Below are 113,514 nucleotides of genomic sequence, written 5' to 3' on the forward strand. Positions count from 1 at the left end.
CCATTGGCGCTAACTTACCAAATTAGCGCTTGGTATTCTCGTTTTCTTGGCGGCTCTCGGAGATGGCGTTGAATGTTCCGCGCAGCGGCCTGCAACGTTTGCACGTCGGGTTTGGGGATGACGGCGTCGACGAGGGCCTCGACGATCAAGCGCAATAGGCGCCAGACGCCGTTCTTCACGCGGCCTCCCGGCGGGGAGAGTCCCCGAGATGTTCCGCGATGAGCGGCTCGGTCAGCAGCGCCAGCAGAAGATGACAGAGGATGTGCGCTCTCGCACTCCTGGGATCCTCGCCCGGTGGTCGCGCGAGGCCGATACTGCTCTTGAGATGCTTGAAGGCGATCTCGATGCGCCACCGCAATCGATAGAGGCTGCTGATTGCTGGAAGTGGATATTCATCGCGATCGAGCGAGGTGATGATGATGACCCATTCGGCCGCGACCAACGTCTCGGGCTGCAGCTTGCGGCCCATGTCTCGTGCCCGGCGCGTGATCTTTTCGATCGTGGCATCGCGCGCCTGCTTCGGCTTTCGGATCGCCACCAGACGTAATGCGATAGGCTCTTTCGCCGAAGCCTTGATCCAGACGGGCCGATCAACCAGTCCCTTGCCACGCGACTTTTTTAGCAGAGCAATGAGATCGAGACGGTTCGCGTCGGCGTCGAGCCAACGAGCGCCATTCCATTTGGCGCGCACTACGATATCAGCGCTTTCAGCAAGCACCTTGGCGACCCGATCGGGCTGCAGATAGGCACGATCGCCGACGCGAATTTCGCCCGGCACGACACCGGCGCGATCGATGACCTCGCCCTCGCTCTCATCCGTCAGTTCGAAGGCGGTAAAGCGTTCGCTCGCCAGATCGAAGGCTGAATGTATCCGCCATACGCCGCCGGATTCGCGATCATTGCGGCCGGCTTTTGCCACCGCCGTGGCATCCACAAGACGGACCGGTCGGCCTTTCGCCGCGGCCAGGCAGGTCTCACCTGCGCTCCCAACGAGCAGCCGGCTGACCAGTTGTTCGAGCCAATCCGCCGAGTTGCGTAGCCGCTTGAGAAGCGCGACATTCGACAATGAGGCAAGTCCCATCGCCTCAGCCCATGCGGCGGTCAATCGCAGCCCGCGCGTCCCCCAACAATACGCGAGCACCAGCCGCAGCTGATCCACGGCACATTCGACCTTGCGGGCTCGTTTGAAAGCCCCAAATTCCCGAGCCTCATGCTCAAGCAGGTCAGCGCCGCCCAACCGAGCGATAGTGCGCAGCCATTCGGCGTTCGAAAGCGATTCGTCAGTCACTCGACCGAGGAATCATCCATTTCCGGCAGCAAAATGGTAAGTTAGCGCCAATGGGGGCTACAGGTCTATCCACGTGCGCTTCCCGTGCGTCTGCCCTTCACCCCAACCCTCTCCCCGTAAAGAACGGGGAGAGGGAGCCCACCGTCCTCGCCGCAAGAGCCTGCGTTACATCTCAGACCGCTCGGATTTCTTCGTGCAGCATTCGCAGCCTGCGACGATATTGCGAACTCATGATAGGATGAGCCTCCTCTGCACCAAACGGCCATACCATGCCCGACCGCGCCAGCCATTGGCAGAACGTCTACACCACCAAGGCCGAGACCGAGGTGAGTTGGTACCAGGACGATCCGGCGACGTCGCTGCGGATGATCCGCGAGGCCGGTGCGACGGCGGCGTCGCGGATCATCGATATCGGCGGCGGCGCCTCGCGGCTGGTCGATGCGCTGCTCGCGGCAGGCTACGGCGCGCTCAGCGTGCTCGACATCTCCGACGCCGCCCTGGCGACGGCGCGCGGCCGGCTCGGCGCCGCGGCGGCCGGGGTGACGTGGATCGCGTCCGACGTCACCACCTGGACGCCGGACGCGCGCTACGACGTCTGGCACGATCGGGCCGCCTTCCATTTTCTCACCGCACCTGAAGACCGCGCCGCCTATGTCGATCGCCTGCGCGCGGCGGTGGTGCCCGGCGGGGCCGTCATCATCGGCACGTTCGCGCCCGATGGTCCGGAGAAGTGCAGCGGGCTGCCGATCGTGCGCTACGACGCCCACAGCCTGGCCGCAACGCTGGGTCCTGCCTTCACGCTCGAGAACAGTTGCACCGAGGCGCATCGCACGCCGTGGGGCGCGACGCAGCAGTTCCAGTTCTGCCGCTTCCGCGCCGGTTAGAGCATGATCCGGAAAAGTGGAAACCGGTTTTCCCTCGCGACAAACGCCGAAGGCGTTTGCGCGGAGATCATGCTCAAACAAGGAGATGAGATCATGATGCGATTCCGTGGAATCGCATCATGATCCAGTCAGCTGCACAGAGGCGGGCCATCCGACACGACGGGAATCTCGATGTCCTTGTCCTCGCTGCGCGCGGCATCGTCCGCGCCGCCAGCCGCGGTCGCTGGCTCCGGCGGCACACGCCAGGGGATGGGCTTCGGCGGCATCCGCTCCAGGCGCTGCGCATCGGCGACGGCGCGGCGTGCGGTCTTCAGCGAGCGGCAGACCAGCACAGCCTGCTCGGCGGTGCCGACCTCGAAGCCCGCCCCAATCGCCTTGATGCGATACGATGCCATCTCCGCCTCTCCCAATCCGGCAGCAACCAGAACCCCGCGCGCCTTGTTCCTGGCGACTGTGGCAGGTCTAGTGTCGGCCAATGGCGGACGGCAAAACTGGTCAACGGACTCCTAATGCGCAGCGCGCGACATCGGCGTTTCCGTTTCGGGGCGGGACAGAGCGCCTTCAGGCGCGGCTGACGGCGAAAGAAATCCACAGCCGCGCACAGCGCGAAGCGAATGGCAAAGAGTGAGGAGATGGTCGGGCCGGGAGATGCGACGCGCTATTCGCCATTGCCACTCAATCGTCCCGGAATTCGTCTTCCTCGTTGATCAACTGACCAATCGACTTGGCTTGCTTGCGCGACGGGATCGAGCTGGTGACGTCCGGCCCGCGCTGGCCGTAGCCGTAGCGCCGCTGCTGCGCGCGCGCCGCCACCGCCTCGCCGGATTGCGCGGCCGGCTGACAGATCAGGCGGCGGCTGGCGCGGCGCATCAGGTCCACATGGATGTGGTCGTAGTGATAGACGTTGGAGCCCGGCGCCAGCACCGTGGTGAACTGCTGGCACGCGCCGCCCTGGACATCGCGCAGAAAGCCCTGCTCCTCCGGCAGGCCGATCCAGCCGTCCTTGACGGTGATGCGGCGACCGTCGGCGAGCATGAAGGCGGCGATGTCGAGCGCGTTGCCGAAGGCATGCTCCGAGATGTGCGCACTCGGATTGCCGTTCATGCCGCGGCAGGAATAGGCCGAGATCTGCTTGATCTCGACGACCTTGGTGCCGAACCAGCGCTGCGCCGCCGGCTGCACCGATTCAGCGATCCAGCGGTCCAGCGCCGAGACGATCGGACAGGCGAGCGTCGCGGTCGGCTTCACCGCGACGGGGCCGACGGTGCCGACCGGATCGCGCGACGGTCCGAGCCGCGGCGGTGCTTCCTGCTGCGGATAGGCGGTGCGCCCGGCAGGCTGCCCGCGATAGGGCGCGGCGGGATAGGACGCGTCGGCCGGCTGGTCGACGTCGTCCTCGCCGGCCGGTGGCTCGAGTTGCAGCGGCGCGCCGGGCGGGGCGCCGTAGGACGGCGATGCCGGACCAGGATAGGCCGCGTTCGACGACGGATAGGCCGGCTGCGGCGCGGCCTGTGGCTGATAAGTTGCAGGCGGGGCATAGCGTTGCGGCGGCGGGTTGATCGGCCAGCGCGGCTGGCCGCCGATCGCGGCCGGCGGACGCAGGCTTTCGTCGGCGAAGCCGTAGCTCGCGGTCGATTCGCCGAGCGCCGCCACCTTCAGCGGATAGTCGGCGCCGCACATGCCGGGGCCGGTGATCGGGTCGATGCGGACGATGTCCGCGCTCTCCTTCACCGCGCCCGATTTCAGGCAGGCGATCTCGGCCTCGGCCCGCCACGGCTCGCGCTCCTGGAAAAATCCACGGCCGCAACCCGCAAGCGAGACAAGGACGATGGAGCCGACGAGATACAAACGAACTCCGCGCGTCATATGCAGAGGTTTGCGGCAATTTGCTTAAGGACCTGTCAATGCCGTCCCTTTACGGCACGCAAACCATCGCGACGTGAAAGGCAGTCGTTTTACGGGGAAGCGACAGCCGCGCTGTCTTTTTTGCCGATGCCGATCTTGTATGTGTGGCGCGCGCTCTGCGGAGCGCAGGCGTCAAGAGCCAGCGCACGCCAGGTGCGCGAGCGATGCGAAAACGGGAGCCGTCCCATGAGCCTTGCCGATCGGCTGAGCATGGTGGTCACGTATGTCGTGTTTGCATTTGTCGGCGCGATCATCGTCGGGATGATCTGATCGCCGCGATCCGATCGATCAATTGACGGGCCGCGTGCGGCCCCGGCCCCATCGTCTCTTCGGCTCTCCGGCTGTGACCCTCGTCACAGATCGCGCGGTCGCCCGCGTCTAAGAGTTCCCTCAGGTTCACGACGCCGTCCGAGGGAGCTCATTCATGAAGACCGTGTATCTGGCCGCAGCAGCCGTTCTGATCGCGAGCAGCGCCGCGCAGGCCGGCAGCTCGATCGCGTTCAATTTCGACGGGCACAAGATCCGCGTCACCGTGCCGCGCAACTGCCAGTCACTGTCCTGCCTGCAGGTGTCCGGCATCGACCTCAGCGGGCTGAAATCCTCCAAGCTCGACGATGACGATGCGCCGGCGAGCGGCGCGCCTGCGACCGGCGCTCCGGCCGCAGCGGCGCCCGTGGCGGCTCCGCCGGTCGTCAACGCGCCGGCGCCCGTCGCCGCCACGCCAGCCGCGGCCGAGCCGGCTCCCGCAGCGCCCGCTGCCGCCGCGCCATCCACGACGGTGCAGATGCCGGTGCCGCCGGCTCCGGTCGCTACGACCGCGCCTGCTCCACAGCCGGCGCCAGCACCCGCGCCGGTCACGGTTGCCGCGGCGCCTGCCGCAGTTCAGCCGGCTCCGGCGCCGGCAGCCGATCCGAACTCGCCGCTCGGCCTATGGGCCACCGAGGGCGGCAAGGGCAACGTCGTGATCGAGCCGTGCGGCGCCAACATCTGCGGCTTTGCCGAGAAGACGCGGGAGAAGATCCTGATCAACATGAAGCGCAAGGACAGCAAGTGGGTCGGCCGCATCCACGATCCGGACGGCGGCGGCAACTACGACTCCACCGTGGTGCTGAAGAATCCGAGCACGCTGCGGGTCCAGGGCTGCGCCTTCGGCGGCCTGTTCTGCGGCGGCCAGACCTGGAAGCGCGTGAGCTGACCGCCATCCCTCGACATCGGCGAACGCAAAGGCCCCGCCGGGATCAGCACCGGCGGGGTTTCCTGCGCGTGGCGCCCGCTACGCCACCTTGGCGGGGATCGCCGCGGGCATCGCGACGCGCAGCGGCAGCGACAGCCGCACCCGCAGGCCGCGCGGCGCGTTCGGCATCAGCGCGATGCCGCCATCATGCTTCTTCATGATCTCCTGCGCGATCGACAGGCCGAGGCCGAAGCCGCCGGCGGAGCGCGCCTGGTCGAGCTTGACGAATGGCTCCAGCGCGCGCGCCTGCAGCGCCTGCGGAATGCCGGGACCGTCATCGGCGACCTCGATCGCGATCATGCCGTCGGCCAGGGTCGACAGGCTGACCACGACCTCGCTGCCGTGCTTGACGGCGTTCTCGACCACGTTGGTGACGGCGCGCGACAGCGCCCGCGCCCGGCCCTCGCAGACCAGCCGCGACGGCCCATCGAAGCTGACGGCGTGGCCGACATCGGCGAAGTCGCAGCAGATCGTCTCGAGCAGGCTCGCGAGCTCGATCCGCGCCGGCTGCTCGGCCTTGGTGTCGTCGCGCAGGTAGTCGAGCGTCTCGTCGAGCATGCGGCTGACCTGGTCGATGTCGCGCAGCATCGCGCTGCGCATCTCGCCCTGGGCGATCCGCTCCGAGCGCAGCCGCAGCCGCGTCAGCGGCGTCCGCAGGTCGTGGCTGATCGCCGCCAGCATCCGCGTGCGGTCGTCGAGCAGCGCGCGGATGCGCGCCTGCATCTCGTTGAGCGCCTCGGCGACCTGGGCGATCTCCCGCGGGCCGCGCCGGCTCAGCGGCTCCTGCGCGCCCGGCGAGCGGCCGAACGCCGCGGCCGCGCGCGCCACTTCCGATAGCGGCCGGATGATCGCGCGCGCCGCATAGATCGACAGCAGCACGCCGAGGATCAGGATGAGGAACAGGAACACCGCCGCCGGCTTCAGCACCATCGACCAGAATTCGAGCCGCGGCACGTCGTCGAACACCAGCGCACGCTCGCCGTCGACCTGGACGATGATCTGGGTCGGCGGCGCCGCGCCATAGCCGACGCCGTGGAGCAAGGTGACATCGCGCAGCACGCTGAGCTGGCGGCGCGCCAGCCGCGAGGTCCATGGCACGTCCCTGACCGGCTTGGCGAGCAGCGTCAGCGAGCTCAGCGGCACCAGCTCGACCTGGATGCCGGAGCTGCGCAGGCTCGACAGGCTGCTGTCGACGGCCACGGGGTCGTTCGCGGCGCGGACGAAGTGCACCGCCTCGGCGACGCGCGCGATCCCGTAGGCCGGCGATTCCTGCTCGTCGGGCGGATCGAGAAACAGCAGCGCGGCCGCGATCATCAGCACCATGCCGAACAGCACCGACAGCGACGCCAGGGTCACGATCTGCGTGGTGAGGCCGAGGCGCGGGCACGGCTTGCTATCAGGCGTCATCGATGGTCTCGACTCTTGGCGTGAAGACGTAGCCGCCGAGGCGCACGGTCTTGATCAGGGTCCAGCTCCTGGCGCCGGGCTCGATCTTCTGGCGGATGCGGCTGATGTGAACGTCGATGCTGCGCTCGACCGGCCCGGCCTGCCCGCCATGCGCCAGCTCGATCAGCTGCTCGCGCGACAGCACGCGGCCGGCGTTGCGGCAGAACGCCAGCAGGATGTCGAACTCCGCGCTGGTCAAGGTGATCTTGACGCGGTCGGGATCGAACAGCGTGCGCGTCGCCGGCTCGATGCGCCAGCCGTCGAAGGTCATCGGCGCCTGCCGCGCCGCGATCACGGCGGGGTGCAATTGCGACCGGCGCAGCAGCGCGCGGATGCGCGCCACCAGCTCGCGCGGATTGAACGGCTTGACGACGTAGTCGTCGGCGCCGAGCTCGAGGCCGAGGATGCGATCGATGTCCTCGCCCTTCGCCGTCACCATGATGATCGGCACCGTCGAGATCTGGCGCAGGCGGCGGCAGATGCTCATGCCGTCGTCGTCCGGCAGCATCACGTCGAGCATGATGAGGTCGACCTGCTCGCGCTGCAGGAGGTCGTTCATCGCGGCCGCCGACGACACGAAGCGCGGCGCGAAGCCGTGCTCCTGCAGGAGCTCGGTGAGCAGCGCCGCGATCTCGCGATCATCCTCGACGCAGAGGATCCGCGCGGCGGCCGGCATGTTTGCGTCTGCGGCCACGACGGTATTGTGTGACGACATCATGCGCGGAACATGGTCGATTTTGGCCAAAAAGAACAGCCCGAAGCGACGCGCGATCGTGGCGAAAGTAAGCTGTATTGTTAAGGCGGAAACATTTCTTCACGCGACTTAACCCTGCGCAATCGTTAACCTGCCTAGGCTCTGTGCATCAAACAAACATCAACGGGGAAGTCCTGCGGCGTGGCCGACCAGCCTGCGCGGCCTCCTGTCGAACCGCGATCGTATCAGCCGCCGTGAAGCCCGTCCTGCTCGCACTCTGCCTCGCCACGCCGCTGCTCGCCGGCTGCGCCGTCGGCCCCGACTACGTGACGCCGGAGTTCGGCGTGCCACAACGTTGGAGCAGCGACCGCAACCAGCCGGCGCAGACGCTGAAGCTCGCGCAGTGGTGGCGCAACCTCAACGATGGGCTGCTCGATCAGCTGATCAGCGAAGCGGTCGACGGCAATCTCGACGTCGCCGCCGCCAAGGCGCGCATCCGCGAGGCGCGGGCGACGCAGCGCCAGGCCGTCGGCGCGCTGTTCCCCACCGTGAGCGGCACCGGCACGGCGACGGAGACCCGCAGCGCCGGCAGCACCACGAATGGCATCGCGATCGCTCCGACCACCTATAGCCAGTACCAGGCCGGCTTCGATTCGAGCTGGGAGCTGGATCTGTTCGGCGCCAACCGCCGCGCCGTCGAGGCCGCCGGCTACGGCGTCGACGCCGCCGAGGACGATCTGCGCGCGACCCTGCTGACGCTGGTCGGCGACGTCGCCTCCAACTACATCGATGCGCGCGCCTATCAGGCGCGCGCGGCGCTGGCGCGGCGCACCGCGGCCTCGCAGCGCGAGACCGCGGCGCTGACCGAGCGCAAGCAGAATGCCGGTTCGGCCTCGGCCGTCGACACCGCCAAGGCGAGCGCGCTGGCCGCCAGCACGGAAGCAACCATCCCGACCTATGAGAGCAGCTATCAGCAGGCTGTGCATCGGCTCGGCGTGCTGCTCGGCCGCGACCCGACGGCGCTGAACCTCCGCCTGTCGCTGGTGACTCCGATCCCGTCGCCGCGCCTGCCGCTGCCCAAGGGCATCCCGGCCGACGTGCTGGTCATGCGCCCCGATGTGCGCAAGGCGGAGCGGCAGCTCGCGCAGTTCACCGCCAAGATCGGACAGGCGACGGCTGCGCTGTACCCGGATGTCAGCCTGACCGGCACGGTCTCGACCACGGCGTTGAAGCTCGGCGATCTCGGCAAGAGCTCGACGATCGGCTGGTCGATCGGTCCGAGCCTGTCGGTGCCGATCTTCAACGGCGGCAAGCTGCAGGCCGCCGTCGAGGTCGCGGAAGCGCAGCGCGACGAATACCACGTCGCCTGGCGCAGCGCGGTGCTGAGCGCGCTCGAGGACGTCGAGAACGCCATCGTGAGCCTCGGCCAGGAGCGCATCCGCATCCGCAGCCTGAGCGAGTCGGCGCGGCGCTATGGCGAGGCCGCACGGCTGTCGCGCTCGCTCTACCAGACCGGCTCCAGCACGTTCCTCGACGTGCTCGATGCCGAGCGCTCGCAATTCACTGCCGAGGACAGCCTACTCGCGAGTCGCGCCACTCTGGCGAAGAACTACGTGGCGCTGGCCAAGGCGCTCGGCGGCGGCTGGACCGGCGCAGTCGACAGCTCGGTTCCCGAAATCGTCGACGGCGGCACCGGCCCGCATCTCGCACAGGTCGGCGCGCCCAGGTAATTTCCGCAGCCCTTTCGAAGTCAAGGCGATGAACGCACCCCTGCCCCACATGCCCCGACCGTCCGCTACGGAAGACGGCGTCCCGCCGGTGCTGAAGCCGACGCGTCCGCGCCGCCGGGCTGTGCTGATCATCAGCCTGCTCGTCGCGCTCGCGCTGGCCCTCCTGTTCGTTACCCGGTTCACACGCAATCCGAACGCCAACCTGGTGACGGCGCCGGTCACCCTCGGCGACATCGAGCAGACCGTGCTCGCCACCGGCACGCTGAAACCGGTCAAGCTGGTGGCGGTCGGCGCCCAGGCGTCGGGACGGCTGGTCGCGCTCAACGTCAAGCTGGGACAGAAGGTCAAGGCCGGCGATCTGATCGCCGAAATCGACTCGCTGACGCAACAGAATACGCTGCGCACCAACGAGGCGAGTCTGCGCAACGTCCGGGCGCAACGCGACGAGAAAGTCGCCACCCTGGCGCTCGCCGAGGCGAACCTGGCGCGGCAGCAGGTCACGCTGGCGCAGAAGGCCTCGTCGCGCGCCGACTACGACAGCGCCGAGGCGACCGCCAAGCAGACCCAGGCCCAGATCGCGCAGTTGGACGCACAGATCGTCGAGGCCGAGGTCGCGATCGAAACCGCGCGCGTCAATCTCGGCTACACCAAGATCACGGCCCCGATCGACGGCACCGTGCTGTCGATCGTCACCCAGCAGGGCCAGACCGTCAATGCGGTGCAGTCGGCGCCGACCATCGTCGTGCTCGGCCAGGTCGAGACCATGACGGTGCGCGTCGAAATCTCGGAGGCCGACGTCGTCCGGGTCCGGCCGGGACAGAACATCTACTTCACCATCCTCGGCGATCCCGACCGCCGCTACGAGGCCACGCTCGGCACGATCGAGCCGGCGCCGGAATCGATCAAGAGCGATTCGAGCTTCTCCTCGAGCTCGACCGCGACATCGAGCAGCAGCAGCACGTCGTCATCATCCACATCGTCGGCGATCTACTACAACGGCGTGTTCGACGTCGCCAATCCTGAGGGGCGGCTGATGACCTACATGACGGCCGAGGTCCACATCCTGCTCGGCGAAGCGCGCAACGTGCTGACGATCGCCTCGTCGGCCCTGGGCAATGCCAATCCGGACGGCAGCTACAACGTCCGCGTGCTCAATGGCGCAGGCGCGCTGGAGAAACGCGCGGTGCGGATCGGCCTCAACAACAAGATCAGGGCCGAGGTGCAGTCCGGCCTGCGCGAGGGCGAGCGGGTCGTGATCTCGGCGCCCGAGCAGGGCCCGAAGCAAACCGTGATGCCGCCACCGCCCGGAGGCGCATGATGACCGAGGTCCTGATCGACCTGCAGAATGTCGGACGGTGCTACGCGTCCGGCGAAGGCACGGTCCACGCTTTGCGCGGCGTCGACCTCCGGATCGCGCGCGGCGAGATGGTGGCGATCATCGGCCAGTCGGGCTCCGGCAAGTCGACGCTAATGAACATCCTCGGCTGTCTGGACCGTCCGACGTCCGGCAGCTACCGGATCGCCGGACGTGAAATGAGCTCGCTCGATCCGGATGAGCTGGCGGCGCTGCGGCGCGAGCATTTCGGCTTCATCTTCCAGCGCTATCATTTGCTCGGCGAGCTCACTGCCACCGAGAATGCCGAGGTGCCCGCCGTCTATGCGGGGCTTGGCCCGTCGGCCCGGCGCCGCAAGGCCGAGGCGCTGCTGCAGCGGCTCGGCATGGGCAGCCGCACCGATCACAGGCCGGGACAGCTCTCCGGCGGCCAGCAGCAGCGCGTCTCGATCGCCCGCGCGCTGGTCAACGATCCCGACGTGATCCTCGCCGACGAACCGACCGGTGCGCTCGACCGCGCCAGCGGCGAGGAGGTGCTGCGCATCCTCGACGAGATCAGCGCCTCCGGCCGCACGGTCATCATCGTCACGCATGATGCCGGCGTCGCGCAGCGCGCGCGCCGCATCATCGAGCTGCAGGACGGCCGCGTCATCTCGGACAAGGCCAATCCACTTTCGCCCGGGCCGGCGGCTGCCGCTGCGGCCGAGGACGCCGGATCGCCGGCGCCGTCATGGTGGCGCAGTCATCTCGACCGCTTCCGCGAGGCGGCACGGATGGCGCTGCTCGCCATGAATGCGCACCGGCTGCGCGCCTTCCTCACCATGCTCGGCATCATCATCGGCGTCGCCTCCGTCGTCATGGTGCTGGCGCTCGGCCGCGGCTCGCAGGCGCGGGTGCTGGAGAACATCAACCGGCTCGGCACCAACACGCTGGAATTCTTTCCCGGCAAGGATTTCGGCGACACCCGTTCCAGCAAGATCAGGACGCTGGTGCTCGCGGATGCCAAGGTCATGGCTCAGCAGCCCTATGTGGATGCGATCTCGCCGACGGTCTCGACCACCAGCACCTTGCGGTTCGGCGCCGTCGAGGTCAGCGCCCAGATCTCGGGCGTCGGCGAGCAGTATTTCCGCGTCAAGAACACCGAGCTCGCGGAAGGCAGCTATCTCGATGCCGACACCGTGCGATCCTACGCCCAGGACGCCGTGATCGACGACAATGCGCGCAAGGCGCTGTTTCCGGATTCCGACGTCAGTCCGCTCGGCAGCGTCATCCTGATCGGCAAGGTGCCCTGCCGCGTCGTCGGCGTCACCAAGCAGCAGCAGGCCGGGTTCGGCTCCAGCTCCACGCCGATCGTCTATCTGCCCTACACCACGGTGCAGGCGCGCTTCCTCGGCAACCAGGTGCTGCGCAGCATCAGCGTCCGCGTCGACGAGGCGACGCCGATGGCGGCGGCCGAGCGCGCCGCGACGGCGCTGCTGACGGCACGGCACAACGCCAAGGACTTCTTCGTGCTCAACACCGACGACATCCGCAAGACCGTCGAGAGCACGACGCAGGTTCTGACCCTGCTTGTGGCGGCCATCGCCGTGATCTCGCTCTTGGTCGGCGGCATCGGCGTCATGAACATCATGCTGGTGTCGGTGTCCGAGCGCGTCGGCGAGATCGGCGTGCGCATGGCGGTCGGCGCGCGGCGCAGCGACATCCTGATGCAGTTCCTGATCGAGGCCGTGCTGGTCTGCCTGCTTGGCGGTGCGCTGGGCCTGGCGCTCGCGGTCGGCTTCGGCACGATCTTCAACGCGCTCGACGTCGGCTTCCAGCTGATCTATTCGCCGCTGGCCATGGTCGGCGCCGCGGTCACGTCGATGGCGATCGGCATCGGCTTCGGCTACATGCCCGCCCGCGGCGCCTCGCGGCTCGATCCGGCAACGGCGCTGGCGAGGGAGTAGGTTGAGGCGCGCATGAGCGACCGGCAGAGTAGGTGCTCGCCACGACGGTAGTGCGCTCCCTCTCCCCGTTCTTCACGGGGAGAGGGAGCCTGCCACGCTCTGCCGAACTAGCTGCTTTCCATCGCTGCGAACGACAGCAGACCATCCTACTTCACCGGGCGCTTCTCCAGCTTGCGCGCCAGAGTCCGGCGATGCATGCCGAGCCTTCTTGCGGCTTCGGAGATGTTGAAGTCTGTCTCGATCAGGGTCTGGTGGATACGCTCCCACTCCAGCGTCTTGATCGAGGTGGAACGCTCGGCCAGCGCCACTTGCGCATTGCCCTGCGCCTTGCGGAACGCTTCCTCGATATCGTCGGTGTTCGACGGCTTGGCGAGATAATGGCAGGCGCCGAGCTTGATCGCCTCCACCGCAGTGGCGATGCTGGCAAAGCCCGTGAGCACCACGATCAGCATCTCCGGATCATGCGCGTGCAGCTTCTCGACGCAGACGAGGCCTGAGGCGCCTCCGAGCTTGAGATCGACGACGGCATAGCCGAACGTCTTCTCCTTGACGGCCTGGTCGACGTCCTCGAGCGACGCCGCGATCACGGCCTCGTAGCCGCGCCGCTCGAACGAGCGCTTCAGGGTGCGTGCAAAACCGTCATCGTCCTCGACGATCAGGAGAGACATGTCATTCGCCATCGCGCTCTCCAATCACAAGCGTCGACAACGGCAGCGACAGCCGTACGGTCGCCCCACGTCCCCGGTGGTTCCAGGCCGAAACGCTGCCGCCCAGCTTGCGGATCACGTTGACCACCAGGAACAGGCCCAGACCGCGCCCCGGGCGGCCCTTGCTCGACTGATAGGGACGTCCGAGCTGGCCCAGCATCGCCGGATCAAAACCCGGCCCGCGATCGCTGACGCTGAGCAGCAGCTGATCGCCGTCCCGTTCGGCGACGAACTCCACCCACTCGCGCGAGACTTCGAACGCGTTGTCGAGCACGTTGACGATCGCCTGCTTCAGCGCGACGTCGGAGACGATCGTCGGATCCGAGCCGAACTCGTTGCGGAACGTCAGATTGCGCGCCGAGCGCGCCGCGCTCCATTCGGCGACCAGCGTCGTCAGGAACGCCTTCAACGTCGTGGGCGCCGAGCCTTCGCCCCGCGCCTGGCCGGCCGAGACCAGGATGTCAGTCACGATCGACTTGCAGCGCTGCACCGCCGCTTCCATTTCGGTGAAATCCTCCGCGAGCGTCGGATCGGCAGAGATCGCGGTCATGCGCCGCCAATCGTTCAGGATCACCGAGATCGACGCCAGCGGGGTCCCGAGCTCATGCGCGGCACCTGAGGCGAGCAGGCCCATGCGGATGATGTGATCCTGCTCGACGGCGTGCTGGCGCAGATCGGCAAGCTTGGCGTCGCGCTCGCGCAGGTTCCGGTTGATCCGGGTGACGAACACGACGAGCAGCACGGCGTCGAGCACGAAGCCGACGAACATGCCGGTGATGTGCAGGGTGAAGGCATCGCTGACGTGATGCTGCGGCAGTTGCAGCGGGCGGTACTCGATGGTGAGCCAGATGAAGCTGAGCACCGTCAGTGCGACCAGCGACCAGGACGAGCGCGCATCGAGCAGCACGGCCCCCAGCGTGACCTGCAGCAGATAGAGGCACGTGAACGGATTCGACGCACCGCCGGTGAGATAGAGCTCCGATGTCAACGCCACCACGTCCAGCATCAGGGCGATCAGCAAATGGCGATTGCCGACGTCGTCGCGCCTGCGCAGCCAGATGTGGCTGGCGACGTTGAGCGCCACCAGCGCGCAGATGATCGCCACCATCGGCAGCACCGGCAGCGCGATGCCGAACCAGGTGGTCACGAAGCCGATGGTGACGATCTGGCCAACCACGGCGATCCAGCGCAGCTGGATCAGCAGCACCATGTTCTTGCGGTTGGTCGCGTCCCTGGTCGGCAGCGGCGTGTTGATCTCGGGTGTGGCGATCGCGGCCACGGCTCCGAACGGCAGGTTGGGCGCCTCGCTTCTCATGAGGCCACGTCCGGTCTCCGCCGCCAGAACGGGAAGCTTCGATCCCTCAACACGTCACCCCGCATCCACCCATGTCCTGCCGCCGCTGATCCCATTCCACATCCTGCGCCGCCGGCGCTTCGGGTCACGCTGCGCGCGGCGGAGCCGCTGCAGCCCGGCGCCGGCCAGCATGAGAGCCAATGTAAACCAGGTGAGCGCGTAAACCAGATGGTTGTTCGGAAACGAGATCACGGTGAGTCCGCCGATCGGAAGCCCGCCGGGATTCGGGGTCGCATCGGCATCGACGAAGAATGGCGCGACGTCGGACAGACCGCGCGCCGCCGCGATCGCCCCGACGTCACGTGAATACCAGCGATTCCCCGCGGGATCGTTGTGGCGCAGGAAGCCGCCGCCCGGCTCGGAGAGCCGCAGCAATCCCGTCACGCTGACCGTGCCATCCGGGTTCCCGGCGCTGCGGCTTGCGCGGGCGCGGCGATCCGCGGGCACGAAGCCACGATTGACGAGCACGGTGCCGCCGGCGGTCTGCAGCGGCGTCACCACCCAATAGCCGGAGCCCTCGACCGTCAGCGCCTGCACCAGCGTCTCGCGATCGTTGAGAAAGCGGCCGCTCAGTGTCACCCGCTTGTACTCGTCATCGCTGCGATTGATCGCCGGCCAATCCGCCGGGCCCGGCGCCGGCACAGGTTCGGCATGAACGCGGCGCTCGACACGATCGATCAGGTCGAGTTTCCAGGCCCGCCGCTCGATCTGCCAGACGCCCAGCGCCAGCAGAATCGCGACGCACGCAACCCACGCCGCGCCGATCGCGAGCCGCAGCGCGCCGGATCGCCCGCGGCCGGCCTCATCGTGTTCCCCTGCCCCGTCGGCAGGAGCCGACATCACGGCGTCTGGCCCATCTCGTGCACCGGCATCATGTTGGTGGTCAGGTGATGCATGACCCAGAGCGAGCCCGAGAGCGCGATCACCACCATGATGATGGTGAAGATCAGCGCCATCATGGTCCAGCCGCCCTCGGCCTTGGTGTTCATGTGCAGGAAGAAGATCATGTGAACGACCACCTGCACGGCCGCGAACGCCATGATGATCAGCGCGGTTGCCTGCTTGTCGAGCGAGCCATTCATCACCAGAAGAAACGGAATCGCAGTGAGGACGACGGAGGCGCCGAAGCCAATCAGCTGGCCGGAGCGCGTGCCGGCATGGTCGTCGGCCGAGCCGTGCGCGTGTGCATCAGAGCTCATCGCAGCATTCCCATCAGATAGACGAAGGTGAAGACACCGATCCAGATCACATCGAGGAAGTGCCAGAACATGCTGAGGCAGACCAGCCGGCGGCGGTTGGCCTCGATCAGGCCGTGGGTCCTGACCTGCACCATCAGCGTGGCCAGCCAGACCAGACCGAACGTCACATGCAGGCCGTGGGTTCCAACGAGCGTGAAGAACGACGACAGAAAGGCGCTGCGTTGCGGCGTCGCGCCCTCATGGATCATGTGCGCGAACTCGGTCAGCTCGATGCCGAGAAAGGCGAGGCCGAACAGCCCGGTCACCACGAGCCAGGCCTGCATCGCGCCGACGCGATTCTGCTGCATCGACAGCATCGCGAAGCCATAGGTAAGCGAGGACAGCAGCAGGAACGAGGTGTTGACCGCGACCAGCGACAGGTCGAACAGGTCCTTCGGCGCCGGACCGGCGGCATATTTGGCGCCGAGCACGCCATAGACGGCGAACAGGATCGCAAAGATGAGACAGTCGCTCATCAGATAGATCCAGAAGCCGAGCATCGTGCTGCTGCCTTCGGCGTGCTCGTGCTCGTCGACGACGTAGAAGACCGGCTCGCCGGCCTTCAATGTGCCCATCGCGACCGTCATGACTTGGCTCCTGCCGCGAGCAGCTCGGTGCGCGCACGCTCGGCGCTGACGACCTCATCGGCCGGGATGTGGAAGCTGCGGTGATAGTTGAACGTGTGGCCGATCGCGACCGCGAGCAGCGCGACGAAGCTGCCCGCCGCCATCCACCACATGTACCAGATCAGGCCAAACGCCATGGTGGTGCTCAGCGCTGCCAGGATCACGCCGGTGCCGGTGTTGCTCGGCATGTGGATCGCCTTGAAGCCGGCGAGCGGACGGGTGTAGCCACGGCGCTTCATGTCCCACCATGCGTCGTTGTCGTGGACGACGGGCGTGAAGGCGAAGTTGTAGGCCGGCGGCGGCGACGACGTCGCCCACTCCAGGGTGCGCGCATTCCAGGGATCGCCGGTGACGTCGGCGAGCTGCTCGCGGCGCAGGATGCTGACCGCGATCTGGATCAGGAAGCTCGCGATGCCCAGCAGGATCAGGAACGCGCCGATGCCGGCGATCACGAACCAGATCTGCAGGCTCGGATCGTCGAAGGTGCGCAGGCGACGCGTCACGCCCATCAGGCCGAGCACATAGAGCGGCATGAAGGCAAGGTAGAAGCCCACCGTCCAGAACCAGAACGACAGCTTGCCCCAGAACGGATCGAGCCTGAAGCCGAACGCCTTCGGGAACCAATAGGCGATGCCGGCGAACAGGCCGAACAGCACGCCGCCGATGATCACGTTGTGGAAATGCGCGACCAGGAACAGGCTGTTGTGCAGCACGAAGTCGGCCGGCGGCACCGCGAGCAGCACGCCGGTCATGCCGCCGATCACGAAGGTCAGCATGAAGGCGACCGTCCACATCATCGGCAGCTCGAAGCGGATGCGGCCGCGATACATCGTGAACAGCCAGTTGAACATCTTCGCGCCCGTCGGGATCGAGATGATCATCGTGGTGATGCCAAAGAAGGAGTTGACGCTGGCCCCCGACCCCATGGTGAAGAAGTGGTGCAGCCAGACCAGATAGGACAGGATGGTGATGACGACGGTGGCGTAGACCATCGAGGTGTAGCCGAACAGCCGCTTGCCCGAGAAGGTCGAGGTCACCTCGGAGAAGATGCCGAACGCCGGCAGGATGAGGATGTAGACCTCGGGATGGCCCCAGATCCAGATGAGGTTGACATACATCATCGGATCGCCGCCGAAATCATTGGTGAAGAAGTTGGTGCCGACGTAGCGGTCGAGCGACAGCAGCGCCAGCACCGCTGTCAGCACCGGGAAGGAGGCGACGATCAGGACGTTGGTGCACAGTGACGTCCAGGTGAAGACCGGCATCTTCATCATGGTCATGCCGGGGGCGCGCATCTTGACGATGGTGCAGATCAGGTTGACGCCGGATAACAACGTTCCCACGCCGGCAACCTGCAGCGCCCAGATGTAATAGTCGACGCCGACATCCGGACTGTAGGACAGGTTCGACAGCGGCGGATAGGCCAGCCAGCCGGTGCGCGCGAACTCGCCGACGAACAGCGAGCACATCACCAGCACGGCGCCGGACGTGGTCATCCAGAAGCTGAAATTGTTGAGGAACGGGAACGACACGTCGCGGGCGCCGATCTGCAGCGGCACGACGTAGTTCATCAGGCCGGTGACCAGCGGCATCGCCACGAAGAAGATCATGATCACGCCGTGCGCCGTGAACACCTGATCATAGTGGTGCGAGTTCAGGTAGCCTTCGGAGCCATTGAAGGCGATCGCCTGCTGCAGGCGCATCATCAGCGCATCGGCGAAGCCGCGCAGCAGCATGACGATGCCGAGCACCATGTACATGATGCCGATGCGCTTGTGGTCGACGGTGGTGAACCACTCCTTCCAGAGATAGCCCCACAGCCGGAAATAGGTGATCGCGCCAAACAGCGCGAGACCGCCGAGCGCGACCATGGCGAAGGTGCCGACGATGATCGGCTCGTGCAGCGGCAGCGACTCCAGCGTCAGCCGGCCGAAGATGATCTTTGTGAGCTCTGCTGTATCGAACATGATGGACCCTCACGAATCCGACTTTGAGGTTGGCCCCGTGATGAAGGATGCCTTGGACGGCCGCAGCAGGCCGGGCCGCGCCAGCCCGCTCCCCTGCAATGGCGTCCAGTCCAGCGGCGCCAGCACGGTCGGCGAAGAATCGTCGGCCATCCGCGTGACCTGATCGCCCGGCAGGCAGACGCCGCCGGCAACGAAGCTCGGCTCGGCGCCGAACACGGCGCCGCGGCCGGCGAACTTGTCATAGGCGAGCGGCAGCGTGTTGCGCACGCCGGCCATGCCCATGCCGCCCTGCGCGTCGATCGCCATCATCTCGCTCATGCACATCTTGCCGGGCTCGACGCACATGTTGAGGATGGCGCGGAACAGGTCGCTGTCAACCGAGGCATAGTGGCGAACCGGTTCATTGGCGCTCGGACGCTCGAGCGCAAGATAATCCTGCTTGTTGAGCTCCTGCCCACTCGCCTTGGCCTTGTCGACCCATCCGGCGAAGTCCGCATCCGACAGGCCACGGAAAGCGAAGCGCATGCCGGAGAAGCCGGAGCCGCTGTAGTTGGCCGAGAAGCCGCGATAGATGCCGGGCTTGTTGATGACGGCGTGCAGCCGGCTCTGCATGCCCGGCATCGCATAGATCTGGCCGGCGAGTGCCGGAATATAGAACGAGTTCATTACCGAGGACGAGGTGATCCTGAAATCGAGCGGCCGGTTCACGGGAGCTGCGAGCTCGTTGAGGCTGGCGATGCCGTATTCGGGATAGATGAACAGCCACTTCCAATCGAGCGCGACGACGTTGACCTCGAGCGGCTTGTCCTGCGGCGTCACCGCGCGCTCGGCGGAGATGCGTCCGAGCGTGCGATAGGGATCGAGCAGATGCGTACCCATCCACGTCACCGCGCCCAGGCAGATGATGATCAGCAGCGGCGCCGCCCAGATCAGAAGCTCGAGCTGGGTGGAGTGATCCCAATCCGGCGTGTAGGTCGCCGCCTGGTTCGACTGGCGGTAGCGCCAAGCCACGATGGCCGTGGCCGCCATCACCGGGATCACGATCAGCAGCATCAGTACGGTGGCGATGATCACGAGATCGCGCTGCTGGGCGGCGACGTCGCCGGAGGGCGCGAGCACGACCAGATTGCAGCCTCCGAGCGCAAGCCCCAGCGGCAGCATGCCTAAGAATTTCCAGTAACGCACGCTCAACCTCGTCGCACGGCGGATCTCTGAACGAGGCCTCACCTAGCGATCGGACGACACGGCCGACATTGGACAATTTGTCCAATACCGGAGCGGCGCCGAGGACGACAATTACGTGGCGACAATAGAGTACGAGAGGACTGCAGGCAGCGCGATGACACAGGCAGCGGCGACCGCCGACGGCGAAACCCATCTGTCCCGCTCGCATGAGGCGCATCCGGGCGAGATCGCGATCGGCGTGATCGTCGGGCGCACGTCGGAGTTCTTCGACTTTTTCGTCTACGCCATCGCCTCGGTGATCGTGTTTCCGCGCCTCGTGTTTCCGTTCGCCGACGAGCTGACGCAGACGCTGTATTCGTTCGCGCTGTTCGCGCTCGCCTTCATCGCCCGCCCGTTCGGCAGCGTGATCTTCATGGCGATCGACCGCCGCTACGGCAAGAGCGCCAAGCTGATCACCGCATTGTTCCTGCTGGGCACCTCGACGGTCGCGATCGCCTTCCTGCCGAGCTATCACACCGTCGGTGCGGCCGCGATCTGGCTGCTGGCGCTGGCGCGGATCGGCCAGGGCCTCGCCTGGGGCGGCGCCTGGGACGGGTTGGCGTCGCTGCTTGCCATGAATGCGCCGGAGCACCAGCGCGGCTGGTATGCGATGATCCCGCAGCTCGGCGCGCCGCTCGGGCTGATCGTCGCCAGCGTGCTGTTCGCGTTCTTCGTCGGCTATCTCTCCGCGGCCGACTTCTTCGACTGGGGCTGGCGCTACCCGTTCTTCGTGGCGTTCGCCATCAACGTCGTGGCGCTGTTCGCGCGGCTGCGCATGGTGGTGACGCCTGAATATGACGAGCTGTTCCAGTCGCGCGAATTGCAGCCGGCGCGCGTCATGACCACGATCCGGCACGAGGGCCGCAACATCGTGATCGGCGCGTTCGCGCCGCTGGCGAGCTTCGCGCTGTTCCACATGGTGACGGTGTTTCCGCTGTCCTGGGTGTTCCTGTTCACCAAGGAAACGCCGGCGCGCTTCCTCGTCATCGAGGCGGTCGGCGCGGTGTTCGGCGTCGTCGCCATTGTCGCGTCCGGCATGCTGGCCGACCGCATCGGCCGCAAGTCGCTCCTGATCGGCTCGGCGATCGCGATCGCGGTGTTCTCGGGCTTCGCGCCGCAACTGCTCGACGCCGGCCCGATCGGCGAGACCATCTACATGGTGCTCGGCTTCATCCTGCTCGGCCTGTCGTTCGGCCAGTCCTCCGGCGCGATCGCCGCCAATTTCGCGCGCACCTATCGCTATACGGCATCGGCGCTCACAGCGGACCTCGCCTGGCTGTTCGGCGCCGGCTTCGCCCCGCTGGCGGCATTGGTGCTGGCCGCCAATCTCGGCCTGCTGTCGGCCGGCGGCTATCTGCTGTCCGGCGCCGTCTGCACCCTGCTCGCGCTGTGGCTCAGCGCGCCGCGGCAGCTGCAGCAGGTGTGAGGCCTCACACGCCGCGCCACTTGCGCTCCGCCTCGTCCCACGCTGCCAGCGGCTGCAGATCCGGCACCCATGCGAGCCCGGTCTTGGCATCCGACGACACCGCTTCCGGCGTCACCACCACATCGAGCAGCGCCGGGCGATTCGCGAGCGCGCGCTGGATGGCGGGGCCGAGCTGCTCCGCGGTCTCGACGCGCTCGGCATGCATGCCGAAGGCGCGCGCCATCGCGGCGTGATCGGCGAATTGCAGCCTGGTGCCGACCACCTTGCCATGGGTCACGGTCTGGTCGTGCACCTCGATCTGCCAGGCGCCGTTGTTGGCGACGACGATCAGCACCGGCGCCTTGTGGCGCACGGCCGTGTCGACCTCGATCGCGTTGAAGCCGAAGGCGCCGTCGCCGGTCGCGACCACCACGGGCTTGTCGGGAAAGGCAAGGCTCGCGGCGATGCCATAGGGCACGCCGATGCCGATGCAGCCGAACGGGCCGGGATCGAGCATCAGCGGCGCGCTCAGGCCGACGCGGGCGAACGAGAGAAAATCGCCGCCGTCGGTGATGACCACGGCATCATTGCCGATCGCCTCCTGCAGGGCCGACAGCACGCGGTTCGGATGCAACCGTCCGTCGCTGCCGGCCGGCGCTGTCGCCATGCTCTGGCGCAGCTTGGCCGCGCGCTCCTGATGCGCGGAGCGGAGCTTGCCAGCCCATTGCTTGTCGACAGCCGACTCGCGATTGCCCGCGAGCGCAACCATTGCCCGGAGAGTTTCCGCAGGTGATGCGAGGATTTCGGCTGCGCCGCGGCGATTGTCGCGCAGCTCGCTCGCGGTGTCGCTGATGCGGACGAATTTGGCGTCCTTGAACACGGCCGGCGAGCCGTAGGCGAGCTGGAAGTCGAGCCGGCGGCCGACCGTCAGCACCACGTCGGCATCGCCCATGACGGCGCCGCGCATCGCGCCGACCACCGAGGGGTGATCGTCGGGCACGAGCCCCCTGCTCTCGCCGGTGTCGAGATAGACGGCGCCGAGCCGGTCGAGCAGCGCGATCAGCTCAGGGCCGGCGCCGCGCGCGCCGCGGCCGGAGATGACGAGCACGCGCCGCGCCGACCACAACAGCTCGACCGCCTTCTCGACCTCGGCCTGGTCGGGCCGCGGCGCCGCCCGCGGCTTCGGCGCGAGATGCTCCTCCAGTTGCAGCGCCTTGGGCACGATGCCGCGCAAGGTGTCGACCGGGAAATCGATGAACGCAGGTCCTGGCTCGCCGTCGTCGCCGAACGCGCGCGCGATCGCCTCGTCGAGCTCCTGCAGCACCAGCGACGGCTCGCGCACGGTGCGCGCGTAGCGCGTGATCGAACGCACGAGCTGGGTGTGGTCCATGTCCTGCAGGCCGCCGCGGTTCTCCTGCGGACGCGGGTTGCCGCCCGAGATCACCAGCACCGGCGCGCGCGAGACGTGGGCGTTGGCGATGCCGGTGATCGCGTTGGTCATGCCGGGCCCAGCCGTGACGAGGGCGACGCCGAGCTCACCAGTCAGCTCCGCATGCGCCTGCGCCATATGCACGGCCGCGCGCTCGTCGCGCACGTCGATGATGCGGATGCCTTCCGCATCGAGCCGCATCCAGATCGGCATGATGTGGCCGCCGCACAGCGCGAACACGCGGGCAACGCCGCGGCGCTTGAGCAGGCGGGCGATCAGGTCGGCGGCACTGTCGGGGGAGATCTTCATCGGACCACTCCAGCGAATGAAGTTGCGATCAGCCCGGCGCGAGCCAGGCCACGAGCAGCGAGACGGTGAGGACGGCGAAGATGTGCGAGACGAGGATCGAGCCCGACGTGACACCCGCCTCGAGCCCATACAGTTTGGCGATCGTGAACGGCCCCGAGCCGATCGGCAACGCGCTGAGGATGACGGCCGAATGCGACCAGAGAGGCGGCATCGAAAAGACGTGGAAGGCGAGCAGCGCGGTCACCGCGGGCTGCATCAGCAGCTTCAGCGACACCAGGATCGCGATTGATGTCGCATCGTGCGTGACGACGCGCTCCTGCGCCAGGAACAGGCCGATGCAGACCAGAGCGGCCGGCGAGGCCGCGCCGCCGAGCAGGCTGGTGAAGCTCATGAACGGCGCCGGCAATGCGAAGCCGCTGAGGCCGACCGCGAGTCCGGCGACGGGCGCGATGAACAACGGACTTGTCAGCAGCGAACGCGCCACCTTGGCGATCGTTCCGCCCAAGGTGGCGCCCTTCTGCAGATCCATCTCGACGACGACGATCGCGAACAGGAACAGCACGCAGGCCGTGAACAGGGTCGCGATGATCGAGGCCGGCGCACTGTCCGGGCCGAACACCAGGAGGCACATCGGAATGCCCATGAAGCCAACATTGCTGTAACCGGCATCGAGCCCCTCGATGCTGGCATTGGCGGCGCGGCGGCCGCGCAGGCGGCTGATCACGAAGCCGGTCGTGAAGGTCGCGGCGATGCCGCCGCAGAACGCGCCGATGAAGCCGAACTGGCTGACCTGCTCGACGCCGATCTTGGACATCGCGGTGAAGATCAGCGCTGGCAGCGCGAGATACACCGCGAAGCGATTGAGATTGTCGGTCGCGGTGCGGTCGAACACATTGAACCAGCCGCACAGGAACCCCGTGAGGATCAACGCGAAGATGGGAAGAGCGGAATTGAGAACAGCCTGCATCGCAGCTACATATCAGACGCGCCGCGCATTGCAGCGACCAACTCACGAAAATCTCTTCTTCAGCTCGCGATGCAGGATCTTGCCGGTGGCGTTGCGCGGCATCTCGGCGTCGGTGATGAAAGCATAGGACCGCGGCCGCCTGAAACCGGCCAGACGCTCCTTGGCCCAATCGACCAGCTCGTGCTCGTTCACTGTCATGCCGTCGCGCGGCACGATCACGGCATGGACCCGCTCGCCCCATTTGTCGTCGGGCAGGCCGATCACGGCGATGTCCTTGACGGCCGGATGGGCTCCGACCTGCGCTTCGACCTCGGAGGGATAGATGTTCTCGCCGCCGGAGATGATCATGTTGCTCTTGCGGTCGGCGAGATGGATATAGCCGTCGGCATCGCGGCGGGCCATGTCGCCGACCGAGCAATAGTCGCCGCGGAACGCCTCCGCGGTCTTCTCCGGCAGGCGCCAGTAGCAGTCGAACGTGTGCGCGTTGCTCGAATAGAGCTCACCCGCCTCGCCGTCCGGCACCTCGTGGCCTGCCTCGTCGAGGATGCGGATCGGCGCGGCGCCGACGCATTCGCGCCCGACCGAACCCAGCTTGGTGAACTGCTCGTGCGGATGCAGCATGGTGACCCAGCCGGTCTCGGTCGCGCCGTAGAGCTCGTAGAGGCCGGACTTCGGAAACATCTCCATCACTTCGCGCTTGGTCTCCGGGCGCGCCGGCGCCGAGGAGATCATCAGCTTGGTGACCGCGCTGAAATCGTGCTCCGCGCGCAACCCTCGCGGCAGATCGAGCATCATGATGTAGTGCGTGGGGACCAGCGAGGTGAAGGTGGAGCCGCCATCGGCGAGCGTCGTCACCGCGTGCTCGGGATCGAAGCTCTTGCGCGAATAGATCGAATTGACGCCGCCGATATAGCCGAACGCGCCGAAGAAGTTCAGCGAATTGGCATGGCACATCGGCATCACCAGCAGCGCGCCGTCGTTGCGGCTCAGCTTCAGCTCGATCTCGGTGACCATCGACAGGAGGACGGCGCTGCGATGGCTGCGCAGCACGCCCTTCGGCTTGCCGGTGGTGCCCGAGGTGTACATCAGGGTCCACGGATCGGACAGCGCGACCTGCTGATCCGGCTCGCGGTCCGCAGCCGCGGCGATGATGTCCTCGTAGCCGCGATAGCCTGCCGGACGCGGCTTGGTGCCAAAGTGGACGAAGCGGTCGTCGGCGATGCCGAGATCCTTGCGCGCCTCCTCGACCAGGCCCACGAGTTCGTCCTGCACGATGACGGCGGCCGCTTCGGCATTCTGCACGATGAACTGCATCTCGGGCGCGGTGAGGCGGAAATTGATCGGCAGCGCCACCAGCCCGGCTTTGGCCGTGGCCGCATAGATCTCGCACCATTCGACACAATTGTAGGCAAGGATCGCAACGCGATCGCCCTTGGCAAGGCCGAGCCCGAGCAGCGCGTTGGCGAGCCGGCACGCGCGCTCGTTCCACAGCGCAAAGCTCATCGCACGTTCGAGATCGCGGGCACCGGTGCGCTGCGGCGACATGCGCGCATGGGCCGACAGCATCTGCCCGAAATTCAAGAGATCCCTCATCGTCGTTTCCTCCCGGCGGCCGGGTTCACGACGCCGACTGGCGCGCGCCTCCAGCGGAGCGCGATGAAGATCGGCGACGGACTAGTTGATATCCCTCGTGATCCGCACCAGCGTCTGATCGACGAAGCTCTTGATGTCCTGGTCCGGCTTGCGGAACAGCTCGCGCTCGACCGTCAGCGTCCGGCCGGGCACCGTCTTCTTGCAGACCTCGCGGAGGAACACGCCCCCGACCGGCTGCTCGCCTGCGGTCGGCTGCTGCTCCTTGCACTCCCAGCCCTCGGCGCCATAGCGCGACTTCACCTGGTTGCCGAGCAGGAAGGCCTTCTTGCGAATATAGAGCCGCGCCTTCGGATCGGTCTCGATCGTCAGGCCGGTGACGGTGCCCTTGTCGTCGACCAGGACCGTCAGCAGCACGGGATGACCGGCCACCTTGGTGCCGTCCTGGCTGGTCTCCGGATCGAAATCGAAGCGCACCGCGTGCCGCGCCTGCGCGTCCGCTGGACAGTCGCGCCACGCCGACCACGCATTGAGCTTGCGATTCGGATCCTTGGCGCAAGTCAGATTGACATAGCCCTCATTGGGCAGGTCGCCGACGGGCATGCCGACGGTGATGTCGCGCAAATCGTAGTTCGGTACGGCCTGCGCCGAGGCCGCATGCATCACAAACGACAGCACGAACGTGGCGAAGATCGCAGCGCAGGTTGACCGCTTCATTTCGATGGCTCGCTTGCAGGCTTGGCGGCATTCGTCTTGTAGATATCGCAGACCCGCGACGTGTTCCCGAAGAACGCGGTACACTCGTCGTAGTTCGGCTCGCCGCGGCCCTTGATGTGCGCGAGCACGTAATCCGCGACCGCCTGGATATCGTTGGGCCGCAGGAACACGCCGCCCTCGGGCGGCATGCGCTCGCCGACATCCTGGCGGCTCATGTCGTAGCACTTCGCCGTGTCATAGGAGTCGCGCGCAAAGTACGGCATGCCCGTCCCGGGCCGGCCGCAGGTCACGGTCTCGATGATCTGGTCACGGGTGAGCTGCGTCTTGCGCAGCGACAGCGCGTCGCCGCCATAGCCGCCACCGCCATTGCCATGCCATTTGTGGCAGCCGACGCAGTTCGCGCGCTTGAACACGGCCTTACCGGCCTCGGTCGGATCCGTCGGCGCCGCGGACTGCGCCGACGCGAGCGAAGCAGAACCGAGGACGAGAGCCGACGCCACAGCGAGCGTGATCGCACTGAATTTCATCTGATCTTCTTGTCGAACAGGGGATAGGGGCAGAGCGGAGGACATGCCTCCGCTCCGCTGTCGACGTCACAGCGAGAAGACGTAGAGCATCGAGCCGGGCTGGATCTTCTTCAGCTCGGGCGTGGATTCGATGAACCACTTGTCCCAGGCGCCGCCGAGACCAACCAGGATCGCGACGTATTGCTTGCCGTCGACCGAGAACGTCACGGGAGGCGCATTGACGCCGCCGCCGGTGTTGAACTCCCACAGCTTCTGCAGGGTCTTGGCATCGAGCGCCATCACCTCGCCCGAGGGCTGGCCGGTGAAGACGAGATCAGGCGTCGACAGCATGCCGCCGAGATTCGGGAACGGCGTCTCCATCTTGCCGGCGATCTTGCCAGTGGTGACGTCGATCGCGGTCACGCTGCCCGTGATCTTGAATGGCTGGCTCGGTCCGCCGCCGGTCCAGAACTCACGCGGCTTCAGCTTGTCCTTGGTCGCTTCTTCCACGGTGATCCGGTTGCAGCTCTCGATGACAGGGATGTACCAGAGCTTCAGGTCCGGATTGTACGAGGTCGGCGGCCAGTTCTTGCCGCCCATGTTGCCCGGGCAGATGTCCGCGACCTTGTTCTCACGATGCGGCGACACCGACGCATTGTAGCGCTGCACCGGGTTCTTCGGATCATACTCGATCGGCTTGCCGGTCTCGGCATCGAGCCCCTTGGTCCAGGTGACCTTCTTGACGAAGGGCAGACCCCAAATGAACTTGCCGCTGGTGCGGTCGATCGCATAGGCAAAGCCGTTGCGGTCGGCCTCGAGCGCGAGCTTCAGGGTGGAGCCGTTCGGCGCGGGCACATCGACCAGGACGTTCTCGGCGACGCTGTCATAGTCGAAGGGATCGTTCGGCGTGTGCTGATAGTGCCACTTGATCTTGCCGGTGTTCGCGTCGAGCGCCAGCGAGCTGTCGGTGTAGAGGTTGTCGCCGGGACGATAGGCGTTGTCCCAGTCCGGGCCGGGATTGCCGACGCCCCAGATGATGGTGTCGGTCGCCGGATCATAGGTGCCCGTGACCCAGGTCGAACCGCCGCCGGCCGCCGCCGCGTCGTTGCTGTCCTTCCAGGTCTCGCTGCCGGGCTCGCCCTTGGCCGGAATGGTGTGGGTGCGCCAGACCTCCTTCTGCGTGGTGAGGTCGGTCGCCGCGATCCATCCGCGGATGCCGTATTCGGCGCCGGCGACGCCCGAGATCGCCATGTTCTTCACGATCAGCGGCGCGCCGGTGATCACCTCGCCCTTGTCGGGATCGGCGACCTGACGCTGCCAGGCAACCTGCCCGGTTTCCTTGTTGGTCGCGATCAGGCGGCCGTCGAGCGTGTGCGACACGACGAGGTTGCCCCACAGCGCGACACCGCGATTGTCGACGCCGCAACAGGCGATCGCGCCGGCCCAGTCGTGATCCGTCTTCGGATCCATCTTCCAGACCATCTGGCCTTTGCCACCGCGCGCATCGATCTTGTACACCGAGCCCCAGCCGTCGGTGACATAGATCATGCCGTTCTCGACGATCGGCGTGCCTTCGAGACCGCCGTGGCTCCAGATGCCGCCGCCCTCGACGCCGCCGAGATGCATGGTCCAGGCGACCTTCAGGTTCTTGACGTTGTCCTTGTTGATCTCCTTCAGCGCCGAGAACCGCGTGCCCGAGTAGTTCTTATGATGGTGGAGCCAGTTGCCGGCCTCCTTGTCGGCGTTGAGCAGCCGCTCGGGGGTCATCTCGTCGGCGGCCTGCGCCGGCGACGCAAGCTGGAAACAGGCGAAGGCTGCGCTGGCCAGCAGCACCGCCCGCAAGGTTGACCTGACGTTTTTCCTCATCGTTTCCTTCTCCCATTATTGATTATGAGTTGGAGCGAATACCGCTCCGCCGAGCCCGAAGGCGGAGAGCAGCAGGCGACAAACACGCTTCAAGGGGACTTGCGAACCTCGACCTCCGTTTCGATGGATCCTGCTTTCTGGAACACGATCGTGCAGGTGAAGCGCCTGCCTGGCTCGAGCGGCTCCCGCGTCTGCAGCAGCATGACGTGATAGGCGGTCGGCAGCAGCACCAGCGTGCTGCCTGCAGCGATGGGAATGTTGGGAATGGAGCGCATCGCCGGAGCGCCTTCGCCGCGATCGACGGTGTGCCGCTCAGAGAAATTGGCGACCGGACAGCGCACGCGCATCAAGGCTTCCGGCGCGGTCGTGTCGTTCTTGATCGTGATCAGCAGCGGGATGTCGCGCCCCACCTCGGGCGCCGCCGGCACCCAGGCGTCGGACAAGGTCAACCCTTCTCCGGCCGCGGCGAGCGCAGGCGTCATCGCGCCGAACGACGTAACCGACGCCACCAGCAATGCGCGCGACACCGCCGACATCACACCGGCGCGCACGCTGCCCTCCGGGCGCACGGACCAGACCTGACCGCACTCCCGACTGGTCGGATCTTCCGACAACGGAGTCCCTCCCCTGTTTGGCCGCTTTTTAACTTGCCTTAGTGCGGCGCCTTTTCTGAATTCGTACTCTGAATTCGAATGCATCGCAAATCGATTTTCGGACTTGACATGCTAATGTCCGGCAAAATGTGATGGCCCATGCGAATCGTGCCCGCCACTCCCTCTCTGGTCGACCAGGTCGTCGAGGCGATCACTGACGAGATCGTCAGTGGCGTTCTCACGCCGGGCTCGCGGCTGATCCAAGATGATCTGGCTCAGGCTTACGGGGTGTCGCGCCAGCCGGTTCAGCAGGCGCTGATCCTGTTGCGCGGCTGCGGGCTGGTGCAGAGCGCGCCGGGCCGCGGCCTGATCGTGGCGCCGCTGGACCCCGCCTTCGTCCGGGATCTCTATGAGATGCGCGCCGTTCTCGAAGGCCTCGCGGCGCGGCTGGCCGCCGAGCGCGCGAGCGAGCGTGCCGCGCGCGAAGGCCCGGCCTACATCGCGGCCGGCCACGAGGCGGTGAAGAGCGGGCTCGTCAACCGCAAGATCGAGACCGACATCGCCTTCCATCAATTCCTCGGCGACCTCTCCGGCAACGCGCTGATCGGCGAGACGATGGCGCCGCATTGGCCATGCCTGAAGCGGGTGATGTCCGACGTGCTGCAGAAGGAGCAGAGCATGTCCCGGATGGTCTGGGACGAGCACGAGGACATTCTTGCAGCCGTGATCGAGGGCCGCAGCACCGAGGCCGAACGGCTGAGCCGCGAGCACATTTCGCGCGCGGCCAGTGTGTTCATCCATCACCTCAAAATCCAGCAGGACAGCAACTCCAAGCAGCGGCGGACGCTCGCCGCGCGGAAACTCTCGGTATGACCCCATTCAGACCGACCTCGTCCGCCATGCGAGCGCCGGGCTCCGGGACGGCAGTCTCACACGCGCGACCGGACATCACACCTGATCCCGTGGAGGCCGTGTGCCACCGCTGAAGACACAGCCGAGCCTGACCGAACGCGTCTACGAGCGCATTCTCTCCGACATCGTCGGCGGCGAGCTGCCGGAATCCGCCCGCCTCATCCAGGACGATCTCGCCCGCGACCTCGGCGTCTCGCGCCAGCCGGTGCAGCAGGCCCTGCTGCTGCTGCGCAATCAGGGGTTCGTCCGCGACGCGCCGGGCCGCGGCCTGGAAGTCGCGCCGATCGACACGGACTTCATCCGCAACCTCTATGAAATACGCGCCGTCGCCGAGGGCCTCGCCTGCCGGCTCGCGGCGACGCGCGGCGCCGAGCGCGCGGCCGAGGAGGGCCCCAAGCTGATCGAGCAGGGCCGGCGCGCCGAGCGCGAGCATTCGGTCGAGAAGCTGATCGAGGCCGACGTCAGGTTTCATGAATTCCTCTACGAGATCTCCGGCAACTCCGTCATCCAGGACACCACCCTGCCGCATTGGCTGCATCTGAGGCGCCTGATGGGCGAGGTGCTGATGCGCGACGAGACCCCGCGGCGGATCTGGGACCAGCACGAGGACATCCTGCGGGCGGTGATCGCAGGCGATGCGCAGACAGCCGAGGATCTTGCCCGGCAGCACATCACGCGGACCGCCACGGTGCTGCTGGCGCGGCTGTCGAAGCAGCGCGAGCCCGTGCCGGTCGCGACGGCGTCCTGATCACGTCGGACTTGGCCTTTGCCGGCGACGTCCGGCAACCCCGCGTCAGGAATCCCGGCATCGCCTCGGACGTTCAAGGAAGATGAGGACGCTCAGCATCCCATGTCGGCGTCGGCGGCAGCCCCTGCGCGCATCGTCAAGCCGCCGGCAAGGTGAAAGAGAACGTGGCGCCGCCCTGCGGCTCGTTGCTGGCCAGCAGTTCGCCGCCGTGCTCGCGAACGATGCCGTAGCTGATCCACAGCCCGAGCCCCGTCCCCTCCCCAACGCGCTTGGTCGTGAAGAACGGCTCGAAGATGTGGGTCAGATGATCCTTGTCGATGCCGGGGCCGTTGTCGGTGATGCGAAAGGCGATCTCGCTGCCCTGGCGCATCACCGCGACCAGAAGGCGCGGCAGGTCGGTCGATCGCATCGCGTCGATCGCGTTCTCCACGAGGTTGACGATCACCTGATGCAGCTGGCCTTCGTTGCCGGAGATCCACAGATCCGGCTCGACCTCGATCTGGATGTCGACACGATGCTGCTTGGTGCGCCCCGCCCACAGCACGGCGGTATTGATCAGTCGCTCGATGTTGACGCGCTCGACCTCGCCGAGCTTCGAGAACGACAGGCGGCGCAGGTTCTTGACGATCTCGCTGATGCGCACCGCGCCTTCCAGCGTGCCATCGATCAGCGGGCCAAAATCCTCCAGGATGGCATCGATCCTGAGATCTTTGCGAAGCGCAGCGACATCATCCGCGACCGGCTGCTCGTGGATGGCATCGAGATAGCCGACCAGCGAGGTGCGGTAGCGCATCAGGGTGTGGATGTTGCCGTAGACGAAGCTGATCGGATTGTTCAGCTCGTGGGCCACGCCGGCGACGAGGCGGCCGAGGCTCGCCATCTTCTCCTGCTCGACCAATTGCCGCTGCGCCCGCTGCAGCTCCTGATGCGCCTTGTGCAGGGCCTCATAGGCGCGGCGCAGCTCGCCGATCGGGCGTCCCGTCAGCACCACGCCGATGAAGCGGCCGCGATGGTCATGCCGCGGCGAGCTGTTGATCGCGAACAGATCGGAGCTGACTCCGGCGGCCGCGGCAAAGCGCAATTCACCGTCGACCACATCGGCGCTGCTGCGCGGCGTCAGCAGCGCGGCGAGCTTGGGCCGATGATCGGGATCGATCATCTCGGCGATGTTGCGACCTGCGATGTCGGCCAAAGCCCGTCCCGATGTCTGCAGAAAGGCGGAGTTGGCCTGCTGTACGGTGCCCCTGGCGTCACAGACGACCAGGATGTCGGAGACGGACTCGATGACGTTGGTGACGAACGCCTGGGCTTCCTCGAGCTCGGCGTTCTTGTGCTCGAGATCGACCTCGTAGCGCAGCAGGTCGGAATAGACCTCGTCCATCTTGCGGATCACTTCGATCCACACGCCTTCGCGCTCGCTGTCGAGTTCGAGCGTGCTGCTGCTCGCGATCAGCTTGAGCAGCGTGTCAGCCCCGGACTCAGGAGAGTGAGTGGCCTTTGCCATGCTTCTTCAGATCGTATCTCGACAGTTTGTTCCGGAGCCCCACCCGGGACAGGCCGAGCTCGCTGGCGACGCGGCTGATGTTACCATCATATTTCTCCAGACAGTGAACGATGATGGTCTTTTCGAGATCCTCGACCTTGTCCTTCAGGCTCCCGGAACCATTGAGCTTGCCATTGGCGATCGCGGGCGCGGCGCGGCGGCCGCCGCGCCGGCCGGCAAACGGCGGACAGCGCAGTTCGTCGGCATCGGCCAGCACGGCCATGCGCTGGATCTCGTTCTGCAACTCGCGAACGTTGCCGGGCCAGTGATAGCGGGAGAATTCCTCCAGCGCCGCCGGTGCGAACCGCAGATGCGGCCGGTTGAACGATGTCTTCACCGCCGATAGCACGCCCTCGGCGATCAGCGGAATGTCCATCGGCCGTTCGCGCAAGGACGGCATGTGCACCGGAAACGCGGCGAGCCGGTAGTACAGGTCGCGCCGGAAGCGGCCCGCCTCGACTTCGGCCTCGAGATCCCGGTTGGTCGCGGCGACCACGCGCACATCGACCTGGCGCACGCGCTGCGCGCCGAGCGGCCGGATCTCGCTCTCCTGCAGCACGCGCAGCAGCTTGACCTGAAAGGCGGGGGATGTCTCGCCGATCTCGTCGAGAAAGATGGTGCCGCCGTCGGCGACCTCGAACAGGCCGATGCGGTCCTGATAGGCGCCGGTGAACGCGCCCTTCTTGCAGCCGAACAGCTCGCTTTCGAGCAGCTCATCCGGCAGCGCGCCGCAATTCTCGACCACGAAGGCCTTGGTGGCGCGCGCAGAGCCATAATGAATCGCACGTGCGAGCAGCTCCTTGCCGGTGCCGGATTCGCCGGTGATCAAGACCGAGATGTCGTAGTCGGCAGCGCGCCGGCCGAGCTCGATCACGTTGCGCATCGGGCTCGCGGCCGAATGCACGATGCGGTCGAAATCATAGAGCTGTTTGGCGGCGCCGCGCTTGACCGACACGACCTTCTTGATATGGGCTGGCGTGGCCTTCACGTCGACGCCGGCGGTCTCCGTCTCCTTCTGCAGCCGGTAGAGCTGCACGGCCTCGCGGACGATCTCGATCAGGCGGTCCGGCTGCCAGGGCTTCGTGATGTACTGATAGATGCCGGCCTCGTTGAGGCCGGCGATGATGTCCTCGGAATCCGAATAGCCCGAGATGATCATCCTGACAGGGTCGGGCCACATCTCGCGCACGCGCTTCAGGAAGCTGACGCCGGATTCCTGCGGCATGCGCTGGTCGCAGATCACCGCATGCACGATCTCGCCTTCGAGCAGCTTCTCGGCATCGTTGGTGTTGCCCGCACACAAGACCTCGAAATCCTGGTTGAGGACGCGCCGCAGCGCCTCCTGTGACCGGACCTCGTCGTCCACGACCAGTATCGTTCCCTGGATGCCCATCGCGCGTCTCAGCAGATCCGCGGCAGCTGCTCGCCCGACAGCCAGTCGACGATGCGGCCGCCGCCGAAGCTCGTCGCCATCTGGACGAAGCGATGATCATCGGCCACAGCTTCGCCGATCTCAGCCGCATCGCGGCCGAGCGGATGCGCCCTCATGGCGGCGAGAACGGCGCCGGCCAGCTCAGGCGCGACGATCGCGACCAGCTTGCCCTCATTGGCGACGTGGAGTGGATCGAGCCCGAGCAGCTCGCAGGCGGCCGCGACCGCCGGCTTCACCGGAATCGCTTCCTCCTGCAGACGGAAGCCCAGATTCGACTGCTGGGCGATCTCGTTCATCGTGGCCGCAACCCCGCCGCGCGTGGGATCGCGCATCAGCCGGATGCCGGCGCCGCCGGCTGCGACCATGTCGGCGACGAGACCGTGCAGCGAGGCCGAGTCGGAGACGATCTCGGTGTCGAAGGTGAGGTTCTGCCGCCGCGACATGATCGCCACGCCGTGGTCGCCGAGGCTGCCGGACAGCAGCACGCGGTCACCGGGCCTGGCCTTGTCGGCAGAGAGATCGAGGCCTTGCGGCAGCACGCCGACACCGGCCGTCGAAATGAACACGCCATCCGCCTTGCCGCGCTCGACCACCTTGGTATCGCCGGTGATGATCGCGATGCCGGCCTCGCGCGCCGCCTCGCCCATCGCATCGGCGATCCGCTTCAGGTCGGAAAACGGAAACCCCTCCTCGATGATGAAGCTGGCCGACAGATACAGCGGCCTGGCGCCGGCCATGGCGATGTCGTTGACCGTGCCGTGCACCGCGAGCGAGCCGATATTGCCGCCGGGGAAGAACAGCGGCGAGACGACATAGCCGTCGGTCGTCATCACCATGCGGCCGGCCGCGACGTCGAACGCCGACTGGTCGTTGCCGCGCGCCAGCCATTCGTTGCCGAACGCCTCGTGGAACAGGCCGGCAATCAGTTGCGCCATCGCGCGGCCGCCGGCGCCGTGCGAGAGGTCGACGCAACCGCTCTTGATGTCGAGCCGGCGCTGGTGAATGCTCATGACGCGAGCCTCCGCTGATGGTCGCGGAAGCGGCCATAGGTCCAATGCGCCGCGCAGGCGCCTTCCGACGACACCATGCAGGAGCCGATCGGCGTCTCCGGCGTGCAGGCGGTGCCGAACAGCTTGCAGTCCACCGGCTTCTTCAGGCCGCGCAGAATGGCCGGACACTCGCAGGCCGGATTGTCGGCGACGATCAGCTCGGACATCGCGAAGCGCAGCTCGGCGTCGAGATGCGCAAAGGCGGGCCGCAATTTCAATGCGCTCGCCGGAATGCTGCCGAGCCCGCGCCATTCGAACTGATCGCGCAACTCGAAGATCTCGGCGACCTCGCGGATGGCGCGCTGGTTGCCGCTGCCGGTCACCGCGCGGCGATACTGGTTCTCGACCTCGTGACGGCCGTCATTGACCTGCTCGATCAGCATCAGGACCGCCTGCATCATGTCGAGCGGCTCGAAGCCCGCGATCACGACCGGCTTGCCGTCATCGCGCGCGAACGGCGCGTAGGGCTCGGTACCGATCACGGTCGAGACATGCGCCGGTCCGACGAAGCCGTCGATCTCGATCGGCGTGTCGCTGTCGAGGATCGCGCGCATCGCCGGCGGGGTCAGCACGTGGTTGCAGAACACCGTGAAGTTCGACAATTGCTTCTTCTCGGCGGCCCGGATCATCACGGCGGTCGGCGGCGTCGTCGTCTCGAAGCCGATGGCGAAGAACACCACCTCGCGACCAGGATTCTGCTCGGCCAGCGCGATCGCATCCAGCGTCGAGTATATCATGCGGATGTCGGCGCCGCGCGCTTTCGCCTTGAGCAGCGAGGACCCGCGCGAGCCCGGCACGCGCATCAGGTCGCCATAGACGCAGAGGATGACCTCGGGGCGTTCGGCGAGCGCGATCGCCATGTCGATGCGCCCGGCCGGCAGCACGCAGACCGGACATCCCGGGCCGTGGATCATGCGCACATTGTCCGGCAACATGTCCTCGAGGCCGTAGCGCGCGATCGCATGGGTGTGGCCGCCGCAGAACTCCATGAAGCGATAGGCGCGCGCCGGATCGGCCTTGGCGCGGATGGCGCGCGCAAGCCCGGTCGCCAGTTCCTTGTCGCGAAACTCGTCGGCATATTTCATGGTCTGACCTCCGCCACAACCTCGCCCATCTGCCGGAGCAGGTCGAGCGTCTCGCGCGCCTCCTCCGGATCGATCCTGGCCAGCGCATGGCCGACATGAAGAATGACGTAGTCGCCGACGGCGATCTCCTCGATCAGCGCGATCGAGACCTCCTTGCTGACGCCGTCGATCGAGACGATCGCCATGTCGTCAGGCAAGAGCTTGATCACCTCGGCAGGAATGGCCAGGCACATCAGACGGTCCCTCCAGACACCATATTGTTTTGCGTGAGATGCAGACCCGCCACCCAGGCCTGCCCGAGGCTGAGGCCGCCATCATTGGGCGGCAGCCGGCGCGGCAGCAGCGGGTCGAGGCCTGCGGAACGGCAGCCGCGCACGATCTGTTCGGCCAGATGCGCATTGAGGAAGCAGCCGCCGCTCAGCACGATCGTGCCGATGCCGGTCGCGCGCGACGCGCTCGTGATCCAGTCGACGCAGGCTTCGGCCAACGTGCCGTGAAACAGCCCCGCCGCTTCGACGGCGCCGGGATCACCCGCGATCAGATGCGCGAGCAGCGGCCGCAGCGACAGCACGCCATCGGCAATGGTCCAGCCGCGCTCCAGCGTCGCCGGTTCCCGCACCAGCGCCTCCAGCTTCATCGCCGCCTCGCCTTCGTAGCTCTGCACCGTGTTGACACCGAGCAGGCCGGCCACGGCATCGAACAACCGGCCGGCACTGCTGGTAACCGCGGCATCGGCACGATCCAGCAGCATCGGCATGTTTCGCGCCTGCGGCTGGGTCGCAAAACGCCACCCGATTTCGTCACCGCGACCAATATCGTGCAGCACGGAAGCCGCCATCCGCCACGGCTCCCGTGCGGCCCGGTCGCCGCCCGGCATCTTCAATAGAGCGAGATGGCCGAGGCGCTGGAAGCCCGCTCCGTCGCACGACAGCAACTCACCGCCCCAGGCGCCGCCATCGCTGCCATAGCCATAGCCATCCAGCACCAGCGCGAGGGCGGGGCTGGTCACGCCATGCTCGGCCATGACCGAGGCCGCATGCGCATGGTGATGCTGCACCGGCAGCGTCGGCAGACCGTGTGCCAGCGCGAACCGCGTCGACGCCATGTCCGGGTGCAGGTCATGCGCGATCGCGACCGGCTCGACGTCCAGGATGGAGGTGAGATGCGCGATCGTCTCCTCGAAGAAGCGGATCGCAGGCCCGGTGTCGAGATCGCCGAGATGCTGCGACACGAATGCCTCGTCGCCGCGCGTCACCGTCACCGTCGCCTTCAGCTGAGCGCCGACCGCGAGCACCGGCGGCATGGCGCGCGCGAGCCGGATCGGCTCCGGAACATAGCCGCGCGCGCGCCTGACGAAGCGGGGAACGCCGGCCACGACAGCAAGCACGGAATCGTCGGCGCGGATGACGATGTCGCGATCGTGGGTGACGATCAGATCCGCAATGTCGGCGAGGTCCGCGCGCGCCTCGTCATTGTCGGTCAGCAGCGGCTCGCCACTTGGATTGGCGCTGGTGCAGACCACCGCCCATGGTCCATCAGCGGCCGGCCGGCGCGCCTCCAGCGCATGGAAGATCAGATGATGCAGCGGTGCGAGCGGCAGCAACACTCCGATCTTCGAAAGGCCCGGTGCGACCGAGGACGCGACACGTTGGCGCGAGCGCAGCAGCACGATCGGTCGCGCCACCTGCTCCAGCAGCGCGCGCGCAGGCGCATCAATCTCGGCAATCTCGGTTGCAGCGTCGACCGTAGCGAGCATCACGGCGAACGGCTTGCCATCGCGCTGCTTGCGCGCGCGCAGCCGCTGGACGGCCTGCTCATCCCGGGCGTCGCACAGCAGCTGATAGCCACCGAGACCCTTGATGGCCACGATCCTGCCATTCGCGAGCACGGCTGCGATATCATCGATGCCATGGCTGAGCTGCGGACCGCAGCGCGGACAAGAGATCGCTTCGGCATGAAAGCGGCGCCCGGCGGGATCTTCGTAGTCGGACCGGCACGCCTCGCACATCGGAAAGCGCTTCATCGAAGTGGACGCGCGATCGTAAGGCAGGCGCTCGGCGATGGTGAAGCGCGGGCCGCAATGGGTGCAGTTGACGAAGGGATAGAGATGGAAGCGGCTATTGCGATCGAACAGCTCGGCCAGGCACGCGTCACAGGTGGCGGCGTCGGGCACGATCCGCGTCGTGACGCGCCCGCCCGTGCTCTGGGCGATCCGGAAGCCCGTGCTGCAATCGGCCACGATCGGCTCGACGGCGATGTCGTCGATGCGGGCCAGCGGCGGCGCCTGCCGCGGCAGCGCCGCGACGAAGTCAGCGACCTCGTCGCCCTCGACCTCGATCAGCACGCCATCAGCGTCATTGGCGACGAAGCCGCCGAGCCGATGGCGCGTGGCCAGGCCGTGGACATAGGGACGAAAGCCGACGCCCTGCACGGCGCCGCGGACGCGGAGCCTGAGGCGCGCATGGTTCGCCGCCGATGTCCGGCCGGGCGTGCTCATCCCCGCACCGCGTTCGCTGCGCTCGCCCGCATCCGCTCAGACTGCTTCCTGATCCAGGCGTAGAACGCAGAAAGGCCCTCGCCTGTCTTCGCGGAGATCGTCAGCACCTCGATCTTCGGATTGACGCGGCGGGCATATTCGATCGTCTGCGCAAGATCGAAATCGAGCACCGGCGCCAGATCGATCTTGTTGATCAGCATCAGCGATGATGCCGCGAACATGTCGGGATATTTGAGCGGCTTGTCTTCGCCCTCGGTGGTCGAGAACACGACGATCTTGCAAGCTTCGCCGAGATCGAAGGCGGCCGGACAGACCAAGTTGCCGACATTCTCGATGAACAGCAGCCCGCCGCGCGATGACGGCAGCCGGCCAAAGGCTTCGCCGACCATGGCCGCGTCGAGATGACAGCCCTTGCCGGTGTTGATCTGGATCGCCGGCACGCCGGTGGCGCGGATGCGCTCGGCATCGTTGGACGTCTGCTGGTCGCCCTCGATCACCGCGACGGGCCGGCTCTGCTTGAGATCAGAGACGGCGCGGACCAGCAGCGATGTCTTGCCGGCGCCTGGGCTGGAGACGAAATTGAATGCCAGCACGTCATGCGCGGCGAAGCGCGCGCGGTTTTCTGCCGCGAGCCGGTTGTTCTTGCCGAGAATGTCGCGTTCGATCTGGATGATGCGCCCGCTGGAGAGACCGGCAACCTCCTGTCCGGCCGGATTGGCCGAACAGTCGACGTGGTCGGCAGCATGATCATGATGATGATCATGCGCGCGACCGTGATCATGATGGTGATCATCGTGATGGTGACCATGCTCGTGATCATGATGGCCGTAATGGTGATGATGTCCGGACTGATCATGGCTGTGATCATGTCCATGAGCATGATGATGCTCGCCGTGATCGTGATCATGATCACCCGTCTCGATGGAGGACTTGCCGTCACTGCAGCCACACACCGTGCACATTACTCGACCTCCAGCTCCTTGACCCGCATGTCCTCACCGCCCGTGACCTGCAGCTGATGACTGCCGCAGACCGGACAAGGCTGATAGCGTTGGCTGATCTCGACGCTGCGCGAGCAGCCCAGGCACCATGCCGTGCCCGGCTGTTCGATGATCTCGAGCGCTGCCCCCTGCAACAGGGTCTTCGCGGTCACCGCCTCGAAACAGAATCGCAGCGCCTCCGGCGCGACATGGCTGAGCGCACCGATCTCCAACCATACGGTCTTCACCGTGGAGAAGGCGCCCTTGCGTGCCTCCTGCTCGACGATCTCGACGATGCCTTCGCACAGCGCCATTTCATGCATCGGCCATCCCCCGGAACGCCAGGTGATAGCCGACGCAGGGATCGAACGATCCGACCATCGTATGGACGGCGTGGCGATCGACGGTGCCGCGCAGCGCAACTCCCGTGAGGCTCCTCACGACAGGACCGCGCGGGTGAAAGTTCCATTCCGTCGGCGCCAGATACTCGAAACGCGAGACCGTGCCGTGCGCATCCAGCTCGATCGCGTGATGCAGCCGGCCGCGCGCGCATTCGACCGCGGCGGCGCCGCGCCGCGGGCCAAGCCCGTAGCTTGCGACGGCATGCGGGTCGGCCGCGGCGGCCTCCGCCTCACCCGCCTCGATCAAGCGGAGCAGCTCGGCAATCTCAGCGATCTTGGCTGAGAGGCGTTCGACGGGGCCGGCTGATGCCAACTGATGGCGCTCCGCATAGCGGGCCCAGACTCCGGTCTCCGGAACGCGGCCGTCAAGTTCGGGAGCCTCAGCAAAGGCAGATCCCACGTCGATCAATCGCGTGACGATGGCGCCATCATCGGCGGCCGACAGGATGTCGTGCTCGGCCGGCATGTGGCTCCATCCTCCATCATCGGCGGCCTTCCGGGCCGCGTCCATCATCGATGCAAGCGGAGTTCCCGGCAGAACCGGCTCCGCTGGCCAGCCTATGCCCAGAGCCACCATGCCCATCTTGATTTGAGACAAGGTTGCAGCGCGAGATTGCTGCGGGGCATCAGCGTCGGAAGGCGTCTGCAGCGAGGCGATCGCCTGCAACAGCCGTTGCACCGGCTGCGCGACACTGCGATTGTCCGCCATTGAAGCAATCAGCAGACCGCGCATGAGTTCGGCGAACCGTTCCGCCAGCACGGCCTGGATCCGACGATGGCGCGTCGACGGCGCAGCCTGCTCGCCGCGGGCCGCCTCCAGCGCCGAGAGCAGCGCGACCTGGTGTGCACCGGCGCACAGCGAGAACAGCCGCGGCAGGGCCGCAAGCAGCATCTCGGCCGGCTTGCCGGCGAACAGCCGTTCCAGCGGCGGCCGCGTGCGCGGCTGAATGTCGACGCCGACGATCAGCTGATCAGCGACCGACAGCGTGACGTCGATGCGGTTGCGGAACGTGAGGGTCATGCGCGGCCCTCGGAAAGGGTCCCACGCAGGAACGCCCGGCGATCGATCGTGCTCGACGCCTTCGCAGCGCGTTCGGACGACAGGTCATCCTCCGGCGCCGTCATCAGCGCGGCCAGAGCGGCCTCAGCCGCCGCACGCGCCGCGACCATGTCGTCGAACTGGAACATCGGCGAGAACAGCGAGCAGCTCGCGATCCGCCCGATCCCGGCGATATCGCCGATCGTGAACTCGAACGAGCCGGCCGGAAGCACGATCTTGACGACGGATCCCGCGGAGCCCTGGGCGGCCGGAGTGACCACGTTCATGAACCACGGCGTGACGACGATGCCGAGGATGCGGCCCTCGACAACCGAAAATCCAATCGCCTCGACGTCGAGCGCGTCGTGATAGATCGGCAGATCGCGCATCGCACGCGCGCCGATCTCGCGATAGAAGCCGGCGAGACGCTCGCCCCACGCGACCGGCGTGACGTCAGACGTGCCCTGCCCGGCCGCCTCAGCGCTCATGGCTCGACCACCATGAACTTGGCTTTCGGCGCATCGCAGTTCGGGCAATGCCAGTCGTCCGGCAGCGCCGCGAACGGCGTCCCCGGCGGAATCTGCGCGACGCCGTCACCTTCGGCCGGATCGTAGCGCGTCCAGCAGATGCCGCACTCCAGCAACACGTCATCAGCGAGATCGCTGCGGACACCGAAATTCTCGAAGCCGCCGCTCATGTGAAATAGGCCTCGATGATCTGGGTCAGGCGCTCGGCCGAATCCTCGAAATCCTCAGCCGCGGCGAGCGCGACCACCGGCACGCCGCCGACTTCGAGGGTGTCGAGAATGATCGTATCCATGGCGTTGAAGAACTGCACCGACCAGACATGGCGGATGCCGGTCGCGAGCACGCGGCAGGTGCCGTAGCCGCGCGACATCAACTGGATCGGGCCGTTGCCGAGCGTCTGCTGCAGGAAACTCATGTCGGCCGGGCTCATCGGCAGCAGCGTGAAGTTGATGGTCTGCGAGCGCTGGCCCGGTCGCCAGGACAGCGCGCGCTCGCGGATCTCGGCGAGCACCGGCAGCGCGTTCATCGTGCCCTCGGGCACAGGGCCGATCACGATGTCACTTGCGGTCAGATCGGCGGCGGCGCGCGACACGATCTCCGGCACGGCGCCAACCTCGATGTAGTCGTGGCGCTCATCCGCTTCCAGCCGCACCCGCCAGATGCCGGCGAGCACCGATTCCTGGATTTGAGCCAGCGTCCCGTCGGGAAGAGCCACGACGCCCGCGACCTCGCCCTCGCCCAGCACGTCGTCGATCAGCCGCCGCTCGAGATCGTTGAGGCCTTCGAGACGGAATAATTGCGTCGGTGCGCCGGCAGTCTGCGCCGCGATGGCGGATGCAATCGTCGACAGCAATTCGACCGCGCGCGGGCAGCTCCGCGCCAGCGCCTCCGAGTCGAGCGAGGCCAGCTTGGCCAGCGCTCCGGAAGCGGTCAGCCCCTTGTGGGAGGTATCGAGCGCCTCTTCGCCGATCGGAAAGATGTTGACCGGCTCCTCGGCTCCTTCAGGCGCGATCCAGAATCCCGGCTTCATCGCTCGACTCCCGCAGGCTGATGGACTGGGACGATGCTGGCGACGACCGCCGCCGTCGCGCCCTGCGGCCGGTCGATCAGCCGCGAGATGCGGTCGACATAGACAGACCAGTCCTGGATCTTGGCGATCAGGCCAAGCGTCTCCGCGCCGCGGCACAGGATCAGGCTCGGCTGCACGCGCACGCCAAATCGCGCCCCGAGCTCGGCCTCCGCGTCGCGCGCGATGATCGCGCCACGCAGCCGGCCCTGAAACGCCGTGATCAGCTCCGGCAGCACGATGGCCACGTCCAGCGCCTCCGGAAATCGCGCGGGATCCCCGGCCGACAGCAGCACGGCGACAAGCCCGGCGCAATCAGCCTCGGCGAGAAAGGCATCGACGGTGCCGGCATCGACCTCCGGCAACCCGCCTCGCGCGCGCGCGGGATCACGCTGCTGCATTTCCATCGGTGTTTCTCCCTGACCAGTTATCGTTGCCATATTCCCCATGATCAGCAATCGACGTGCCAGACACCCACGCGGGGCCGGTAGCATCCAAGACATTGAAACATATTCGGTTTTTATTGCAACTAAGGATTGCGCAAGAAATCGGAAAGGTGCTTTCCAGACAAAGCCTGCAAACTTACTTCATCTATGGAAATTCTGTTATCAGCAATCCGGCGCTGCCCGAGGGCATCACGCCGCTACCGCAAATGCTCCGGCAGCTCCGGCTCGCGCCCGATCAGATCCGCGAAGAAGTCATCGCAATTCTCGCCGTTCACGGCCGCCTGCAGGCCGCGCAGCGCCTCACCGATCAGCCGCGCTTCTTCGTCATCGAGCAGGCGAACGGCGTTGTCGATATAGACGAGCACCTTGGCCCCCACCGGCGGGTTCGACAGCAACAGCACCGAGACGCGGCGCTCCTCGCCGTCGAAGCTGCACAGTGCCGAGACGCCATCGGTCTCGAGGATTGTCATCGGCAGGCCAAGACACATGGCGGATTTCCTCGCGGCGCGGTCACTCGGCCGGGCGCGCCCGCAGCTCGTAGCTGTGATGGTCGATGTCGTTCGCAAGCAGGCGTTCGTCGCCGGCGAGCGGTTCACGCCGCGGCACGGCGGGTGCGCCCCATTCCGCCAGCAGGGCGCAGGCCAGCTCGATCGACGGCCCGATCTGCGCGAGGACAGGCGCGGTCAGCGGCCCGCCCCAATCCTCGAGGTCGAGCGGCTGGCAGCCGATCAGCGCAAGCCGTTGCGGATAACGGCCGAGCAGGTCGGCCGCGCTCAGCACTTCCTGGAAGCCCGTCTGGTGCAGGCTCATCTTCTTGGCGCCGGTGAAGCGCGGCACCTCGTCGTCCCGGACGAGCTTGAGCTCGCCCGGCACGAGGCCGTAGTCGATGGCGTCGAACACGATCAGACTATCGGCTTCCTCGACATAGTTGACGAGGTAGAGCCCCTGCGTGCCGCCATCGAGGATCGTGACGTTGTCGGGCACGGTGAAGCGGCGGTGGAATTCCTCCACCACCCGCACACCGAAGCCTTCGTCAGCCCAGAGAATGTTGCCGATCCCGAGCACCAGAATGCGGTCGCGCCCGCGCTCATCGACCATGCCGGCCCTCCTGTCAGTCGCGGAACTGCCGCTCGCCCGAGATCATCGAGGAGATGATGCTCTGGCGCGACATGATGTCTTCGCGAATGGCGGCATAGACGTGCACCATCACGAAGGTGACCAGCGCCCACATCCCGAGATGATGCCAGGTATGGACGTCCTGGCTGTTCGGCCAGATCGCGAATACCCAGCCGAACAGCTTGTGCTGCCAGCTGTCGATCCCGGTGCCTTCCGAATAGAGCGCAAAGCCGGTGACGATCATGAAGGTCACGAACAGCGTGAAGCCGGTGAACATCGCCGTCTGCGCCAGCGGATTGTGGCCGACATACATCTTCGGCTCACGCTCCAGGAACGCGTACCAGCGGATCTCGTGCAGCACCTCCTTCCAGAATTGCTTGCGATGCACCGGAATGTAGAAGATCTGCCGGGAGTGGTGGTTGCCGACGAAAGCCCAGAAGATGCGGGCGAGGAAGAACACCGCCAGCACCTGTCCGGCCGCGAAATGGGCAAAGCGGATGTAGCCCATCACGAAATTCGCCGACGCCTCCCCCGACACCGTCGGCAGCGGTGATCCGATCAGATAGCCGGTGATCATCAGAACGATGATCGCGAACGCGTTGACCCAGTGGCAGATGCGCACGGGCGCTTCGTAGACATAGACCGTGGGCCGGCCGACCGCATGCTCGCCGGCGGCGTCGGCTGCGATCGCGGCGATGTCCGTCCCCGACTCGGGCGGGCGTGCAACTGCATCCATCATGACCCTGCTCCCCGTACTACCTGACCTTGACCTCGGCCAGCTCCTGGCCATCCGGACTCATGACGTGCGTCGAGCAGGCCAGGCACGGATCGAAGGAATGGATCGTGCGCAGGATCTCCAGCGGCTGCTCGGGATTGGCCATCGGGGTGTTCATCAGCGACGCCTCGAAGGCGCCGATGTTGCCCTTGGGATCCCTCGGCGAGCCGTTCCAGGTCGTCGGCACAACGCACTGGTAATTGTCGATCTTGGTATCCTTGATCTTGATCCAGTGCGCGAGCGCGCCGCGCGGCGCCTCGGTGAAGCCGACGCCCTTGGCCTCCTTCGGCCAGCTCTCCGGCTTCCATTTGTCGACATTCGCCGTCGAGCTGTCGCCGGCCTTGATGTTGGCGATCAGCTTGTCCTGGAAGTAGCGCATCTGCCGTCCGGCCCAGACCGATTCCAGCGCACGTGCCGCGGTGCGGCCGAGCGTCGAGAACAGCGCCGTCAGAGGCAGGTCGAGATCCTTCAGGAACTTGTCGACCGGGTCCTTGAACTCCGCCTTGTTCTGCGCATAGCCGACGACCCAGCGTGCGAGCGGCCCGACCTCCATGGCGTGGCCGCGCCAACGCGGCGCCTTGATCCAGGAATATTTGCCGCCCTCGTCGAGCTCCTTGATGTCGGTCTTGGTGCCCTTCGCGTTGGGGCCAAGCACGTAGTTCGGCTCGGTGATGCCGTCCCAGGGATGCAGCCCCTTGGTCTCGTCGGGATATTTGTACCAGGAGTGAACCACGAACTCCTGGATCTCGTCCGGATTGGCATGATCGACCGGAAACACCTCCGACAGATTGCCGTTGATGATCGCACCGCGCGGCAGCTTCAGGCTCTTGGCCGAGTAGTCGTTGGCATGCTCGGGCACGTCGCCATAGGCGAGCACGCTCTTGCCGGACAGGCCGCCGCCGTAGAGCCAGTCCTTGTAGAACGAGCCGATCGCGGCCACGTCGGGAAGATAGACCAGCTCGTTGAACTCGATCAGGCGATCGATGATCGACGAGACGAGATTCAGCCGCTCGATGTTGATGGCGCCGACCGCGCCGGTGCCGTCGATGTTGATCGGACACGGCACGCCGCCCACCAGCCAGTTCGGATGTGGATTCTTGCCGCCGAAGATGGTGTGGATCTTGACGATCTCCTTCTGGAAATCGAGTGCCTCCAGATAGTGTGCCACGGCCATCAGATTGGCCTCAGGCGGCAGCTTGTAGGCCTTGCTGCCCCAATAGCCGTTCTTGAACGGACCGAGCTGGCCGGACTCGACGAACTTCTTGAGACGGGTCTGCAGGTCCCTGAAATAGCCGGGCGACGACAGCGGCCAGCTCGAGATCGACTGCGCCAAGGTCGACGTCGCCTTTGGATCGGCCGAGAGCGCCGAGACCACGTCGACCCAGTCCAATGCGTGCAGATGATAGAAGTGCACGACGTGGTCGTGCACCTGCAGCGCAAGCTGCATGAGGTTACGAATGGAGTTGGCATTCTCCGGAATGGTGATGCCGAGGGCGTTCTCGACCGCGCGCACCGATGTGAGCGCGTGCGTTCCGGTGCAGACGCCGCAGATCCGCTCGGTGAAGGCCCAGGCGTCGCGCGGATCGCGGTTCCTGAGGATCACCTCGATACCGCGCCACATCGTGCCGGTGGAGACCGCATTGCGGATCACGTTGTCGGAATCGACGTTGACCTCGACCCGCATATGTCCCTCGATGCGGGTGACCGGATCGACGACGATGCGCTTGCCGGAATTGTCGAGATTGAAGCCGTTGGGAGTCTGGATGCCCATCGTTGCCTGTCCTGAATTCGATCAATGATCTTGCTTGGCGTTTTCCTTGGCGTCGTCGCGTTTGGTCGCGAGACGCTTGACCGCCGTGACCGCCGCATGCGCTGCGACCGCCGCACCTACCGTGCCCGCGGCCACCATGCCGACCTGGTCGGCGTTGTGCTCGATGCCGAACTGCTTGATGTTGGTGAGGCGGTCGTAGAACGAGCCCTTGTCCCAGAAGCCGTCCTCCGAGCAGCCGATGCAGCCATGACCCGACTGGATCGGGAACGATACGCCGCCATTCCATCGCACCGTCGAGCAGGCGTTGTAGGTGGTGGGGCCCTTGCAGCCCATCTTGTAGAGGCAGTAGCCCTTGCGCGCCGCCTCGTCGTCCCACTCCTCGACGAACTGGCCGGCGTCGAAATGCGGCCGGCGATAGCACTTGTCGTGGATGCGCTGTGAGTAGAACATCTTCGGCCGGCCCTGGCGGTCGAGCTCTGGCAGCTTGCCGAAGGTAGTGATGAAGGTGACGACGCCGGTCATGACCTCGGCGATCGGCGGGCAGCCCGGCACCTTGATGATCGGCTTGTTGGTGATGACCTTGTCGATCGGCGTCGCCTGCGTCGGATTCGGCTTCGCCGCCTGCACGCAGCCCCAGGAGGCGCAAGCGCCCCAGGCGATGATCGCCATCGCGTCCTCGGCCATCATCTTCAGCTTCTCGACGAACGGCTTGCCGCCGTCGATGCAGAACATGCCGCCTTCGTTCAGCGGCGGATTGCCCTCGACCGCGAGAATGTACTGTCCCTTGTACTTCGCGCGCGTCTCCTCGAGGATCGCCTCGGCCTGGTGGCCGGCCGCCGCCATGATCGTGTCGTCATAGTCGAGCGAGATCATCGACAACACGGCATCCTTCACCAGCGGATGCGCCGAACGGATGAAGCTCTCCGAGCAGCAGGTGCATTCGAGCCCGTGCATCCAGATGACCGGCGTGCGCGGCTTGGTCTCCAGCGCATTGGCGATGCGGCTCGCCGCGACCGGCCCGAGCCCGAGGCTCGTCGCCGTCAGGCTGCAGAATTTGTGAAAGCTGCGCCGCGTGATGCCCTGACGCCGGATGACGCTGTAAAAAGTTTCCGTTGCCGCGCCCATGAGTCCTCCCCCTGATATCGCGTTGGCGATCGTGTGATCGCGTTCTGGCGAGAAGGACAGCAAGATGCGGGCCAGCATCATCCCTGGATTTGAATCATAATGATTCCAGATGCTTGAAGCAGTGAGGCCGCAGCGGCTAAGGCTTCGACAGCGGATCGCGCGCGATAATCGGAAATCACGCGCTTTGCACCGACAAGCTTGTTTCCGCTTGCTGCCTACCTGTGTGCAGCGCGCTCAATGCGCCGTGCAGACCATGCACGGATCGAACGACCGCACGACGTGCTGGATGCCGACCGCACGAGCGCCGGCATCGCCGACCTCGGTGCCGACCAGCGCCTGTTCGAGCGGACCGGCTATCCCATCCGCGTCGCGCGGAGAGAAATTCCAGCTGGTCGGCGCGATGATCTGATAGCGCTCGATGCGGCCGGAGCGCACCGCGAGCCAGTGGCCCAGGCTGCCGCGCGCAGCTTCCACGAGCCCGACGAAATTGCCGTCGGCCGTACTGGCGCTGTTGTCGCAGAACGGCTCGTTGAGACGCAGTGCCTTGATCCAATGCTCGATCGCCAGCGCGAGGCGCGCGGTCTCGATCAGCCGGGCGATGACACGATTGCGGACATTGCTGCGACCGCCCGCGAGCAGCGCGGAGATCAACGGCTGACCGTCGATGGCCTGCCTTGCGAGAGCGCCGACCTCGACCGGTTCTCCCGCAAGCCGCGGCGCCTTGCACCAACTATAGGCGTCGGGCTTGTCGGCGTCGGGCTCGGTCCGGCTCTCGGCCGGATCGAGCGAGGTCGCACGCATCCAGGCGTGCGACACGTCCTCCGTGATCCGATTCGACGGCAGCGCTTCGATCGTTCCATCGCGGGTGCGAAGCCCGGCCCGGAAGTGCGCACTGTCAGATTCGTGATAAGCGCCGAAACTCATCAGCAGGCTGGAGCCCGGGCCAAGATGCGCCAGATCGAGCGCGTCGGCGATGCGCAGGAAATGCGCGAAGTCGCCGGCGCGGCCCTCGCGCCAACGGTCGAGCTCGTCCGACGTCGACAAGGCGAGCACATTCTCCAACCTGTCGGCAAACACGGCGCGTTCAAGAAAACCGCGAAACGACGCCGCGATCGCGTTGAGGCGCACGCGCTCGCCGAGCTCGATCGCGCGCGTCGTCCCGCCCGGCTGGAAGGCGAGACTGTGCGGCCATTTGCCGGCGATCAGGCCCATGATCTCGAGCAGCCGCGCGCGCGCCGGCAACGCTTCGCGAGCCGCGCTGCCCTTCGTCGCCGCGAAACGCTCGGCCGCAGCCGAATGCCAAGCGTGCGCGACGTAGGCGTCGCGGGCGAAGTCCGGCATGAAGAAGATGTAGAAATGCGTCAGATGGTCCGCCGCGTTCTCGGCCGCATGGGCGATGTTGGCCGCGAGGATGCCGTTTGGCGCTGCCGCAATGCCCATGGCCTGGCGCAACGCGGCGGCGGCGGCGATCGATTGCGACACCGAGCAGATGCCGCAGATTCGCGGTGCGATCACCAGCGCGTCCAGCGGCGGCCGCCCCTCCAGGATCTGCTCGAAGCCGCGATAGAGCGGCGCCGTCACTTCCGCCCTGGTGACGCGGCCGCTCTCGATATCGAGCCTGACCTCGAGGTCGCCTTCGACACGATTGAACGGCCCGACCGTGATCCGCGTCATGGACGGCGCTTGTCACTGGGCCGGCCCGGCGGCACCACGACGTGATCCGCCGTCGCATTGACCCGCACGCGGCGCGGCGTGGCCGATTTCGACAGCGCGGCGAGCGCCACGAACCAGGCTTTCGGCATGTCGGTCGGAAGGCCTACGGGAATGCCGGCGAGCTTCGCCGTCTCCAGATAGTTCTGCGTGCTCTCGAAGCCCGGCGAGGTGCAGGCGATGCAGGCGTACCCGCCCTTGGTGCAGGAGCCGCCGCCATTCCAGGAGCGCTGATTGCAATCGCCGACCGCCTGCGTCGCCCGGCAGCCGAGATGCTCCATCAGGCAGCCGCGCTCGGACATCGTCTCAGCGCTCGCCTTGAACTCGTAGAACTCGTTGCGCGAGCAGCCGTGATGAGCCAAGTGATTGGCGATGAAGGTCGGACGTCCCACTGCGTCGAGGCCGTCTGCCGTCAGATCGCCCGAGGTGAGCGCCAGCAGGCTTTCCATCATCCAGCCCGGATGCGGCGCGCAGCCTGCGACGTTGATCACCGGCAGCCCGCGTTTCGAGCGGAATCCCGCGCCGAGCGCGCCGCCGATGTCACTGCCCTCGAACTGCAATCCGACCGCGTCGGTCGGGTTGATGCCGGCAGCAGGAATGCCGCCATAGGCCGCGCAGCTGCCGACGGCGACGACGTAGTCGGCCAGCGGCGCCAGATCGAGCAGCCAGTGATAGATCGAGCGGTTGGTGCCGGCGAGCATGTTGAAGCGGCCGGTCTGACCAGGTCCGCGCGCCACCGAGCCTTCGAGCACCAGCAGATCGAGCCGCTCGCGACCGTCGCGGATCGCCTCCAGCAGCTCCACGACCTCGTCTCCGGTCTGCTCGCTGACGGAGGGATGCCAGATGAGGTCAATGCCGGACTGGCGCAGCTCATCGAACCAGCCGGACGCACCGCTTTCCAGGATCGACATCGTGCAGCCGCCGCAGCTCGCGCCCTGCAGCCACAGCATCCTGGTCATTTCGTCCGAGCCGGCCATCATTCGTACCCGCGCGCTCGATCCTATTTCGCCCTCGGGTTTAGCGCCCCGGCGCGAACGCTGGCAAGCTCCTCACCCGGCGCATCCTCGGAACCGCCCGGACGGCGGCCAAGCAGCATGGCACCCGCCCAGATCAGGCCGAACAGTCCGATGGCGACGATCCCGAGGTTGGCGAGATCATCGCCCAGCGCAGTGACGACCTCGGTCCATCCGCCGGTGAAGCCAAGCCGGGGCGTCAGCAGCGCGACGGCCTCGACGCCGCCGATCACCAGCGCGATCGCGACAGAGGCGCCGGTGATGACCAGATTGTAGCGCCGCTTGCGCGCGGGATCCGTGAACGCCCAGCGATAGGCGCCGGCCATCAGCATGCTGTCGGCGGTGTCGACGGTGGCCATCGCCGCCGCGAACAGCGCCGGGAATACCAGCACATGCGCCAGGCTCGCGCCGCGCGCTGCCTCGGTCGCCGACAGGCTGAGCAGCCCGATTTCGCTGGCGGTGTCGAAGCCCAGGCCGAACAGGAAACCGAGCGGGTACATGTGCCAGGCGCGAGACACGAGGCGGAGCACCGGCCGCAGCAGACGAATGAGCAGGCCCCGCCCGGCGCTACCTGCGGCATCGATGTCGGAATGCGGGTGGGACGGGCGGCGCCAGAGGTTCACGAACAGCACCAGATTCGCGAAGGCGATCAGCAGCAGGAAGCCTGCGGAGACCGAGGTGCCGATGGTGCCGCCGATCGCGCGGATGGCGCTGTCCTCACTCAACAGATCTGAGCCGGCCACCAGGCTCACTACGATGGTGGCGATCACGACGACGCTGGAATGGCCGAGCGCAAAATAGAGGCCGGCGGCGCGCGGCGCGCTGCCGTCCTGCACCAGCTTCCGCACTACGTTGTCGATGGCCGCGATGTGATCCGCATCGACCGCATGGCGCAGTCCGAGCAGCCAGGCCAGCAGCGCGGTGCCGACGATGGCGGGCCGGTCGGCGTAGAGCGCGAACGCCCAGACCCAGGCCAGCGCGTTGGCGGCGACCAGACCGCCGACCAGCGCAACGTTGCGGCCGGGCTGCGACCGCCACCACAGCAGCCGTGGGGCACGAGGATGATCAATTGGAACAATCGTCATACTCGGACCATAGCAAGAGCCAGGCCAGTTCGGTAAGGCCCCGCGGCAGGCGAAAGCTGCAGGAAAAATCGGCTGCAGTTCGCGGTTCGCCCGCTCGCTTGGCAACCCGCTATCCAGTCACGCACAGATCATGACCAGCGGCGGGACCTCTCTCGTCCCCTCCTCCTTCAGCCCGACGAGGCACTCTGCGCCGCGATCTCGCGCCGCACGACCGCTTCGAACTGGCTCGCGGGAGCAGCGAACATCAGCCGGGTCTCCTCGTGGAACGCCGAGAAGATGCCGACCACGACCGGCTGCCCGCCGACTTCGGCCATGATGGGGGAGCCTGAATAGCCGAAATTGGCGAGGCAATGCACCGTCAGCAGCCGGGCATCGCTGGTCATGCCGGCGCTGCAATTGCGCTGGCCGGTCGGCGAATAGCGGCGCTCCTGGCCGTAGCCGATCTCGGAGATGGTTCCGGCTGATGTCGCAGCCTGCAGTTCCTCCCGCGTCAGCGCCTTGACCGCGACCGGCTTCGAGGGCAGCGCATCCTTCAGCACGATCAGCGCCCAATCGGCGGGCGAGCGGTCGAGCGACCATCTGTCGTGCCGGGTCGGGACGAAGTCCGGCGCCACGATCAGCTTGTCGGCGACCGACGATGCCGCCGGCGTGCCCCTGTTCATGCCGGCCAGGAAGCGGACATTGCCGGGGCTGACCTGCGCGACGCCGTTGAACACGCAATGCGCCGCGGTGAGCACGACGCGCGGCGCGACCAGCGTGCCGGTGCACCAGCCGCCGGTCGAGTATTGCGCGACGGTGACGACGCCGATCGACGACGCCGGCCACGAGGTGGGATCGACGACCTCGCCGATGTGGCGGTCGAGCCCGAGCAGTTGCTCCGGACGCGGAGCGGCGACGCCCGCCTCCGCCGATTCCGGCTTCGGCCGCCAGGCCGCAATGGCGCTCTGGGCCTGGACGCGCTGCGGCTCGGTCAGCTTGACCCGCTGCACGTCGCGGCCGGCCGATCGCACGCCGCTGCGACCCGCCATCACCAGCCAGGCGTAGCCCTGCACGACGTCCTGCTTCACGCCGCGACCGTCCAGCAGCATCAGGCCCAGCATGTATTGCGACTGGGCGAAGCCCTGCGCTGCCGCGCGGCTGAACCAGCGGCCGGCTTCGCCATAATTGCTCGCGACACCTTCGCCGTTGACATAGGCGATGCCGAGATAATGCTGGGCGACGGCGAGGCCCTGATCGGCGGCCTTGCGATACCACGCCAGCGCCTCGGCGGGGTTGCGCGGTTGGCCCCAGCCGAAGGCCTCCATGAAGCCGACGTCGAACTGCGCCCGCGCATCGCCCTTGGCGGCCAGCGGCAGCAGGCGGCGCATCGCCGCGGCGTGCTGTCCGTTTCCCGCCGCGGCGACCGCGTCTTCGAGCTCGGCGGCCGCGGCGCCCGCCGCGCTGCCGAGCAGCACGGCTAGAGATATGATGATGGTCTTGATCAAGGGCGTCCGCTGGGACCGAAACATCGTGACGGGCCACGAAGCAGACACGATCAAGACGGCGGCGGCGTGGCGGAAAGCGGACCGCGATCTCCTCAATCGGGCCCCCTCGCGCCTCACACCTGCTTCATCCTCACGCCCGATCGCCCCTTACACCTGCTCGCTCTTGGCGAAGCGATCATCGAGCGCATAGCCGGCGCCGCGCACGGTGCGGATCGGGTCCTGCTCGCGGCCCGGATTGAGCAGCTTGCGCAGGCGGCCGATATGGACGTCGACCGTGCGCTCGTCGATATAGATGTCGCGGCCCCAGACGCTATCGAGCAGCTGCTCGCGGCTGAACACGCGGCCGGGATGCTCCAGGAAAAACTCGAGCAGGCGGTATTCGGTCGGGCCGAGATCGATCGGCCGTCCCGAGCGCGCCACGCGGCGCTTCTCGCGGTCGAGCTCGATGTCGCCATAGGACAGCACGGTCGCCAGCCGCTCCGGGCTCGCCCGCCGCAGCAGGCCCTTCACGCGCGCCAGCAGCTCCGGCACCGAGAACGGCTTGACGATGTAGTCGTCGGCGCCGGTCGCGAGGCCGCGCACGCGCTCGCTCTCCTCGCCGCGCGCGGTGAGCATGATGATCGGCAATTGCCGGGTCTCGGACCGCGCCCGCAGGCGGCGGCACAGCTCGATGCCGGACAGGCCCGGCAGCATCCAGTCGAGCACGACGAGATCGGGAACGCGCTCCTTCAGCCGTGTGTCGGCCTCGTCTCCGCGCGCCACCGTCTCGACCTCGTAGCCTTCGGCCTCGAGGTTGTAGCGCAGGAGCGTCGTCAGCGCCTCCTCGTCCTCCACCACCAGAATTCGGGCGCCCATGTCAGAACCGTCTCTCTCAGTTGCCGGGGATCGTCGATGCGAAGCTCGTCATGTCGCCCTTCGGGCGCTTGTCCATGATCTGCTGGCCTTCGATCATATAGAAGACGGTCTCCGCGATGTTGGTCGCGTGATCGCCGATGCGCTCGATGTTCTTGGCGCAGAACATCAGATGGATGCAGAACGAGATGTTGCGCGGATCCTCCATCATGTAGGTCAGGAGTTCGCGGAACAGCGAGGTGCAGATGGCGTCGACCTCCTCGTCGCCCTTCCACACCGTCATCGCCGCCGGCAGGTCGTGCGCGGCATAGGCGTCCAGCACCGTCTTGACCTGCGACTGCACCAGGTCGGTCATGTGCTCGAGCCCGCGGATCAGCTTGAGGGGATGGAAGTCGCTCTCCAGCGCCGCGACGCGCTTGCCGATGTTCTTGGCGAGATCGCCGATGCGCTCCAGATCGGTCGCCACGCGCATCGCGCCGACGATCTCACGCAGATCGACCGCCATCGGCTGTCGCCGGGCGATGGTGAGCACGGCGCGCTCCTCGATGATGCGCTGCAGCTTGTCGACCTCGGCGTCGGTGGCGACCACCTTCTGGCCGAGCGCGATGTCGCGCCGCACCAGCGCATCGACGGAATCGACGATCAGCCGCTCCGCAAGGCCGCCCATCTCGGACACCAGCCGGGTGAGATCCTGCAGATCGCTGTCGAACGCCTTGGCGGTATGTTCACTGGCCATGATGATCTCCTGAAGTCAATGTCGTCGGCGTCAGCCGAACCGGCCGGTGATGTAATCCTGGGTCCGCCGATCGCTCGGCGAGGTGAAGATCTTGCTGGTGTCGTCGAACTCGATGAGCTCGCCGAGATACATGAAGGCGGTCTTGTCGGAGACGCGGGCCGCCTGCTGCATGTTATGCGTCACGATGGCGATCGTATAGTTTTCGGCGAGCTCCTGGATCAGTTCCTCGACCTTGGCGGTCGAGATCGGATCGAGCGCCGAGCACGGCTCGTCGAACAGGATCACCTCCGGCCGGACCGCCACGGTGCGCGCAATGCACAGCCGCTGCTGCTGGCCGCCTGACAGCGACAGGCCCGAAGCGTTGAGCTTGTCCTTGACCTCGTTCCACAACGCGCCGCCGCGCAATGCCTTCTCGACCCGGTCGTCCATCTCCGACTTGGAGATCTTCTCATACAGCCGGATGCCGAAGGCGATGTTCTCGTAGATCGTCATCGGGAACGGCGTCGGCTTCTGGAACACCATGCCGACCCGGGCCCGCAGCAGGTTGAGGTCGAGCTTGGGATCGAGGATGTTGGTGTTGTCCAGCATGAGCTGGCCAACGGCGCGCTGGCCCGGGTAGAGATCGTACATCCGGTTGAAGATGCGCAGCAGGGTCGACTTGCCGCAGCCGGACGGGCCGATGAACGCGGTGACGCGGTTGGTCCCCAGCGACAGGTTGATGTTCTTCAGCGCGTGGTGATCGCCGTAATAGAAGTTCAGGTTGCGCGCGGTCACCTTGGCGGGGGCTTCCGGCAAAACCTTGCCGTTCAGCGCGGCGGGATTGGGCTGGCTGACGGATACGGACAGGTCGGTCATTTTGCGTTCCTCTCGGCGCCGAGAATGCGTGCACTGACATTCAGGGCGAGCACGGCCAGAGTGATCAGAAGGGCTCCGCTCCAGGCCAGCTGCTTCCAATAGGCATAGGGGCTCTGGACGAAGTTGTTGATGGTGACGGGCAGGTTGGCCATCGTCTTGGAGAGGTTGAGGCTCCAGAACTGGTTCGACAGCGCGGTGAACAGCAAGGGCGCGGTCTCGCCGGCGACGCGGGCGGTGGCCAGCAGCACGCCGGTGATCAGGCCCGAGCGCGCCGCGCGATAGGCGATGCGCCGGATCACCAGCGATCGCGGCAGGCCGAGCGCCGAGGCCGCCTCACGCAGCGGGTTGGGCACCAGCAGCAGCATGTCCTCGGTGGTGCGCAGCACCACGGGGATGACAATGACAGCCAGCGCCAGCGAGCCTGCGAGCGCCGAGAAGCCGCCCATCGGCACCACGACAGCGCCATAGATGAACAGGCCGATGATGATCGAGGGCGCCGACAGCAGGATGTCGTTGATGAAGCGGATCACCGAGGTCAGGCGGTCGTTGCGGCCGTACTCGGCCAGATAGGTGCCGGCGAACAGGCCGAGCGGCGCGCCGATGCCGACGCCGATGACCGTCATGATCAGAGAGCCGACGATGGCATTGCGCAGTCCGCCTTCGCTCGAGCCCGGCGGCGGGGTGTCGGCGGAAAACACTTGCAGGCTGAGGCCGGCGAGGCCGTTATAGAACAGCGTGAACAGGATCAGCGCCAGCCAGGTGACGCCGAACAGCGCGGCGGCGACGCAGAGGCCGCGGATCACGATGTCCCTGCGGCGTCGGCGCGCATAGATCGGATTGACCGGCGTATCGGCGGTGAGCGAATCTGCGCTGGACATGGCTTATTTTCCCGCCTTTGCTTGGAGCCGCATGAGCATCAGGCGCGCGCTCGCCAGCACGAAGAAGGTGAGCACGAAGAGCAGCAGGCCGAGCAGGATCAGGCTCGACTGGTGCAGGCCGTCGCTCTCCTGGAACTCAGAGGCAATGGCGGCCGAGATCGTGGTGCCCGGCGCGAAGATCGACGATGAGATCCGGAACGAGTTGCCGATGATGAAGGTCACCGCCATCGTTTCGCCGAGCGCACGACCCAGCGCCAGCATGACGCCGCCGATGACGCCGACACGGGTGTAGGGAATGACGACGCTGCGCACGACCTCCCAGGTGGTGCAGCCGACCCCGTAGGCCGCTTCCTTCAGCACCGGCGGGACGGTCTTAAACACGTCGACCGAGATCGAGGTGATGAAGGGCAGCACCATGATCGCCAGGATCAGCGAGGCGTTGAACAGACTGAGATAGGACGGCGGACCGGCGAAGATGTCCTGCAGCACCGGGATGCCGGAGCAGAGATTGATCATGAACGGCTGGAACGTGTAGGCCAGGAACGGGCCCAGAACGAAGAAGCCCCACATGCCGTAGATGATCGAGGGAATGCCGGCGAGCAGCTCGATCGCAATGCCGATCGGACGGCGCAGCCATTGCGGGCACAGCTCGGTGAGGAAGATCGCAATGCCGAGACCCACCGGAATCGCGATCAGCATCGCGATGAAGGACGTGACCAGGGTGCCGTAGATCGGGCCGAGCGCCCCGAGCACCGGCGGATCGGCCGACGGCGCCCAGCGCCGCGTCCACAGGAATTCGAAGCCGTAGGCCTTCATCGCCGGCCAGGCGCCGATGATGAGAGAGATGATGATGCCGCCGAGGATCAACAGAACCGAGATCGCGGCGAGCCGGGTGATCCAGTAAAAGGTGACGTCGCCAAGCTTGAAGGCACTGAGCGCGCGCGCCCGGTCGTAGGGCCCGGCAGCAGCCGCGATGTCGCCGACTTCGGTCTGAACCGCCATCTCTGCCAATTCCGCCCCCTGTTCCTTGGACACGCCTCAACCCCGGTAGCACCCCTCCCCCGGCGGCCGGGAGAGGGGAATTTTCGATACGTCCAGCTCAGCTCTTGATGTCGGCAGACCAGGTCTTCTCGATCAGCTTCACGACGCTGTCGGGCATCGGGATGTAGTCGAGCTCCTCGGCCATCTTGCCACCCTTCTCGAACGACCACTTGAAGAACTTGATCGCCTCGGCGGACGCGGCCTTGTCGGTCGGCTCCTTGTGCATCAGGATGAAGGTCGCGGCCGTCATCGGCCAGGACTTGTCGCCGGGCTGGTTGGCGAGGATCACGTAGTAGCCGGGGGCCTTGGTCCAATCGGCATTCGCGGCGGCGGCCTGGAAGGCCTCGACGGTCGGCTGCACGGTCTTGCCGGCCTTGTTCACCATGGCCGTGTAGGTCAGCTTGTTCTGCTTGGCATAGGCGTACTCGACATAGCCGATCGAGTTCTTGGTCTGGCCGATGTTGCCGGACACGCCCTCATTGCCCTTGGCACCGACGCCGACCGGCCACTCGACCGCGGTGTTGAAGCCGATCTTGCTCTTCCAGTCGGCGCTCGCCTCGGAGAGATAATAGGTGAAGTTGAAGGTCGTACCCGAACCGTCGGAGCGGCGGACGACAGCGATCGCGTCCGACGGCAGCTTGACGCTGGGGTTGAGCTTCTTGATCGCGGCGTCATCCCACTTGGTGATCTTGCCGAGATAGATGTTGGCGAGCGTCTCGCCGTCCAGCACCATCTCGCCCGGCTTCACGCCCTCGAGGTTGACGACCGGCACGATGCCGCCCATCACCATCGGCCACTGCACCAGGCCGTCCTTCTCGAGCTGCTCGGCCTTGAGCGGAGCGTCGGTGGCGCCAAAGGTCACGGTCTTGGCCTGGATCTGCTTGATGCCGCCGCCGGAGCCGATCGACTGGTAGTTCAGACCGTTGCCGGTCTCCTTCTTGTAGGCGTCGGCCCACTTGGAATAGATCGGGAACGGGAACGTCGCGCCCGCACCGGTGATGTCGGCAGCGAACGCCGACGTCGATGCGGCGACCAAGCCGGCAGCGACGATAGCTTTGACGAAATTCATAGCTGGTCTCCATGCTCGGGAAGCGAAGCGCCATCTGCGCCCGATTGCGCTTCCCCGGCCGCTTTACGGGGCCTCAGTGTGGCTTTTATAAAGGTTCGATGACAGTCGGATGACAGTCACAAGCCGTTGATAATTCTTGATATTTAGAATTTGACCGGAGTTTTTACGGAGCGCGGGCGGGGTTTCATGCGGGCCTCCGCCCCTCGCCGTTTGCGAGCACTGCTCAACGAGATTGGAGGACCCGGCGATGCCGCGCGCAACCTCATCGACCCATGCGGCCGCTGCGCCCGACGTGGAAGTTGCCACAAGGGGCCGCCAAATCATCGGTGTCGTTCCAGGCAAGGTCGGCGACGGGAAGCGGTGACGGCCGCCGACCCGGGACCCACTCCGCAGCGGTTGTGGCTTGGCGGCCGGTCCATCATCGTGCCTCGAACTCCTCCCTGGGGTTATGGATCCCGGATCTGCGCGCGCTTTGCGCGCTTGTCCGGGACGACAGCGGAAAGGTTGGTTGGCCGCTCCGCCGCCTCATGACACGCGTCATCGCGCCCCACGGCACACCGTGCCCGAGGTGATGCATCGATCATATCGCCCTGAAACGAGAGGGCGCGAGGAAGGCCGGACCTCGGCTGAGGCCCGTGGCCCGCCTGCTCAAAAGAATGCAGGCGGCAGGTACCACAGGTACAGCCGGACAGACCCGGCCTTCCCCGCGCGATGGCTTTACGGTGTCCTTCGTGCTCTCCCTGGGGATCGGCTTTCTTGCCCCCATCGCCCGCGTGTGCCGTCAGGCAACCACCGCAGACTTGACCTCAGCGTCGAGAGGCCAGGACCACACGACTTCGCCGTCCGTGCCAACCGCGCTCGTCTGGCGCAGCCGTCACGTCCATCGCAGCCCACCTCAACGTATCGTGACGACGCGTACGTCCCTCTGCTCGAGGCGGGTTGCACGCAAGAGAACATGATTTCAGAAAAATAGCAAGCTATTTATTTTTTTCGGAACACACCCTCCCCCCGGCACGCGGGGCATCGGCTCAATCCGGCTTCGGCGGCTCGATCCAGATCCCAGGGTCGGAATGGGTCCGGATGTGGTCGACGAGGAAATCGGCGAACACCCTGATCTTGGCCGGCAGCCTGACGCGGTTCTGGTAGGCAATGTTCATCGTCAGGAGCGGCAGCTCCCAGTCGAGCAGGACCGGCACCAGCCGGCCGGCCAGAATGTCGCCCTGCACGATGTAGAGCGGCTGAATCAGGATGCCGAGCCCGGCCAGCGCCGCGCCCCTGATCACCTGGCCGTCATTGCTGTCGAGCGTCGGCGCGATCCGGATGCTCTGGGCCGTCGTTCCGTTGCGCAGGGACAGGGAATAGGGATCGTTGGCAAGGTTGTAGATCAGCATGTCGTGGCGCACGAGATCGGCGGGAACGACGGGGCTGCCGCGGCTGGCGAGATAGGACGGCGCCGCCGCCAGCACACGCCGCATCTGCCCGATGCGGCGGACGACGATGCCCGAGTCCGGCTCATGCTCGCGGGTGCGGATCGCGACGTCGATGCCCGCCTCGATGAAATCCGGATAGCGGTTGGCGGCGATGATCTGCAGGTTCAGCTTCGGATACATCGCGCGGAACGCCGGCAGCATCGGCGCGAGATAGATCGTCGCGAACGACAGCGAGCTGGTGACGCGCAGCATGCCCTGCGGCGACAGCGCGCGGTCGCTGACGGCGTCCTCGGCCTCGGCCAGCTCGTTGAGCAGCGTGCCACAGCGCTGCAGCAGCTCCTGCCCGGCTTCGGTCAGCCAGAGACGGCGGGTGTTGCGCTCGATCAGGCGCACCGCGAGCCGCTCCTCCAGCGCGCTGAGATGCCGGCTCGCCGCTGCGTTGGACATCCGCAAGGACTCGGCGGCCTTGGACAGGCTGCCCAGCTCCGCCGTCCTGGAAAACACTTCGAGCTGGAGCAGACGGTCCATTGTTGCGCCGAATTGTTACGCTGAGCGGAAAACAGAGTTACAATTTTTGGGCTTTATTTCCATTTCCTGCAAGGCAAAATCGCCCGACAAGAACAAGGCACAGGTGAGGACGCACGAATGACGGGGCCGATCAGGCACATCGTGATGTGGCGGCTACGCGCCGAGACGGCCGCCGACCGCGCCGCAGCCCGGCTCAAGGTCAAGACCCTGTTCGAGGGCCTCAAGGGCCGGATCGACGGCCTCACCCACATCGAGGTTGGTCTCGATGTCAGCGACGTCGACTACGCCTGCGACGTCGTCCTGTTTTCCGAATTCGCCAGCAGTGCCGCGCTGCACGCCTATGCCTCGCACCCCGAGCACCTGCGCGTGCGCGAGGAGCTCGGCGACATCAGGATCGGCCGCTTCCAGGTCGACTATCCCATCGCTGCGGCGACCGGCGCGTGACCGGGGCGTTCATCTTCGACGGCCTGCCCGGCCGCCCCCTGCCCGGCTCCAGACCACATGGCAGATCAAGCCAATGACGGACGGCATCGATGCCCCTTCCTGACCAACGCCTCGCCTTCATCGGCATCGGCAAGATCGGCCTGCCGATCGCGGCGCGGCTCGCCAAGGCCGGCTATGACGTCACGGCGTTCGATCCCAACGCCGAGCGGCTCTGCGAGGCGCGCGCGCTCGGCATCGTCGCTGCAACATCCGCGACGGAGGCGGCGCGTGACCATGCGGTGGTCATCGCGTCCCTGCCCGACGACACCGCGCTGCGCGCGGCGATGCTCGGCGACGGCGGAGTGATCGCGGCCATGGCACCGGGCGCGATCCTGATCGAGACCAGCACCGTGGGCGTCGACGCCTCGAGCGCAGTCGCCGCGGCCGCCGGCGCGCGCGATGTCGCTTATCTGCGCACGCCGATCTCCGGCAATGCCAGCATCGCCCACACCGGCGAGCTGACCTGCTTCGTGTCCGGGCCGAAAGCGGCCTTCGCGCGGATCACGCCGCTGCTGCAGGCTTTCACGCGCGCGCAGACTTATCTCGGCGCGGCCGAAGAGGCGCGCTATGCCAAGCTCGCCGTCAACCTGATGATCGCGACGACCGCGGCGATGATGGCCGAGAGCCTGGCGCTGGCGCGCAAGGGCGGCATCGCCTGGCCGGACATCCTGCAGGTGCTGCACGACAGCGCGGTCGCCTCGCCGATGGTGAAGTACAAGACCGCGCCGCTGCTGGCGCGCGACTTTGCCGCGACGTTCTCCTGCGCGCAGATGGCCAAGGATCTCGATCTCATTCTCGGCGCCGGTCACGCCGTCGGCGTGCCGCTGCAGCTCGCGGCGCAGGTCCGCGAGACCTATGCCGCGCTGATCGCGCAGGGCGAGGCCACGACCGATTTCCTTGCCACTGTCCGTCATGTCGAACGGCTGTCCGGGCTCGGCGAGCCCGTCTGAAAGGAGCCGCCTCGTGCGCAACTTCAACGAGACCACGATCACGGATGCCGTGCTCGACCGCCTGGCGGGCGCGAGCGATGCGCGCATCAAGCAGGTCAGCGAGGCGCTGGTGCGCCATCTCCATGCCTTCGTGCGCGAGGTCCGTCCGACCCAGCAGGAATGGGAGTTCGGCATCGACTTCCTCACCCGCACCGGCCGGATGTGCGACGACAAGCGCCAGGAATTCATCCTGCTGTCTGACACGCTCGGCGTCTCCATGCTGGTCGACGCCATCAATCATCCCGTGCCTGAAGGCGCCACCGAGACCACCGTGCTCGGCCCGTTCTTCGTCCAGGCCGCGCCGGAGCGCGCCAATGGCGACGACATCGCGGGGCCGATGAAGGGCGATCCGCTGCTGGTGACCGGCTCGGTGTCGCGCACCGACGGCCGGCCGCTCGCTGGCGCCGTGGTCGACGTCTGGCACTCCGACGATGACGGCTATTACGACGTGCAGCGGCTCGAGCAGATCGGCGATCTCGCCATGCGCGCGCGCTTTCGCACCGATGCCGGCGGCCGCTTCCATTTCTGGTCGATCAAGCCCGCCGCCTATCCGATCCCCGATGACGGGCCGGTCGGCGACATGCTGGCGGCGCAGGGACGGCATCCGTGGCGGCCGGCGCATGTGCATTTCATGATCTCGGCGCCGGGCTTCGAGCGGCTGGTGACCCATGTGTTCGTCGCCGGCGACCAGTATCTCGATTCCGACGTCGTGTTCGGCGTCAAGGACAGCCTGATCCGCGACTTCACGCGCTGCCCGCCGGGCCGTGCGCCAGATGGCCGCATGGTGGCGGAGGGATATTTCCATCTCAACTACGACTTCGGCCTGAAAGCGCTTGCGGAGCGCGGCGATCGGGCTTGAGCTGAGCGGACGACAAGGACCGTCAAGAGTCCTGTCATCGTCGAGGAAGCGGACGGGAGGAATGATGGAGTTGCGGGTCGGCACCGGCGCATTGGCCGAGCGGCTTTCGTGCCTGATCGGACCACGCGCGAGCGTCGCGCGCGGCGTGCTGGATCAGCACGGCCGCAGCGAGTCGTATTATCCCGCGATGCCGCCCGACATCGTCGTATTCCCGGAGACGACGCAGGAGGTCAGCGCCATCGTCGGGCTGTGCGCCGAGGCCGGCATGCCGATCGTGCCGTTCGGCGCCGGCACCTCGCTCGAAGGCAATGCCGCGGCGGCGGCGGGTGGCGTCTGTTTCGACTTCGCCCGCATGAACAAGGTGCTGGCCGTGCATGAGGCCGACATGGACGTCGTGGTGCAGCCCGGCATCACCCGCAAGCAGCTCAATGCGGAGCTGCGCACGACCGGCCTGTTCTTTCCGATCGATCCCGGCGCCGACGCCTCGATCGGCGGCATGAGCTCGACCCGCGCCTCCGGCACCATGGCGGTGCGCTACGGCACCATGAAGGACAACGTCCTCGCATTGGAGGTGGTGCTGGCCGACGGCCGGGTGATCCGCACCGCGAAGCGTGCGCGCAAATCCGCCGCCGGCTACGACCTGACGCGGCTGTTCGTCGGATCGGAGGGGACGCTCGGCGTGATCACCGAGATCACGCTGAAATTGCATCCGCTGCCCCAGGCGATCTCGGCCGCGACCTGCAGCTTCCCGACCCTGCACGACGCGGTCGACACCGCGATCGCCCTGATCCAGTCGGCGGTCCCCGCCGCCCGCATCGAGCTCGTCGACGACGTCATGATGCGCGGCATCAACGCCTACTCCAAGCTCGGCTATCGGGAAGCGCCAACCTTGTTCCTCGAATTCCACGGCTCCGAGGCGGCCGTCGCCGAGCAGGCGCAGACGGCGGAGGCGATCGCGACCGAGCATGGCGGCCGCGGCTTCGCCTGGGCCAAGGCGGCCGAGGACCGCAGCCGGCTGTGGCACGCGCGCGACAACACGCTGTACGCCGGCCTGGGCCTGCGGCCCGGTGCGCGCGCCGTCATCACCGATGTCTGCGTGCCGATCTCGCGGCTGGCCGAATGCCTGACCGAGACGCGCCGCGACGCCGATGCCAGCGGCTTCCTCGCGCCGATCGTCGGCCATGTCGGCGACGGCAATTTCCACATGCTGATCCTGGTCGATCCCAGCGATGACAGCGAGCTCGCCGGCGCCAAGGCGCTGCAGGCGCGCATGGTGGCGCGCGCGATCGCGATGGATGGCACCTGCACCGGCGAGCACGGCATCGGCCTCGGCAAGATCGACTATCTCGAGGATGAGCTCGGCGGGGCCGTCGCCGTGATGCGCGCCATCAAGGCCGCGCTCGATCCCGCCGGCCTGATGAATCCGGGCAAGATCTTCGCCGGCGGAGCACCGTCATGAGCGCGGCGGCCGCCATCGCAGCTCCATCGCCCGCGCCGCTGCTGGAGCTGCGCGGCATCAGCAAGTCGTTTCCGGGCGTCAAGGCGCTGGACGACGTGTCGTTCGCGATCTACCCGGGCGAAGTCCACATGCTGCTCGGCGAGAACGGCGCCGGCAAGTCCAGCCTGATGAAAGTGCTGTGCGGCGCCTACAGCGCCGATGCCGGCGAGATCATCTCCAAGGGCGCGAAGGTCGAGATATCGTCGACGGCCGACGCGCAGAAGCTCGGCATCGCCGTCATCTTCCAGGAATTCTCGCTGGTGCCGTTCCTCGACATCGCGCAGAACATCTTTCTCGGCCGCGAGCCGAAGGGCCGCATCCCCGGCACCATCGACCGCCGCAGGATCCTGGCCGATGCACGGCGCGTGCTCGACAGCATCGGCTTCGACATCGATCCCTCCGTCATCGTCGACACGCTCGGCGTCGCGCAGCAGCAGATGGTCGAGATTGCCAAAGCGATCAGCCAGAATGCGCGGATCCTGGTGATGGACGAGCCGACCGCGGCGCTGTCCGACCGCGAGGCGGAGCTGCTGTTCGCGCTGATCAGGCGGCTGAAGGCCGACGGCGTCGCCATCGTCTACATCTCGCACCGCATGGCCGAGGTGTTCGCGCTCGGCGACCGCATCACCGTGCTGCGTGACGGCCGCCGCATCGACGATCTCAGGCCCGCCGACGTCACCCCCGACCAGCTCGTGCGCATGATGGTCGGGCGCAATATCGACATGAGCTATCCGCGCCATTTCGTGGAAACGCCCGGCGAGCTCGTGCTGGAGGTCAAGGGGCTGAGCGCGCCGAGCGGGATTGCCGACATCAACATCGAGGTGCGGCGGGGCGAGATCGTCGGCCTGTGCGGCCTCGTCGGCTCCGGCCGCACCGAGGTGGCGCGCGCGATCTTCGGCGCCGATCCGGTCAGCGAAGGCGAGATCATCTTCGACGGCAAGCCGATCGCGGGCGAGCCCGACATCGCCGCGCGCCGTGGCATCGCGCTGATCCCCGAGAGCCGCAAGAGCGAGGGCCTGGCGCTGCTGCGCTCCGTCGGCGACAACCTCGTGGTGTCGGCGCTGAAGAAGCTGTTTCCCAGCGGGCTGTACGATCCCCGCGGCGCGCAGCGCACGGCCGACGGGCTGATCCGGCAGTTGCGCATCGCAACGCCCACGGCGCGGCAGACGGTCGGCCTGCTCTCAGGCGGCAACCAGCAGAAGGTCGTGATCGGCAAGTGGCTGGCGGCCGGCGCCAGGCTGTTCATCTTCGACGAGCCGACCCGCGGCATCGACGTCGGCGCCAAGTCGGAGATCTTCGCGCTGATTGACCGGCTGGTCGCCGACGGCGCGGCGGCGCTGATGATCTCGTCCGAGCAGATCGAGATCTGCCACGTCTGCGACCGCGCCTATGTGATGCGCGAGGGCCGCATCGCCGGGCATTTGTCACGGGGCGAGCTGACCGAGGAGAATATCGTGCGACTGGGGATGCATGATGAGTGACACCGCCATCGTCTCGCCGATCCGAACCTTGCAGCGCATTCCGGGCGTGGCGATCGTGCTGGTGCTGCTGATCGCGCTGTTCGGCGCGATCGCGCCCGGCTTCCTGTCGGCCGCAAACCTCTCCAACGTGCTGGTGCAGTCGACGATCCTGACCATGCTCGCGCTGCCGATGACCCTGATCATCATGACCGAAGGGCTCGACCTGTCGATGGGCGCGGTGCTGACCTTGACCTCGCTCTGCGTCGCCATCGTCTCGCTCGCGACCAAGTCGGTGCTGCTCGGCCTCGGCGCCGCGGTGCTGGCCGGCGCCGCGTTCGGCACCGTCAATGGCTGGCTGGTCGCGGTCGTCGGGATTCCGCCGTTCGTGGCGACGCTCGCCACGCTCGGCATGGCACAGGGACTGTCGCTGATCGTGAGCGACGGCCAGAGCGTGGTCGGCATTCCCCACGGCGTCCGCGACATCTATGCGGCGACGCTGCTCGGCATCCCCGTGCCGATCGTGATGGGGCTTGCCACCTACGCCGTGTTTCACGGCCTGCTGTATCATACCAGGTTCGGCACCTACATCTTCGCGCTCGGCGGCAACCGCGAGGCGCTGCGCTATGCCGGCCTGTCGCCGACACGGCTCCTGATCGTGGTCTATGCGATCGGCGGCACGATGGCGGGCATCGCCGGACTGCTGATGACCGCGCGGATGAATTCGGGACATCCGACCGCGGGACTCGGGATGGAGTTCGACGCCATCGCGGCGGTCGCGGTCGGCGGCACCTCGTTCGAGCGCGGCAATGGCTGGCTGCTCGGCACCGTGCTCGGCGTCATTGCCGTCGGCGTGCTGCGCAACGGGCTCAACCTGGTGTCCCTGCCCTCCTCGGTGCAGGTCGCGAGCGTCGGTGCGCTGGTCATCGTCGCGATGTTCCTCGACGGCCTGCGGAGCCGATCATGACCGACATCGCCAAGGACACGCTGCCGCCGCCGCGCTCGCTCCTGTCGCAGAACGCAGCGCAGGTGTTCTATCGCATGCTCGCCGCGCTGTTGATCTGCGCCGCGCTGACCGTGCTGAGCGACTCCTTCCTCAGCCTCGGCAACATCCTCAACGTGCTCAGGCAGGCGAGCCTGACCTTCTTCATCGCCTCCGGCCTGACCCTGGTGGTGCTGACCGCCGGCCTCGATCTGTCGGTCGGCGCCAACGTCGCGCTGTCGGCGTGTCTCGCCGGCACCGTGATCCATCAGACCGGCTCGCCCGTGCTCGGGATCCTGACCGGGCTGCTCGCGGGCGGCAGCGTCGGCTTCCTCAACGGCTTCATGGTCACGGCGCTGCGCATCCCCTCCTTCATCGCCACCTACGGCATGCTGTGGGTGCTGAACGGCGTCACCTATTGGTACATGGCGGGCGAGACCATCCACGGCTTTCCGGCCGGCTTCCGCCAGATCGGCAGCGGCTATCTGCTCGGGCTGCCGATCCCGGTCTATCTGCTGCTGGTGTTCCTCGCGATCGGATCGTTCTTCGCGCAGCGCACGATCTGGGGCCAGGAGATCTACGCCATCGGCGCCAATCCGGTCGCGGCGCGGCTGTCCGGCATTCCGGTCGCGCGCCGTCTGCTGCTCGTCTACACGGTGTCCGGCACCATGGCCGGGCTCGCCTCCATCATCTTCCTGTCGCGGCTCAACTCGGCCGAGGCCGACATCGGCGAGAGCCTCACCTTGCCGGCGATCGCCGCGGTGCTGATCGGCGGCACGTCGCTGTTCGGCGGCGTCGGCACGGTGTTCGGCACCTTCATCGGCGCCCTGATCCTGACGCTGGTGCTGAACGGCATGAACCTGCTCGCGATCAGCGCCAACTGGCAGCCGCTCGTCACCGGCATCATCGTGATCATAGCCGTCTGGCTCGACATGAAGACAAGGCGCCCGACGCAATGAACCTTCAATACAACCAAAAAACGAGGGAAGGAAACGACATGCAACATCGGATCACGCGCTGTCTCGCTCTGTCACTGCTGATCGTCGCAGGCGCGACGCAGGCCCGCGCCGACGGCGAGACCATCGCCGTCTTCACCAAGAACCAGACCAATCCGTTCTTCCAGACGGTGCGGGTCGGCGCCGACAACATGGCGAAGGTGCTCAACGCCAAGGTCCTGCACTACATCCCGACCAAGCCGGACTCGATCCCCGAGCAGCTCAGCCAGATCGAGGACGTCGTGGTGAAGAAGCCGAGCGCGATCGTGTTCACGCCGGTCGACTACAAGGCGATGGTGCCCGGCGTCGAGAAGATCAACGACGCCAAGATCCCCGTCGTCAATATCACCGACCGCTCCGCCGGCGGCAAGTTCATAGCCTTCGTCGGCGCCGACGACTACAGCCTCGGCCTCGAGACCGGCCGGTTCCTGCTCAAGACGCTCGGCGGCAAGGGCAACATCGTCATCATCGAGGGCGTCAAGGGCTCGCTGACCAATGTCGACCGCGTCCGCGGCTTCAACGACGCGCTCAAGGAGAACCCCGGCGCGAAGCTGCTGGCGTCGCAGCCCGGCAACTATCAGCGCCTGCAGGCGCTGCAGGTGATGGAGAACCTGATGCAGTCCAACCCGCAGATCGACGGCGTGCTCGCCGCCAACGACGCGATGGCGGTCGGCGCGATCGAGGCGCTGGACGGCGCCAACCGCAAGGCGCAGGTGATCGGCATCAACGGCACCAAGGAGGCGATCGACGCGATCAAGTCCGGCAAGCTGCTCGCCAGCGGCGACTACAACGGCTTCGCCCAGGGCTGCCTCGGCACCATGATGGCCGTCCGCGCATTGCGCGGCCAGCCGGTGATCAACGAGATCGTGCTGAAGCCGACGGTCATCACCAAGGACAATTATCAGCCGTTCGACGTGGCGCTGGAACAGCGGACCTGCCCGAGCTTCGAGGATGCCGGCAAGCTCGGCGCGAAATAGGATCAGCCATCAGTCCGGAAGCAGGACGGCACGCCGCCGTTCTGCTTCGACTTGCGGAGAGAATTCATGCTGTTTGCGATTCATGCCCTCGACAAGCGCGACGCGCTGCCGGTCCGGCTTGCCAACTACGACGCGCACAAGGCCTATCTCGGCGACAGTGCCCGCCTTCCGGTCACCATCGTGATGTCCGGTCCGCTCGTTTCCGACGACGGATCGAAAATGATCGGAAGCCTGTTCCTGGTCGAGGCTGCCGGCCGCGCCGAGGTCGAAGCCTTCAATCGCGCCGACCCGTTCGCCGCGGCCGGGATCTGGGAGAAGGTGACGATCACCGGCTTCCTGCGGCGCCAGGGGTAGTCAGCCCTTCAGCTCGACGCCGGCCAGCGCCTCGCTCAGCTTCGCCAGCGCCGTGTGGTCCTGGCCCGGTCCGAGCAATCCCTGCGCGCTGGCGCTCAGTTCGCGGCAGAGATTGGAGAACGGCGCAGCGACGCCGCTGGCGCGCGCGACCTCGAGCGCGATCGACAGGTCCTTCACCATCAGGTCGAGGCCGAAGCCGCTGTTGAACTGGCGCGACAGCACGAACTGCCTGAACTTCTTCTGCGTCGAGTTGTTCATGCCGGTCGACGCGTTGAGCACGTCGGTCATCAGGCCCGGATCGATGCCGAACTGCTGGCCGATCAGCAGCGCCTCGATGCCGATCAGGAAGCCGCCGGCGGAGACGAGATTATTCAGCGCCTTCATCGCCTGGCCCGAGCCGAGGCCGCCGATGCGGTGGATCGTGGTGCCCATGGCGCGCAGCAGCGGCTCGACGCGGTCGAGCGCGCCCGGCTCGCCGCCGGCCATGATCGCGAGCTCGCCGGTCACCGCGCGCGGCACGCCGCCGCTGACCGGCGCATCCAGCATGGTCACGCCGAGCGGGGCGAGATCGGCCGCAATCGCCTGCGTCGCCGCCGGCGCGCCGGAGCTCATGTCGATCAGGACGTGGTCCTGCTTCAGGCCGGCGCGCAATGCCGCGACCGCGTCGGCGACATGTTTGCTGGTCGGCAGCATCGTGATGATGACCTCGGCCTGCGCTGCCGCCGCGCCGAGATCCGCCGCCAAGGTGCCGCCGACCTGGCGCACGAAATCTTCGGCGCGCCCCGCCACCGCGTCATTGACGGCAACCGCGAAGCCGGCGCCGAGCAGGCGCGCGGCCATCGGCCAGCCCATGTTGCCGATGCCGACGAACAGGACCCTTTGCGGCGCGCTCATGTGCCGTCCTTTGCGCCGTCCTTCTTGGCGATGGCGCCCTCCGCGACCAGCACCTCATGGGCCGCCTTGAACGCCTCGAGGCCCGCGGGAATGCCGCAATACACGGTTGCGTGCAGCAGGATCTCCTTGATCTCGTCGACCGTGACGCCGTTGGTGAGCGCGCCCTTGACGTGCAGCTTCAATTCGCTCGGCTTGCTGAGCGCGGTCAGCATTGCGAGATTGATGATGCTGCGGGTGCGGCGATCGAGCCCGGGCCGGGTCCAGGCATAGCCCCAGCACATTTCGGTGGTGATGTGCTGGAACGCCATCATGAAGTCGTCGGCCTTGGCGAGGCTGCCATCGACATAGGCCGCGCCGAGCACCTCGCGGCGCACCTTCAGGCCCTTCTCGAACAATTCCTTTTCGTCGCTCATCCGCTCGTCTCCCTTTTAACACCTGACGTCATTAGCGCTTCGCCGCGCGGACTGACAACAACGCCGCACGGCATGCGTCGTCGCGTCCGTGCGGCGGAATTGACCGGAGCCCCGGCTCCACTGATCTAGCCGTGCTTGACGATCAGGGTCTTCATCGCGGCGAGCTCGTACAGCGCCTCGAAGCCCTTCTCGCGGCCGTGGCCCGACTTCTTCATGCCGCCGAACGGCAGCTCGATGCCGCCGCCGGCGCCGTAGCCGTTGACGAACATCTGGCCGACCTTGACCTTGCGCGCGACGCGCATCGCGCGCGAGCCGTCGCGCGACCAGACGCCGGCGACCAGGCCGAAATCGGTGGCGTTGGCGAGCCTGACGGCGTCGGCCTCGTCGTCGAACGGCATCGCCGCCAGCACCGGACCGAACACCTCCTCGCGCGCCAGCTCGGAGTCGCGCGCGACGTGCTGATACAGTGCCGGTGCGACGTAGAAGCCCTCGCCGGGCACGCCTTCGGCGATCCTGCCTGTCGCCACGCGCCTGGCCCCGCCGCTTTCGGCGCGCGCCAGCATGTTTTCGATCCGCGTCTTCTGGACCGCGCTGATGACCGGGCCGAGATCGAGGTCCATCTCCGGCGTACCGGCCGTGATCTTCTCGAAGCGCAAGGTGAGGTCGGCGAGGAAGCGGTCCCAGATCGAGCGCTCCACCAGCACGCGCGAGCCGGCCGAGCAGGTCTGGCCGGCGTTCTGCACGATCGCCGCGGCCACCGAAGTCAATGCCGCATCGAGATCGGCGTCGGCGAACACGATCTGCGGCGACTTGCCGCCGAGCTCAAGCGTGCAGCCGATGTGATTCCTCGCAGCCGCGGTCTGCACCAGCGTGCCGACCTCGGGGCTGCCGGTGAAGGAGATGAAGTCGATGCCGTCATGCGCCGACAGCGCCGCACCCGCCTCCTCACCGAGACCCGGCACGACATTGATCGCACCGGCCGGGAAGCCGGCTTCCGCCGCGAGCTCGGCAAGACGCAGCGGCACCAGGCAAGCCTCCTCGGCCGGCTTGATCACGGTCGCGTTGCCCATCGCCAGCGCCGGCGCGACGGTGCGGCCGAACATCTGCCCCGGATAGTTCCACGGAATGATGTGGCCGGTGACGCCGAGCGGCTCGTACACCGTGGTGACGAAGAAGCCGTCGAGGAAGGGAATGGTGTCGCCATGCACCTTGTCCGCTGCGCCGCCGTAATATTCGAAATAGCGCGCGACCGCGACGACGTCCGCCTTGGCCTGCTTCATCGGCTTGCCGGTATCGGCCGCTTCGAGCTTCGCGAGCTCCTCGGCATCGTCCTCGACGAGGCGGCCGAGCTTCAACAGCAGACGCCCGCGGTCCACCGCGGCGAGCCGGCCCCACGGGCCTTCGAGCGCGCGGCGCGCCGCCGCCACGGCAAGATCGATGTCGGCCGCGTCACCGGCGGCAATCGAGGCGATCACCTGTCCGGTCGCCGGCGCCAGCATCGCAATGGTGCGGCCCGACTGCGCGGGCTGCCACTTGTTGTCGATGAAGACGCCCTTGGCGGCAGGCAGTTTGACATTGGCGTTCATGGCAGCTCTCCGACTTCCTTTGCAGCTCGTCCGCGGGTCATATCAGACCTCGGCACGGCGCATCCCCTCGCGGCCGCGCGACAGCCCGTCGGCAACGGAGGCGTGTCACCAGGGCCGGACTGACCGGCCCCTCTCTCCGTTTGCGCTGCAGCGGTCATGATGCCCGATGGATGCGTCCGACGTTTCTGTCAGACAATCCGGGAGCCGTCCAGAACGGGGCGTGGGGTGCACGAGAACGTGCGGCGCGCGGCCCTGCGGGGCTCGCGCGCGATCGGCCGCGACATGTTCGTCGCAAGGCTCGTCATCTGGCTTACCGCCTGGTCCGCCAGGCGGTCGGGAACGCTCGTGGCCGGCGCGCGACTACGCGCCGGTTCTCGCCTTGCTCGCCGCGATCTGGTGCAGCGCCCATCTCGCATTCTTGCGCACGTCGGGATCGAGATCGTCGGCGACCAGCGCGAGGTATGGCTCGCCGTCGGGCGCGGCGATCTCGCCCAGCGCAGCCGCCGCCTCCTTGCGCAGATTGGCCTGCTCGTGGGTGATGCAATGGCCGATCGGCCGCACCGCACGCAGCACCTTCATGCGTCCGAGGCTGCGGATCGCCTTCAGGCGTACCTGCCAGAACTCGTCCGCCAGGCAGGCGATCAACGGATCGGCGGCGACTGCACCGTTGACGTTGAGCCCGAGCGTCTCGGCCGCCATCTCCCGCACCATCCAGTCGGAATCCTTGAGCGCGCGGGTGATGGTCTCCGCGGCGATCTTCATGTGCGAGAAGGCGAGCGCGCTGACCGCCGCGCGCCGGACATGCGCATCGGGATCACCGATCAGCGCGGTCAGCGCCGGAATCGACTCCTCGAGCTTGAGGAAGCCGATGACGCCGATCGCCTGCACGCGGACCGCGGCATCCGGATCCTGCAGCGCCTCCAGCGCCGGCTTGAGCGTGTCCTTGCGCCGCAGCTCCTTCAGCGCGCGCAGCGCGCCCATCCGGACGAAGGCGTGGGCATGCTTCACCAGCGGCAGGATGGCGTCGGCCGAAGCGGGATCCTTGAACTCGGCGAGACTGTCGGCGGCTGCCGATGCGACGATCCGCTCGGGATCAACGAGCAACTGGACCAGCGCCTCCGCCGCCTCCGGTCCATCGAACTCGCCGAGCGCCATGGCGACCTGCTGCCGCACGCCAGCGTCGGGATCGGCGACCATCTTCGCCAGATGCGCGACCGCGGCGGGATCGCCGGAATGTCCCAATGCGATGATCGCGACCCGCCGCTCCGCCGGATCGGCAGCACCGAGCCGCTCGTCGGCGTCGTCGAGATCGTCGTAGGATTCGAACGGGCTCGACATGATCACCTCAACAGATAGGGAATGTTGACGGTGACGGCCCCGGTCGGGCAATCCGCCTCGCAGGGCATGCAGTACCAGCATTCATCATAGGCCATGAAGGCCTTGCCGGTCATGTCGCTGATCCTGAGCACATCGAGCGGGCAGACGTCGACGCAGACCGTGCAGCCCTTGTCGGCGATGCATTTGGCGTCGTCGACGACGACCGGGACCGACGTCTGATAGGTTGCAAGAGGCATGTCTCGTTCTCCTTCTGATCGTCAGGCGCTGGCGCGGATGCGCTGCTTGTCGTAGAGGTCCTTCTCGTCGTCCGCGATCGGCACGACATAGGGCTGCACCGCCCGCTTCTCGCTGGTCATGCGGCCGTCCAGCTTGCTCAGCAGCGTGTGACAGAACCAGTTCTCGTTGTCCTTCTCCGGAAAATCGGTGCGCCAGTGATAGAGCCCCCAGCGGCTCTCCTCGCGGAACAGCGAGGCATGTGCGGCCATGTCCGCGCAATCCATGATCGACTGCACCTCCAGTGCGCGCAGCAGTTCATGCGCGTTGCGTGCGATCATGCGCTCCTGCATGTCCTCGCGGACCTCGGCGAGCCGGCGCATCCCGAGCTCGTACTTTCGCGTCACCTTCGGCGGCTGCAGATAGTCGTTGACGAGCCGCCGCGTCTTGTACTCGATCTGGTTCGGCGGAATGCCATCCTCGCGCTTCGTCGGCGCCAGCACGCGCTCGCGCTCCAGCGCGATCTCGGCAGCATCGATCTCGCCGAAATCATGATTGTCGGCGAACTCCATCGCGTCGAGCCCGGCGAACGAACCGTTGGTGAATGCGCCAAGCATGTAGTTGTGCGGCACGCTGGCCATGTCGCCGGCCGCGTAGAGCCCGGGCACCGTGGTGCGGGCATTGTCGTCGACGAACACGCCCGACGCGCTGTGGCCGGAGCAGAAGCCGATCTCGGAGATGTGCATCTCGATCGACTCCTTGCGGTAGTCGACGCCGCGGCCCTCCTGGAACAGCCCCCGCGTGGGCCGCTCGACCTTGTGCAGGGTTTGCTCGATCTCCTCGATGGTCTTGTCGTGCAGGTGCTTGAGCTGCAGGAAGACCGGCCCCTTGCCCGACAGCAGCTCGTTGTAGAACTCCAGCATCATCTGGCCGGACCAATAGTCGCATTCGATGAAACGGCGATCCTCGTTGTTGGCCGTATAGGCACCGAAGGGACCGGCGACATAGGCGCAGGCCGGACCGTTGTAATCCTTGATCAGCGGGTTGATCTGGAAGCATTCGAGATTGGCGAGCGCCGCGCCCGCGTGATAGGCCATCGCATAGCCGTCGCCGGAATTGGCGGCGTTCTCATAGGTGCCGAACATGTAGCCCGAGGTCGGCAGGCCGAGCCGTCCTGCCGCGCCCATGCACAGGATGACAGCCTTGGCCTTGATCACCAGCATCTCGGCGGTGCGGGTGTTGACGCTGACGGCGCCGGCAATGCGGCCATCGCTCGACTTCAAGAGCCGCGTCGCCATGTAGCGGTTGGAGATCAGGATGCGCGCTCGGCGCAGTTGCCGGTACAGCGCCTTCTTGACGGTCTCGCCGTTCGGCATCGGCAGCACGTAGGTGCCGATGTGGTGCACCTTCTTGACGGCATAGTCGCCGTTCTCGTTCTTGAGGAAGCGAATGCCGAAGCTGTCGAGCTCCTCGATGATCCCGTAGCAGCTCTGGGCGTATTTGTAGACCGCCTTCTGATCGACGATGCCGTCATTGGCGATCGTGATCTCCTTGGTGTATTGCTCCGGCGTTGCGTAGCCGGGGATGACGGCGTTGTTCAGGCCGTCCATGCCCATCGAGATCGCGCCGGAGCGCTTGACGTTCGCCTTCTCCAGCAGAACGACGTTCGCCTTGGGATTCCTCAACTTGGCCTTCAGGGCGGCCATCGGTCCGGCGGTGCCGCCGCCGATCACCAGCACGTCGCAGGACACCTCCGAGAGGCCGTCGACGATCGCATCCATTGCCATTCTAAGCTCCTGCTTGGCCGGGGTCACACCGGTCCGGATCAGACTTGTTCAGCGGGGGCACCCGGCGATAGCAATTAGTTGTCGCCGGGACGCAATTCTTCCGCCGGCGCTCAGCGCTCGACGAACGCCTTCTCGACCACGAAATGGCCGGGCGTGCTGTGGTTGCCTTCGACGAAGCCGCGGTCCTCCAGCATGGCCTGCAGCTCGGCCAGCATCGCCGGGCTGCCGCAGAGCATGACGCGGTCGGTCTCGACATCGAGGTCGGGCCCGCCGATGTCGGCGAACATCTGCCCCGATGCGATCAGATCGGTGATGCGGCCACGATTACGGAACGGCTCGCGGGTCACCGTGGGGTAATGAAGCAGCCGGCCCTGGACCAGCGGTCCGAAGAATTCGTGGCCGCGCAGGCTGTCGACGAGTTGCTCGCCATAGGCGAGCTCGGAGACCTGGCGGCAGCCATGGGCGAGCACGATGGTCTCATAGGTCTCGTAGATGTCCTGGTCCTTGACCAGGCTGGCGAACGGCGCCAGCCCGGTGCCGGTCGACAGCAGCAGCAGACGCCTGCCGGGAATGAGGTTGCCCGCGATCAGCGTTCCCGTCGCCTTGCGCCCGACGAGAATGCGATCACCCTCCTTGATCTTCTGCAGCCGTGACGTCAGCGGCCCGTCCGCGACCTTGATGCTGAAGAACTCCAGCTCCTCCTCGTGATTGGCGCTCGCCATGCTGTAGGCGCGCATCAGCGGCCGGCCATCGACCTCGAGCCCGATCATCGCGAACTGCCCGTTCTGGAAGCGGAAGCCGGGATCCCGCGTGGCGGTGAAGCTGAACAGCGAATCGGTCCAGTGCCGGACCGACAACACCGTCTCAGTCTGAAAAGCGCTCATCGTCGTCTCCTGAGGCGCGGGGCGCGCCGTGTGGCGGTTGCTGACGACGATGTCGCGGAAACGGCGCGGTTCGGCAATTTCGAACGCGCCGCGGCGGTGGATTAGTTGCAAAGATTGTTCCGCGGGAAGGCGAGCGCGCGGCAACGAGGCGCCGGCCTTCCCCATTGTGCCGAACCTGGCAATTAGTTGCTCGGTGCTCCGGACCGCCTCGCCTAGCGTGACGGCAACGACCCCACGCACAATCAGGAGGCGCCATGATTGCAGTCGACATCGCAGACGGCGAGGTCAGTCCCGACCTGGCATCATTGCGGCTGCGGAACGCCGGCGGCGCCTCCGCGGTGCTGTCCGCCGAACGGCTGCGGCTGGCCTGCATGTGTGCGCATTGCCGGCGGGCCCGCCTCGACGGCCGCTTCCCGGCGCAGTTTCCCGGAATCGGCATCGTCGGGGTCGGCGATCTCGGCTACGGCCTCAACATCGCGTTCTCCGACGGCCATAGTCGCGGCATCTATCCGAAATCATACCTCTGGGAACTCGTTGCCGGTTGAGGCCGGTCACGCGGTGACGGATGGCACGAACATTGCTCCGCTACTGATCAGTATGATCGATGCGGAGGCGAGACATGTTGCTGCAGGCGGCCAAATCAGCTGCGGAAGCCGTGCCCTCTCCCATGACGTCGGCACGTGCGGTGACCAGTTCGTCTCTCCTGCTCACCGAAAGCCAGCAATCCATCGGCGGCCAGCCGTCGCTGATCGAAAGGCTCAGCCTGCGCGAGCGTGAGCAGGTGCTCAAGCAAGGCCGCCGCAAGGTCCTGAACCGCGGCCAGACGCTGTTCAGCCAGGGCGCCCGGCACGACGGCATCTTCCTGGTCGAGAGCGGCCGCATCCGCGTGTTCTATACGTCGCCGCAGGGGCGCGAGATCACGCTGGCCTATTGGCATGTCGGCAATTTCGTCGGCGGTCCCGAGGTGTTCGACACCGGCGTGCATCAATGGTCCGGCATCGCCGCCAGCAATGCCAGCGTGATCCAGCTTCCGGGCAAGGAGCTGCGAACGCTGGTGGCGGAGATCCCCAATCTCGCGATCGGACTGATCGAAGGGTTGAGCTTCAAGGGAAAATGCTACTCCGCCCTGGCCCAGATGCTGGGGACGCGTTCGATCACCGAGCGGCTCGCCCATCTGCTGCTGCATCTCGTCGACCTCTACGGGGTGGATGATCCCGACGGCAAGGTCATTGCCGCGGCCTTCACCCATGCCGACATCGCCCACATGGTCGGCGCGACGCGGCAGTGGGTGACGATCAGCCTCAAGCGGATGCAGGAGAAGAATATCGTCCGCACCAGGCGGTCGCAGATCGTTGTCTGCCGGCCCGACGTCCTGGACGAGATGCGCGGCCAGGCCGCGGATTAGCCGGCCTGCTCATGCAAGCGGCTGTCATGAGCGAAATTGCCCAAGGAGTACGCAACCGGATTTTGACGGCAACTAATCCACCCGCTGCCGAACTCCGGATTTGCGCTCGTGGACGCGGCCCTCATCATGGCGCCATCAGCCATCCAACCGAACGGGGATGAGAATGGTCCGCTGCCGTCACGCGCTCTTACTATCCGCCACCTGTCTGTCCCTGATCGCGGCGCAGCCCGTCGCGGCAGAGACAGTCACGATCGGCATAGGCACCCAGGACACCACGACCAACACGGTGACTGCCGGCACGATCGTGCGGCAGCTTCACCTGCTGGAGAAGTATCTGCCCAAGGACGGCAAATACGCCAACATCAAGTTCGAGATCGAGTGGCAGAACTTCACCTCCGGTCCGCCCGTCACCAACGGGATGATGGCGAACAAGCTGCAGTTCGGCATGATGGGCGACTACCCGCTGATCGTGAACGGCTTCACCTTCGAGAACAATCCCGAGAGCAAGAGCCGGCTGATCGCCGTCGCCGCCTACAGCCTCGCCGGCTCCGGGAACGGAATCGTCGTTCACAAGGACTCGCCCTACTACGAACTCTCCGACCTCAAGGGCAAGCTGGTCAGCGTGCCGTTCGGCTCGGCCGCACACGGCATGGTGCTGAAGGCGCTTCAGGACGGCGGCTATCCGGCGGACTTCTTCCAGCTGGTGAGCCAGACGCCGGAGGTCGGCTCGACGAACCTGCAGGAAAAGAAGATCGACGCGCACGCCGACTTCGTGCCGTTCGCCGAGCTGCTGCCGTTCCGCGGCTATGCGCGCAAGATCTTCGACGGCGTCCAGACCAACCTGCCGACATTCCACGGCGTCGTCGTCCGCACCGACTTCGCGGAAAAATATCCCGAGGTCGTCATCGCCTATGTCAAGGCCGTGATCGCCGCCAACCAGTGGCTGCGCCAGGATCCGAAAGCGGCGGCCGAAAAGATCCAGGAATGGACCGGGATCAACAAGGAGGTCGTCTACATCTTCCTCGGCCCCGGCGGCAACATGACCACGGATCCGACGATCAAGCCGGCGCTGGTGGATGCCGCCGCGACCGACGTCAAGGTGTTGCAGAGCCTCGGCCGCATGAAAGAGTTCGATCCGAAGTCATGGGTCGACGACAGCTACATCCGCAAGGCCTATGCCGAGCTTAAGCTGGACTACGACAAGGATCTCGCCAGCACCGCGAATTACGAAATCTCCGGCGAGGACAAGTTCTGCAACAGGCCGATCACCGAGCCGCGCAAGGCGGGCGAGGTCTGGGTCGACGGCGAGGGCATCATAGCCTTCAGCAGCGCGACCTGCACGCTCGGCGCCTATGCCGACTACAAGGCCAAGGGCAAGAAGATCAACGTCGCCTACGTCTTCGACACCGCGCGCGGCATCAAGCTGTTCGCCGACCAGGCGTTCTTCGCCGCCGCCAATGGCGAGATCGCGCCGTTCCTGCTGAAGAAGGATGCCGAGGCCTATGCCGCCAAGATCGGCGGCAAGGTGGTGGGACTTGATGACGCCGTGAAGCTGGCGGTGGCGGGAGGCAAGACTTGAGCAGCCCCGCTTTGATGACATCCCCCGACCAGGCCGCGGCGACCGCCGCGCCTGGCACCGCGATCCCGCCGAGCCGTCCGGACGTCACCGCCCGCGCGGCGCGCTGGTTCCGGCTGAACCAGGACAGGCTTCAGTCGGTGCTGATCGGCACCGCGTCGCTGATCCTGTTCCTGATCGCCTGGCACCTGCTGACGACCTACCGCGTCGTCTTCTTCGTGAAGTTCACCAACGTGCCGGCGCCGCTGGCGGTCTATGCGAGCTTCACCAAGGCGATCCACGATCCGAAATTCCTGATGCACATCCTGCTCAGTTGCCGCCGGATCTTCATCGGCTTCTCGCTGGCCGCACTGGTCGGCGTGCCGCTCGGCCTGATCATGGGCCGCTTCAAGCTGGTGCACGAGATCGTGTTTCCGGTCGCCGAGGTGCTACGTCCGATTCCGGCGATCGCCTGGGTGCCGATGGCGATCATGCTGTGGCCGACCAACGAGCAGAGCATCGTCTTCATCACCTTTCTCGGCTCGTTCTTTCCGATCCTGGTCAACACGCTGCACGGCATGACGCTCGTCGACCCCGTGCTGGTGCGCGCCGCCAAATGCCTCGGCGCGCGGGAGACCGCGATCTTTCGCGAGGTCTATTTCCCGGCGTCGCTGCCGCACATCTTCACCGGCCTCACCGTCGGCATGGGCGTCGCATGGGTGTCGCTGATCGCGGCCGAGATGATCTCGGGACAGTTCGGCATCGGCTACTTCACCTGGGAAGCGTATTCGCTGGTCCAATATGCCGACATCGCGCTCGGCATGATCGCGATCGGCGTGCTCGGGCTCGGCTCGAGCCTCGTGATCCGCGCGGCCGGACAGTTGGTGATGCCCTGGAGGTCGCGATGAGCCAAGCCGCAGCGGATGTGAGACAAGGCCACATCGAGGTCCGCAACTTCGCCCTGAGCTACGAGACCATCGACGGCGCCGTCGAGGCCGTCACCGACACCCAGATCCACGTCGAGCCCGGTGAGTTCGTCTCGATCGTCGGACCGTCGGGTTGCGGCAAGTCGACACTGCTCAACGCCGTCGCGGGTTTCCTCAAGCCCACCAGCGGCGTCGTCACGGTCGACGGCCATGCCGTGACGGGTCCGAGCGCCGAGCGCGGCATGGTGTTCCAGCAATATTCGCTGTTTCCCTGGAAGACGGTGCGCGAGAACGTCGAGTTCGGGCTGAAGATGCGCGGCATGGCGAAGTTCGAGCGCGCACGCGCGGCGCGCACTTTGCTCGGGCTCGCCGGCCTCGAGGCGTTCGAGAACCATTATCCCGAGCGCCTCTCCGGCGGCATGAAGCAGCGCGTCGGCATCGTGCGCGCGCTCGCGACCGGTCCCAAGGTGCTGCTGCTCGACGAGCCGTTCGGCGCGCTCGACGCGCAGACCCGCATCATCATGCAGCAGATCCTCACCAACATGTGGCAGCGGCTGAAGATCTCGGTGCTGTTCGTCACCCACGACATCGACGAGGCGATCTTCCTGTCCGACCGCGTCTACTGCATGACCGCGCGCCCGGGCTCGATCAAGGCCGAAATCCAGATCCCGCTCGAGCGCCCCCGCCAGCAAGCGATGATGATGTCGTCGGAATTCCTGGCGCTGCGGCGCGGGCTGATGTCGCTGATCCGCGAGGAAAGCCTGAAGGCGATGGGCGGCGAGATCACCGATCTCGGCATGCAGGGACTCAGTATCGAGCTACAGGGTCAGTCGATCGCCGAAATCCTCTGAGGCGCTCGACCCGCGACGTCCGCTCCAGCTACGCCCGAAAGCGCCCGATGGTCGCACCCGGGCGGCGCATCAGTGCTGGCGTCCCTGCCGGTCCTGACGCAGAATGCCGGAAAGCCAAACAAGGACATCGCAGGGGGAAGCGCCCGGATCCGTCAGCATCGACATCGGGCGCGAGAGTTGCTCGCAGGCGCACACGAAGGGGTACAGGCGAACGCGCACCGGCCGTGCATCGCACGGCACGGACGGCGTTCGAGATCCGGCCAGTGTCGTCGTCGGGCGCGGCTGCTCTCCAGGCGCAACTGAGAGGAAGCCAATGCAGGGCACCATCTATCCAAGCCTCAAGGATCGGGCCGTCCTCGTGACCGGCGGCGGCTCCGGCATCGGGGAAGCGATCGTGCGCAATTTCGTCGGCCAAGGCGCGCGTGTCGGATTCATCGACATCGATCTGGAGGCCTCGCAGCGATTGCTGGCGAGCCTGCCTGCGGAGGCCAAGGTGCACTTCGCGCATGCCGACCTTCGCGACATCGGTGCGCTGAGGGCCGCGGTCGCCGGCGCCCGCGAGGCGCTGGGGCCGATCACCATCCTGGTGAACAACGCCGCGCGTGATGACCGCCACGCGATCGAGGACGTCACGCCGGACTATTGGGACGAGCGCATCGCGGTGAACCTCAAACATCAGTTCTTCGCGGCCCAGGCGGTCGCGCCGGACATGATCCAGGCCGGAGGCGGCGCGATCGTCAATCTCGGCTCGGTGAGCTGGGTGCTCGGCCAGGGCAACATGCCCTGCTACACCACGGCGAAGTCGGCGATCCAGGGACTGACGCGCGCCCTCGCCCGCGATCTCGGACCCAATAACGTGCGGGTCAATTCCATTCTTCCGGGCTGGATCATGACCGAGCGGCAGCAGAGACTCTGGCTGACGCCCGAGGGCGAGGCCGAGCTCATGCGCCGCCAATGCCTCAAGCGCAAGCTCGTGCCGGACGACATCGCCCGCGTGGTGCTGTTCTTCGCCGCCAACGACAGCGGCGCCTGCACCAACCAGAACTACATCGTCGACGGCGGCTGGGCCTGAGGCTCGACCGTCATCACGAAGCCACGAGGTGCGGTCCGGTGCTGCCGCGTGCGACGATCTCGAAGCCGAGGTCGATCCGCCGCGTTCTCGGCCGCTTGCCGGTGGCAATCACCTGAAGCACCAGTTCGGACGCCACGCGTCCCATGTCGGCGCGCGGCGTCAGCACGGTCGACAGCGGCGGATTGGAGGCCGCCGCGAATTCCAGGTCGTTGAAGCCGATCAGCGAGATCCGGCGCGGGACCTCCAGCCCCGCCTGCTGGCAGGCGAATAGCGCACCAAGCGCGATGTTGTCATCGCAGCAGAAGATCGCGTCGGGGGCTTCGCTCGCGAGCATCTCCTCGGTCAGCTTCCGCCCCAGCGAGATCGTCGCCTGGGCCGGGAGCCAGGCCACCAGCGACGCGCCGTCCAGCCCGGCTTCCGCCAGCGCTGCGTGATACCCCTCGAGCCGGGCGCGGGCCCGGTCGTCGCGCTGTCCCGAGAGATAGGCGATCCGCCGATGTCCCAGCTCGATCAGGAAGCGGGTCGCGGCATGGCCGCCCTGGCGCTGCGAAAGTCCGACATTCAGATCGATCGGATCGTCGGTCAGCTCGAACGTCTGCACCACCGGAATCCGCGAGCGTTCGAGAATGCGCCGTGCCGCCCGCGTCTGGTTCACCCCGACCAGGATCAGCGCCTCGATGTTCTGGCCCAGCAAGGTCCTGATCGCCCCCTCTTCCTCCTCCGCCGAGTAGCGGCTGCTGACGACGACGGGGCGAAAGCCGAGCGGCAGCAGGGCGTCGTAGATCGCCTGCAGGTAGTCCGCGAAGATGCCGTTGGAGAGCGACGACACGACGATGCCGATGGAATGCGTGCGGGTCGAGGCGAGCCGGCTCGCCGCGAAGTTGGGCACATAGGCCAGCCTGTCGACCGCCGCATCGATCCGCTTGCGCAATTCCGGCGACACCATATCGGGCCGACGCAGCGCCCGCGACACGGTGACAGCGCTGACATTGGCGATGCGCGCGACGTCCTCCAGCGTGGTGCGACGCTTCTGAGACATGATCCTTGCAGCAATGATTCACGCGGATTTTTCCGAACCACATTCATGACATGCGACCGGCCGCTTGGCAAAAGCGGCACGACGGTAATTGACAGCGCTGTCATTGATCAGTAACGCTTGGCGGGTCGAGACGACGAGCATTGCTCGCACAACCTCCGGAAACAAAGAGGCGTCTCGCACATGCGTCATTGATCTGGCGCCACAACAACAGGGGAGGTCACGAATGTCGTCCAAGTCGATGAGGGCGCGATGCCTTGCCACGTGTGCATCGCTGGTGCTGGTCACCGCGTTTGCCAGCAAGGCGCTGGCGGAGCCGGAGATGGTCAAGGGACCGGCGAGCGAGCCTGAATGCATGGTGCCGTGGACCAAGGACACCAAGTTCTTCAAGTTTCCGGCCAAGAAGGGCCCCTACCGCATCGCACTGGCGAACGGCTACATCGCCAACACCTGGCGCATCCAGATGATCCAGACCGCGAAGGCCTATGCGGCGCAGCCCGAGGTGAAGGCCAAGCTCAAGGAGTTCAAGGTCGTCTCGACCGGCGAGGACGTGCCGGCGCAGATCTCGGCGATCAACAACTTCATCGACTCCGGCTATGACGCCATCGTCGTCAACGCGCAGAACCCGACCGCCTTCGGGCCGGTGATCAAGCGCGCCAAGCAGGCCGGCGTGATCCTCGTCGCCTTCGACAACATTCTCGCGACGGAAGACGCGATCAACGTCAATGTCGACCAGAAGGGCCTCGGCGAGCTCTGGGCGAAGTGGCTGGTCAAGAACGTGCCCGGCGGCGGCAAGGTGCTCGAGGTGCGCGGCGTCGCCGGAACCTCGGTCGACACCGACCGTCACAACGGCTTCCACTCCGTTCTCGACGGCTCCGGCAAGAAGTGGCAGGTCACCGAGGTCGTCGGCAAATGGGACGACGGCGTCGCCCAGAAGGCCACGGCCGATGCGATCGCGACCAACGGCCCGTTCGATGCGATCTCCGGCCAGGGTGGCGACACCGGCATCGTGCAGGCCATGCTCGACGCCAAGCACAAGATGGTGCCGTTCGGCGGCGAGACCGAGAACGGCTTCCGCAAGTTCTGCGCCGCCAAGGCCTCGGAAGGCCTGAAATGCTCGTCCGCTGGCACCGGACCTGCGCAGGTCGCGGTCGCGATCAAGGTCGCGCTCGCCGCCCTCGAAGGCAAGGTCGTGCCGCAATCGGTCAAGCTGCCGCTCGCGGTCGTGGAAGATCCGAACTTCAAGAAGGATCAGGACTACTTCCCGGCCCAGTCCGACAACTTCTTCGTCGGCAACTCCTTCCCGACCTGCGGCATCAACTTCACGGCGCAGGAGATCATGGGCCAGTCGAAGGAAAACCAATAGGCCGGTGTGATCGCTGGTCCGCGAGTTTCTCTCGCGGCCAGCCCGTCCCTATTGCCCAAACGACTGGGGAAGCAAGCATGATCGCGGCTGAGCCGCTGTTTCGCGCCGTAGGACTGTCCAAACGCTACGGCGGCGTGATCGCTCTCGACGGTGCGGACCTGGAGGTCCACCCCGGCCGCATCCACGCCATTCTCGGCGAGAACGGCGCCGGCAAGTCGACGCTGATCAAGCTGATGGTCGGCGTGGTCGCACCGGACGAAGGCCGGATGACGCTCGAAGGGCGCGAGGTCGCCTTCAGCGGTCCCTCCGCCGCGAATGATGCCGGCGTCGTCTGCATCTTCCAGGAGCTGTCGCTGATTCCCGACCTATCGGTCGCGGACAACATCATGATCTCGCATCCGCCGACGCGGTTCGGCATGATCGACCGGCGCGCCCAGCGCCGGCTTGCCGAGGAGGCGCTACACCGCGCCGGCGCCGGCGACATTCATCCGCGCGCGCTGGTGAAGGACCTGCCGCTGTCGCGCCGGCAGATGGTCGAGATCGCGAAAGCGCTGTCGCGGCGGCCGAAGATCCTGATCCTCGACGAGGCGACCTCGGCGCTGACCGCCTCCGACGTGACCAAGGTATTTACGGTACTGAAGCGCCTGCGCAGCGAGGGGCTGGCGCTGCTCTACATCTCCCACCGCATGCACGAGATCGCCGAGCTCGCCGATGAATGCAGCGTGTTCCGCAACGGGCGCCGCATCTCGACCTTCCCGGCCGGCACCAGGACGGATGCCGAAGTGATCGAGCTGATGATCGGCCGCGAGTACAAGCACGCTTTCCCGGACAAGCCGCAGCGCAAGACCGATGGGCGGCCGCCCGCGCTGCAATGCACGAGCATCAGTTGGGGCGACCGGCTGAAGGACATCTCGTTCTCGCTGCAGGCCGGAGAGATCATCGGACTCGGCGGGCTCGACGGCCAGGGCCAGCGCGAGCTGCTGCTGGCGCTGTTCGGCGTGCTGCGCGACTGCCGCGGCGACATTCTGATCGACGGCAACAAGGTGACGATCAACAGCCCCGTCACTGCCAAGTCGGAGCGCATCGGCCTCGCGCTGATTCCGGAGGACCGCAAGACCGAAGGACTGATGCTGCCGATGTCGGTGCGCGACAATCTCTCGGCCGCCGCCTTCGACCGGTTCGCGACATTCGGCATCATCGACCGGCAGCGGCAATCGGCCCTGATCGAGGAGATGATCCGCCTGATCGAGATCAAGACCGCCTCCCCCGATCTCGCCGTCAGCGCGCTCTCCGGCGGCAATCAGCAGAAGGTCGTGATCGCGAAATGGCTGATGAACAAGCCGCGCATCATCCTGCTCAACGATCCGACGCGCGGCATCGACGTCGGCACCAAGCAGGAGATCTACCGGCTGCTGCGCCGGCTTGCCGACGAGGGCGCCGCGATCCTGCTCTATTCGACCGACTATGACGAGCTGATCGGCTGCTGCGACCGCGTGCTGGTGATGTATGATGGCGCGATCAGGCGCGAGCTTGCGGGCGCCGAGATCACCGAGCGCGCGCTGGTCAGCAGTGCGCTCAATGTCGACGAGGGCGAGCGAGCGGAAGCGAGTCTGGCATGACCGAGTGGCGGTACTGGCTCGCCGAACAGCGCGGCACCCTGCTCGCGATCGGCATCTTCGTCGCGATGTTCGTGCTCTATGCGACCAATCATCCGGCCGGCTTCAGCGCCAACATGGTGCAGACCGCGGCCAACAAGGCGACGCTGCTGGCCTTCGTCGCCATGGCGCAGGCGATCGTGGTGATCACCGCCGGCATCGATCTGTCCGTCGGCATGATCCTGACATTGACCAACTGCCTCGCGTCGTGGATCGTGGTCGGCACCGCCACCGAGACCGCGCTCGGGCTCGCCGGCGTGCTCGGCACCGGCATCGTCTGCGGCATGATCAACGGCGCGATCGTGATCTTCGGGCGCCTGCAGCCGATCGTGACCACGATCGCCACCGGGGCGATGTACTACGGCATCGCGCTGTTCCTGCGGCCCAATCCCGGCGGATCCGTCAACGAGACGCTGGCGGATGCCTTGACGGGAAGATTATTCGGCGTGCTGCCCACGAGCCTCGTGGCACTGGCTGCGGCGGCACTGCTGATCTGGGTGCCCTATAGCCGCTCGGTCGTCGGCCGCGCCGCGTTCGCGACCGGCTCCTCCGAGGTCGCAGCCTACATGTCCGGCGCGCCGATCCGCGCGGCCAAGTTCGTCGCATACACCTTGGCTGGCCTGCTGTCGTCGATCGGCGGCCTGTTCCTGACGTTCTTCTCCTACACGGGCGAGGCCGCCTATGCGAGTGGCAATGCCTACACCCTGTTCTCGATCGCGGCCGTGGTGCTCGGCGGCGTATCGCTGATGGGCGGACGCGGCAGCGCGATCGGGGCGATCTTCGGCGCACTCGCGTTCCGCACCATCGGCGATCTGCTGTTCGTGTTCGATTTCGATCCGCTGTGGCAGCCGCTGTTCCAGGGGCTGGTGCTGATGCTCGCGGTCTCGATCGGCGCGTTCGGCCTGGTGCGGGTGCGCAATCGGCTGGAGTGGTTCGGATGAGCGACGCAACGGCACCACAACCGGCCCATCGCGGGATCGCCATGCTGCGTCGGATCGATCCGGCGGTGGCGGCCTCATTCGGCTGCATCGTGCTGCTGCTGCTGGTCGGCAGCCTCTATTCGCGCAGCTTCCTGTCGCCGGATTATCTGCTGCAGCAGTTGAAGGTCGCGAGCTTCCTGGGCGTGATCGCCACCGGGATGATGCTGGTGATCCTGCTCGGCCAGATCGACCTGTCGGTGCCTTGGGTGGTGACGACGGGCGCGATGATGGCCTGCGCGGCGGCCGCGCATGGCACGACCGGCGCCATCATCGCGATTCCCTGCGGCATTCTCTGCGGCGCCGCCATCGGTCTCCTGAACGGCATCGGCGTCGCCTATCTGCGCATTCCCTCGATGATCATCACGCTGGCGACCAATGCGGTCGCGCAAGGCCTGATGGTCGCCTACACCGGCGGCTTCGCGCCGCAGGATTCCGCCTCCAAGGCGATGCGCTATCTCGCCACCGGCACGATCGTGCCCGGCCTTCCCAATGCGGTGCTGGTCTGGGCGATCATCGGCGGCGCAGCGATCTGGCTGTTGTCACGGACCACGTTCGGCCGCGCCATCTATGCCATCGGCAATCGCGAGCGCGCGGCCTATCTCTCAGGGATCGATACACGCCGCATCACCATGCTGGCGTTCGCGCTGTCCGGCGCGCTGTCCGCCTTCGGCGGCGTGCTGCTCGCGGGCTATGCCTCGAAGGCGGCGCAGTCGATGGGCGACGCCTATCTGCTGCCCTCGATCGCCGCCGTCGTGCTCGGCGGCACGCACATTCTCGGCGGCCGCGGCAGCTATCTCGGCACCGTCGCCGGCGTCGTGCTGATCACCCTGCTGCAGTCCATTCTGTCGGTGATGCAGATCAGCGAGGCCGGCCGCCAGCTGATCTACGGCGCGGTGATCATCCTGATGCTCCTGATCTACGGCCGCCAGAAGCTGTGATCGAACAGCGACTGGTCCCGCAAGCCGGCCGGTGATCTGCGACGGATGCCGCTGCACCTCACACTTCGAGCCACTCCTGCCGAACCGCGGTGTTGGCCTTGAGCTGATCCGGCGTTCCTTCGAACACGACACGGCCGTGGCCCATGACATAGACGCGCTTCGAGATCCGCATTGCGATCGAGAGCTTCTGCTCGACCAGCAGGATCGCGACGCCAGCCGCCGCAATCCGGGCGATCAGGTCGCCGACCTGCTGTACGATCAGCGGCGCCAGACCTTCGGTGGGTTCGTCGATCATGATCAGGTCGGGGTCACCCATCAAGGTCCGGCAGGTGGTCAGCATCTGCTTCTCGCCGCCCGACAGCACGCCCGCCGGCGTATCGGCGCGCGCGGCGAGATTGGGAAACATGTCGAGCATGTCCTGGAGGCGCCACTTCCCCGGCCGCCGGGTGTCCTTGATGCCGAGCACGAGATTTTGCCGCACGGTGAGGCTCGGAAAGATGTCGCGATGCTCGGGCACATAGCCGAGCCCTAGGCGCGCGATCTTGTAGCTCGGCAGGCCGGCAATGTCCCGGCCCTTGAAGCGGATCGTCCCCTGCGGACTGACCTCGCCCATGATCGCCTTCACGGTGGTCGAGCGGCCGACGCCGTTGCGGCCGAGCAGGCTCACCACTTCGCCGGCAGCGACGTCGAGGTCGACGCCCTGGAGGATGTGACTCTTGCCGTAATAGGCGTGGAGGTTCCTGACTTCGAGCATCAGTGGGCCTCCTCGCCGAGATAGGCTTCCCTCACCTTCGGGTCCCGACGGATCTCCTCCGGCGTGCCCGACGCGATGATGTGGCCGTAGACCAGCACCGAGATGCGATCGGCGAGACCGAATACCACGCTCATGTCGTGCTCGACGATCACCAGCGTCCGCCCCTCGGTGAGCCGCCGGATCAACGAGACGGCGCGCTCGGTTTCCGCATGGCTCATTCCGGCCGTCGGCTCGTCGAGCATGACGACCGTCGCACCGCTCGCAATGGTGACCCCGATCTCCAGCTCGCGCTGCTCGGCATAAGTCAACAACCCCGCGGGGATGTCACGCCGATGCGTGAGATGAATGTCGTCGAGGATCTGGGCGGTCCGCTCGCGCACCTCCGGCAGGCTGTCGACGTTCTTCCAGAACGCGTAGCGATGTCCGGTCGCCCACAGCACGGCGCAGCGGACGTTCTCCCACACGGTCATGCGGGCGAACACGTTGGTGACCTGGAACGAGCGCGACAGGCCGCGCCGGTTGATCTCGAACGGTCGCAGGCCCGAGATGACCGCGCCGTTCAATCGCACCTCGCCCGAGGTCGGCCTGATATGCCCGCTGATCAGGTTGAACGTGGTTGACTTGCCAGCGCCGTTCGGGCCGATGATGGCGTGACGCTCGCCCTGGGCGACGCTCAGGTTGAGGTCGCGGATGACGCCGACATTGCCGAAGCGCTTCTCGACGGCACGGACTTCGATCGCCGCGGTCATGCCAGATACCCCCGATCACGCGCCACGGTGGCGGCCCCGTCCCAGGCTCCGGCAATCCGCTGCCACGTCGACCGCGCGACGAAGAAGCCGGCGACCACCAGAATCGCGGCGACGCCCCATGTCACGGGGGATTGCGGATTGAAGGCCACGCCGAACAGGTTGATGGCGTCGCCACCCGAATAACGCGCGACCGTCTCGATGGTCAGGATGACGCCGCAAGCGAACGCCGCGGTCGGCACGATGGCAACGAGATAGGACGGGATCACCATTCCGAGCGTTCCGGCACGGACCAGCGGCCGGTGCATCATCAGCAGACCGGCGATGCCACCGGGTGAGAACATGACGATGCCGATGAAGATGATGCCGAAATAGAGCTGCCAGACGCTGGTGAGGCTCGTCAGCCCAAGCTGGAGATAGGTCACCAGGATCGCGCCGAGGATCGGACCGAAGAAGTAGGCCGTCCCACCGATGAAGGTCGCGAACAGCACGAGGCCCGACTGGATTGCACCGAGATAGGCGGAGTTCGCGATCTCGAAGCTGATCGCCGCGAGGCCGCCCGCGACGCCGGCGAAGAATCCGGCGAAACAATAGGCGAGATAGCGGACGACGTGCGGATCATAGCCGATGAACTGGACCCGTTCGGGATTGTCGCGCACCGCATTGCTGATCCGCCCCAGGGGCGTCCGGGTCAGCGCATACATCGCGATTGCCGATAGCACCAGCCAGAACGCGATCAGGTAATAGACCTGCAGCTGCGGCCCGAAGGTCCAGCCGAACATGCGCGGCAGAGCGGTGCGGTCCGTGGTGATGCCGGCTTCGCCGCCGAACACCGAGCGCAGGATCAGCGACGACGACGCCACGAGCTCGCCGATGCCGAGCGAGATCATCGCAAACACCGTGCCGGCGCGCTTGGTCATGACCCAGCCGAGGATGATCGCGAAGGCGAGGCCGCCCAGCCCGCCGAACAGCGGAATGAAGGGCAGCGGAATCGGCCAGCCATGCGCCACCACCGCATTCATCATGTGACAGGCCGCGAAGCCGCCCAGGCCGTAGTGAACCGCGTGACCGAACGACAGCAACCCGGTCTGACCGAGGAGGATGTTGTAGGAGAGCGCGAAGACGATCGCGATCCCGATGAGGCTGAACGAGGTCAGCGATCCGCCCGAATTGAAGAGCAGCGGCAGCACGATCAGCACGGCCACGCCGATCACCCAGACGGCATAGAAGCGGAGACGGGATCCGGCGGGCTCTGCCGCGAGACGAGACGCGGAGGTCACTGCTGCGGTCATGATTCGCGAGTCCCCATCAGGCCCACGGGGCGCACGATCAGGACGAGCACCAGCAGCAGGTAGGGAACGATCGGCGCGACCTGCGCGATCGTCACGTTCCAGATGTCGGTGAGCACCGATGGCCCGGCGGATGGATCGAGCGGACCGAAGGCGCTTGCCAACGAGCCGTTCAGCGCCACGGCGAAGGTCTGCACCAGGCCGATCACCAGCGAAGCGATGAAGGCGCCCGGCAGCGAGCCCAGGCCGCCGAACACGATCACCACGAACAGGATCGGCCCGAGCGCCGCGGCCATGTCGGATTGCGTCACCAGGGCAGGACCGGCGATGACGCCGGCGAGACCGGCCAGCGCGCTGCCGACCCCGAACACCACCATGAACACGCGTCCGACATTGTGGCCGAGATGGCCCACCATGTGGGGATGGGTCAGCGCCGCCTGAACGATCAGGCCGACCCTTGTGCGCTTGAGCACGATCAGCAGCGCCACGAAGATCGTCACCGACACCGCCAGCATGAACAGCTTGTAGGCCGGATAGTTGGTCGAGAAGATCGTAAATGCGGGAAAGTCCAGCAGCGCCGGGACGCGGTAGTCGAGCGGCGTCTTGCCCCAGATCATCGAGACGATTTCCTCGATCGCGAATGCGAGGCCGAAGGTCAGCAGCAGCTCGGCGACGTGACCATGCTTGTGCGTGTTGCGCAGACCGTAACGCTCGACCGCCATGCCGATGGCCCCGACGAGGAGCGGCGCGAGCAGGAGGGCCGGCCAGAAGCCGACCCATTTCGTGAGCTGGAAGCCGAAGAAGGCGCCGAGCATGTAGAAGCTGGCGTGAGCAAAATTGAGCACCCCCATCATGCTGAAGATGACGGTCAGCCCGCTCGACAGCAGGAACAGCAGCATGCCGAACAGCACGCCGTTGAGGGTGGAGATGACGATGAGTTCAAGCACGGTGCACCCGCGAATGTCCGGGGCCTCGATGCCCCGCCGCTCATTCCCTAACAGATCGACGCAGGGCCGACGCCGCTTCCCGCACGGTGAGGCCGTGCGGGAAGCCAGCGCCGATCGATTACGGCCGCGCCATCTTGCACGTCGTCGACACCATGGCCTGGGGCGTATCGACCCTGGAGACCAGGTGCCATCCCCAGCCGGTGTTCTCCTCGTCGAACGGCTCGTTCGCCGCGAGCTTGCCGAAGGACGAGACGTAGATCGGCTGGAAGAACTGGTGATCATCCTTGCGCATGAAGCCGGTGCCGCCATCCAGCACCTCGAGCTTGAGGTCCTCGAGCGCGGCCGCGACCTTCACCGGGTCGATGGAGTTGGCCTTCTCGGCCGCCGCCTTGAACATGCGCATCTCGTTGACCGCCCGCGGATACCACAGCGACATGTTGACCTTGGCGCGGAACGCCTTCTCGTAATCCATCGCAGACTGATGGCCCGAATTGGCGAAGCCTTCGGTCAGCTGAAAGACCTGATGATCCAGGCCCGTCTGCTTGATGGCGGTCGGGCCGCCGGCGCCGCCCGCGTAATAAGTGTACCAGTTGACCTTCAGGCCGGCATCCGCGGCGGCCTTGAGCAGCAGCGCGATGTCCTGGCCCCAGTTGCCGGTGATGACGCTGTCGGCGCCGGACGCCTTGATCTTGGCAATGTAGGGCGAGAAGTCCGTGATCTTGAGCAGCGGATGCAGCTCATCGCCGACGATCTGGACATCGGGTCGCTTCGCCGCCAGCATCTTGCGCGCGTCGCTGCGGACCGACTGGCCGAACGAATAGTCCTGATTGATCAGATACACCTTCTTGATGGACGGGATGTCCTTCATGTAGTTGGTGAGCGCCTCCATCTTGATGTCCGAGCTGGCGTCCCAGCGGAAATGCCAGTAGCTGCATTTCTCATTGGTCATGCTCGGATCGACGGCGGCATAGTTGAAGTACAGCACTTCCTTGCCGGGGTTGCGCGTGTTGTGCTTGTTGACGAAATCCTCCAGCGCAAGCCCGACGGACGATCCGTTGCCTTGCGTGATGTAGCGGACGCCGGCGTCGATCGCCTTCTGGGCCTGGACCAGGCTCTCTTGCGGATTGGTCTTATTGTCGAACGGCACGATCTCGACCTTATGGCCGAGAATGCCGCCCTTGGCGTTGAGCTCGTCGGCCAGGTACTGGAACGTCTTCAGGCCGCCCTCGCCGACGCTGGCACCGCCGCCGGACAGCGGATCGATATAGCCGATCTTGACGGTGTCTTCGGCCTGCGCGGCATGACCGAGCATCGGGACGATCAGGGCAATGGCTAAAGTTAACTTGCGCATAGTTTTGTTTCCTCGCTGGCTGTCGACTTCAGTCGATCGATCGATGCGCATGATCGCGCAATTTGAAGAAGCACTGAGCAGAATAACGGCCGGATGACAAGCTCGGCATGAGATGAAGCCGTGTTTGCCGCTCCGGCAATGGGCCGGCAAGCAGCTCACCGCCGATCGGACGTTTCATCGAGCGGAATGTGGCGTCCACATCGTGGACATATGCTTCCGACTCGCGGGGATGACGGCACTTGCCGGTCATGTCGCTTGTTCCACAATGTGGGACAGCGCGCCGTAAGTTCCACGCTGGAAGACGGGCAGAGCACGGCGGCCGACGGCGCCCCGACCGGTGGCAATCGTGGCTCCTGCCCCGGCCGAGACCGGCACGTGATGCTGGATCAGATAGATCATGATCAGATCATTGACCGGATCGGCCTGCCACCAGGTGCCGAAGATGCCCGGCCAGGTCATCGAGCCCGGTGCGCCACAGGCATAGGGATTGCCGACGGCCTCCTCGGCGATCGCCAGTCCGAGCCCAAATCCGGAGGTCTGCCACAGCGGCATGCCGGCGAAGGGTATCTGGCGCTGCCCATCGGTCAGCCGATTGGTTCGCATCAGCTCCACGGTTGCGGGCCGCAGCAACCTGACGCCGCCCAGCTCGCCTCCTCCGAGCAGCATGCGCGCGAACCGATGGTAGTCCGGCGCCGACGAGATCAGCCCGCCGCCACCCGGCGTATAGGCCGGCGGCTCGTCATACATGACCGGCTCGACCTTCGCGAGCCGCCCCGTCGTCTCGTCATATCCGTACAGGCTCGCCAGGCGATTTCGCTTGGCGAGCGGCAACCAGAAATCGCTGTCGTCCATGCCGAGCGGCGCGAAGATGCGCTCCTGCAGTACCTGCCGGAACGGCTTGCCTTCGACCCGGCCGATCAGGAAGCCGAGCACGTCGGTCGAGTGGCCGTAGTGGAATCGGTCACCGGGCTGATAGGCCAGCGGTAGCGCGCCGAGCGCCGCGAGCCATTCGTCCGGCGTCGAACGGTTCATCGCGGGATCGCCGAGCGCGCGCTCATAGGCGACCTTGAGCGGGCCTTCCGAGAAGAACGCGTAGGCGATGCCCGAGCGGTGCGTGAGCAGATCCTCGATGGTGATCGCGCGCTGGGCGGGCACGGTCTCGTCGAGCGGGCCGGCGGCGTCGCGCAGGACCCGTAAATCGGCCAGCTCTGGAATCCACTGGGAGACGGGGTCCGCCAAGGCGATCCTGCCTTCCTCGACCAGCATCATCGCCGCCACCGAGGTGATCGGCTTGGTCATCGACGCGATCCGGAACAACGTATCCGGGCGCATCGGGCTGTTCGTTTCGACGTCCCGCCAGCCGATCGTCTCGGCATGAACGATCTCGCCGCCGCGCGAGGTGAGAGACACGATGCCTGCGAGCTCGCCGCGATCGACGAATTCGGCGAGCGCCGGGCCGATCGCTGCAAGCGCCGCAGGATCGAAGCCCCGGCGGCGGCGGACGGCTTCACTGATCATGAGCGGCGCTCCGACGGACAGGGTTCAGCTTTCGGCGCCGGCCGGCGCGGATGACGGAGAGACAGCTGGGCATCCTGGCGCGCAAGCGACGCCCGGACAGGCCATGGCCGACGAGAGGATCAGTCCGCCTTGAAGTTGTCGGTCAGGATCGGACCCGAGATGATCCAGCGCTGACCGTCGAATTTCATCATCTGGAATTGCTTGCTGATGCGGTAATCGTCGGGCGTTGTCGTCACCGACATTCCCGGCAGCCCGAGATCGGGAACGAAGCCCTTGATGTTGGTCGCCTGCTTCATGATGTTGGCGCGCGTCAGCTCGTCACCGCATCGCCTGAGAATGTGGACGAGCAGAGCGGCCGTCGAGTAGCCATAGGTCGCAAAGCCGCTGTTGGCGTCCTCGCCGGGCGCGTATTTCGCCATGAACGCCTTGTAGCGCTTCATGCCCTCGTCATCGGCCCATTGCGGATCGAGCGGATCCTTGCCGTAGGCGACCGAGATGATGTCCTTGGCATTCTCGAGCCCCGCGGGCACGAGCACCTGACCGACCGCCGTCGCGTTGACCTCCAGGATGTGGACGGGCTTCCAGCCAAGCTCGGCGGCCTTCCTGATCGATTGCGCCGCGAATTTCGGCGTCGACATGTTGTAGAACAGATCGGCACCCGACGCCTTGAGCGTCACCAGCTGCGAATCGATCGTCGGATCGGACAGCTCGTAGGACAGCTCTTTCACGATCATGCCGGCCTTGGCGCCCAGCCCGTCCTTCAGCCCCTTGACGTAATCTTTGCCGAGATCGTCGTTCTGATACAGGATGCCGATCTTCGCGTTCGGATGGTTCTCCAGAATATATCTTGCGTAGATGTGCGCTTCCGACTGGTAGTTCGGATTGGCGGAGATCGTCCACGGATAGTTCTTCGGATCGGTGAAACGGGACGCTCCACTTCCCGCCAGAAGCTGCGGGACGCCCTTGCCGTTCAGATATTTCTGGACCGCGGCGTTCGGCGGCGTGCCGATGATCTGGAACGTGGTCAGCACCTCGTCGCTTTCGACCAGCTTGCGCACCTGCTCCACCGTCTTCGGCGGACTGTAGGCGTCGTCATACTGGATGAGGTTGATCTTGCGCCCGTTGACGCCGCCCTGCTCGTTGATCATGCGGATATAGGCCGCTTCCGCCTTGCCGATGGACCCGAAAGCAGAAGCCGGCCCGCTGAGCGGGTTGGTCTGGCCGATCTTGATCTCGGTGTCGGTGGCGCCGACGTCGTATGTCTTCTGCGCGAACGCCGGGGCTGAAAGGGCCACGCCGAGCATCAGCACGGCAGCCGCCGTCGACTTGATCCGTATCATGTGTCCTCCCGTGAGCGGCTGATCCATCGCCAGCCGATTGTCCTTGATGATGTCAGCGCGCGACCAGACTGGCAGCGCGCTGCCCGCCGCCCGACCGTCGACCGCTATCCTTCAGGTCTCCGAGACCTACCGTCCGGCCGGCCGCCGGTCAAGCTCATTCATTTAGCACTAAATGAAAATGTTGGAAGCCCGAAGTCCCGCTTGACCGGGCGCGCCCACCCCCTCATCGTCAAAATGACAACGGCGCCGTTCCTGCGCGCGCCGATCAGGGACCACGGAGAGCATGCCAGCAGAGCCGAAGCCCGAGGGGCGCCGCACGCGCGCGGAACAGCGCGCGACGACGGTGAAGCTCATCCTCGACACCAGCGAGGAGCTGTTCGCGCAGCTCGGCTATTTCGGCGTGACGATCAAGGATGTGGCCGACAGGATGGGCATCCATCCTGCGCTGATCCATTACTACTTCGAGGGCAAGAAAGCGCTGTTCGACGCGGTGTTCGAACGCCGCATGGAATACGCTGTCACGGTGCGCACGGCCGGGCTGGATGCCTACGAGGCCAAGGTCGGAGATCGCCCGACCGTGGAAGGCGCGCTGCGTGCCTATTATGACGGCGCGTTCGACGTCTACGTCAACGAAGAGGACAACTGGCGGCACTTCGGCCGCATCTTCGCGCAGGTCGCCAACGCGCCGGGCTATGGCGTGGAGATGATGGACACCTATCTCGATCCGCTGGTGCTGCGTCTCATCGGTCTGCTGCAGAAGGCGCTGCCCGACGCCAGGCCCGAGGATCTGTTCTGGAGCTTCCAGTTCACCTCCGGCGCCTATTCGCTGATCCTGTCACGGACCGGCCGCATCGACCGCCTGTCCGGCGGTCTGTGCAAGTCCGACGATTTCGTGGCCGTCCGCGAGCGGTTCGTAACCTTCATGGCCGGAGGCTTCAACGCGCTCTACAAGCGGCGGAAGCAGAAGTCGAAATGAGCGTCTCGGCGTCTCCCATCGGTCGACGCGACACAAACAACCAGCCGGAACCAATGATGACAGCTCCCTACGTCCCGCAAATGGCCCTCTATCGCCAATGGCTGAACGATCATCGCGGCCTCCACTTCGAAAGCTTCGAGGAGATGCGGCAATGGTCCATCCGCGACCTCGACGGATTCTGGCGCAGCATCTGGGACTATTATGACCTGCAGTCGCCGACCGCGTTTTCGACCGTCCTGGGCGAGCGCACGATGCCGGGAGCGGTCTGGTTTCCCGGCGCTTCGGTCAACTACGCACGGCAGGTGTTTCGGCACGTCGAAGCCGCCGATGCGGCGGGCCTGCCTGCGATCATCAGCAGTCACGAGGATGGCCGGCTCACGGAGACGACCTGGCCGGAGCTTCGGAAGAAAGCTGCCGCCCTGGCGCTGCATCTGCGCGAGCAAGGCGTGGCGCCCGGCGACCGGGTCGCCGCCTATCTGCCCAATATCCCCGAAGCCATGATCGCGTTTCTCGCTGCCGCGAGCATCGGCGCAATCTGGAGCGTTTGCGCGCCCGACATGGCCGCGCCCGCCGTGATCGACCGGTTCAAGCAGATCGAGCCCAAGGTGCTGATCGCCTGCGATGCGGTCACCTATGCCGGCCGCCGGCACGATCGCCGCGATGTCGTCGAGGAGCTCCGCCGCTCGTTGCCAACGGTCGGTCACATCATCCTGCACAGCGACGATGCCGGCGCGCCGGTCGCCGGGGGCGTCCATCTCTCGGATGTCCTGTCACGAACAGGCCCTGGCGTCGATGCCTTCGAACCGGAGTGGCTTCCGTTCGATCATCCGCTCTGGATCGTGTATTCGAGCGGCACCACCGGATTGCCGAAGCCGATCGTGCATGGTCACGGCGGCATCATCGTCGTCACGCTCGCTCTGCTTGGGCTGCACAACGACATCGGCTGCTCCTATCAGCCGAATTCGTTCGGCGAGCGCTATCACTGGTACAGCTCGACTGGCTGGATCATGTGGAACAACCAGGTCGGCGCGCTTCTCAACGGCACCACGTGCTGCATCTTCAACGGCAGCCCGGCCGGGCCCAAGGATCATCCGGACTGGACCACACTGTGGCGGTTCGTGGCGAACTCGAAGTCGACCTTCTTCGGCGCCGGCGCGGCGTTCTTCGCGAGCTGCGTCAAGGCTGACATCAACCTGGCCGACGCGGGCGATCTGTCCCGACTGCGTTGTCTCGGGTCCACCGGCTCGCCGCTCAGTGCCGACACGCAGGCCTGGTTCGATCAGCGGTTCGCGGAGCTGTCGCGGGTCAATGGCAGCCGGGCGCAGGCGCAAATGTGGTGGTCCAACATCTCCGGCGGCACCGACTTCGCCGGCGCCTTCATCTGCGGCAACCGCGAATTGCCGCAGATGCCCGGAACCATGCAATGCCGCGCACTCGGCGCGGCCGTCGAGGCCTTCAATGACCAGGGCGAGCCTGTTATCGGCGAAGTCGGAGAGCTCGTCTGCACCGTACCGATGCCGTCGATGCCGCTGCGGTTCTGGAACGATTCGGGGAATGCGCGCTATCTCGCGAGCTACTTCGACGCCTTCGAGGCGCGCGCGGGCGGGCCGGTCTGGCGACATGGCGACTGGCTCAAGGTCAATCCGGATGGCTCCTGCATCATCTATGGCCGCAGCGACGCGACCATCAATCGCCACGGGCTGCGCATGGGGACGAGCGAATTGTACTCGGCCATCGAGGCGCTGCCGGAGATCCTGGATTCGCTGGTCGTCGATCTCGAATATCTCGGCCGCGACAGCTACATGCCGCTGTTCGTGGTGCTGCGCGACGGGGTCGCGCTTGATGCGGCGATGAAGCGGAAGATCAACATGGCGGTCGAAGCCGGCCTGTCGCGGCGTTTCGTGCCTGACGAGATCTTTGCGGTTGCCGAGATCCCGCGCACCTTGTCCGGCAAGAAGCAGGAGCTGCCGATCAAGAAGCTCCTGCTCGGGCAGCCGCTCGACAAGGTCATCAACCGCGACGCCATGGCCAATCCCGGTTGTCTCGACTGGTACATCGCGTTCGCCCGGAGCCGTTTGCAGAGCGGCTCAGGCGCGACATAGCAGACGCGCCCGAGCGAGCAGCTAGACCATCAGCCGATCGAAATCGACCGCAACATGGCTGTTGGTAAAAATCTCCCGCGCCTCGCCGAGGATCTCCTCGTCGGGATAGCGGCCGGAGATGTGGTTCAGGACAAGCTGCCCGACGTTGCTCGACGCCGCGAGCCCGGCAGCCTCCGCGGCCGTCAGGTGGCCGTAGTCACGAGCCATGGCCGAATCCCGCCGGAGAAAAGTGGCCTCGATCACGAGCATGTCCGCGTCGCGAACATGCTCGTGCAGACCCTCGGTCGTTTCAGCATCGCCGACGATGACGAGCTTTTTCGGTCCCTGCGGAGGCCCCAGAACATCCTCCGGATCGATGGTTCGTCCGTCCTCCAGCGTGACCGGCCGGCCCTCCGCCAATGCCTTCCGCACGGGCCCATCAGGGACCGCGAGCGCCGCCAGACGGTCTGGCAGCAGATGGCGGCGAACTTGACCTGCGAATTCGAAGCCGAAGCTGTCGGTGTCGCGGTGCCGGACGGGAAAGCAGTTGATCGTAAACTCGCCGGCATCGAGAACCGTCCCGCGCCCGAGCGGAACGAGCTCGAGCGGGATCGGCGCGCGGCCCTCGCCCCACAGCCCCGCGAGCATTCGGACCACGACATCGAGCGTGTCGGGGCCGCCGTGTATGCGCATAGTGTCAGCGCTCCTGCGCAGCCGCAGGGTGGAAAACAGTCCGGGAATGCCGAGGACATGGTCGAAATGGCCGTGGGTGAGCAGGATCCGATCGAGCCGGCGAAAGCCTGCCCCACTGCGGAGCAGCTGACGCTGGGTCCCCTCGCCGCAATCGACGAGAATACGATGCCGGCCTGCTCGAACGAGAAGGGCTGGATGGTTGCGGTCCGCCGACGGAACGCTCGCCGAGGTCCCCAGGAAAGTGAGCTCGAACATCACAGCCGCTTCAGGCCCATGGTCGCAGCGTCGTGAGCGGCTTTGACGACAGGTCCCGGCTGCGCTGCTTCGTCTCGATCACGGTCGGCGGTCCCTTTTCTCATGAGCGTGTTTCCCTCGTCGCCGATGAAAGGCTGTGAGGGAGAGGGACATTGCAACGTCCTTGTAAGGGACGTTGCTGGTAGCCAGCACTCGGCTGTGCAGACTTCATCGCCTCGCTCTGATAGAGCTTGACCATGCCAAGCTCTGGTCCGGAACAGGATGCCGCACCGCCGGCAACCCGCAAGATCATCCACATCGACATGGATGCATTCTACGCGTCGGTCGAGCAGCGGGACAATCCCGAGCTGCGCGGCAAGCCCGTGGCCGTGGGAGGCTCGCGCGAACGCGGTGTCGTGGCAGCCGCAAGCTACGAGGCTCGGGCGTACGGCGTGCGCTCGGCAATGCCGTCGGTGACGGCAAAACGCCAGTGTCCGGACCTGATATTCGTCAAGCCTCGCTTCGAGGTCTACAAGGCCATCAGCCAGCAGATCCGCGCCATCTTCGCCCAGTATACGCCGGTCATCGAGCCTTTGTCGCTGGACGAGGCCTATCTGGACGTCACCGAAAATCTGCAAGGCATTCCGCTGGCACGCGACATCGCCTTGCAGATCCGGGCCAAGATCAAGGCCGAGACCGGACTCAATGCCTCCGCGGGAATCTCCTACAACAAGTTCCTCGCCAAGCTGGCCTCGGACCATCGCAAACCCAATGGCCAATACGTCATCTCGCCGGAGATGGGTCCAGCCTTCGTGGAGGGGCTGCCGGTCGGCAGGTTTCACGGCATCGGCCCGGCGACCGCCGCGAAATTCAACGCGCTCGGAATTCATACCGGGCTCGACATCCGCAATCAGACCCTGCCCTTCCTCCAGCAGCACTTCGGCAAGGCCGGCCACCACTACTATTGGATCTCGCGCGGCATCGACAATCGCCCGGTCCGCGCCAATCGCATCCGCAAATCAGTCGGCGCCGAAAACACCTTCTCGACCGACCTGACCGACTTCGAGCCGATGCTGGCGGAGCTGCAGCCGCTGATCGACAAGGTCTGGCAGCATTGCGAAGCCAGCGGCAACCGAGGCCGGACGGTCACCTTGAAGGTCAAGTTCGCGGACTTCGAAATCATGACGCGCAGCAGGTCCGTCGCCAACCTGGTCGCGAGCCGGGAGGACCTGGCACGCTTGTCCATTGCTCTCCTGCAGAGCGAGATGCCCTTGGCCAAGCCGGTGCGCCTCCTCGGCGTTTCGCTGTCATCCTTGCAGCAGCACGACACCGGCGTGGAAGCCCAGCTTCCCTTGCTGATCTGAGGCGGGTCGGCCCCGATAGCGATCGCGACGGTCCCCGATCGTTCCAGCAACGGGACGGGTTGACAGCCGAACAACCGAGCGCTTTATTCTGCCGCACGGGGATGTGCGATCTCCCCGCGAGGCGACATGCCCAAGAATCGCGTCCTGGTCACCAAGGGCGCAGCATGTCATCATCATATACGTCCATCTCACCCGAAAAATTGTCTCGACTGATCGGCACGGCGGCCGCGCCGGCGCTCGTCGACGTGCGTATCGACGAGGATTTCGCCGCCGACCCGCGCCTCATCCCCGGCGCCGTCAGGCGTTCGCATCTCGATGTGCAGCAATGGGCGCCGAGCTTCACCGGCCAATCCGTCATCGTGGTCTGTCAGAAAGGCAAGAAGCTCAGCGAAGGCACCGCAGCCTGGCTCCGGTGCAGCAACATCGCGGCCGAGGTCCTCGACGGCGGACACGTCAGCTGGAGGGAGGCGCAGCTCCCGACTGTGCCCGCGAACAGGATTCCCGCGAGGGACAGCCGCGGCCGCACGGTCTGGGTCACGCGATCACGTCCGAAGATCGACCGCATCGCCTGTCCATGGCTGATCCGCCGCTTCGTCGACCCCGCCGCGGTCTTCCTGTTCGTGACACCGGCCGAGGTGGAAGCGGTCGCCGAGCGCTTCCAGGCCACGGCCTTCGACGTCGAGAACGTCTTCTGGAGCCATCGCGGCGAACTTTGCACCTTCGACATCATGGTCGAAGAGTTTGGCCTGCGGACGCCGGCATTGGAGCGACTCGCCACGATCGTGCGCGCCGCGGATACGGCGCGGCTCGATCTGTCTCCCGAGGCTCCCGGACTGCTCGCGGCTTCACTCGGGCTGTCGCGAATGTACGACGACGATCTGGAGCAGTTGAGCGCAGGGCTTCTGCTCTACGACGCCTTCTACCGCTGGTGCCGCGACGCCACCAAGGAGGCGCACAACTGGCCGAACAGCAAGGTGAAGTCATGACGGACATCGCAGCATCGCGAAAACCGGTTGCGGCCGAGCACACCCATGGCATCTCCTTCAATGACGCGCTTCTGGTGTGGATCCGGGTGGCCTGTCTGAGTTTCGGCGGCCCCGCCGGCCAGATCGCGGTCATGCATCGCATCCTCGTCGAGGAGAAGAACTGGATTTCGGAGAGCCGCTTCCTGCATGCGCTGAACTACTGCATGCTGCTGCCGGGACCCGAGGCGCAGCAGCTTGCGACCTATATTGGCTGGCTGCTGCATCGGACCACCGGCGGCATCGTTGCGGGCACGCTCTTCATCCTGCCGGGCATTTTCGCCATCATGGGCCTCAGCTACATCTATGCAGCCTATGGCCATGTCGGCGTCGTCGACGCCTTGTTCTTCGGCCTCAAGGCGGCGGTGCTGGCGATCGTGATCCAGGCCGTGGTCCGCGTCGGCAAGCGCGCGCTACGCAATCGGATCATGATCGGACTGGCGGCGGCGGCGTTCGTCGCGATCTTCTTCTTCGGGGCGCCGTTTCCGACCATCATCATTGCCGCCGGAGTCATCGGCTTCGTCGCTGCCCGCCTCGGCCGGCCGGAGTTCGCAGCCCTCGAGCACGGCGGCAAGATCGCCGGCGCGATCGACAGCATGCTCGGCGAAGCCGTGCCGGATCACGTCCGTCCGAACGCGTCGCGCGCGCTGCGGGTGGCGGCCGTCTGGCTCGCGATCTGGCTCGTCCCCGTCTTCGCCCTGCTGACCCTGCTCGGGCCGAACGACGTCTTCGGTCAGATCGCGATCTTCTTCAGCAAGATGGCGATGGTGACGTTCGGCGGCGCCTACGCCGTGCTCGCCTACGTCGCGCAACAGGCCGCGGATTACTATCACTGGGTTGCTCCGCGCGAGATGCTCGACGGCCTCGGCATGGCGGAGACGACTCCCGGTCCCCTGATCATGGTCGTCCAGTTCGTGGGCTTCATGGCCGCGTTCCGCGGGGAGAGCGGGCTGTCTCCCTTGCTCGCCGGCACGCTGGGCGGACTGCTGGCGACGTGGGTGACGTTCGCGCCCTGCTTCCTCTGGATCTTCGTCGGCGCCCCGTACATCGAGGCGCTGCGAGGAAACAAGGCGCTCGCCGGCGCGCTCTCGGCGATCACCGCCGCCGTCGTCGGCGTGATCCTCAATCTCTCGATCTGGTTCGCGCTGCACACCCTGTTTCGCGAGACCTTTCCGATCCATGGATTTGGACTGTCATTCGACGCGCCCCGGCCGATGAGCATCGACCTGCCGGCCGTCGTCCTGTCGATTGCGGCCGCCACGGCCATTTTCCGCTTCAACGCGGGAATGCTCGTCGTGCTCGCCGCCTCGTGCATCGCGGGCATGCTGATGCGCTTTGCAGGCGTCATCTGAGAGCACGCTGCGACGGAATATGGGGCAGTGCCAGACCAAAAGGAGCGAACGATGAGAAGCACGATCTGGAGTCTGTTGGGCCTCGGCGCCTGCCTCCTCGCACACGGCGCCGGACCGATCGTCTCGACGGCGCGAGCACAGGACATCGATTGGCAGAAGGTCGACGAGACATTGGGCCGGAAGCCGTCCGTGACGGGAGACGTCCGCCGGTACGGCTTCCCGCGCACCGATCTCTCGGTGACCCTGGACGGCGTAACCATCAGGCCGGCGCTCGCGCTCGGCGGCTGGGTCGCGTTCAAGCCGGCGCATGGCGGCACCATGATCATGGGCGATCTCGTCCTGCTGGAATCAGAGGTCAATCCGGTGATGGCGAAGATGATCGCCGGCGGGCTCGAAATCAGCGCCGTGCACAACCATCTGCTCCGCGCGAGCCCAGCAACGTCCTACATGCATGTCGTCGGTCATGGAGATCCGGTCAAACTCGCGTCCGCCATCCGCGACGCCCTCGCCGACAGCAAGACACCGTTGACGGTTGCGGCATCGCCGACCACGCCGCCACCGGCCATCGATCTCGACACGGCCCAGCTCGATCAGATCCTGACGGTCAAAGGACAGGCCAATGGCGGGGTCTATCAGTTCAGCGTGCCGCGACGCGATCCCATTGTCGAGGGCGGACTATCCTTGTCTCCCGTCGCGTCGATGGGCGTCGCGACGGGCATCAACTTCCAGCCGACCGGCGCAGGCAAGGCCGCCGTCACCGGCGACTTCGTACTGAGCGGGGAGGAGGTGAACCCCGTGATCCGGACGCTCCGTGCCCACGGCATCGAGGTCACGGCGCTGCATAGTCACATGCTGGACGAACACCCCCGCATCTTCTTCATGCACTTCTGGGCGAATGATGATGCGATCAAGCTCGCCAAGGGTTTGCGGGCGGCGCTCGACAAGACGGCAAGCACCAAGAGCTAAGAGCAAAGGAGGAAAGGCGCGGTCCGAGAGTGTGCGGGCCTTGCTCTGCCGGCAGATGCGGCAACCTTCCGGTCTGGCCCACCTGCAACGGCCGCGCATGAGTGAGACGCCGATCGGTGGCAAGGCGACGCGCTGCCGGAGTCCATGCGAGCTCTCTGGTGGTGGTACCGAAGATTGGGGACGGGGGCAGATCCCGTCCCTCGACCCACGCGCGATCCTATGGCAAGTCTGGACGACGCCGATGTGGCGCAGCCGGATGTCGTGATGCCGTCGAAGCAGGACTGGACGCTCGCTTTCCCGCCGTTGCGACAACTGCCGGAGGAGATCTTCGCGCAGTTGCGCGAGGCCAGCCTTATCGTCGAGCTTCCGGAAGGCAGCCGGATTTTCGGCCCCGGTCAGGCGCCGGATTCCTTTCTGCTGCTGCTGGACGGGACCATCCGCGTGCAGCAGACGTCCGAGTCCGGCCGCGAGATCGTGCTCTACCGCGTCCAGGCAGGCGAAAGCTGCGCGCTGACCACGGCCTGCCTGATGGGTTACGAGGAATACCAGGCCGAGGGGATCGCGGAGACCCGGATCCGTGCCGTGGCGATCCCGCGCGCGCTGTTCGACCGGCTGATCGCCAGCTCGCGCGAATTCCGACAGTTCGTCTTCACAGCGTTCAGCCGCCGTGTCACCAATCTCTTCCGCATCATCGAGGAAGTCGCGTTCGAGCGGATCGATGTGCGGCTCGCGCAGAAGCTTCTGGACCTCGCCGGGGCAAGGCAGCAGATCGCTGCAACGCATCAGGAGCTCGCCAACGAGCTCGGCAGCGCACGCGAGGTCATCAGCCGCCAGCTCAATGAATTCGCGCGGCGCGGCTGGTTGCGAATGGCTCGCGGAATCGTCGAGATCACCGACAGACCGGCGCTTGTCCACCTGGCCCAGCATGGCTAGGAACCGGCGTCTCTTGGTGACTTAGTTACATACCCGCGCTGTGTCCCGCTCTATCGTCTGCATCATCGCAAGCCAAAGGGGAGCGCGACATGACACAGAACATTGGCAAGATCGACCGGCTGCTCAGGATCATCGTCGGACTGGCGATCCTCAGTCTGACGGTCGTAGGACCGCACACCCTGTGGGGCCTTCTGGGCCTGATCCCGCTCGGCACCGCACTGATCGGCTGGTGCCCGCCCTACGCGATGCTCGGCATCAATACATGCGGAACGAAATCCAGTTCGATGTCTTAGACCGCGCAGGACGACAAACGCGCCGTGGGCGGCGATGCCGCCCCGGAGCCAAATCGTGGAGCAGCAGCCATGTCCTATCGAATCGATTCCTATCCAATCGATCTCCGCATGCAGCCGAAGGTGGCCGGATTTTTCGATCCTGACACCAGCACGATCAGCTACGTGGTGAAGGACCCGTCATCGCCGTCCTGCGCGATCGTCGATCCCGTCCTCGACATCGACTACGCGGCCGGCCGAATCAGCACACGCTCCGCCGACATGCTGATCGACTACGTGAAGATCAACGGCCTCAGGCCGGAGTGGCTGATCGAAACGCATGCGCATGCCGACCATCTCTCCGCTGCGCCCTACATCCAGGACAAGCTCGGCGGCAAGATCGGCATCGGCGAACATATCCTGACCGTGCAGGAGACCTTCGGCAAGGTCTTCAACGAGGGCACGGAGTTTCGCCGCGACGGCAGCCAGTTCGACCGGCTGTTCAAGGATGGCGACACCTATCAGGTGGGACAGATGACGGCCTTCGTGATGCACACGCCCGGCCATACGCCGGCCTGTGCCACACATGTGATGGGCGATGCCGCTTTCGTCGGCGACACCTTGTTCATGCCGGACGGGGGAACGGCGCGGGCCGACTTTCCAGGCGGCAATGCGCGCACGCTGTACCGCTCGATCCGGAAGATCCTTGAGACGCTGCCGCGCGAGACCCGGCTGTTCATGTGTCACGACTATGCCCCCGACGACCGCACGGTGCGCTGGGAAACGACCGTCGGCGAGGAGCGGCTCCACAACATCCACGCCCGAGACGGGATGACCGAGAACGAGTTCGTCGCGCTCCGCGAGGCCCGCGACAAGACGCTCGGCATGCCGCGCCTGATCATTCCATCGCTGCAGGTCAATATCCGCGCCGGACATCTGCCTCCCGCGGACGCGACAGGAAAGACATTCCTGAAGGTACCGATCAACGTACTTTGAGAACCACTCGCTTTGCTCACGCGATGCGGGTTTGTCCGCAAGTTCGCGGCGTCACGAAGATGTCAGTTGCCAACAGCGGTCGGTCTGCGCGACCAGTCCAGACTGGAGAAGATGATCCACGATGAGATGTGCTGAGCTCGAGATGCCCGCGATGACACGCCGCCTGATGGCGGCGCTGATCGCGCTCGTCTTGAGTCTGGCGCCTCTGCTCGGAACCTTCGAGGTAGCAACGGCCGACGCCGGCGCCGGTGTGCACCAATGGTCCCGAACGACCACCAGCGCGCCCAAGCCATGCAGGAAGGCCGTCATCCCGGGCATGATCAACGCGTGTCCGTTTGCCGCGGCGGGTCTGACTGCCGTCCCCGCGAGCGACAGTGGGGCGGCACAGCCGGTTGCCGCGTCCCGGACGCTGTCCTGGCGCCCCTATGACGAGGCGCTGACGACGCAATGCGACGCGTCCTCGCCCTACCGTCCCCCCTGTCGCCACGCCTGATCCTTCCGTCGTCATCGGCTCGCGGGCCGCGTAACGTCGTGACTTGAGCGGACGAATATCCACCATCGATCGTGCGTCGTGCAGGTCGGCTTAAGGTGCCCATTGCCAGGCGCGCCTTGCGCCGGGTCGCGCAGCGCAACTGCCACCGCAACGCACGATCAGCGCGCGGGAGATCATCATGTCCATCCGTCATCTTGGCCGGCTCGCATGGCTGCTCGGCCTGCTCCATCTTGCGGCGACGACCGCTGTCGCGGGCGAATTGCGACCGCAGGCGAACGTCGACACGCGCCTGCTGGTCGGCGACGTCACGCGAGCAGACGGCGGCCCGGCCGCGGCATGGGCCGGACTGGATGTCAGGCTGGATGCAGGCTGGCACACCTATTGGCGCTCGCCCGGCGACGCCGGCGCGCCGCCCGAATTCGACTGGACCGGCTCGCGCAACGTCGCCGATGTCACCGTCGAATGGCCGGCACCGAGCCGCTTCAGCGAGCAGGATATCGACACGTTCGGCTATGCCGAGCACGTGCTGTTTCCGTTGCGCGTGCGGCTCGAGGATGGCGCGGCGCCCGCGCATCTCACGCTGAAAACCGTGCTGTTCGTCTGCTCGGTCATCTGCACCCAGCAGGAGGCCCATCTCGAGGCCGACATCCCCGCCGTGTCGCGCCGGCCGAACGATCAGGCGCTGATCGACGAATGGCGGCAGAGCGTCCCGCGCGCGAGCGCGCCCGGGCTTTCCATCACGGCGTTGCGCATCGATCGGCAACCAAAGCCGCACCTGCAGCTCGAGGCGCATGCGACGCCGCCACTGCACGCGCCCGACGTCTTCCTTGATGGGAACGACGCCGTGTCCGGCGGCCGTCCCCAGGTGAGCCCGATGTCGGACGGCGGCGTCCGGATCACCGTACCGGTGCAAGGCCTCGATCAGGCCGGTCCGGTGCAACGCCTGCGGGTCACCCTGGTCGATGGCGATCGATCGATCGAAGCCATGCTTCCGGTGGATGCCGATCAAGCTGCTCGCGCTTCTGCGGCCAAAGCAGCCACAGCGGCACCGCGTCCTTCGGCGGCATCGATCTGGGCCATGCTCGGCGTGGCCCTGCTCGGCGGCTTCATCCTCAACTTCATGCCATGTGTGTTTCCGGTGTTATCGTTGAAGCTCGTTTCGCTGGTCGATCACGATCCCGCACGCGCGCCCTCGCCGCGCCGGGCATTCCTGGCGACGGCGGCCGGCATCGTCGCCTCATTCGTGACCCTTGCCACCGTCCTCTCCGCGCTCAAGGCCGCGGGCGCCGAAGTCGGCTGGGGCCTGCAGTTTCAGCAGCCAGCTTTCCTCATCGCGATGATCATCGTGCTCGCCGCATTCGGTGCCAACCTGCTCGGCCTGTTCGAGATCGGCCTGCCGTGGTGGATCGCCGGCCGCCTTGGCAACGCCGCGAGCCACAGGACGATGGCAGGTCATGCCATCAACGGCTTCGTCATGACGCTGCTGGCCACGCCGTGCTCGGCGCCGTTCGTCGGCACCGCCGTCGCCTTTGCGCTGTCGCAGGCCGCGCCGCAGATCCTGCTGGTGTTCACCACGCTCGGGCTCGGCATGGCAGCGCCCTATCTGTGTCTGGCCGCAGCGCCCGGCCTCGCCGCTCTCTTCCCGCGGCCCGGCCGCTGGATGCTGAAGCTGCGCGCCGTCGCAGCGGCCGCGATGGCGGCGACCGCGCTATGGCTGCTGACCGTGCTCGCCGACATCAGTGGCCCGGCGACTGCGGCCGTCCTCGCCGCTGCGCTGCTGGTCCCCACGCTGATCATGGCGGCGCTCCGTTTCCCGTTGCGGCGAACGATCGCTGGAGCCGGCCTCGCCGGCATGATCGGACTAACGCTGATCGCCGCCACCTCCATCAAGCAGCCGGATGGCGGAAGCCGACCGGCCGGAATCGCCTGGCAGCCGCTGGTGCCCGCCGAGATCGCGGCACAGGTGCGCGCCGGTCGCACGGTCTTCGTCGATGTCGGCGCCAGCTGGTGCGTCACCTGCAAGGTGAACGAGAAGCTCGTGCTCGACAGCACGGCCGTGCGCGGTCGCCTTGCGTCGGGTGTCGTTGCCGTCAGGGGCGACTGGACCTCCCCCAGCGATGCGATCGCGACCTATCTGCGATCCTTCGGCCGCTACGGCCTGCCGTTCAACGCCGTGTTCGGCCCGGGCGCTCCCGCCGGCATCGTGCTGCCCGAACTACTGACTCCACAGATCGTGCTCGACGCGATCGACACCGCCTCAACCACCCCTCATCAGGAGAACGACAAGACATGACCACGAAGACCTTCGCCGCATCGATCGCGACGCTGCTGCTGCTCGCCACGGCGATCCTGCCGATCCAGGCCCGCGCCGAGGACGACGACACCGACATTCTGAGCGAGGCGCGCATCCTGAACGATCCCGCCATCCCCGCTGTCGGCAACGCCGAGGGCGACATCACGATCGTCGAGTATTTCGACTATCAGTGTCCGTATTGCCGCAAGATCAGCCCGGAGCTCGCCAAGGTGGTTCGCGACGACGGTCACGTCCGCCTCGTCTTCAAGGATTGGCCGATCTTCGGCGGCGCCTCGATCTACGCGGCCCGCCTCACCCTGGCGGCGAGATATCAGGACAAGTTCGCCGAGGCGCACGAGGCGCTGATTTCGCTGCACGACAAGCTGTCGGAAGCCAAGGTCGATGCGGCGCTCAGCGGCGCCGGAATCGATCTGGGCCGCGCCAAGGCCGACCTCGCGGCCAAGCACGCCGACATCGACGCCGTGCTCGCGCGCAATCACGAGCAGGCCACGGGCCTCGGCTTCCGCGGCACGCCGGCCTTCATCATCGGCCATTTCCGCATCCCCGGCGTCCCCAATGCCCAGGCTTTCAAGCAGGCCATTGCGGATGCCCGCGCGGCTGCATCCGCCAAGTGAGCGGGCCCCTGGCGCTCGCCACGGACACGCCGCGCCCCCAAGGTGCGGCTCAATGGCGGGTGCAAGGGTTAGGGTGATCTCGTTCCAGACGTCTGGGACAGCGGGGCTCCCTGATGCTTTCCGCGATGGAGCGAGGTCCTGATGCGGTCGGCCACCGCGGTCAGGCCGATCTCGGTATCAGTGAGGCGGTCGCCGCGGCCGCCGATCCCGCCGACATTCCCACTGCCCCAAATCGATGCTACCAAGCCCAGATCGCCTGCCCGATCCATGCCGAGGATGCATCGATGTTCGACCTCAACCAGCTGCGCTGCTTCGTCACCGTGGCCGAGGAGCTGCATTTCGGCCGCGCCGCGATCCGGCTCAACATGACGCAGCCGCCGCTGTCGCGGCAGATCCAGGTGCTGGAGCACATCATCGATGCGGTGCTGCTCGAGCGCACCAGCCGCTCGGTGAAGCTGACGCCGGCGGGCCGCAGCTTCCTGCCGGAGGCACGGCGCATCCTGAAGATGGCCGAGAGCGCCGCCCAGGTGGCGCAGCGCATTGCCAGCGGCAAGAGCGGCTCGCTCAAGATCGGCTTCACCGCGGCCGCGGCCTACAGCTTCCTGCCCGATCTGGTCGCCGCCTGCCGCAGCGAGCTTCCAGAAGCCGATCTGTCGCTGAAGGAGATGGTCTCCGGCGACCAGATCGAGGCGCTCGCCTCCGGCCAGATCGACGCCGGCCTGCTGCGGCCGCCGATCGCGCGCCCCGAATTCGCCACCCGCCGCGTCGTCGCCGAGCCGCTCTGCGCCGCGCTGCCGCGCCGCCATCGTCTCGCCTCCGCCGAGAGCGTGTCGATCCGTGATTTCGACGGCCAGAACTTCATCATGTATTCGCAGACCGAGGCGCGCTATTTCCACGATCTCCTGGTGTCGCAGTTCATGCGCGCCGAGGTGCTGCCGCGCTACGTGCAGCATCTGAGCCAGATCCATTCCATCCTGGCGATGGTGCGCGCCGGCCTCGGGCTTGCGATCGTGCCCGAAGCGGCCTCCAGCCTGAAGATCGCCGATGTCCGGCTGCGGCCGCTGAAGCTGCGCAATCCGACGCCGGCCGAGCTGTTCCTGGTCTGGCGGCGCGATCACGACAATCCGCTGCTGCCGGCACTGGTCGATCTGGCCGGCAATCTCGCCGTCAAGCCGGTCGAGGATTGATACCCGATCCACATCAATCAATACCGTCATTGGCTTGGACCGGCATCGAACTTGGTCCTACGACATCGCCCGGGGGAATGCGCGCCGGCGCCTGCCGCGCCCGTTCCCAAGGACATTCGTGAAGGACCCGCGCGATGAGCAAGATGACCCCGACGGAAATGGCTGCGAAGATCGGCAGCGGCCTGCTCTCCTTCCCCGTGACGCCGTTCAAGGCCGACTATTCGTTCGACGAGGCCACCTATCGCGCCAACATGGACTGGCTGTGCGGCTACGACGTCGCCGGCCTGTTCGCCGCCGGCGGCACCGGCGAGTTCTTCTCGCTGACGGCGGCCGAGGTGCCTGAAGTCGTGCGGGTCGCGGTCGAGGAGACCAAGGGCCGCGTGCCCGTGCTCGCCGGCACCGGCTATGGCACCGCGATCGCCCGCGAGATCGCCATCGGTGCCGAGAAGGCCGGCGCCGACGGCCTCCTGCTGCTGCCGCCCTATCTGATGCATGCCGAGCAGGACGGCCTCGCCGCCCATGTCGAGGCGATCTGCAAGTCGGTCAAGATCGGCGTCATCGTCTATAACCGCGACAACGCCATCCTGCAGCCGGATACGCTGGCGCGGCTGTGCGAGCGCTGCCCGAACCTGGTCGGCTACAAGGACGGCATCGGCGACATCGAGCTGATGACCCGGGTGTACAGCAAGATGGGCGACCGCCTGACCTATATCGGCGGCCTGCCGACGGCCGAGACCTTCGCTCTGCCCTATCTCGACATGGGCGTGACCACCTACTCCTCGGCGGTGTTCAACTTCGTGCCGGAATTCGCCACGAACTTCTATGCCGCAGTGCGCAAGCGCGACCACGCCACGATCCATGCCGGATTGAAGGATTTCATTTTGCCGCTGATCGCGATACGCAACCGCAAGAAGGGCTACGCGGTCTCGATCATCAAGGCCGGCATGAAGGTGATCGGCCGCGACTCCGGCCCGGTCCGCCTGCCGCTGACCGACCTCACCGAGGCCGAGATGGCCGAGCTGACCGCGCTGGTGAAGGCGCTGCCGGGCGCCGTGACGGCGCAGCAGGCGGCGGAGTGATTTCGCAGTCATTCCGGGGCAAGGCCGCAAGGCCTTGAACCCGGAATCTCGAAGTTGATGGAAAAGAAGCGGCGCAAGCCAATCTCTGGATTCCGGGTTCAGCCCTGACGGGCTGCCCCGGAATGACGGAGGTAAGAAGACGAGGAGGAGCACATGAGTCACGACGCCACCCGCGCGGACATCTCCGGGGCGCCGGTCGTCACCGGCATGGAGGTCATTCCGGTCGCAGGCCGTGACAGCATGCTGCTCAATCTCTCAGGCGCGCATGGGCCGTTCTTCACCCGCAACATCGTCATCCTCACCGACAATTCCGGCCGCACCGGCGTCGGCGAGGTGCCCGGCGGCGAGAAGATCCGGCGGACGCTGGAGGATGCGAAGAGCCTGATCGTGGGCCAGAGCATCGGCGCCTGCAACACGATCCTCGCCGCGATGCGCACCGCCTTCGCTGACCGCGACGCCGGCGGCCGCGGCAAGCAGACGTTCGATCTGCGCGTGATGATCCACGCGGTCACGGCAGTCGAATCCGCACTGCTCGACCTGCTCGGCCAGCATCTCGGCCTCCCGGTCGCTGCGCTGCTCGGCGAGGGCCAGCAGCGCGCTTCCGTCGAGGCGCTCGGCTATCTCTTCTTCATCGGCGACCGCAGGAAGACCGACCTGCCCTATGCCACCGGCGAGGGCGAGAAGGACGGCTGGTATACGCTGCGACACCAGGAGGCGATGACGCCCGAAGCGGTGGTGCGGCTCGCCGAGGCGACGCACGAGGCCTACGGCTTCGTCGATTTCAAACTGAAGGGCGGCGTGCTCGCCGGTGAAGCCGAGATCGACGCGGTGACCGCCATCGCCAAGCGCTTCCCGCAGGCCCGCGTCACGCTCGATCCCAACGGCGCATGGTCGCTGGATGAGGCGATCCGGCTGTGCAGGGACATGCACGGCATCCTGGCCTATGCCGAGGATCCCTGCGGCGCCGAGGCCGGCTTCTCCGGCCGCGAGATCATGGCCGAATTCCGCCGCGCCACCGGCCTGCCGACCGCCACCAACATGATCGCCACGGACTGGCGGCAGCTCAGTCATGCGCTGCGCCTCGGCGCGGTCGACATTCCCCTGGCCGATCCCCATTTCTGGACCATGCAGGGCTCGGTGCGCGTCGCCCAGACCTGCCGCGACAATGGCCTGACCTGGGGTTCACACTCCAACAACCATTTCGACATTTCGCTGGCGATGTTCACCCATGTCGCCGCCGCAGCTCCAGGCAAGGTCACGGCGATCGACACCCACTGGATCTGGCAGGACGGCCAGGCGCTGACCAGGCAGCCGCTGCAGATCAAGGCCGGCAAGATCGCGGTGCCGGAGCA

General features: G+C 66.2%; 107 protein-coding genes (1 of these 107 only partly in view). 42 read left to right on the forward strand and 65 right to left on the reverse strand.

The features are described from left to right. Positions 1-175 precede the first annotated feature (175 nt). Complete coding sequence (locus tag ACQR1X_RS22510; protein ID WP_316216447.1) at positions 176-1,288, reverse strand: IS4 family transposase; 1,113 nt, start codon at positions 1,286-1,288, stop codon at positions 176-178. A 269-nt stretch (positions 1,289-1,557) separates the two neighbouring features. On the opposite strand from ACQR1X_RS22510, the gene ACQR1X_RS22515 reads away from it, so the two are divergent. Further along, the gene (locus ACQR1X_RS22515) at positions 1,558-2,172 is read left to right on the forward strand and encodes a class I SAM-dependent methyltransferase (RefSeq protein ID WP_316181692.1); all 615 of its coding nucleotides are present in this window, start codon (positions 1,558-1,560) and stop codon (positions 2,170-2,172) included. A 128-nt stretch (positions 2,173-2,300) separates the two neighbouring features. Here ACQR1X_RS22515 and ACQR1X_RS22520 read toward each other — a convergent pair whose 3' ends face one another. Both ACQR1X_RS22520 and ACQR1X_RS22525 read right to left on the reverse strand, forming a co-directional pair. Further along, positions 2,301-2,567: a hypothetical protein gene (locus ACQR1X_RS22520; RefSeq protein ID WP_434899582.1), complete on the reverse strand. Its 267-nt coding sequence runs from the start codon at positions 2,565-2,567 to the stop codon at positions 2,301-2,303. A 280-nt stretch (positions 2,568-2,847) separates the two neighbouring features. Further along, entirely contained in the window at positions 2,848-4,038 is a 1,191-nt protein-coding gene (locus tag ACQR1X_RS22525) for an extensin family protein (RefSeq protein WP_434899583.1), read from the reverse strand. 463 nt (positions 4,039-4,501) lie between these two features. Here ACQR1X_RS22525 and ACQR1X_RS22530 point away from each other — a divergent pair, with 463 nt between their 5' ends. Continuing rightward, positions 4,502-5,272: a DUF2147 domain-containing protein gene (locus ACQR1X_RS22530; RefSeq protein ID WP_434899584.1), complete on the forward strand. Its 771-nt coding sequence runs from the start codon at positions 4,502-4,504 to the stop codon at positions 5,270-5,272. 78 nt (positions 5,273-5,350) lie between these two features. Here the strand turns inward: ACQR1X_RS22530 and ACQR1X_RS22535 are convergent, their stop codons facing one another. After that, the gene (locus tag ACQR1X_RS22535; protein WP_434899585.1) at positions 5,351-6,718 is read right to left on the reverse strand and encodes an ATP-binding protein; all 1,368 of its coding nucleotides are present in this window, start codon (positions 6,716-6,718) and stop codon (positions 5,351-5,353) included. Then, on the reverse strand, positions 6,708-7,475 hold the full coding sequence (locus ACQR1X_RS22540; RefSeq protein ID WP_315802094.1) for a response regulator: 768 nt from the start codon (positions 7,473-7,475) through the stop codon (positions 6,708-6,710). Before ACQR1X_RS22540 ends, ACQR1X_RS22535 begins: the two co-directional genes overlap by 11 nt. Before the next feature lie 230 nt (positions 7,476-7,705). Here ACQR1X_RS22540 and ACQR1X_RS22545 point away from each other — a divergent pair, with 230 nt between their 5' ends. The 3 genes from ACQR1X_RS22545 to ACQR1X_RS22555 are packed head-to-tail and all read left to right on the forward strand — an operon-like array spanning position 7,706 to position 12,460. Then, entirely contained in the window at positions 7,706-9,181 is a 1,476-nt protein-coding gene (locus ACQR1X_RS22545) for an efflux transporter outer membrane subunit (protein ID WP_434899586.1), read from the forward strand. Between the two features lie 28 nt (positions 9,182-9,209). Continuing rightward, positions 9,210-10,499 (forward strand): efflux RND transporter periplasmic adaptor subunit, encoded by a 1,290-nt coding sequence (locus tag ACQR1X_RS22550; RefSeq protein ID WP_434899587.1) that lies wholly within the window; start codon positions 9,210-9,212, stop codon positions 10,497-10,499. After that, positions 10,499-12,460: a MacB family efflux pump subunit gene (locus tag ACQR1X_RS22555; protein ID WP_434899588.1), complete on the forward strand. Its 1,962-nt coding sequence runs from the start codon at positions 10,499-10,501 to the stop codon at positions 12,458-12,460. Before ACQR1X_RS22550 ends, ACQR1X_RS22555 begins: the two co-directional genes overlap by 1 nt. A gap of 146 nt (positions 12,461-12,606) precedes the next feature. On the opposite strand, the gene ACQR1X_RS22560 is transcribed toward ACQR1X_RS22555, so the two are convergent. From ACQR1X_RS22560 to cyoA, 7 genes are read right to left on the reverse strand one after another with little or no spacing between them, the layout of a single operon-like run. Then, positions 12,607-13,140 carry a response regulator transcription factor gene (locus tag ACQR1X_RS22560; protein ID WP_315802091.1) on the reverse strand — a complete coding sequence of 178 codons (534 nt, stop codon included), beginning with the start codon at positions 13,138-13,140 and terminating at the stop codon, positions 12,607-12,609. After that, positions 13,130-14,482 (reverse strand): ATP-binding protein, encoded by a 1,353-nt coding sequence (locus tag ACQR1X_RS22565; RefSeq protein ID WP_434899589.1) that lies wholly within the window; start codon positions 14,480-14,482, stop codon positions 13,130-13,132. Before ACQR1X_RS22565 ends, ACQR1X_RS22560 begins: the two co-directional genes overlap by 11 nt. Before the next feature lie 54 nt (positions 14,483-14,536). Further along, positions 14,537-15,361, reverse strand: coding sequence for an SURF1 family protein (locus tag ACQR1X_RS22570; RefSeq protein WP_434899590.1), 825 nt, complete (start codon positions 15,359-15,361; stop codon positions 14,537-14,539). Next, positions 15,361-15,720, reverse strand: coding sequence for a cytochrome o ubiquinol oxidase subunit IV (gene cyoD / locus ACQR1X_RS22575; protein ID WP_315752397.1), 360 nt, complete (start codon positions 15,718-15,720; stop codon positions 15,361-15,363). The genes ACQR1X_RS22570 and cyoD overlap by 1 nt, the downstream gene beginning before the upstream one ends. Further along, positions 15,717-16,346 carry a cytochrome o ubiquinol oxidase subunit III gene (gene cyoC / locus ACQR1X_RS22580; protein WP_315802088.1) on the reverse strand — a complete coding sequence of 210 codons (630 nt, stop codon included), beginning with the start codon at positions 16,344-16,346 and terminating at the stop codon, positions 15,717-15,719. Before cyoC ends, cyoD begins: the two co-directional genes overlap by 4 nt. After that, on the reverse strand, positions 16,343-18,352 hold the full coding sequence (cyoB, locus tag ACQR1X_RS22585; protein WP_434899591.1) for a cytochrome o ubiquinol oxidase subunit I: 2,010 nt from the start codon (positions 18,350-18,352) through the stop codon (positions 16,343-16,345). The genes cyoC and cyoB overlap by 4 nt, the downstream gene beginning before the upstream one ends. Before the next feature lie 9 nt (positions 18,353-18,361). Continuing rightward, a complete protein-coding gene (cyoA, locus tag ACQR1X_RS22590; protein WP_434899592.1) occupies positions 18,362-19,537 on the reverse strand; it encodes a ubiquinol oxidase subunit II in 1,176 nt (391 codons plus the stop codon). A gap of 154 nt (positions 19,538-19,691) precedes the next feature. Here cyoA and ACQR1X_RS22595 point away from each other — a divergent pair, with 154 nt between their 5' ends. Continuing rightward, the gene (locus ACQR1X_RS22595; RefSeq protein ID WP_434899593.1) at positions 19,692-21,002 is read left to right on the forward strand and encodes an MFS transporter; all 1,311 of its coding nucleotides are present in this window, start codon (positions 19,692-19,694) and stop codon (positions 21,000-21,002) included. Between the two features lie 4 nt (positions 21,003-21,006). Here ACQR1X_RS22595 and ACQR1X_RS22600 read toward each other — a convergent pair whose 3' ends face one another. From ACQR1X_RS22600 to ACQR1X_RS22630, 7 genes are all read right to left on the reverse strand, one after another. Beyond that, entirely contained in the window at positions 21,007-22,719 is a 1,713-nt protein-coding gene (locus ACQR1X_RS22600) for a thiamine pyrophosphate-binding protein (protein ID WP_434889453.1), read from the reverse strand. 28 nt (positions 22,720-22,747) lie between these two features. After that, entirely contained in the window at positions 22,748-23,686 is a 939-nt protein-coding gene (locus ACQR1X_RS22605) for an AEC family transporter (RefSeq protein ID WP_434899594.1), read from the reverse strand. 42 nt (positions 23,687-23,728) lie between these two features. After that, positions 23,729-25,279 carry an AMP-binding protein gene (locus ACQR1X_RS22610; protein WP_434899595.1) on the reverse strand — a complete coding sequence of 517 codons (1,551 nt, stop codon included), beginning with the start codon at positions 25,277-25,279 and terminating at the stop codon, positions 23,729-23,731. Positions 25,280-25,360: 81 nt separating this feature from the next. After that, on the reverse strand, positions 25,361-25,993 hold the full coding sequence (locus tag ACQR1X_RS22615) for a hypothetical protein (RefSeq protein WP_316181662.1): 633 nt from the start codon (positions 25,991-25,993) through the stop codon (positions 25,361-25,363). Further along, positions 25,990-26,520, reverse strand: coding sequence for a c-type cytochrome (locus ACQR1X_RS22620; protein ID WP_315802080.1), 531 nt, complete (start codon positions 26,518-26,520; stop codon positions 25,990-25,992). The genes ACQR1X_RS22615 and ACQR1X_RS22620 overlap by 4 nt, the downstream gene beginning before the upstream one ends. A gap of 66 nt (positions 26,521-26,586) precedes the next feature. Beyond that, positions 26,587-28,365, reverse strand: coding sequence for a PQQ-dependent dehydrogenase, methanol/ethanol family (locus ACQR1X_RS22625; RefSeq protein ID WP_316217758.1), 1,779 nt, complete (start codon positions 28,363-28,365; stop codon positions 26,587-26,589). 89 nt (positions 28,366-28,454) lie between these two features. Beyond that, a complete protein-coding gene (locus ACQR1X_RS22630; RefSeq protein WP_434892018.1) occupies positions 28,455-28,847 on the reverse strand; it encodes a copper chaperone PCu(A)C in 393 nt (130 codons plus the stop codon). A 270-nt stretch (positions 28,848-29,117) separates the two neighbouring features. On the opposite strand from ACQR1X_RS22630, the gene ACQR1X_RS22635 reads away from it, so the two are divergent. Together ACQR1X_RS22635 and ACQR1X_RS22640 are read left to right on the forward strand one after the other, a co-directional pair. Next, positions 29,118-29,831 (forward strand): GntR family transcriptional regulator, encoded by a 714-nt coding sequence (locus ACQR1X_RS22635; RefSeq protein ID WP_434899596.1) that lies wholly within the window; start codon positions 29,118-29,120, stop codon positions 29,829-29,831. Positions 29,832-29,931: 100 nt separating this feature from the next. Further along, entirely contained in the window at positions 29,932-30,618 is a 687-nt protein-coding gene (locus ACQR1X_RS22640; RefSeq protein ID WP_315802076.1) for a GntR family transcriptional regulator, read from the forward strand. Between the two features lie 136 nt (positions 30,619-30,754). Here ACQR1X_RS22640 and ACQR1X_RS22645 read toward each other — a convergent pair whose 3' ends face one another. From ACQR1X_RS22645 to ACQR1X_RS22785, 29 genes are all read right to left on the reverse strand, one after another. Beyond that, entirely contained in the window at positions 30,755-32,122 is a 1,368-nt protein-coding gene (locus ACQR1X_RS22645; RefSeq protein WP_316181655.1) for a sensor histidine kinase, read from the reverse strand. Further along, positions 32,097-33,554: a sigma-54-dependent transcriptional regulator gene (locus ACQR1X_RS22650; RefSeq protein WP_316181654.1), complete on the reverse strand. Its 1,458-nt coding sequence runs from the start codon at positions 33,552-33,554 to the stop codon at positions 32,097-32,099. The genes ACQR1X_RS22645 and ACQR1X_RS22650 overlap by 26 nt, the downstream gene beginning before the upstream one ends. Before the next feature lie 8 nt (positions 33,555-33,562). Further along, positions 33,563-34,603 carry a hydrogenase expression/formation protein HypE gene (gene hypE / locus ACQR1X_RS22655; protein ID WP_316181653.1) on the reverse strand — a complete coding sequence of 347 codons (1,041 nt, stop codon included), beginning with the start codon at positions 34,601-34,603 and terminating at the stop codon, positions 33,563-33,565. Then, positions 34,600-35,727, reverse strand: a complete 1,128-nt coding sequence (gene hypD / locus ACQR1X_RS22660; RefSeq protein ID WP_316217763.1) for a hydrogenase formation protein HypD — start codon at positions 35,725-35,727, stop codon at positions 34,600-34,602. The genes hypE and hypD overlap by 4 nt, the downstream gene beginning before the upstream one ends. Then, on the reverse strand, positions 35,724-35,960 hold the full coding sequence (locus tag ACQR1X_RS22665) for a HypC/HybG/HupF family hydrogenase formation chaperone (protein WP_315802071.1): 237 nt from the start codon (positions 35,958-35,960) through the stop codon (positions 35,724-35,726). Before ACQR1X_RS22665 ends, hypD begins: the two co-directional genes overlap by 4 nt. Then, positions 35,960-38,224, reverse strand: a complete 2,265-nt coding sequence (gene hypF, locus ACQR1X_RS22670; RefSeq protein WP_434899597.1) for a carbamoyltransferase HypF — start codon at positions 38,222-38,224, stop codon at positions 35,960-35,962. Before hypF ends, ACQR1X_RS22665 begins: the two co-directional genes overlap by 1 nt. Continuing rightward, positions 38,221-39,186 (reverse strand): hydrogenase nickel incorporation protein HypB, encoded by a 966-nt coding sequence (hypB, locus tag ACQR1X_RS22675; RefSeq protein WP_434899598.1) that lies wholly within the window; start codon positions 39,184-39,186, stop codon positions 38,221-38,223. The genes hypF and hypB overlap by 4 nt, the downstream gene beginning before the upstream one ends. Then, positions 39,186-39,527 (reverse strand): hydrogenase maturation nickel metallochaperone HypA, encoded by a 342-nt coding sequence (hypA, locus tag ACQR1X_RS22680; RefSeq protein WP_315802068.1) that lies wholly within the window; start codon positions 39,525-39,527, stop codon positions 39,186-39,188. Before hypA ends, hypB begins: the two co-directional genes overlap by 1 nt. Next, complete coding sequence (locus ACQR1X_RS22685; protein ID WP_315802067.1) at positions 39,520-40,626, reverse strand: nickel-dependent hydrogenase large subunit; 1,107 nt, start codon at positions 40,624-40,626, stop codon at positions 39,520-39,522. Before ACQR1X_RS22685 ends, hypA begins: the two co-directional genes overlap by 8 nt. After that, the gene (gene hybE, locus ACQR1X_RS22690; RefSeq protein ID WP_316236918.1) at positions 40,623-41,132 is read right to left on the reverse strand and encodes a [NiFe]-hydrogenase assembly chaperone HybE; all 510 of its coding nucleotides are present in this window, start codon (positions 41,130-41,132) and stop codon (positions 40,623-40,625) included. The genes ACQR1X_RS22685 and hybE overlap by 4 nt, the downstream gene beginning before the upstream one ends. After that, entirely contained in the window at positions 41,129-41,341 is a 213-nt protein-coding gene (locus ACQR1X_RS22695; RefSeq protein ID WP_315736715.1) for a rubredoxin, read from the reverse strand. The genes hybE and ACQR1X_RS22695 overlap by 4 nt, the downstream gene beginning before the upstream one ends. Beyond that, positions 41,338-42,201, reverse strand: a complete 864-nt coding sequence (locus ACQR1X_RS22700; RefSeq protein ID WP_434899599.1) for a hydrogenase expression/formation C-terminal domain-containing protein — start codon at positions 42,199-42,201, stop codon at positions 41,338-41,340. The genes ACQR1X_RS22695 and ACQR1X_RS22700 overlap by 4 nt, the downstream gene beginning before the upstream one ends. Then, a complete protein-coding gene (locus ACQR1X_RS22705) occupies positions 42,198-42,644 on the reverse strand; it encodes a hydrogenase accessory protein (RefSeq protein ID WP_434880347.1) in 447 nt (148 codons plus the stop codon). The genes ACQR1X_RS22700 and ACQR1X_RS22705 overlap by 4 nt, the downstream gene beginning before the upstream one ends. A gap of 236 nt (positions 42,645-42,880) precedes the next feature. Further along, positions 42,881-43,171 carry a HypC/HybG/HupF family hydrogenase formation chaperone gene (locus tag ACQR1X_RS22710; RefSeq protein WP_315736711.1) on the reverse strand — a complete coding sequence of 97 codons (291 nt, stop codon included), beginning with the start codon at positions 43,169-43,171 and terminating at the stop codon, positions 42,881-42,883. 22 nt (positions 43,172-43,193) lie between these two features. After that, positions 43,194-43,781 (reverse strand): HyaD/HybD family hydrogenase maturation endopeptidase, encoded by a 588-nt coding sequence (locus ACQR1X_RS22715; protein ID WP_315802063.1) that lies wholly within the window; start codon positions 43,779-43,781, stop codon positions 43,194-43,196. Positions 43,782-43,794: 13 nt separating this feature from the next. Continuing rightward, entirely contained in the window at positions 43,795-44,538 is a 744-nt protein-coding gene (cybH, locus tag ACQR1X_RS22720; RefSeq protein WP_315802062.1) for a Ni/Fe-hydrogenase, b-type cytochrome subunit, read from the reverse strand. Between the two features lie 16 nt (positions 44,539-44,554). Beyond that, positions 44,555-46,345, reverse strand: a complete 1,791-nt coding sequence (locus ACQR1X_RS22725) for a nickel-dependent hydrogenase large subunit (RefSeq protein ID WP_434864174.1) — start codon at positions 46,343-46,345, stop codon at positions 44,555-44,557. A gap of 21 nt (positions 46,346-46,366) precedes the next feature. Beyond that, entirely contained in the window at positions 46,367-47,470 is a 1,104-nt protein-coding gene (locus ACQR1X_RS22730) for a hydrogenase small subunit (protein ID WP_315802060.1), read from the reverse strand. A gap of 234 nt (positions 47,471-47,704) precedes the next feature. Further along, positions 47,705-49,144 carry a nickel-dependent hydrogenase large subunit gene (locus tag ACQR1X_RS22735; RefSeq protein ID WP_434880348.1) on the reverse strand — a complete coding sequence of 480 codons (1,440 nt, stop codon included), beginning with the start codon at positions 49,142-49,144 and terminating at the stop codon, positions 47,705-47,707. Then, a complete protein-coding gene (locus ACQR1X_RS22740; protein ID WP_434873204.1) occupies positions 49,141-50,157 on the reverse strand; it encodes a HupU protein in 1,017 nt (338 codons plus the stop codon). Before ACQR1X_RS22740 ends, ACQR1X_RS22735 begins: the two co-directional genes overlap by 4 nt. A 23-nt stretch (positions 50,158-50,180) precedes the next feature. Next, a complete protein-coding gene (locus ACQR1X_RS22745; protein WP_434899600.1) occupies positions 50,181-51,278 on the reverse strand; it encodes a HoxN/HupN/NixA family nickel/cobalt transporter in 1,098 nt (365 codons plus the stop codon). 167 nt (positions 51,279-51,445) lie between these two features. Continuing rightward, on the reverse strand, positions 51,446-52,762 hold the full coding sequence (locus ACQR1X_RS22750) for a trypsin-like serine protease (protein ID WP_434873206.1): 1,317 nt from the start codon (positions 52,760-52,762) through the stop codon (positions 51,446-51,448). Positions 52,763-52,909: 147 nt separating this feature from the next. Beyond that, positions 52,910-53,617 carry a phosphate regulon transcriptional regulator PhoB gene (gene phoB, locus ACQR1X_RS22755; protein ID WP_315754964.1) on the reverse strand — a complete coding sequence of 236 codons (708 nt, stop codon included), beginning with the start codon at positions 53,615-53,617 and terminating at the stop codon, positions 52,910-52,912. Between the two features lie 16 nt (positions 53,618-53,633). Next, positions 53,634-54,350 (reverse strand): phosphate signaling complex protein PhoU, encoded by a 717-nt coding sequence (gene phoU, locus ACQR1X_RS22760; RefSeq protein ID WP_315713504.1) that lies wholly within the window; start codon positions 54,348-54,350, stop codon positions 53,634-53,636. 30 nt (positions 54,351-54,380) lie between these two features. Beyond that, the gene (pstB, locus tag ACQR1X_RS22765; protein WP_315802055.1) at positions 54,381-55,205 is read right to left on the reverse strand and encodes a phosphate ABC transporter ATP-binding protein PstB; all 825 of its coding nucleotides are present in this window, start codon (positions 55,203-55,205) and stop codon (positions 54,381-54,383) included. Next, the gene (gene pstA / locus ACQR1X_RS22770; protein WP_315802054.1) at positions 55,202-56,083 is read right to left on the reverse strand and encodes a phosphate ABC transporter permease PstA; all 882 of its coding nucleotides are present in this window, start codon (positions 56,081-56,083) and stop codon (positions 55,202-55,204) included. Before pstA ends, pstB begins: the two co-directional genes overlap by 4 nt. A gap of 3 nt (positions 56,084-56,086) precedes the next feature. Continuing rightward, positions 56,087-57,085: a phosphate ABC transporter permease subunit PstC gene (gene pstC, locus ACQR1X_RS22775; protein WP_315802053.1), complete on the reverse strand. Its 999-nt coding sequence runs from the start codon at positions 57,083-57,085 to the stop codon at positions 56,087-56,089. 97 nt (positions 57,086-57,182) lie between these two features. Beyond that, positions 57,183-58,193 carry a phosphate ABC transporter substrate-binding protein PstS gene (gene pstS / locus ACQR1X_RS22780; protein WP_315802052.1) on the reverse strand — a complete coding sequence of 337 codons (1,011 nt, stop codon included), beginning with the start codon at positions 58,191-58,193 and terminating at the stop codon, positions 57,183-57,185. 1,028 nt (positions 58,194-59,221) lie between these two features. Beyond that, positions 59,222-60,151 (reverse strand): LysR substrate-binding domain-containing protein, encoded by a 930-nt coding sequence (locus ACQR1X_RS22785; RefSeq protein WP_434899601.1) that lies wholly within the window; start codon positions 60,149-60,151, stop codon positions 59,222-59,224. 117 nt (positions 60,152-60,268) lie between these two features. On the opposite strand from ACQR1X_RS22785, the gene ACQR1X_RS22790 reads away from it, so the two are divergent. The 9 genes from ACQR1X_RS22790 (at position 60,269) to ACQR1X_RS22830 (ending at position 68,745) form a co-directional block, all read left to right on the forward strand. Continuing rightward, the gene (locus ACQR1X_RS22790) at positions 60,269-60,595 is read left to right on the forward strand and encodes a Dabb family protein (protein WP_316181634.1); all 327 of its coding nucleotides are present in this window, start codon (positions 60,269-60,271) and stop codon (positions 60,593-60,595) included. 89 nt (positions 60,596-60,684) lie between these two features. Continuing rightward, positions 60,685-61,584 (forward strand): NAD(P)-dependent oxidoreductase, encoded by a 900-nt coding sequence (locus tag ACQR1X_RS22795; protein WP_316181632.1) that lies wholly within the window; start codon positions 60,685-60,687, stop codon positions 61,582-61,584. 13 nt (positions 61,585-61,597) lie between these two features. Next, a complete protein-coding gene (locus tag ACQR1X_RS22800) occupies positions 61,598-62,482 on the forward strand; it encodes an intradiol ring-cleavage dioxygenase (protein WP_315802048.1) in 885 nt (294 codons plus the stop codon). A 64-nt stretch (positions 62,483-62,546) separates the two neighbouring features. Next, positions 62,547-63,941 (forward strand): FAD-linked oxidase C-terminal domain-containing protein, encoded by a 1,395-nt coding sequence (locus ACQR1X_RS22805; RefSeq protein ID WP_316181629.1) that lies wholly within the window; start codon positions 62,547-62,549, stop codon positions 63,939-63,941. Further along, complete coding sequence (locus tag ACQR1X_RS22810) at positions 63,938-65,461, forward strand: sugar ABC transporter ATP-binding protein (protein WP_434899602.1); 1,524 nt, start codon at positions 63,938-63,940, stop codon at positions 65,459-65,461. Before ACQR1X_RS22805 ends, ACQR1X_RS22810 begins: the two co-directional genes overlap by 4 nt. Further along, on the forward strand, positions 65,454-66,404 hold the full coding sequence (locus ACQR1X_RS22815) for an ABC transporter permease (protein WP_434899603.1): 951 nt from the start codon (positions 65,454-65,456) through the stop codon (positions 66,402-66,404). The genes ACQR1X_RS22810 and ACQR1X_RS22815 overlap by 8 nt, the downstream gene beginning before the upstream one ends. Then, complete coding sequence (locus ACQR1X_RS22820; protein ID WP_316236909.1) at positions 66,401-67,378, forward strand: ABC transporter permease; 978 nt, start codon at positions 66,401-66,403, stop codon at positions 67,376-67,378. Before ACQR1X_RS22815 ends, ACQR1X_RS22820 begins: the two co-directional genes overlap by 4 nt. 38 nt (positions 67,379-67,416) lie before the next feature. Then, positions 67,417-68,391, forward strand: coding sequence for a sugar ABC transporter substrate-binding protein (locus ACQR1X_RS22825; protein WP_434899604.1), 975 nt, complete (start codon positions 67,417-67,419; stop codon positions 68,389-68,391). 66 nt (positions 68,392-68,457) lie between these two features. Next, the gene (locus ACQR1X_RS22830) at positions 68,458-68,745 is read left to right on the forward strand and encodes a YciI family protein (protein WP_316236907.1); all 288 of its coding nucleotides are present in this window, start codon (positions 68,458-68,460) and stop codon (positions 68,743-68,745) included. Here ACQR1X_RS22830 and ACQR1X_RS22835 read toward each other — a convergent pair whose 3' ends face one another. From ACQR1X_RS22835 to ACQR1X_RS22865, 7 genes are all read right to left on the reverse strand, one after another. Further along, a complete protein-coding gene (locus ACQR1X_RS22835; protein WP_434899605.1) occupies positions 68,746-69,639 on the reverse strand; it encodes an NAD(P)-dependent oxidoreductase in 894 nt (297 codons plus the stop codon). It abuts the gene before it with no gap. Next, positions 69,636-70,052: a carboxymuconolactone decarboxylase family protein gene (locus tag ACQR1X_RS22840; RefSeq protein ID WP_315736685.1), complete on the reverse strand. Its 417-nt coding sequence runs from the start codon at positions 70,050-70,052 to the stop codon at positions 69,636-69,638. Before ACQR1X_RS22840 ends, ACQR1X_RS22835 begins: the two co-directional genes overlap by 4 nt. Positions 70,053-70,177: 125 nt before the next feature. Further along, complete coding sequence (locus ACQR1X_RS22845) at positions 70,178-71,638, reverse strand: aldehyde dehydrogenase family protein (RefSeq protein WP_434899606.1); 1,461 nt, start codon at positions 71,636-71,638, stop codon at positions 70,178-70,180. A gap of 360 nt (positions 71,639-71,998) precedes the next feature. Then, positions 71,999-72,976, reverse strand: coding sequence for a HEAT repeat domain-containing protein (locus tag ACQR1X_RS22850; RefSeq protein WP_434899607.1), 978 nt, complete (start codon positions 72,974-72,976; stop codon positions 71,999-72,001). A gap of 2 nt (positions 72,977-72,978) precedes the next feature. After that, positions 72,979-73,212, reverse strand: coding sequence for a 4Fe-4S dicluster domain-containing protein (locus tag ACQR1X_RS22855; RefSeq protein WP_006609939.1), 234 nt, complete (start codon positions 73,210-73,212; stop codon positions 72,979-72,981). A 21-nt stretch (positions 73,213-73,233) separates the two neighbouring features. Then, the gene (locus tag ACQR1X_RS22860) at positions 73,234-74,976 is read right to left on the reverse strand and encodes a fumarate reductase/succinate dehydrogenase flavoprotein subunit (RefSeq protein ID WP_434899608.1); all 1,743 of its coding nucleotides are present in this window, start codon (positions 74,974-74,976) and stop codon (positions 73,234-73,236) included. Positions 74,977-75,086: 110 nt separating this feature from the next. Next, on the reverse strand, positions 75,087-75,860 hold the full coding sequence (locus ACQR1X_RS22865) for a ferredoxin--NADP reductase (RefSeq protein WP_434899609.1): 774 nt from the start codon (positions 75,858-75,860) through the stop codon (positions 75,087-75,089). Between the two features lie 254 nt (positions 75,861-76,114). Between ACQR1X_RS22865 and ACQR1X_RS22870 the strand changes: the two genes are divergently transcribed. The 6 genes from ACQR1X_RS22870 to ACQR1X_RS22895 all read left to right on the forward strand — a co-directional run bounded on the left by ACQR1X_RS22870 (position 76,115) and on the right by ACQR1X_RS22895 (position 81,669). Continuing rightward, positions 76,115-76,405 carry a gamma-butyrobetaine hydroxylase-like domain-containing protein gene (locus tag ACQR1X_RS22870; protein WP_434899610.1) on the forward strand — a complete coding sequence of 97 codons (291 nt, stop codon included), beginning with the start codon at positions 76,115-76,117 and terminating at the stop codon, positions 76,403-76,405. A gap of 74 nt (positions 76,406-76,479) precedes the next feature. Then, complete coding sequence (locus ACQR1X_RS22875) at positions 76,480-77,265, forward strand: Crp/Fnr family transcriptional regulator (protein WP_434899611.1); 786 nt, start codon at positions 76,480-76,482, stop codon at positions 77,263-77,265. A gap of 163 nt (positions 77,266-77,428) precedes the next feature. Continuing rightward, positions 77,429-78,844, forward strand: coding sequence for an ABC transporter substrate-binding protein (locus ACQR1X_RS22880; RefSeq protein WP_434899612.1), 1,416 nt, complete (start codon positions 77,429-77,431; stop codon positions 78,842-78,844). Next, the gene (locus tag ACQR1X_RS22885; RefSeq protein ID WP_434899613.1) at positions 78,841-79,728 is read left to right on the forward strand and encodes an ABC transporter permease; all 888 of its coding nucleotides are present in this window, start codon (positions 78,841-78,843) and stop codon (positions 79,726-79,728) included. The genes ACQR1X_RS22880 and ACQR1X_RS22885 overlap by 4 nt, the downstream gene beginning before the upstream one ends. Then, a complete protein-coding gene (locus ACQR1X_RS22890) occupies positions 79,725-80,597 on the forward strand; it encodes an ABC transporter ATP-binding protein (RefSeq protein WP_434899614.1) in 873 nt (290 codons plus the stop codon). Before ACQR1X_RS22885 ends, ACQR1X_RS22890 begins: the two co-directional genes overlap by 4 nt. Positions 80,598-80,910: 313 nt before the next feature. After that, positions 80,911-81,669, forward strand: a complete 759-nt coding sequence (locus tag ACQR1X_RS22895) for an SDR family NAD(P)-dependent oxidoreductase (RefSeq protein WP_434899615.1) — start codon at positions 80,911-80,913, stop codon at positions 81,667-81,669. Positions 81,670-81,682: 13 nt separating this feature from the next. Here the strand turns inward: ACQR1X_RS22895 and ACQR1X_RS22900 are convergent, their stop codons facing one another. Continuing rightward, positions 81,683-82,708 (reverse strand): LacI family DNA-binding transcriptional regulator, encoded by a 1,026-nt coding sequence (locus tag ACQR1X_RS22900; protein ID WP_434899616.1) that lies wholly within the window; start codon positions 82,706-82,708, stop codon positions 81,683-81,685. Between the two features lie 223 nt (positions 82,709-82,931). Between ACQR1X_RS22900 and ACQR1X_RS22905 the strand changes: the two genes are divergently transcribed. The 4 genes from ACQR1X_RS22905 to ACQR1X_RS22920 all read left to right on the forward strand — a co-directional run bounded on the left by ACQR1X_RS22905 (position 82,932) and on the right by ACQR1X_RS22920 (position 87,644). After that, entirely contained in the window at positions 82,932-84,071 is a 1,140-nt protein-coding gene (locus ACQR1X_RS22905; RefSeq protein WP_315802030.1) for a sugar ABC transporter substrate-binding protein, read from the forward strand. Positions 84,072-84,148: 77 nt separating this feature from the next. Next, positions 84,149-85,690, forward strand: coding sequence for a sugar ABC transporter ATP-binding protein (locus ACQR1X_RS22910; protein ID WP_434889469.1), 1,542 nt, complete (start codon positions 84,149-84,151; stop codon positions 85,688-85,690). After that, positions 85,687-86,667 carry an ABC transporter permease gene (locus tag ACQR1X_RS22915; RefSeq protein WP_434889470.1) on the forward strand — a complete coding sequence of 327 codons (981 nt, stop codon included), beginning with the start codon at positions 85,687-85,689 and terminating at the stop codon, positions 86,665-86,667. The genes ACQR1X_RS22910 and ACQR1X_RS22915 overlap by 4 nt, the downstream gene beginning before the upstream one ends. Then, on the forward strand, positions 86,664-87,644 hold the full coding sequence (locus tag ACQR1X_RS22920; protein WP_434889471.1) for an ABC transporter permease: 981 nt from the start codon (positions 86,664-86,666) through the stop codon (positions 87,642-87,644). Before ACQR1X_RS22915 ends, ACQR1X_RS22920 begins: the two co-directional genes overlap by 4 nt. A 58-nt stretch (positions 87,645-87,702) precedes the next feature. Here the strand turns inward: ACQR1X_RS22920 and ACQR1X_RS22925 are convergent, their stop codons facing one another. The 8 genes from ACQR1X_RS22925 to ACQR1X_RS22960 form a co-directional block, all read right to left on the reverse strand. Continuing rightward, positions 87,703-88,398, reverse strand: coding sequence for an ABC transporter ATP-binding protein (locus ACQR1X_RS22925; RefSeq protein ID WP_315713534.1), 696 nt, complete (start codon positions 88,396-88,398; stop codon positions 87,703-87,705). Next, entirely contained in the window at positions 88,398-89,147 is a 750-nt protein-coding gene (locus ACQR1X_RS22930) for an ABC transporter ATP-binding protein (protein WP_315802026.1), read from the reverse strand. Before ACQR1X_RS22930 ends, ACQR1X_RS22925 begins: the two co-directional genes overlap by 1 nt. After that, complete coding sequence (locus ACQR1X_RS22935; RefSeq protein WP_434889472.1) at positions 89,144-90,436, reverse strand: branched-chain amino acid ABC transporter permease; 1,293 nt, start codon at positions 90,434-90,436, stop codon at positions 89,144-89,146. The genes ACQR1X_RS22930 and ACQR1X_RS22935 overlap by 4 nt, the downstream gene beginning before the upstream one ends. Then, positions 90,433-91,380, reverse strand: coding sequence for a branched-chain amino acid ABC transporter permease (locus ACQR1X_RS22940; protein WP_315802024.1), 948 nt, complete (start codon positions 91,378-91,380; stop codon positions 90,433-90,435). Before ACQR1X_RS22940 ends, ACQR1X_RS22935 begins: the two co-directional genes overlap by 4 nt. Positions 91,381-91,498: 118 nt before the next feature. Continuing rightward, on the reverse strand, positions 91,499-92,731 hold the full coding sequence (locus ACQR1X_RS22945; RefSeq protein ID WP_434899617.1) for a branched-chain amino acid ABC transporter substrate-binding protein: 1,233 nt from the start codon (positions 92,729-92,731) through the stop codon (positions 91,499-91,501). 28 nt (positions 92,732-92,759) lie between these two features. Then, entirely contained in the window at positions 92,760-92,981 is a 222-nt protein-coding gene (locus tag ACQR1X_RS22950) for a hypothetical protein (RefSeq protein WP_434845726.1), read from the reverse strand. Then, positions 92,978-94,249 (reverse strand): serine hydrolase domain-containing protein, encoded by a 1,272-nt coding sequence (locus tag ACQR1X_RS22955; protein ID WP_434899618.1) that lies wholly within the window; start codon positions 94,247-94,249, stop codon positions 92,978-92,980. The genes ACQR1X_RS22950 and ACQR1X_RS22955 overlap by 4 nt, the downstream gene beginning before the upstream one ends. A 119-nt stretch (positions 94,250-94,368) precedes the next feature. Further along, positions 94,369-95,589, reverse strand: coding sequence for an ABC transporter substrate-binding protein (locus ACQR1X_RS22960; protein WP_434899619.1), 1,221 nt, complete (start codon positions 95,587-95,589; stop codon positions 94,369-94,371). Between the two features lie 283 nt (positions 95,590-95,872). On the opposite strand from ACQR1X_RS22960, the gene ACQR1X_RS22965 reads away from it, so the two are divergent. Continuing rightward, a complete protein-coding gene (locus ACQR1X_RS22965) occupies positions 95,873-96,565 on the forward strand; it encodes a TetR/AcrR family transcriptional regulator (RefSeq protein ID WP_315802019.1) in 693 nt (230 codons plus the stop codon). Positions 96,566-96,621: 56 nt separating this feature from the next. Then, on the forward strand, positions 96,622-98,667 hold the full coding sequence (locus ACQR1X_RS22970; RefSeq protein ID WP_434899620.1) for an acetoacetate--CoA ligase: 2,046 nt from the start codon (positions 96,622-96,624) through the stop codon (positions 98,665-98,667). Between the two features lie 21 nt (positions 98,668-98,688). On the opposite strand, the gene ACQR1X_RS22975 is transcribed toward ACQR1X_RS22970, so the two are convergent. Next, entirely contained in the window at positions 98,689-99,594 is a 906-nt protein-coding gene (locus ACQR1X_RS22975) for a ribonuclease Z (protein WP_434899621.1), read from the reverse strand. A 236-nt stretch (positions 99,595-99,830) separates the two neighbouring features. Here ACQR1X_RS22975 and dinB point away from each other — a divergent pair, with 236 nt between their 5' ends. From dinB to gudD, 13 genes are all read left to right on the forward strand, one after another. Beyond that, entirely contained in the window at positions 99,831-100,937 is a 1,107-nt protein-coding gene (gene dinB, locus ACQR1X_RS22980) for a DNA polymerase IV (RefSeq protein ID WP_434893982.1), read from the forward strand. A 164-nt stretch (positions 100,938-101,101) separates the two neighbouring features. After that, entirely contained in the window at positions 101,102-101,923 is an 822-nt protein-coding gene (locus ACQR1X_RS22985) for a sulfurtransferase/chromate resistance protein (protein ID WP_316217793.1), read from the forward strand. Further along, positions 101,920-103,311: a chromate efflux transporter gene (gene chrA, locus ACQR1X_RS22990; RefSeq protein WP_434899622.1), complete on the forward strand. Its 1,392-nt coding sequence runs from the start codon at positions 101,920-101,922 to the stop codon at positions 103,309-103,311. Before ACQR1X_RS22985 ends, chrA begins: the two co-directional genes overlap by 4 nt. A 51-nt stretch (positions 103,312-103,362) precedes the next feature. After that, complete coding sequence (locus ACQR1X_RS22995) at positions 103,363-104,277, forward strand: DUF1259 domain-containing protein (RefSeq protein ID WP_434864182.1); 915 nt, start codon at positions 103,363-103,365, stop codon at positions 104,275-104,277. Between the two features lie 264 nt (positions 104,278-104,541). Beyond that, complete coding sequence (locus ACQR1X_RS23000; protein ID WP_434899689.1) at positions 104,542-105,210, forward strand: Crp/Fnr family transcriptional regulator; 669 nt, start codon at positions 104,542-104,544, stop codon at positions 105,208-105,210. Positions 105,211-105,299: 89 nt separating this feature from the next. After that, positions 105,300-105,503 carry a YgaP family membrane protein gene (locus ACQR1X_RS23005; RefSeq protein WP_434899623.1) on the forward strand — a complete coding sequence of 68 codons (204 nt, stop codon included), beginning with the start codon at positions 105,300-105,302 and terminating at the stop codon, positions 105,501-105,503. Between the two features lie 69 nt (positions 105,504-105,572). Continuing rightward, positions 105,573-106,475: an MBL fold metallo-hydrolase gene (locus ACQR1X_RS23010; RefSeq protein ID WP_434899624.1), complete on the forward strand. Its 903-nt coding sequence runs from the start codon at positions 105,573-105,575 to the stop codon at positions 106,473-106,475. 142 nt (positions 106,476-106,617) lie between these two features. Further along, complete coding sequence (locus ACQR1X_RS23015) at positions 106,618-106,968, forward strand: hypothetical protein (RefSeq protein WP_434899625.1); 351 nt, start codon at positions 106,618-106,620, stop codon at positions 106,966-106,968. A gap of 178 nt (positions 106,969-107,146) precedes the next feature. Continuing rightward, positions 107,147-109,261: a protein-disulfide reductase DsbD family protein gene (locus tag ACQR1X_RS23020; RefSeq protein ID WP_434899626.1), complete on the forward strand. Its 2,115-nt coding sequence runs from the start codon at positions 107,147-107,149 to the stop codon at positions 109,259-109,261. Continuing rightward, complete coding sequence (locus tag ACQR1X_RS23025; RefSeq protein ID WP_434899627.1) at positions 109,258-109,896, forward strand: DsbA family protein; 639 nt, start codon at positions 109,258-109,260, stop codon at positions 109,894-109,896. Before ACQR1X_RS23020 ends, ACQR1X_RS23025 begins: the two co-directional genes overlap by 4 nt. A gap of 284 nt (positions 109,897-110,180) precedes the next feature. Next, on the forward strand, positions 110,181-111,083 hold the full coding sequence (locus ACQR1X_RS23030) for a LysR substrate-binding domain-containing protein (protein WP_316181762.1): 903 nt from the start codon (positions 110,181-110,183) through the stop codon (positions 111,081-111,083). Positions 111,084-111,217: 134 nt separating this feature from the next. Continuing rightward, a complete protein-coding gene (gene kdgD, locus ACQR1X_RS23035; protein WP_434864186.1) occupies positions 111,218-112,162 on the forward strand; it encodes a 5-dehydro-4-deoxyglucarate dehydratase in 945 nt (314 codons plus the stop codon). Between the two features lie 153 nt (positions 112,163-112,315). Beyond that, positions 112,316-113,514: the 5' portion of a glucarate dehydratase gene (gene gudD / locus ACQR1X_RS23040; protein ID WP_434899628.1), read on the forward strand. Its footprint extends 157 nt past the window's final position; 1,199 of the gene's 1,356 nt are visible here — the first part of the coding sequence; it begins with the start codon at positions 112,316-112,318; the stop codon falls past the right edge of the window.

The organism is Bradyrhizobium sp. HKCCYLRH3073, assembly GCF_051167995.1.
In the GTDB taxonomy this organism is placed as follows: Bacteria; Pseudomonadota; Alphaproteobacteria; order Rhizobiales; family Xanthobacteraceae; genus Bradyrhizobium.

Bases quoted from the DNA above. Each gene is read 5' to 3' on its own strand.
- ACQR1X_RS22795 (WP_316181632.1), top strand. From the start codon at position 60,685: ATGCCCCTTCCTGACCAACGCCTCGCCTTCATCGGCATCGGCAAGATC.
- ACQR1X_RS22890 (WP_434899614.1), top strand. From the start codon at position 79,725: ATGAGCCAAGCCGCAGCGGATGTGAGACAAGGCCACATCGAGGTCCGC.
- ACQR1X_RS22860 (WP_434899608.1), bottom strand. From the start codon at position 74,976: ATGGCAATGGATGCGATCGTCGACGGCCTCTCGGAGGTGTCCTGCGAC.
- ACQR1X_RS22910 (WP_434889469.1), top strand. From the start codon at position 84,149: ATGATCGCGGCTGAGCCGCTGTTTCGCGCCGTAGGACTGTCCAAACGC.
- ACQR1X_RS22665 (WP_315802071.1), bottom strand. From the start codon at position 35,960: ATGTGCCTGGCCATTCCTGCCGAGGTGATCAAGCTCTTGCCTGACGAC.
- ACQR1X_RS22550 (WP_434899587.1), top strand. From the start codon at position 9,210: ATGAACGCACCCCTGCCCCACATGCCCCGACCGTCCGCTACGGAAGAC.
- phoB (WP_315754964.1), bottom strand. From the start codon at position 53,617: ATGGGCGCCCGAATTCTGGTGGTGGAGGACGAGGAGGCGCTGACGACG.
- ACQR1X_RS22570 (WP_434899590.1), bottom strand. From the start codon at position 15,361: ATGTCGGCTCCTGCCGACGGGGCAGGGGAACACGATGAGGCCGGCCGC.
- ACQR1X_RS22695 (WP_315736715.1), bottom strand. From the start codon at position 41,341: ATGAGCGGCGGCTTCGAGAATTTCGGTGTCCGCAGCGATCTCGCTGAT.
- ACQR1X_RS22645 (WP_316181655.1), bottom strand. From the start codon at position 32,122: ATGGCAAAGGCCACTCACTCTCCTGAGTCCGGGGCTGACACGCTGCTC.
- ACQR1X_RS22650 (WP_316181654.1), bottom strand. From the start codon at position 33,554: ATGGGCATCCAGGGAACGATACTGGTCGTGGACGACGAGGTCCGGTCA.
- ACQR1X_RS22955 (WP_434899618.1), bottom strand. From the start codon at position 94,249: ATGATCAGTGAAGCCGTCCGCCGCCGCCGGGGCTTCGATCCTGCGGCG.
- phoU (WP_315713504.1), bottom strand. From the start codon at position 54,350: ATGGCCAGTGAACATACCGCCAAGGCGTTCGACAGCGATCTGCAGGAT.
- ACQR1X_RS22685 (WP_315802067.1), bottom strand. From the start codon at position 40,626: ATGACCCTCACGTTCCGCAACCGCATCGACGTCACGCTGTCGGTCGCT.
- ACQR1X_RS22595 (WP_434899593.1), top strand. From the start codon at position 19,692: ATGACACAGGCAGCGGCGACCGCCGACGGCGAAACCCATCTGTCCCGC.
- ACQR1X_RS22555 (WP_434899588.1), top strand. From the start codon at position 10,499: ATGACCGAGGTCCTGATCGACCTGCAGAATGTCGGACGGTGCTACGCG.
- ACQR1X_RS22600 (WP_434889453.1), bottom strand. From the start codon at position 22,719: ATGAAGATCTCCCCCGACAGTGCCGCCGACCTGATCGCCCGCCTGCTC.
- ACQR1X_RS23000 (WP_434899689.1), top strand. From the start codon at position 104,542: ATGCCGTCGAAGCAGGACTGGACGCTCGCTTTCCCGCCGTTGCGACAA.
- ACQR1X_RS22895 (WP_434899615.1), top strand. From the start codon at position 80,911: ATGCAGGGCACCATCTATCCAAGCCTCAAGGATCGGGCCGTCCTCGTG.
- ACQR1X_RS22605 (WP_434899594.1), bottom strand. From the start codon at position 23,686: ATGCAGGCTGTTCTCAATTCCGCTCTTCCCATCTTCGCGTTGATCCTC.
- cyoB (WP_434899591.1), bottom strand. From the start codon at position 18,352: ATGTTCGATACAGCAGAGCTCACAAAGATCATCTTCGGCCGGCTGACG.
- ACQR1X_RS22625 (WP_316217758.1), bottom strand. From the start codon at position 28,365: ATGAGGAAAAACGTCAGGTCAACCTTGCGGGCGGTGCTGCTGGCCAGC.
- ACQR1X_RS22865 (WP_434899609.1), bottom strand. From the start codon at position 75,860: ATGAGCGCTTTTCAGACTGAGACGGTGTTGTCGGTCCGGCACTGGACC.
- ACQR1X_RS22920 (WP_434889471.1), top strand. From the start codon at position 86,664: ATGAGCGACGCAACGGCACCACAACCGGCCCATCGCGGGATCGCCATG.
- chrA (WP_434899622.1), top strand. From the start codon at position 101,920: ATGACGGACATCGCAGCATCGCGAAAACCGGTTGCGGCCGAGCACACC.
- ACQR1X_RS22825 (WP_434899604.1), top strand. From the start codon at position 67,417: ATGCAACATCGGATCACGCGCTGTCTCGCTCTGTCACTGCTGATCGTC.
- ACQR1X_RS22985 (WP_316217793.1), top strand. From the start codon at position 101,102: ATGTCATCATCATATACGTCCATCTCACCCGAAAAATTGTCTCGACTG.
- ACQR1X_RS22915 (WP_434889470.1), top strand. From the start codon at position 85,687: ATGACCGAGTGGCGGTACTGGCTCGCCGAACAGCGCGGCACCCTGCTC.
- dinB (WP_434893982.1), top strand. From the start codon at position 99,831: ATGCCAAGCTCTGGTCCGGAACAGGATGCCGCACCGCCGGCAACCCGC.
- ACQR1X_RS22615 (WP_316181662.1), bottom strand. From the start codon at position 25,993: ATGAAGCGGTCAACCTGCGCTGCGATCTTCGCCACGTTCGTGCTGTCG.
- ACQR1X_RS22710 (WP_315736711.1), bottom strand. From the start codon at position 43,171: ATGTGTCTTGGCCTGCCGATGACAATCCTCGAGACCGATGGCGTCTCG.
- kdgD (WP_434864186.1), top strand. From the start codon at position 111,218: ATGAGCAAGATGACCCCGACGGAAATGGCTGCGAAGATCGGCAGCGGC.
- ACQR1X_RS23020 (WP_434899626.1), top strand. From the start codon at position 107,147: ATGTCCATCCGTCATCTTGGCCGGCTCGCATGGCTGCTCGGCCTGCTC.
- ACQR1X_RS22845 (WP_434899606.1), bottom strand. From the start codon at position 71,638: ATGAACGCCAATGTCAAACTGCCTGCCGCCAAGGGCGTCTTCATCGAC.
- pstS (WP_315802052.1), bottom strand. From the start codon at position 58,193: ATGAATTTCGTCAAAGCTATCGTCGCTGCCGGCTTGGTCGCCGCATCG.
- ACQR1X_RS22735 (WP_434880348.1), bottom strand. From the start codon at position 49,144: ATGACGCGGATCACGGTCGGGCCGTTCAATCGTGTCGAAGGCGACCTC.
- cyoD (WP_315752397.1), bottom strand. From the start codon at position 15,720: ATGAGCTCTGATGCACACGCGCACGGCTCGGCCGACGACCATGCCGGC.
- ACQR1X_RS22700 (WP_434899599.1), bottom strand. From the start codon at position 42,201: ATGAAGCCGGGATTCTGGATCGCGCCTGAAGGAGCCGAGGAGCCGGTC.
- ACQR1X_RS22905 (WP_315802030.1), top strand. From the start codon at position 82,932: ATGTCGTCCAAGTCGATGAGGGCGCGATGCCTTGCCACGTGTGCATCG.
- pstC (WP_315802053.1), bottom strand. From the start codon at position 57,085: ATGGCGGTTCAGACCGAAGTCGGCGACATCGCGGCTGCTGCCGGGCCC.
- hybE (WP_316236918.1), bottom strand. From the start codon at position 41,132: ATGAGCGCTGAGGCGGCCGGGCAGGGCACGTCTGACGTCACGCCGGTC.
- hypF (WP_434899597.1), bottom strand. From the start codon at position 38,224: ATGAGCACGCCCGGCCGGACATCGGCGGCGAACCATGCGCGCCTCAGG.
- ACQR1X_RS22740 (WP_434873204.1), bottom strand. From the start codon at position 50,157: ATGGCCGGCTCGGACGAAATGACCAGGATGCTGTGGCTGCAGGGCGCG.
- ACQR1X_RS22635 (WP_434899596.1), top strand. From the start codon at position 29,118: ATGCGAATCGTGCCCGCCACTCCCTCTCTGGTCGACCAGGTCGTCGAG.
- cybH (WP_315802062.1), bottom strand. From the start codon at position 44,538: ATGATGGATGCAGTTGCACGCCCGCCCGAGTCGGGGACGGACATCGCC.
- ACQR1X_RS22705 (WP_434880347.1), bottom strand. From the start codon at position 42,644: ATGGAAATGCAGCAGCGTGATCCCGCGCGCGCGCGAGGCGGGTTGCCG.
- ACQR1X_RS22810 (WP_434899602.1), top strand. From the start codon at position 63,938: ATGAGCGCGGCGGCCGCCATCGCAGCTCCATCGCCCGCGCCGCTGCTG.
- ACQR1X_RS22530 (WP_434899584.1), top strand. From the start codon at position 4,502: ATGAAGACCGTGTATCTGGCCGCAGCAGCCGTTCTGATCGCGAGCAGC.
- ACQR1X_RS23025 (WP_434899627.1), top strand. From the start codon at position 109,258: ATGACCACGAAGACCTTCGCCGCATCGATCGCGACGCTGCTGCTGCTC.
- hypA (WP_315802068.1), bottom strand. From the start codon at position 39,527: ATGCATGAAATGGCGCTGTGCGAAGGCATCGTCGAGATCGTCGAGCAG.
- ACQR1X_RS22995 (WP_434864182.1), top strand. From the start codon at position 103,363: ATGAGAAGCACGATCTGGAGTCTGTTGGGCCTCGGCGCCTGCCTCCTC.
- ACQR1X_RS22745 (WP_434899600.1), bottom strand. From the start codon at position 51,278: ATGACGATTGTTCCAATTGATCATCCTCGTGCCCCACGGCTGCTGTGG.
- ACQR1X_RS22935 (WP_434889472.1), bottom strand. From the start codon at position 90,436: ATGACCGCAGCAGTGACCTCCGCGTCTCGTCTCGCGGCAGAGCCCGCC.
- ACQR1X_RS22620 (WP_315802080.1), bottom strand. From the start codon at position 26,520: ATGAAATTCAGTGCGATCACGCTCGCTGTGGCGTCGGCTCTCGTCCTC.
- pstB (WP_315802055.1), bottom strand. From the start codon at position 55,205: ATGACCGACCTGTCCGTATCCGTCAGCCAGCCCAATCCCGCCGCGCTG.
- ACQR1X_RS22610 (WP_434899595.1), bottom strand. From the start codon at position 25,279: ATGAGGGATCTCTTGAATTTCGGGCAGATGCTGTCGGCCCATGCGCGC.
- ACQR1X_RS23010 (WP_434899624.1), top strand. From the start codon at position 105,573: ATGTCCTATCGAATCGATTCCTATCCAATCGATCTCCGCATGCAGCCG.
- ACQR1X_RS22965 (WP_315802019.1), top strand. From the start codon at position 95,873: ATGCCAGCAGAGCCGAAGCCCGAGGGGCGCCGCACGCGCGCGGAACAG.
- ACQR1X_RS22630 (WP_434892018.1), bottom strand. From the start codon at position 28,847: ATGACGCCTGCGCTCGCCGCGGCCGGAGAAGGGTTGACCTTGTCCGAC.
- ACQR1X_RS22850 (WP_434899607.1), bottom strand. From the start codon at position 72,976: ATGTCGAGCCCGTTCGAATCCTACGACGATCTCGACGACGCCGACGAG.
- ACQR1X_RS22840 (WP_315736685.1), bottom strand. From the start codon at position 70,052: ATGAGCGACGAAAAGGAATTGTTCGAGAAGGGCCTGAAGGTGCGCCGC.
- hypD (WP_316217763.1), bottom strand. From the start codon at position 35,727: ATGAAATATGCCGACGAGTTTCGCGACAAGGAACTGGCGACCGGGCTT.
- ACQR1X_RS22820 (WP_316236909.1), top strand. From the start codon at position 66,401: ATGACCGACATCGCCAAGGACACGCTGCCGCCGCCGCGCTCGCTCCTG.
- ACQR1X_RS22835 (WP_434899605.1), bottom strand. From the start codon at position 69,639: ATGAGCGCGCCGCAAAGGGTCCTGTTCGTCGGCATCGGCAACATGGGC.
- ACQR1X_RS22785 (WP_434899601.1), bottom strand. From the start codon at position 60,151: ATGGACCGTCTGCTCCAGCTCGAAGTGTTTTCCAGGACGGCGGAGCTG.
- ACQR1X_RS23015 (WP_434899625.1), top strand. From the start codon at position 106,618: ATGCCCGCGATGACACGCCGCCTGATGGCGGCGCTGATCGCGCTCGTC.
- ACQR1X_RS22805 (WP_316181629.1), top strand. From the start codon at position 62,547: ATGGAGTTGCGGGTCGGCACCGGCGCATTGGCCGAGCGGCTTTCGTGC.
- hypB (WP_434899598.1), bottom strand. From the start codon at position 39,186: ATGTGCACGGTGTGTGGCTGCAGTGACGGCAAGTCCTCCATCGAGACG.
- ACQR1X_RS22515 (WP_316181692.1), top strand. From the start codon at position 1,558: ATGCCCGACCGCGCCAGCCATTGGCAGAACGTCTACACCACCAAGGCC.
- ACQR1X_RS22565 (WP_434899589.1), bottom strand. From the start codon at position 14,482: ATGAGAAGCGAGGCGCCCAACCTGCCGTTCGGAGCCGTGGCCGCGATC.
- ACQR1X_RS22945 (WP_434899617.1), bottom strand. From the start codon at position 92,731: ATGCGCAAGTTAACTTTAGCCATTGCCCTGATCGTCCCGATGCTCGGT.
- ACQR1X_RS22560 (WP_315802091.1), bottom strand. From the start codon at position 13,140: ATGGCGAATGACATGTCTCTCCTGATCGTCGAGGACGATGACGGTTTT.
- ACQR1X_RS22950 (WP_434845726.1), bottom strand. From the start codon at position 92,981: ATGACCGGCAAGTGCCGTCATCCCCGCGAGTCGGAAGCATATGTCCAC.
- ACQR1X_RS22725 (WP_434864174.1), bottom strand. From the start codon at position 46,345: ATGGGCATCCAGACTCCCAACGGCTTCAATCTCGACAATTCCGGCAAG.
- ACQR1X_RS22790 (WP_316181634.1), top strand. From the start codon at position 60,269: ATGACGGGGCCGATCAGGCACATCGTGATGTGGCGGCTACGCGCCGAG.
- ACQR1X_RS22930 (WP_315802026.1), bottom strand. From the start codon at position 89,147: ATGACCGCGGCGATCGAAGTCCGTGCCGTCGAGAAGCGCTTCGGCAAT.
- ACQR1X_RS23005 (WP_434899623.1), top strand. From the start codon at position 105,300: ATGACACAGAACATTGGCAAGATCGACCGGCTGCTCAGGATCATCGTC.
- ACQR1X_RS22730 (WP_315802060.1), bottom strand. From the start codon at position 47,470: ATGGGCGCGGCAACGGAAACTTTTTACAGCGTCATCCGGCGTCAGGGC.
- ACQR1X_RS22880 (WP_434899612.1), top strand. From the start codon at position 77,429: ATGGTCCGCTGCCGTCACGCGCTCTTACTATCCGCCACCTGTCTGTCC.
- ACQR1X_RS22960 (WP_434899619.1), bottom strand. From the start codon at position 95,589: ATGATACGGATCAAGTCGACGGCGGCTGCCGTGCTGATGCTCGGCGTG.
- ACQR1X_RS22540 (WP_315802094.1), bottom strand. From the start codon at position 7,475: ATGATGTCGTCACACAATACCGTCGTGGCCGCAGACGCAAACATGCCG.
- ACQR1X_RS22870 (WP_434899610.1), top strand. From the start codon at position 76,115: ATGATTGCAGTCGACATCGCAGACGGCGAGGTCAGTCCCGACCTGGCA.
- ACQR1X_RS22815 (WP_434899603.1), top strand. From the start codon at position 65,454: ATGAGTGACACCGCCATCGTCTCGCCGATCCGAACCTTGCAGCGCATT.
- cyoC (WP_315802088.1), bottom strand. From the start codon at position 16,346: ATGACGGTCGCGATGGGCACATTGAAGGCCGGCGAGCCGGTCTTCTAC.
- pstA (WP_315802054.1), bottom strand. From the start codon at position 56,083: ATGTCCAGCGCAGATTCGCTCACCGCCGATACGCCGGTCAATCCGATC.
- hypE (WP_316181653.1), bottom strand. From the start codon at position 34,603: ATGAGCATTCACCAGCGCCGGCTCGACATCAAGAGCGGTTGCGTCGAC.
- ACQR1X_RS22900 (WP_434899616.1), bottom strand. From the start codon at position 82,708: ATGTCTCAGAAGCGTCGCACCACGCTGGAGGACGTCGCGCGCATCGCC.
- ACQR1X_RS22525 (WP_434899583.1), bottom strand. From the start codon at position 4,038: ATGACGCGCGGAGTTCGTTTGTATCTCGTCGGCTCCATCGTCCTTGTC.
- ACQR1X_RS22970 (WP_434899620.1), top strand. From the start codon at position 96,622: ATGACAGCTCCCTACGTCCCGCAAATGGCCCTCTATCGCCAATGGCTG.
- ACQR1X_RS22875 (WP_434899611.1), top strand. From the start codon at position 76,480: ATGTTGCTGCAGGCGGCCAAATCAGCTGCGGAAGCCGTGCCCTCTCCC.
- ACQR1X_RS22715 (WP_315802063.1), bottom strand. From the start codon at position 43,781: ATGGTCGATGAGCGCGGGCGCGACCGCATTCTGGTGCTCGGGATCGGC.
- ACQR1X_RS22520 (WP_434899582.1), bottom strand. From the start codon at position 2,567: ATGGCATCGTATCGCATCAAGGCGATTGGGGCGGGCTTCGAGGTCGGC.
- ACQR1X_RS22925 (WP_315713534.1), bottom strand. From the start codon at position 88,398: ATGCTCGAAGTCAGGAACCTCCACGCCTATTACGGCAAGAGTCACATC.
- ACQR1X_RS22535 (WP_434899585.1), bottom strand. From the start codon at position 6,718: ATGACGCCTGATAGCAAGCCGTGCCCGCGCCTCGGCCTCACCACGCAG.
- ACQR1X_RS22830 (WP_316236907.1), top strand. From the start codon at position 68,458: ATGCTGTTTGCGATTCATGCCCTCGACAAGCGCGACGCGCTGCCGGTC.
- ACQR1X_RS23030 (WP_316181762.1), top strand. From the start codon at position 110,181: ATGTTCGACCTCAACCAGCTGCGCTGCTTCGTCACCGTGGCCGAGGAG.
- ACQR1X_RS22975 (WP_434899621.1), bottom strand. From the start codon at position 99,594: ATGTTCGAGCTCACTTTCCTGGGGACCTCGGCGAGCGTTCCGTCGGCG.
- ACQR1X_RS22855 (WP_006609939.1), bottom strand. From the start codon at position 73,212: ATGCCTCTTGCAACCTATCAGACGTCGGTCCCGGTCGTCGTCGACGAC.